Annotated in this window: 69 protein-coding genes, 3 tRNA genes, 4 rRNA genes and 8 pseudogenes (2 of these 84 running past the window's edge); 27 read left to right on the top strand and 57 right to left on the bottom strand. The window is 61.6% G+C overall.

The genetic code is table 11. The features are described from left to right. Positions 1-58 carry the final stretch of a slipin family protein gene (locus PSH84_RS05745; protein ID WP_305469167.1) on the top strand. The gene continues 704 nt to the left of window position 1, outside the view, so the window shows 58 of its 762 coding nt (coding positions 705-762); the start codon falls outside the window, past its left edge; the stop codon is at positions 56-58. A 169-nt stretch (positions 59-227) separates the two neighbouring features. On the opposite strand, the gene PSH84_RS05740 is transcribed toward PSH84_RS05745, so the two are convergent. The 5 genes and pseudogenes from PSH84_RS05740 to PSH84_RS05720 all read right to left on the bottom strand — a co-directional run bounded on the left by PSH84_RS05740 (position 228) and on the right by PSH84_RS05720 (position 11,637). Beyond that, on the bottom strand, positions 228-1,169 hold the full coding sequence (locus PSH84_RS05740) for a sulfotransferase family protein (RefSeq protein WP_305469165.1): 942 nt from the start codon (positions 1,167-1,169) through the stop codon (positions 228-230). Then, positions 1,157-1,942, bottom strand: coding sequence for an aspartyl/asparaginyl beta-hydroxylase domain-containing protein (locus PSH84_RS05735; RefSeq protein ID WP_305469163.1), 786 nt, complete (start codon positions 1,940-1,942; stop codon positions 1,157-1,159). The genes PSH84_RS05740 and PSH84_RS05735 overlap by 13 nt, the downstream gene beginning before the upstream one ends. Before the next feature lie 12 nt (positions 1,943-1,954). Beyond that, positions 1,955-3,469 (bottom strand): TolC family protein, encoded by a 1,515-nt coding sequence (locus tag PSH84_RS05730; protein WP_305469161.1) that lies wholly within the window; start codon positions 3,467-3,469, stop codon positions 1,955-1,957. A 40-nt stretch (positions 3,470-3,509) separates the two neighbouring features. Further along, positions 3,510-10,740 (bottom strand): annotated as a pseudogene (locus PSH84_RS05725) (Ig-like domain-containing protein). Between the two features lie 51 nt (positions 10,741-10,791). Continuing rightward, positions 10,792-11,637, bottom strand: coding sequence for a sulfotransferase family protein (locus PSH84_RS05720; protein WP_305482397.1), 846 nt, complete (start codon positions 11,635-11,637; stop codon positions 10,792-10,794). Positions 11,638-11,939: 302 nt separating this feature from the next. Between PSH84_RS05720 and PSH84_RS05715 the strand changes: the two genes are divergently transcribed. Then, positions 11,940-12,527, top strand: a complete 588-nt coding sequence (locus PSH84_RS05715) for a phage tail protein (protein WP_305469156.1) — start codon at positions 11,940-11,942, stop codon at positions 12,525-12,527. Between the two features lie 46 nt (positions 12,528-12,573). Next, positions 12,574-12,885, top strand: a complete 312-nt coding sequence (locus PSH84_RS05710; protein WP_122565136.1) for a DUF6916 family protein — start codon at positions 12,574-12,576, stop codon at positions 12,883-12,885. Positions 12,886-13,004: 119 nt separating this feature from the next. Here the strand turns inward: PSH84_RS05710 and PSH84_RS05705 are convergent, their stop codons facing one another. The 7 genes and pseudogenes from PSH84_RS05705 to PSH84_RS05675 all read right to left on the bottom strand — a co-directional run bounded on the left by PSH84_RS05705 (position 13,005) and on the right by PSH84_RS05675 (position 22,332). After that, complete coding sequence (locus PSH84_RS05705; RefSeq protein WP_122565135.1) at positions 13,005-13,496, bottom strand: GNAT family N-acetyltransferase; 492 nt, start codon at positions 13,494-13,496, stop codon at positions 13,005-13,007. 15 nt (positions 13,497-13,511) lie between these two features. Then, positions 13,512-15,608, bottom strand: coding sequence for a site-2 protease family protein (locus PSH84_RS05700; RefSeq protein WP_305482396.1), 2,097 nt, complete (start codon positions 15,606-15,608; stop codon positions 13,512-13,514). 1 nt (position 15,609) lies between these two features. Beyond that, positions 15,610-16,929, bottom strand: coding sequence for an efflux RND transporter periplasmic adaptor subunit (locus PSH84_RS05695; protein ID WP_305482395.1), 1,320 nt, complete (start codon positions 16,927-16,929; stop codon positions 15,610-15,612). Continuing rightward, positions 16,926-17,702: an efflux RND transporter periplasmic adaptor subunit gene (locus PSH84_RS05690; RefSeq protein ID WP_122565132.1), complete on the bottom strand. Its 777-nt coding sequence runs from the start codon at positions 17,700-17,702 to the stop codon at positions 16,926-16,928. Before PSH84_RS05690 ends, PSH84_RS05695 begins: the two co-directional genes overlap by 4 nt. Before the next feature lie 262 nt (positions 17,703-17,964). Next, on the bottom strand, positions 17,965-20,400 hold the full coding sequence (locus tag PSH84_RS05685; protein WP_305482394.1) for an alpha/beta hydrolase: 2,436 nt from the start codon (positions 20,398-20,400) through the stop codon (positions 17,965-17,967). A gap of 9 nt (positions 20,401-20,409) precedes the next feature. Next, positions 20,410-21,851, bottom strand: a pseudogene (locus tag PSH84_RS05680) (TIGR01777 family oxidoreductase). Next, the gene (locus PSH84_RS05675; protein WP_305482393.1) at positions 21,844-22,332 is read right to left on the bottom strand and encodes a cell division protein; all 489 of its coding nucleotides are present in this window, start codon (positions 22,330-22,332) and stop codon (positions 21,844-21,846) included. Before PSH84_RS05675 ends, PSH84_RS05680 begins: the two are co-directional and overlap by 8 nt. A 613-nt stretch (positions 22,333-22,945) precedes the next feature. Between PSH84_RS05675 and PSH84_RS05670 the strand changes: the two genes are divergently transcribed. After that, positions 22,946-23,317, top strand: coding sequence for a DUF6124 family protein (locus PSH84_RS05670; protein ID WP_305482392.1), 372 nt, complete (start codon positions 22,946-22,948; stop codon positions 23,315-23,317). A 169-nt stretch (positions 23,318-23,486) separates the two neighbouring features. On the opposite strand, the gene PSH84_RS05665 is transcribed toward PSH84_RS05670, so the two are convergent. The 7 genes from PSH84_RS05665 to PSH84_RS05635 all read right to left on the bottom strand — a co-directional run bounded on the left by PSH84_RS05665 (position 23,487) and on the right by PSH84_RS05635 (position 32,500). Continuing rightward, entirely contained in the window at positions 23,487-24,353 is an 867-nt protein-coding gene (locus PSH84_RS05665; protein WP_122565127.1) for an ABC transporter permease, read from the bottom strand. Positions 24,354-24,365: 12 nt separating this feature from the next. Then, entirely contained in the window at positions 24,366-25,226 is an 861-nt protein-coding gene (locus PSH84_RS05660) for an ABC transporter ATP-binding protein (RefSeq protein ID WP_122565126.1), read from the bottom strand. A 5-nt stretch (positions 25,227-25,231) separates the two neighbouring features. Beyond that, entirely contained in the window at positions 25,232-26,257 is a 1,026-nt protein-coding gene (locus PSH84_RS05655; RefSeq protein WP_122565125.1) for an ABC transporter substrate-binding protein, read from the bottom strand. 37 nt (positions 26,258-26,294) lie between these two features. Further along, positions 26,295-27,197 carry a TauD/TfdA dioxygenase family protein gene (locus PSH84_RS05650; RefSeq protein WP_305469141.1) on the bottom strand — a complete coding sequence of 301 codons (903 nt, stop codon included), beginning with the start codon at positions 27,195-27,197 and terminating at the stop codon, positions 26,295-26,297. A gap of 403 nt (positions 27,198-27,600) precedes the next feature. Then, complete coding sequence (locus PSH84_RS05645) at positions 27,601-28,968, bottom strand: HlyD family type I secretion periplasmic adaptor subunit (RefSeq protein WP_109751853.1); 1,368 nt, start codon at positions 28,966-28,968, stop codon at positions 27,601-27,603. After that, positions 28,958-31,114: a type I secretion system permease/ATPase gene (locus PSH84_RS05640; protein WP_122565366.1), complete on the bottom strand. Its 2,157-nt coding sequence runs from the start codon at positions 31,112-31,114 to the stop codon at positions 28,958-28,960. The genes PSH84_RS05645 and PSH84_RS05640 overlap by 11 nt, the downstream gene beginning before the upstream one ends. 36 nt (positions 31,115-31,150) lie before the next feature. Next, positions 31,151-32,500: a TolC family outer membrane protein gene (locus tag PSH84_RS05635; protein WP_122565123.1), complete on the bottom strand. Its 1,350-nt coding sequence runs from the start codon at positions 32,498-32,500 to the stop codon at positions 31,151-31,153. Between the two features lie 358 nt (positions 32,501-32,858). On the opposite strand from PSH84_RS05635, the gene PSH84_RS05630 reads away from it, so the two are divergent. The 3 genes and pseudogenes from PSH84_RS05630 to PSH84_RS05625 all read left to right on the top strand — a co-directional run bounded on the left by PSH84_RS05630 (position 32,859) and on the right by PSH84_RS05625 (position 45,780). Continuing rightward, complete coding sequence (locus tag PSH84_RS05630; RefSeq protein ID WP_439800554.1) at positions 32,859-41,246, top strand: retention module-containing protein; 8,388 nt, start codon at positions 32,859-32,861, stop codon at positions 41,244-41,246. Then, positions 41,243-45,258 (top strand): annotated as a pseudogene (locus PSH84_RS28920) (immunoglobulin-like domain-containing protein). The gene PSH84_RS05630 and the pseudogene PSH84_RS28920 overlap by 4 nt, the downstream one beginning before the upstream one ends. A gap of 183 nt (positions 45,259-45,441) precedes the next feature. Further along, complete coding sequence (locus PSH84_RS05625) at positions 45,442-45,780, top strand: hypothetical protein (RefSeq protein ID WP_003196545.1); 339 nt, start codon at positions 45,442-45,444, stop codon at positions 45,778-45,780. Between the two features lie 961 nt (positions 45,781-46,741). On the opposite strand, the gene lapD is transcribed toward PSH84_RS05625, so the two are convergent. Together lapD and lapG are read right to left on the bottom strand one after the other, a co-directional pair. Further along, positions 46,742-48,688: a cyclic di-GMP receptor LapD gene (lapD, locus tag PSH84_RS05620; protein WP_305482391.1), complete on the bottom strand. Its 1,947-nt coding sequence runs from the start codon at positions 48,686-48,688 to the stop codon at positions 46,742-46,744. 14 nt (positions 48,689-48,702) lie between these two features. Further along, positions 48,703-49,326, bottom strand: a complete 624-nt coding sequence (gene lapG / locus PSH84_RS05615) for a cysteine protease LapG (RefSeq protein WP_436278757.1) — start codon at positions 49,324-49,326, stop codon at positions 48,703-48,705. 271 nt (positions 49,327-49,597) lie between these two features. On the opposite strand from lapG, the gene PSH84_RS05610 reads away from it, so the two are divergent. The 5 genes and pseudogenes from PSH84_RS05610 to PSH84_RS05580 all read left to right on the top strand — a co-directional run bounded on the left by PSH84_RS05610 (position 49,598) and on the right by PSH84_RS05580 (position 56,725). Beyond that, on the top strand, positions 49,598-50,290 hold the full coding sequence (locus PSH84_RS05610) for a GntR family transcriptional regulator (RefSeq protein WP_305482390.1): 693 nt from the start codon (positions 49,598-49,600) through the stop codon (positions 50,288-50,290). 684 nt (positions 50,291-50,974) lie between these two features. Then, positions 50,975-51,751, top strand: a complete 777-nt coding sequence (locus PSH84_RS05605; RefSeq protein WP_122566723.1) for a DUF3050 domain-containing protein — start codon at positions 50,975-50,977, stop codon at positions 51,749-51,751. Beyond that, the gene (locus PSH84_RS05600; RefSeq protein WP_122566724.1) at positions 51,748-52,680 is read left to right on the top strand and encodes a diiron oxygenase; all 933 of its coding nucleotides are present in this window, start codon (positions 51,748-51,750) and stop codon (positions 52,678-52,680) included. Before PSH84_RS05605 ends, PSH84_RS05600 begins: the two co-directional genes overlap by 4 nt. Before the next feature lie 10 nt (positions 52,681-52,690). Beyond that, a pseudogene (locus tag PSH84_RS28745) lies at positions 52,691-56,228 on the top strand (non-ribosomal peptide synthetase). A gap of 32 nt (positions 56,229-56,260) precedes the next feature. Next, positions 56,261-56,725 (top strand): SRPBCC family protein, encoded by a 465-nt coding sequence (locus PSH84_RS05580; protein ID WP_305482387.1) that lies wholly within the window; start codon positions 56,261-56,263, stop codon positions 56,723-56,725. A 392-nt stretch (positions 56,726-57,117) separates the two neighbouring features. On the opposite strand, the gene PSH84_RS05575 is transcribed toward PSH84_RS05580, so the two are convergent. Further along, complete coding sequence (locus PSH84_RS05575) at positions 57,118-58,998, bottom strand: methyl-accepting chemotaxis protein (protein WP_122566727.1); 1,881 nt, start codon at positions 58,996-58,998, stop codon at positions 57,118-57,120. A 278-nt stretch (positions 58,999-59,276) separates the two neighbouring features. Here PSH84_RS05575 and PSH84_RS05570 point away from each other — a divergent pair, with 278 nt between their 5' ends. The 3 genes and pseudogenes from PSH84_RS05570 to PSH84_RS05560 all read left to right on the top strand — a co-directional run bounded on the left by PSH84_RS05570 (position 59,277) and on the right by PSH84_RS05560 (position 63,359). Further along, positions 59,277-59,777: a sigma-70 family RNA polymerase sigma factor gene (locus PSH84_RS05570; RefSeq protein ID WP_122566728.1), complete on the top strand. Its 501-nt coding sequence runs from the start codon at positions 59,277-59,279 to the stop codon at positions 59,775-59,777. Continuing rightward, complete coding sequence (locus PSH84_RS05565) at positions 59,767-60,768, top strand: FecR domain-containing protein (protein ID WP_122566729.1); 1,002 nt, start codon at positions 59,767-59,769, stop codon at positions 60,766-60,768. Before PSH84_RS05570 ends, PSH84_RS05565 begins: the two co-directional genes overlap by 11 nt. Before the next feature lie 85 nt (positions 60,769-60,853). After that, a pseudogene (locus tag PSH84_RS05560) lies at positions 60,854-63,359 on the top strand (TonB-dependent siderophore receptor). 192 nt (positions 63,360-63,551) lie between these two features. Here PSH84_RS05560 and PSH84_RS05555 read toward each other — a convergent pair. After that, positions 63,552-64,625 (bottom strand): fatty acid desaturase, encoded by a 1,074-nt coding sequence (locus PSH84_RS05555; RefSeq protein ID WP_305482386.1) that lies wholly within the window; start codon positions 64,623-64,625, stop codon positions 63,552-63,554. Positions 64,626-64,725: 100 nt separating this feature from the next. Between PSH84_RS05555 and PSH84_RS05550 the strand changes: the two genes are divergently transcribed. Continuing rightward, positions 64,726-65,730 carry an AraC family transcriptional regulator gene (locus tag PSH84_RS05550; protein ID WP_122566732.1) on the top strand — a complete coding sequence of 335 codons (1,005 nt, stop codon included), beginning with the start codon at positions 64,726-64,728 and terminating at the stop codon, positions 65,728-65,730. Positions 65,731-65,857: 127 nt separating this feature from the next. Here the strand turns inward: PSH84_RS05550 and PSH84_RS05545 are convergent, their stop codons facing one another. From PSH84_RS05545 to PSH84_RS05535, 3 genes are all read right to left on the bottom strand, one after another. Further along, complete coding sequence (locus PSH84_RS05545; RefSeq protein ID WP_305469123.1) at positions 65,858-67,096, bottom strand: type II toxin-antitoxin system HipA family toxin; 1,239 nt, start codon at positions 67,094-67,096, stop codon at positions 65,858-65,860. After that, entirely contained in the window at positions 67,089-67,337 is a 249-nt protein-coding gene (locus tag PSH84_RS05540) for a helix-turn-helix domain-containing protein (RefSeq protein WP_305482385.1), read from the bottom strand. The genes PSH84_RS05545 and PSH84_RS05540 overlap by 8 nt, the downstream gene beginning before the upstream one ends. 190 nt (positions 67,338-67,527) lie before the next feature. Next, positions 67,528-68,214 (bottom strand): Crp/Fnr family transcriptional regulator, encoded by a 687-nt coding sequence (locus tag PSH84_RS05535; protein ID WP_305469120.1) that lies wholly within the window; start codon positions 68,212-68,214, stop codon positions 67,528-67,530. An 87-nt stretch (positions 68,215-68,301) separates the two neighbouring features. On the opposite strand from PSH84_RS05535, the gene PSH84_RS05530 reads away from it, so the two are divergent. Further along, positions 68,302-68,826: an Mpo1 family 2-hydroxy fatty acid dioxygenase gene (locus PSH84_RS05530; RefSeq protein WP_305469119.1), complete on the top strand. Its 525-nt coding sequence runs from the start codon at positions 68,302-68,304 to the stop codon at positions 68,824-68,826. A gap of 168 nt (positions 68,827-68,994) precedes the next feature. Here PSH84_RS05530 and PSH84_RS05525 read toward each other — a convergent pair whose 3' ends face one another. From PSH84_RS05525 to oscA, 8 genes are all read right to left on the bottom strand, one after another. Continuing rightward, entirely contained in the window at positions 68,995-71,172 is a 2,178-nt protein-coding gene (locus PSH84_RS05525) for a GMC family oxidoreductase (RefSeq protein WP_122566735.1), read from the bottom strand. Then, positions 71,169-71,681: a sorbitol dehydrogenase gene (locus PSH84_RS05520; protein WP_305469117.1), complete on the bottom strand. Its 513-nt coding sequence runs from the start codon at positions 71,679-71,681 to the stop codon at positions 71,169-71,171. Before PSH84_RS05520 ends, PSH84_RS05525 begins: the two co-directional genes overlap by 4 nt. Continuing rightward, a complete protein-coding gene (locus PSH84_RS05515; RefSeq protein WP_122566737.1) occupies positions 71,678-73,042 on the bottom strand; it encodes a cytochrome C in 1,365 nt (454 codons plus the stop codon). Before PSH84_RS05515 ends, PSH84_RS05520 begins: the two co-directional genes overlap by 4 nt. A gap of 422 nt (positions 73,043-73,464) precedes the next feature. Beyond that, positions 73,465-74,454 (bottom strand): sulfate/molybdate ABC transporter ATP-binding protein, encoded by a 990-nt coding sequence (locus PSH84_RS05510; RefSeq protein ID WP_092204966.1) that lies wholly within the window; start codon positions 74,452-74,454, stop codon positions 73,465-73,467. A 3-nt stretch (positions 74,455-74,457) separates the two neighbouring features. Then, on the bottom strand, positions 74,458-75,327 hold the full coding sequence (gene cysW, locus PSH84_RS05505; protein ID WP_305469115.1) for a sulfate ABC transporter permease subunit CysW: 870 nt from the start codon (positions 75,325-75,327) through the stop codon (positions 74,458-74,460). A 12-nt stretch (positions 75,328-75,339) separates the two neighbouring features. Then, positions 75,340-76,158: a sulfate ABC transporter permease subunit CysT gene (cysT, locus tag PSH84_RS05500; RefSeq protein WP_013692011.1), complete on the bottom strand. Its 819-nt coding sequence runs from the start codon at positions 76,156-76,158 to the stop codon at positions 75,340-75,342. Between the two features lie 204 nt (positions 76,159-76,362). Beyond that, entirely contained in the window at positions 76,363-77,376 is a 1,014-nt protein-coding gene (locus PSH84_RS05495) for a sulfate ABC transporter substrate-binding protein (protein ID WP_305469113.1), read from the bottom strand. Between the two features lie 138 nt (positions 77,377-77,514). Next, positions 77,515-77,697, bottom strand: a complete 183-nt coding sequence (gene oscA / locus PSH84_RS05490) for a sulfur starvation response protein OscA (RefSeq protein ID WP_003186967.1) — start codon at positions 77,695-77,697, stop codon at positions 77,515-77,517. 481 nt (positions 77,698-78,178) lie between these two features. Here oscA and PSH84_RS05485 point away from each other — a divergent pair, with 481 nt between their 5' ends. From PSH84_RS05485 to PSH84_RS05475, 3 genes and pseudogenes are all read left to right on the top strand, one after another. Further along, a complete protein-coding gene (locus PSH84_RS05485) occupies positions 78,179-78,586 on the top strand; it encodes a DUF6124 family protein (protein ID WP_305482384.1) in 408 nt (135 codons plus the stop codon). Positions 78,587-79,143: 557 nt separating this feature from the next. After that, positions 79,144-80,165: pseudogene (locus PSH84_RS05480) on the top strand (IS110 family RNA-guided transposase). 411 nt (positions 80,166-80,576) lie between these two features. Further along, a pseudogene (locus tag PSH84_RS05475) lies at positions 80,577-81,866 on the top strand (IS4 family transposase). 85 nt (positions 81,867-81,951) lie between these two features. On the opposite strand, the gene dibA reads toward PSH84_RS05475, so the two are convergent. After that, positions 81,952-83,859 carry a phosphodiesterase DibA gene (dibA, locus tag PSH84_RS05470; RefSeq protein WP_305469109.1) on the bottom strand — a complete coding sequence of 636 codons (1,908 nt, stop codon included), beginning with the start codon at positions 83,857-83,859 and terminating at the stop codon, positions 81,952-81,954. Positions 83,860-84,003: 144 nt separating this feature from the next. On the opposite strand from dibA, the gene desA reads away from it, so the two are divergent. Both desA and PSH84_RS05460 read left to right on the top strand, forming a co-directional pair. Further along, positions 84,004-85,188 carry a delta-9 fatty acid desaturase DesA gene (gene desA, locus PSH84_RS05465; RefSeq protein WP_122566741.1) on the top strand — a complete coding sequence of 395 codons (1,185 nt, stop codon included), beginning with the start codon at positions 84,004-84,006 and terminating at the stop codon, positions 85,186-85,188. Positions 85,189-85,518: 330 nt separating this feature from the next. Continuing rightward, the gene (locus PSH84_RS05460) at positions 85,519-86,508 is read left to right on the top strand and encodes a GGDEF domain-containing protein (protein ID WP_122566742.1); all 990 of its coding nucleotides are present in this window, start codon (positions 85,519-85,521) and stop codon (positions 86,506-86,508) included. A 146-nt stretch (positions 86,509-86,654) separates the two neighbouring features. On the opposite strand, the gene PSH84_RS05455 is transcribed toward PSH84_RS05460, so the two are convergent. The 3 genes and pseudogenes from PSH84_RS05455 to gabD form a co-directional block, all read right to left on the bottom strand. Then, the gene (locus PSH84_RS05455) at positions 86,655-87,872 is read right to left on the bottom strand and encodes an HDOD domain-containing protein (RefSeq protein WP_305482383.1); all 1,218 of its coding nucleotides are present in this window, start codon (positions 87,870-87,872) and stop codon (positions 86,655-86,657) included. A 144-nt stretch (positions 87,873-88,016) separates the two neighbouring features. Continuing rightward, positions 88,017-89,294, bottom strand: a complete 1,278-nt coding sequence (gene gabT / locus PSH84_RS05450; RefSeq protein WP_122566744.1) for a 4-aminobutyrate--2-oxoglutarate transaminase — start codon at positions 89,292-89,294, stop codon at positions 88,017-88,019. A gap of 173 nt (positions 89,295-89,467) precedes the next feature. Continuing rightward, positions 89,468-90,912 (bottom strand): annotated as a pseudogene (gene gabD / locus PSH84_RS05445) (NADP-dependent succinate-semialdehyde dehydrogenase). 349 nt (positions 90,913-91,261) lie between these two features. Here gabD and PSH84_RS05440 point away from each other — a divergent pair. After that, a tRNA-Arg gene (locus tag PSH84_RS05440) sits at positions 91,262-91,338 on the top strand. A gap of 62 nt (positions 91,339-91,400) precedes the next feature. Here the strand turns inward: PSH84_RS05440 and PSH84_RS05435 are convergent. The 3 genes from PSH84_RS05435 to PSH84_RS05425 form a co-directional block, all read right to left on the bottom strand. Then, positions 91,401-92,018 (bottom strand): hypothetical protein, encoded by a 618-nt coding sequence (locus PSH84_RS05435; RefSeq protein WP_305482382.1) that lies wholly within the window; start codon positions 92,016-92,018, stop codon positions 91,401-91,403. Then, complete coding sequence (locus tag PSH84_RS05430; protein WP_305469099.1) at positions 92,015-92,587, bottom strand: RNA polymerase sigma factor; 573 nt, start codon at positions 92,585-92,587, stop codon at positions 92,015-92,017. Before PSH84_RS05430 ends, PSH84_RS05435 begins: the two co-directional genes overlap by 4 nt. Before the next feature lie 174 nt (positions 92,588-92,761). After that, complete coding sequence (locus PSH84_RS05425; RefSeq protein WP_305469097.1) at positions 92,762-94,438, bottom strand: vWA domain-containing protein; 1,677 nt, start codon at positions 94,436-94,438, stop codon at positions 92,762-92,764. Positions 94,439-94,647: 209 nt separating this feature from the next. Here PSH84_RS05425 and PSH84_RS05420 point away from each other — a divergent pair, with 209 nt between their 5' ends. Both PSH84_RS05420 and PSH84_RS05415 read left to right on the top strand, forming a co-directional pair. Beyond that, positions 94,648-95,259, top strand: a complete 612-nt coding sequence (locus PSH84_RS05420; RefSeq protein WP_122566748.1) for a hypothetical protein — start codon at positions 94,648-94,650, stop codon at positions 95,257-95,259. 10 nt (positions 95,260-95,269) lie between these two features. Continuing rightward, on the top strand, positions 95,270-95,857 hold the full coding sequence (locus PSH84_RS05415; RefSeq protein WP_305469095.1) for a hypothetical protein: 588 nt from the start codon (positions 95,270-95,272) through the stop codon (positions 95,855-95,857). 87 nt (positions 95,858-95,944) lie between these two features. On the opposite strand, the gene PSH84_RS05410 is transcribed toward PSH84_RS05415, so the two are convergent. Further along, positions 95,945-96,946, bottom strand: a complete 1,002-nt coding sequence (locus tag PSH84_RS05410; protein WP_305469093.1) for a zinc-dependent alcohol dehydrogenase family protein — start codon at positions 96,944-96,946, stop codon at positions 95,945-95,947. Between the two features lie 108 nt (positions 96,947-97,054). Here PSH84_RS05410 and PSH84_RS05405 point away from each other — a divergent pair, with 108 nt between their 5' ends. Further along, positions 97,055-97,933 (top strand): LysR family transcriptional regulator, encoded by an 879-nt coding sequence (locus PSH84_RS05405; RefSeq protein WP_122566751.1) that lies wholly within the window; start codon positions 97,055-97,057, stop codon positions 97,931-97,933. A 9-nt stretch (positions 97,934-97,942) separates the two neighbouring features. On the opposite strand, the gene PSH84_RS05400 is transcribed toward PSH84_RS05405, so the two are convergent. The 3 genes from PSH84_RS05400 to PSH84_RS05390 all read right to left on the bottom strand — a co-directional run bounded on the left by PSH84_RS05400 (position 97,943) and on the right by PSH84_RS05390 (position 100,185). Next, on the bottom strand, positions 97,943-99,256 hold the full coding sequence (locus tag PSH84_RS05400; protein ID WP_122566752.1) for an MFS transporter: 1,314 nt from the start codon (positions 99,254-99,256) through the stop codon (positions 97,943-97,945). Positions 99,257-99,294: 38 nt separating this feature from the next. Beyond that, a complete protein-coding gene (locus PSH84_RS05395) occupies positions 99,295-99,468 on the bottom strand; it encodes a hypothetical protein (RefSeq protein WP_163006770.1) in 174 nt (57 codons plus the stop codon). 156 nt (positions 99,469-99,624) lie between these two features. Further along, a complete protein-coding gene (locus tag PSH84_RS05390; protein WP_122566753.1) occupies positions 99,625-100,185 on the bottom strand; it encodes a YbhB/YbcL family Raf kinase inhibitor-like protein in 561 nt (186 codons plus the stop codon). 139 nt (positions 100,186-100,324) lie between these two features. On the opposite strand from PSH84_RS05390, the gene PSH84_RS05385 reads away from it, so the two are divergent. Beyond that, positions 100,325-101,857, top strand: coding sequence for an FAD-dependent oxidoreductase (locus PSH84_RS05385; protein ID WP_305469087.1), 1,533 nt, complete (start codon positions 100,325-100,327; stop codon positions 101,855-101,857). 200 nt (positions 101,858-102,057) lie between these two features. Here the strand turns inward: PSH84_RS05385 and pgaD are convergent, their stop codons facing one another. The 12 genes from pgaD to PSH84_RS05325 form a co-directional block, all read right to left on the bottom strand. Further along, a complete protein-coding gene (pgaD, locus tag PSH84_RS05380) occupies positions 102,058-102,564 on the bottom strand; it encodes a poly-beta-1,6-N-acetyl-D-glucosamine biosynthesis protein PgaD (protein ID WP_305469085.1) in 507 nt (168 codons plus the stop codon). After that, a complete protein-coding gene (pgaC, locus tag PSH84_RS05375; RefSeq protein ID WP_122566756.1) occupies positions 102,561-103,916 on the bottom strand; it encodes a poly-beta-1,6-N-acetyl-D-glucosamine synthase in 1,356 nt (451 codons plus the stop codon). The genes pgaD and pgaC overlap by 4 nt, the downstream gene beginning before the upstream one ends. Position 103,917: 1 nt before the next feature. Then, the gene (pgaB, locus tag PSH84_RS05370) at positions 103,918-105,915 is read right to left on the bottom strand and encodes a poly-beta-1,6-N-acetyl-D-glucosamine N-deacetylase PgaB (protein WP_305469082.1); all 1,998 of its coding nucleotides are present in this window, start codon (positions 105,913-105,915) and stop codon (positions 103,918-103,920) included. 12 nt (positions 105,916-105,927) lie between these two features. Next, positions 105,928-108,408, bottom strand: coding sequence for a poly-beta-1,6 N-acetyl-D-glucosamine export porin PgaA (pgaA, locus tag PSH84_RS05365; protein WP_305482381.1), 2,481 nt, complete (start codon positions 108,406-108,408; stop codon positions 105,928-105,930). A 245-nt stretch (positions 108,409-108,653) separates the two neighbouring features. Further along, complete coding sequence (locus tag PSH84_RS05360) at positions 108,654-110,159, bottom strand: YdgA family protein (protein ID WP_122566759.1); 1,506 nt, start codon at positions 110,157-110,159, stop codon at positions 108,654-108,656. A gap of 157 nt (positions 110,160-110,316) precedes the next feature. Further along, positions 110,317-110,952: an NADH:ubiquinone oxidoreductase subunit N gene (locus PSH84_RS05355; RefSeq protein WP_122566760.1), complete on the bottom strand. Its 636-nt coding sequence runs from the start codon at positions 110,950-110,952 to the stop codon at positions 110,317-110,319. A 174-nt stretch (positions 110,953-111,126) separates the two neighbouring features. Beyond that, positions 111,127-111,242: ribosomal RNA gene (gene rrf / locus PSH84_RS05350) — 5S ribosomal RNA — on the bottom strand. Between the two features lie 107 nt (positions 111,243-111,349). Further along, positions 111,350-111,465 (bottom strand): 5S ribosomal RNA (rrf, locus tag PSH84_RS05345). Positions 111,466-111,633: 168 nt separating this feature from the next. Beyond that, positions 111,634-114,522 (bottom strand): 23S ribosomal RNA (locus PSH84_RS05340). 241 nt (positions 114,523-114,763) lie between these two features. Beyond that, positions 114,764-114,839, bottom strand: a tRNA-Ala gene (locus PSH84_RS05335). 10 nt (positions 114,840-114,849) lie between these two features. Beyond that, positions 114,850-114,926, bottom strand: a tRNA-Ile gene (locus PSH84_RS05330). 122 nt (positions 114,927-115,048) lie between these two features. Continuing rightward, a 16S ribosomal RNA gene (locus tag PSH84_RS05325) occupies positions 115,049-115,343 on the bottom strand; it runs 1,239 nt beyond the window's last position. The 16S, 23S and 5S rRNA genes sit together here with 2 tRNA genes alongside, the layout of an rRNA operon.

Below are 115,343 nucleotides of genomic sequence, written 5' to 3'. Positions count from 1 at the left end.
CCCCCTGCCGATCGAATTGCTCAAGGGGATGGCGGAGTTGTCGCCCAACAAGGCTTGATGGGCTGAAGGCTGGCCTTTGTGGCGAGGGGATTTATCCCCGCTGGGCTGCGCAGCAGCCCCAAAGCAGTGAGCTCAATCTTCCTGACACACCGAGTTGGCTGGTTTGGGGGTCGCTTCGCAACCCAACGGGGATAAATCCCCTCGCCACAAAAGCAGGTTTGACCCCGCTACAGCGGCAGTGACGTCAACGCTTCATAGGGCCCCTGCGCCCAGCGCATGACCCGCTCACGCAACAACGCCGAAGCCTCCCGGCGCTTGTCCTCGCTGTCGCCAACAAACGCCTGCGCCGGCTGCTTGGCATGCTGCCCCACCGTCGCGAACACTTGCCCGCATTGCTCATCATCGAGCCCGAAAAACGCTGCCAACCTGCCTGTCATCGCCTCGGGCAGTTCGCTGTAGTTGACCGCCACGCCAGACAATGCCTGGCAGTGTTCCAAGCCCGTCGCCAACAACCGCCCCACCCGGCGCGGGATGAAATCTTCCTGGCTGCCAAATGGCAACCCATCGTCCAGGACAGTCGTCCCGATCATCCCCGGCACCATGTGCATGCCGGGACGACGCAGGTGAGAAACGGCGATTTCCAAGGGATCGCGATAGACGAACAACCAGGGCGTGTCGGGAAAACACTCACGCAGCAGCGGCAGCTCACCAATGTTCCAGGCGTCGAGTTTGACCACCAGGCGTTGCTCCACGCCTCGGCGGCGCTGCCCGTAGGCCGACATCAAGCCCTTGAGTGCCGCAGACCGCTCGGCCGGCGGCAGCTCACTGCGCAGCAGCGCATCCAGGGGCGGTGGTTCCGAGATGACGATATGGTCGTCCAACTGGGCGAGCATCTGGCTGATCAAGGTCGAACCGCAACGGGAGGCATGGCAGATGAATGCACTGGGCCCAAGGCCCGGGCTTTGCCGTTGCCACTGACCGAGTGCGTCCAAGGGCGTCTGGCGGCGGAACGCCTGGTTGAAGGGCCGGCGCAAGGCGTCTTCCACGGAGTCGCCAAAGAACGGCTGTGACAGTCGCGCGTCGCCGAACCAGCACCAGTCGACCCGCCACTGCCCGGCCTCTTGCCATAGGCGGATCGGCAGCCAACCGTGCAGGTTCAGGTCTTCCACTGGGCTCTCCACTGCTGGCGACCGTTGCGCATGGCGGCCCGCAATTCTTCCTGGGTGAAATGAAGCCCTCGTTCGGCCCCCAACGCCAGGGTGGACGCCATGAAAGCGTCGAGGTCGTGCAGGCTCTGCAAGGTGCGGGCGAGGTCAGGATCGCTTTCCACGCGCAGCTGAAAAAGAGCGAAGTCGCTTTGCCTGACGCCCGCGTCGGGTGTGGTGGGCAGCCCATCGGCAATCTGCCGGACCAGCCACGGCCCGGGGCGACAGTCGAGCACCAGGTGAACCCGCGAATGCGCACTTCGGTTAACCACTCGATGGGGCCGCGCCAGGTCGAGAAACCAGCACTCACCGGCCGTCATCGGAATGATTTGTCCATCCAGGAAGAAGTCCACGCCAGGTGGGCTTAGCAGCGGAACGTGCAGGCGCAGATCGGCGTCCGGCCCGCCCAGGTCATAGTCGCGATGCTCGTGGATGCACCCGCCGGGCCCCAGCCGCAGCAGCCGGGCCGAGACGATCTCCAGGGGCCAGTCGCGCAATGCCTCATGCCAACGGCCATCCGCTGACCAAGGTGCACGCTGCCGTGGCTGACCGCGCCCGGGCGACAGCTCGGTGACGGCGTCGGTCGCCGAAATCAGCGCCACGCCGCTCCAGTCGCCGCTGTGATAGGCGCTGTTGAAATGCCCCTGCCAGCGCGCGTCTTCAATGGCCGCCAGTGCCTGCAACAGCAGCGGCAGGTTCACCGTCACCGGCAGCCGGGAAAACGCCGGGCGCGTCATGGTTGCGCCCGGTTATTGCGTCACCGTGGCAGGCTTCGGCAACGCGATATCGCCCTGGGCCCAGGCCGCTTCGCGGTTGGCCAGCGCCGTGGCAATCGACTGGACTTCGGTCGATTGCACTTCGTTTGGCAGCGGGTCGAGGCCGGCGCTGGCAAAGATCTGCCCGTAGGCGTTGCGCAGGTCGGCGTAGGCCAGGTCACGGCGCAGATCGGCCTGCAGAGTATTGAGTTCACCCTGGATCAGGTCCAGCTCACCGATGCCGGCAGCCTGGTGACGGCTGCGCAGTTGGCCGACAATCTGCCCGTCGATGTCCGACAGTTGCTGGCTGGTCTTGAACTGGCGCAGCGCTTCGCGATAGTTCGCGTTGGCGACGTACAGCTGCGCCAGCACGGCAATCGACATCGCCTGGCGCCGCGCCGCCGCCACTTCTTCCCCGGCCTTGGCCACGTCGATGGCCGCCGGGGCGGAGATCACGTTGAACAGGTTCCAGGTGACTTTCACGCCATAGTCGGCCCAGCCCTGTTCCACCAGGAACGAGTTACTGTCGTAATGCCCGCCGGCGGAAAACTCCAGCCCCGGCAGCAGGCGCAACATGGCCTTGCGGGTTTCGGCGGCGGTGATGCGGGTCTGGTAATCCTGCTCACGCAGTTCCGGACGGCTGGCCAGGGCTTCCTGTTCCAGACGGGCCAGGTCGACCTTGAGTTCCGGGATGGTGTATTCATCCTGGGTCGCCAGGGTCAGCTCGGTGCCCAAGGGCAAGTTGATCAGGGTCGCCAGTTCGGTCTTGGCCAGGGACAGCGCCCGGCGTTGCTCTTCCAGTTGGCGGGTGGCCTGGATCAGCGAACGCTGGTAACCCAAGGCCTGTACCGGGTCACCGATGCGTTGTTCGCTCATGCTCTGGCTGTTGTCACGCGCCGCCTCGACCCGGGCCATCAGGCTGTCGATCTGCTTGAGCAGGCGCTCGGCGGCCATGGCGCGCCAGTAGGCCGAACGCACGTCCTGGACGATGGTGTTGATCACCTTGCGCCGGCGTTCCTGCACGATCAGGCGCTGGTCCCCGGCCTGCTTGGCGCTAATGTAGCTCACGCCGAAATCGAGCACGTTCCAGACCATGGTCAGGTCCGCCACCTCACGGTCGCGGTCCTGGGAGGTCGACGGCTCCAGGGACTGGGTACCGGTTTCCACACTCTGGCTGCTGGAGGCACTGACGTTGTTGCGGCCCACATAACCGGCGTCCAGGGCCATGCGCGGCAGCATGTCGAAACTGGCCAGGTCCAGCTGACGCTTGGCCAGGGCTTCCTCCATGATCTTCAAGCGGCCTTCGAGGTTGTACTTCACCGCCCGGGCCATGGCCTGGTGCAGGGTCAGTGGGCCGCTCAAGGGCTCCTGATCCTTGTACATGTTCTGCAGATCCGTGCGAGCGCGCTGTTCGCTGACGCTACGCTCGATCGGATCGCTGGTGACCGCACATCCACTGACCACCAACGCCAGCACACTCATACCGAATAACTTCTGACTTCTATTCATTCCCTGGATTGCCCCTGGCTGCCCCAATATTTTTTAGAGTTCAGGCCTGCACTTGGCTGATGCCGACCTGTTGTAAAGCCATTGCCAGGCTATTGACCTGACGCTGCTCCGTGTCCTTGAGTTGTTGCAGTTGCTGGCCCAGAGTTGGTGCGCCGAACAACCCGCGGGCGCCATCGCCGCCCTGCATCGACTGACTGCCAAAAGCGTCCATCGATTCACTTTCGGAACCGGTGTCGCGGTTGAACAGGCCCGAGACCGTGCTGCTGCCAAACACCCCGCCATCACCACCACCAAAGCCCAGGAAGCCCTGGCCGGAGCCATCGCCAGCAGCGTCGCTGCTGAATACTTGCGCGATATAGCTCGGCGCCAATTCGCCGCGGTTGATGAAAATGTCCCCTATCGGCCGAAGACCACCGCCCACATCCCGCTGTTCAAACAGTGGAGGGAAGCCCAGCGGCGAGCCAAGATCGCCCGTTGGCGGTATGAAAACGATCGGCTGCAACGGCACCTCGGACGGCGGGATAACCGTGACCGGGTCCGACGTCAGGAATTCCGGCGGCGGCTTCACATCGTTGGGCACCACGGTGTCGATCGCATAGTTGTTGGACACCGCCACGCTGGCCCCGGCGTTGCCTGTCAGGTCGCTGACGTTGCTGGTGTCCAGGGCGATGAAGTTGCTCGGGTCGGTGAGGTTTACCGTTGGTGTGAACGTGGCCGTCCAGGTCCTGCCGCCATCGCTGGTGGTCAGATTGGTCAGTTCGCCGTTGGTGACGCTGAGGTCCGACAGGTCAAAATCCGTCACCGCTTCGCTGAAGGTGAAGGTCACCTGGGTCGTCTCGCCCACCGTCAGGTTCGGATCGGCAACCACGATGGTTGCCGTCGGCCGGTTGGCGTCGAGTGCGTAGTTGGCGGAAATCGCGATGCCCACTCCAGCGTTGCCGGCCAGGTCCTGCACGGTGCTGGCGTCGAGCAGGATCAGGTTGGTGGCGTCGGTCACGCCCGCAGTTGGCGTCAGGGTCGCCGTCCAGGTCAGGCCGCCGTCACTGCTGGCGAGGTTGGACAACACGCCATTGGCGACACTGAGGTCCGACAAGTCGAAACCGGACACCGCCTCGGTGAAGCTGATGGTCACGGTGGTGCTCTGGCCGATGCCCAGGGAAGTGTCGCCCACGGTGATGGTGGCGCCCGGGCGAACCGTGTCGATCGCGTAGTTGTTGGAGTTCACCACGCCGACGCCACTGTTGCCCGAGGCGTTGACCACGCCACTGGTGTCCAGGCTGATCAGGTTGCTGGTGTCGGTGATGCTGGCCGTCGGGGTGAAGGTGGCCGTCCAGGTAACGCCGCCGTCGGAAGAAGAAACGTTGCTCAGCGTGCCGTTGCTGATGGTCAGATCGCTGTTGTCGAAACCGCTGACCGCTTCCGAGAAGGTAATGGTCACCAGCGAGGTTTCCCCCACCTTGAGTGCGTTATCGGCCACCACGATCGTGGCAGTCGGGACCTGCGTTTCGACCGCGTAATTGGCCGAATCGGTGGTGCCTGTCCCGGTATTGCCGGCCGCGTCGCTGACCCCGGTGTTGTCCAGGGTGATCAGGTTGGTGACATCGGTCACGCCCTGGGTCGGGGTGAAGGTCGCGGTCCAGGTCAGGCCGCCATCGCTGCTGCTGACGGCACTCAGGGTGCCGTTGGCCACGCTCAGGTCAGCGTTGCTGAAGCCGGTCACCGCTTCGCTGAAGGTGATGGTCACCTGGGCGGTTTCACCCGGTTTCAACACCGAATCGCTCAGCACGATGGTGGCGGTCGGACGCTGGCTGTCGACGCTGTAGTTGTTCGAATCGGTGCTGCCGCTACCGGCGTTACCCGCCAGGTCGGCGACGCCGCCGTTGGCGAGGGTGATGACATTGCTGGTGTCGGTGATGCCAGCGGCAGGCGTGAAGGTCGCGGTCCAGGTGATGCCGCCGTCACTGCTGCTCAAGCCGCTGAGGGTGCCGTTGGCGACGGTCAGGTCGGCGGCGGTGAAGCCGGTCACGGCCTCGTTGAAGGTGATGGTCACCAGCGACGTCTCGCCCGCGGCAATGGCCGTGTCGGCGACGACGATGGTTGCCGTTGGGCGCACGGTGTCGATGGCATAGTTGTTCGAATCGGTGCTGCCGACGCCGGCGTTGCCCGAGACGTTGACGACACCGGTATTGTCCAGGGTGATCAGGTTGCTGGTATCGGCAATGCTCGCGCTCGGGGTGAACGTGGCCGTCCAGGTAACGCCGCCGTCGGAGGACGACACGTTGCTCAGCGTGCCGTTGCTGATGGTCAGGTCGCTGTTGTCGAAACCGCTCACTGCTTCATTGAAGGTGATGGTCACCAGGCTGGTTTCACCGATGCTCAGGGCGGTATCGGCCACCACGATGGTCGCCGTTGGCACCTGGGTGTCGATGGCGTAGTTGGCCGAATTGGTCGTGCCGGTGCCGGTATTACCCGCCGCATCGCTGACGCCGGTGTTGTCCAGGACGATCAGGTTGGACGTATCCCGCACGCCGAGGGTCGGCGTGAAGGTCGCCGTCCAGGTCAGGCCGCCATCGCTGCTGCTGACAGCGCTCAGGGTGCCGTTGGCCACGCTCAGGTCAGCGTTGGTGAAACCGGTCACTGCCTCGCTGAAGGTGATGGTCACCAACGAGGTTTCGCCGACACTGAGGCTGGAGTCGGCCATGACGATGGTCGCCGTTGGGCGCACGGTGTCGATGGCATAGTTGTTCGAATCGGTGGCGCCAACGTTGACGTTGCCCGCCAAGTCAACGATGCCACCGCTGTTGAGCGAGATGACATTGCTGGTGTCGCTGATGCCAGCGGTCGGTGTGAAAGTCGCGGTCCAGGTGATGCCGCCGTCGCTGCTGCTCAGCCCCGAGATCACGCCGTTGGCGACCGTCAGGTCGGCACTGGTGAACGCGGTCACGGCCTCGCTGAAGGTGATGGTCACCACCGAAGTTTCGCCGGCGGCAATGGCGGTGTCGGCCACAACGATGGTCGCGGTTGGACGCACGGTGTCGACGACGTAGTTGTTCGAATCGGTGGTGCCGACGCCGGCGTTACCCGAAGCGTTGATCAAGCCGGTGTTGTCCAGGGTGATCACGTTGCTGGTATCGGAAATGCTCGCGCTCGGCGTGAAGGTGGCCGTCCAGGTGACCCCGCCGTCGGTGCTGCTCATGGTACTGAGCGTGCCGTTGCTGACGGTCAGGTCCGCATTGTCGAACCCGCTGACCGCCGAGTTGAAGGTCACGGTGACCAACGAGGTCTCACCGATGCTCAGCGTGGTATCGGCAATCACGATGGTCGCCGTCGGTACGTTGGTATCGACCTGATAGTTGTTGGAGTTGGTGGTGCCGGTACCCGTGTTGCCCGCCGCATCACTGACGCCGGTGTTGTTCAGGGTGATGACGTTGGACGTGTCGGTCACCCCGAGGGCCGGCGTGAACGTGGCCGTCCAGGTGAGCCCGCCATCACTGCTGCTGACCGCACTCAGCGTACCGTTGGCGACGCTCAGGTCCGAATTGTCGAAACCTGTCACCGCTTCGGAGAAAGTGATGGTCACCAGCGACGTTTCGCCGACGCTCAGGGCCGTATCGGCGACCACGATGGTGGCGGTCGGGCGCAGGGTGTCGACGACGTAGTTGTTGGAATCGGTGGTACCGCTGCCGGTATTGCCCGCGCCATCCACCACGCCCGTGTTATTGAGCGTGATCAGGTTGGTGGCATCGGAGATACCGGCACTCGGGGTGAAGGTCGCGGTGTAGGTGATGTTGTCGCTGGTGCTCAGGCCGCTCAGGCTGCCGTTGGCCACGGTCAGGTCGGCCAGGGTGAAGCCGGTCACGGCCTCGCTGAAGGTAATGGTCACCACGGAGGTTTCGCCCACGGCGATGGCCGTATCGGCGACCACGATGGTGGCGGTTGGGCGCGCGGTGTCGATGGCGTAGTTGTTGGAGTCGGTGGTGCCGCTGCCGGCGTTGCCCGCCGCGTCAGTCACGCCGGTGTTATCCAGGGTGATGAGGTTGCTGGTATCGCTGGTGCTGGCACTTGGCGTGAGCGTGCCGGTCCAGGTAATGCCGCCGTCGCCGCTGCTCAGGCCAGTGACCGTGCCGTTGGCGACCGTCAGGTCGGCGGTGGTAAAGCCCGTCACCGCTTCGTTGAAGGTGATGGTCACCAACGAAGTTTCGCCAACGCTCAACGCATTGTCGGCCACGACGATAGTCGCGGTCGGACGCTGGGTGTCGACCGCGTAGTTGTTGGAGCTGGTGGTGCCGCTGCCGGTGTTACCGGCCGCGTCCGTCACACCGGTATTGGCCAGGATGATCAGGTTGGTGGCATCGGTGATGCTGGCGCTCGGGGTGAGCGTCGCGGTCCAGGTGATGCCGCCGTCGCTGCTGCTCAACCCGCTCAAGGAGCCGTTGGCAACGGTCAGGTCCGCCAGGGTGAAGCCCGTGACGGCCTCGCTGAAGGTGATCGTGACCAGGGACGTTTCACCGATGTTCAGCGCGGTATCGGCCACCACGATGGTGGCGGTCGGGCGTAGCGTATCGATCGCGTAGTTGTTCGAGTCGGTGGTACCGGTGCCGGTGTTTCCGGACAAGTCAGCAATACCGGTATTAGCCAGTGTGATCAGGTTGCTGGTGTCGCTGACGCTGGCGCTCGGGGTCAGCGTTCCGGTCCAGGTGATACCGCCGTCGCTGCTGCTCAGCCCGGTGACCGTACCGTTGGCGACCGTCAGGTCGGCGGTGGTGAAACCGCTCACCGCTTCGTTGAAAGTGATGGTCACCAGCGACGTTTCGCCGACTCTCAACGCGGTATCAGCGACCACGATCGTGGCGGTCGGACGCAGGGTGTCGATAGCGTAGTTGTTGGAGTTGGTCGTCCCCACGCCGGCGTTGCCGTTGAGGTCCGCCACGCCGGTGTTATTCAGGACAATGAGATTGGAGGTATCGGAAATCGCCGCATCCGGCGTCAGGGTGGCCGTCCAGGTGATGCCGCCGTCGCTGGAACTCAGGCCGCTGATCGAGCCGTTGGCGACGGTCAGGTCGGCGGCAGTGAAACCGCTCACCGCTTCGCTGAAGGTGATGGTCACCACCGAGGTTTCACCGACCCTGAGGGCGGTGTCGCTGACCACGATGGACGCCGTGGGCGCCACGGTGTCGTTGACGATGTAATTGTTCGAGTCGGTGGTGCCCACGCCGGCATTGCCGGCCAGGTCGGCAACGCCGGTGTTGTTCAGGGTGATGATGTTTGGTGGTGTCGGCGATGTTGCTGGCCGCGGTCAACGTACCGGTCCAGGTGATGCCGCCGTCGCCACTGGTCAAGACGCCGATGGTGCCGTTCTGCACCGTCAGGTCCGCCGCGGTGAGACCGGTCACGGCCTCGGAGAAGGTGATGGTCACCAGCGACGTGCCACCGGAGTTCAGGTTGGTGTTGGCCACCACGACAGTCGCGGTCGGCGGTGTCTCGTCCGGCACATAGTTGGTGTTGATGGTGCCGCCGTCACCGTAGACGTTGGCCACCGACGCCGGTGAAACGCCAGCAGTACCCGCACTGGTGCCACCCACGCCGCTGCCACCGACGTTGCCGGCCAGGGCGGCGAAGTTGGCGGCGGTGATCAGGATCGAGCCTTTGTTCCAGATGGCCCCGACACCGACGCCGCCGGCACCGCCCGTGTGGTTGTAGCCACCACCGGCACCACCGCCACCACCGCCGCCACCTGCACCGACGTTGTTGGAAATGACCGAGTTGCCGATGATTCGCAGGGTCGCGCCGGTATCGTTATAGATACCACCGACTGCTCCGCCACCGGCGCCGCCAATATCGTTATAGCCGTCACCACCGCCACCGCCACCGATGGATAGCCCACCGCTGGAGGCCGTGCCGCCCGCGGAGCCAGTGCTGTAGCCCGGATATGCGGAACCGCCAGCCCCGCCGGTGGAGGAACCGCCACGCCCGCCCATGTTGAAGAAGCCACCCCCGGCGCCGCCTTGGCCGGCCGAGCCGTCGGAGCCCGTGGCATTGAGGGTGTCGCCGCCCTTGCCGCCGGTACCGCCAGTGATCGCACCACCGCCGCCACCACCGCCACCGGCGTATTGCGGCGTGACACCACCACCGCCACCACCACCCGAAGCGGCGTTCGCGGTGACGGTGACGTTCCTCAGGGTCAAGGTGCCGGCGTTATAGATCCCGCCCCCCTTTGACACCAGCGCATCGTCGCCGCCATTACCGCCGTTACCCGCCACCATGCCGCGAGTAATCACCAGACCATCGAGGGTAGCGGTGGTGCCGGCCGTCACGTTGATGATCTGGGTGCGATATTGCCCGTCGAGGGTGACATCGGCGACGTTATCGTTGTTGAGATCACCATCGATGGTGACGTTTCTATTGACGTCCAACACCTGGGTCAGCGCGACGGTCATGCTGGTATTGAAGGTGACAATGTCGCCGTTCTGCGCCGAGTCCAGGGCGGCGCGCAAGGAACCGATACCCGAATTGAGGTTGTTGGTAGCGGTCCAGGTAGCCAGGCCCCATTGGTACTCGCTCATGGCAGTGGCCGAGAGCACGTTGGCACTTTCGATGTTGCCGGTGGCGATTTCCAGGTCCCAGTCGCCGCCCAGGCCGGTGCGGTCGGTGGACGCCGCCACGTCGCGGCCAGTCAACTGCGCCAATGAATCGACCAGGCTCAGGCCGCGCTCGCCTTCGGCGGTGTAGCAGCCATAGATCAGGATATCGCCGCCGGCGTTCATGTCCTGGCCGATCTGCGCCAGCACTTCACTGCGGGCCTGGACGTTGTCCGCCGACAGGTAGCTGTTGCCCAACCACAGATCGCCGGCGTTACCGTGGGCGATGATCTGCACCGAACTGATGCCCTGGTGGGTGTCCAGGTAATCGGCGATCTGCTGCAAGCCGTCCTTGTTCGCATCCAGTTGCACCACCTGGGTACCAGGCGCCACGCCTTCGAGCAGATTGGCGGAATCCTTGACCCGGGAATCGACAAACACCACGGCCTTGCCCGGCACGGCAGCCTGGGTGGCATCGACTTGGCCCTGGGGCGCATGCGTGTCGGTCGGCTGGTCCGCCGTGGGCGTCTTGGCCGCCTCGGCAGACGGCTGGGCATCCGGTTGCGCGGCATCGGCCACGGTTGCGGCCACCGCGCCGTCGAACAGCATTCGCGGCTCCAGGGACATGATCATTGGCGATGCCAGGGCCTGTGTGCCCTCGGTTACCCGCGATTTGCCTTTGCTCCACCACATGACGATCACCTGGACTCGAACTTTTAAACACGCAAATGAAAAAACCGCGAGTCAGCTGACCGCGGCGTCGGTTTTCATACGAATGACATTGGCGGCGCTTGCGGACCCATCGCGCCAGAACGACAACTCGGCATATTTTTCAAACAGATCCGGCGGCAGCAGGGTCCGCCGGGCTTGCGGCGCGACCTTGGGCTTGACCTTGTGCAAGCCGGCAACGCCCAGGGCCTGGTCGAAGGCCGGGGCGTCATAGGTCAAGTGATTGAAGTCATGTTCGAACCAGGGCTCGCCGATGAATTCGTACACCAGACGCATCACCCGCTCCGGGGCCTGGCTCAACAAATCGTAATCAACGATCAGCAGCGACTCGGCGTTCTCACCGTAATAGGCCTCTTTGAGCGCCGTCCAGGCGAACCCCACCAGGCGGTTGCGCTGGGCCAGGGTTTCACAGCGGCTGTAGACGGTATTGCGCTCATCATCGTCATTGAACAGCTTGGTGTTCTCGAACGGGTTGGCACGATAGAGCCGCTCCAGGCTGTCGAGCACCCAGGCCACGTTGCGCACGCAAGCGATGGTCTTGGCTTGGGGGAACAGGTCCTGCAGGGCAGGCAGGCGCGCGCACCATTGGCGGTTGGTGTCGAAGATGACCGGTTTATCGGCTTTGTCGGCGTAGTAGGAATCGAAGAGGCCGCGCAGCAGGCGGCGACGCAGGTCGGTGTCGATCACCGAGCCGAACTCACTGCCGGCACTGCACTGCTGCAGGACGCTGCTGAACAGCGAACCGACGGGGCTGGTCATGCCGGCATGGAAGCGCGGGTTCTGCAGCAAAATGGCAGAAAGCAGGGTCGAGCCCGAGCGCGGTAAACCGGAGATAAAGTGAAACTGCGGCAATCCATTCACCTTGTTTGTAGTCCTTTTGTTACGCAAGCGTAGCCGAGGAAATAATCGGCGACTAGTAGTACTTTGATATCAAATCCATCCAAATCCGTAAAAAAGATGGACGGTATAGGTGCCATGCGAACCTGAATCGATTAAGCCGATTCGCGATATTTTTCCTCCCGTCTCGCTCGGCAGAATCAAAAATCCCGGTCTACGCTCAGCCGTGCGTGACCAGGCCAGGGAATAAAGGAGTCGGGCTGATCGCACTCTTGTCCTTCACGTCCGGGCACTGCAAGACCAATCACCTGAAGGATGAGGAATCTATGGAAGTATTCATCGGCACTATCCAGTCATTCGCCTTTAGCTTTGCACCCAGTAATTGGGCGTTGTGCAACGGGCAGACGCTTTCCCTTTCCCAATACCAGACCCTGTTCGCCCTGATCGGCATAACGTACGGAGGCAATGGCCAGACCACCTTCATGCTGCCCAACCTGCAAGGTCGCCTGCCCTTGGGCCAAGGCAATGGCCTGGGCCTGACCCAGCGTGTCATCGGAGAAATCTCCGGCACCGAAAACGTCACAGCAACGCTCAACAACCTGCCCAACCACACCCATGCCCTCACCGGCATCACCGCCTCGACCACCCTGCAGTTGGCCAACCCGGCCAGCAACCCGGTGAATACGCCGACGGCCACCAACTCGTTCATCGGCACCTCGGGCACCGGGCCGGGCGCGGCGAATATCTATTCCGACCAGATAGGCGCCTCGCCGGTGTCGTTGCAAGGCGTCACCACCACCGTCAACGGCACGGTCTCCCCCACGGGCGGCGGCATGCCGATGGCGATCATGAACCCGTTCCTGGCGATCAACTTCAGCATCGCCCTTCAAGGCTATTTCCCATCCCGCAACTGATGAACCGCCGGAGGGCTGCGGTCCTCCGGCCTTTTGGAGTGTCGACATGCTGCAACAGGTTCATAGCCGCCATTTCCAACCGCTGCTGGGCCAGACCGGCAGCCTGACCCTGCCCGACGGCAGCCGCCTGCCGGTGCGTTTCGAAACCCTTGAAGAAACACCTCGGTCAAAGCTGCCAAACACCGAACGCATGCCCTTCAGCGTGGAATTCAACAGCCTGGAAAGCACCGCGTTCGTGGATGGGCTCTGTGGGTTGGAAGTGCCGGAACTGGGCAAGCTCGAGGGGGTGTTCGTGTCGCGGATACCGCCCATGGGACGGGATCCGGCGCTGGGGTATTTCTACATCGCATTCAACTAAAGACTGATGAGGCCCTTGTGGGAGCGAGCTTGCTCGCGATGGCAATCCTCCATCCACCCGGGAACCTGTGGTCCGGGCTGACGCCATCGCGAGCAAGCTCGCTCCCACAGAGGGATCACTCAGTTGCCTTTCGGATACCAGACCAATCTCTCCGCCGCCGGGTTGCTTTCCTGCACCTCGAAACCCAGCGCCAGGTAGTGCCGGCGTGCATGGGGGTTGCTGGCCCAGACCACGGTCGCCACCGGGCAACGGATCTGTTGCGCGGCTTTCTGTACCCCTTGCAACACCGCCCGGCCATAGCCCTGCCCTCGGGCCTGGGGGATGAAGGCCAGGTACAGCACGCGGATTTCATTGGGCCCGAAATCCGTGCTCAACGCGCCGATCGCGGTGCCGAGTTTTTCCACGACGTAATGCATGGCGTTGGGAAAGTTCTCGCCCAGCCCTTGCTCCTGCACCTGGAACTGCTGGGCAATCACCTGCTGCACTTGCTCGTGCTCGCCGTCGATCCATTGCAGATCCGGCCGTGCCGCCTGGTAAAGGCCCTGCAAGAACGGCCCATCGCTGACCCGCGATGGACGCACCACCAATCCCTCTGCCGCCACTGAATCCATGCTCGCTCCCTAGAACTAGAACCCGCTTTCCCTGACACCCAGCGCCGCCAACCGCCGCCAGGCCGCTCCCAACACCGACTCGCCCTTGCCCTGCAACACCGCCACGCCACGCAGCGGCTGCACCGGGGCGGACATGTCGTCCACTGCACTCAGGCGCACGCCGTATTGGGCCTGCACCGGCTCGGCCCGCTGCTGCGAATCGCGGCGCACCGCAATCGGCCCGTGATGGTCGGACGTCAACGCTTGCTGTTCGACCCAGGCCACGCCGTTGGTGTCGATTTCATTCAACTGCACGGCAATCGACGTGTGCATCGGATCGTCAGCGATGAACCGCCCCGTGGCACCCGGCTCGACCCGCCAAAGCTCGGCTTCGGTGAGGTACCCGCGCAAGCGTGAATCGGTCTGCACCACCCGCGCCAACGCCTGGGTCGGTGACAGCCAGCGACCTACCGACAGTTGCGGCAACAAGTCGCGCACCTGGCCAGCATGGGGCGCACGCAACAACAGGCGTTCACGCTGGGCCACCAGGCCCCGGTACTCGGCCACCGCTTCGGCCAGTTGCTGTTCGACGATGCCGGCATCGGCGGCGGTTTCACTGCGCCCGGCCTGACGGCGCATCTGCAACTGTTGGATCTGGATTTCCCGGCGCACGATGGCCAGGCGCGAGGCCATGTCTGGAGACTCCAGCTCGATCAACACGTCGCCCTGGGCCACGGTCTGGCCGTCGCGCACATTCACCTGCTTGACCCGTGCCGCCACCGGCGCATGCAAGGCACTGGCCCGCCCGGCTTCGAGCATCGCCGGTACTTCCACCGCGCTGCGCCAGGGCAACAGCAACGCCAACAGCAACGCCATCAACACCAGGCCGCTCAGGAGCATCCGCCCACCGTGGGCTTGCTCACGGCGGCTCCACCATTGCCGCCACTCATTCACGATGGGCATAAAAATGAACCACACCAATTCCACCATCATCAGAAAAATGCCCAACACCTTGAAGAACAGGTGATAGACCGCCAGGGCAATCCCGAAAAACAACAGCGCCCGCCACAGCCAGGAGCCGTATCCCCACACCAGCAAACGGCGGCGCATCTTCGGCGACCAGGGTTCCGGTGCCGCCGCGCCATAACCGAACAAGGCTTCGCGCAGGCGCCAGCGGCACAGGGCGAACGCACGCCCCTGAAGGTTATCCACCGCCCAGAAATCGCTGAGCAGGAAATACCCGTCAAAACGCATGAAGGGGTTCAGGTTGATGATCAACGTGGTGATCCAGGTGGCGCTGGCCAGCATGAACGCCGCGGTGCGTGCCGGCCCGTCGGGCAGCAGCGACCAGGCCAGCAGCGCGATGCACGCCAGCAGCAATTCGGCCAGGACTCCACCGGCACCAATCAACAACCGTGCGCGGCGATCGTTGATACGCCAGGCGTCGCTGACGTCGGTGTAGAACATCGGCAACAGCACCATGAACGCCACGCCCATGCTTTGCACACGACAACCGGCGCGCTTGGCCATGAAGGCATGGCCGAATTCGTGGCACAACTTGGCGAAGAGCAACGCCGCCCCGAACGCCAGCGCACCGCCCAGGCTGAACAGGTGCGGAAACGTCGCGATGAAGCGCTGCCAGTCCCGCGACACCAGGAAGATGCCGAGGCCCAGGGTCAGCGGCAGGCCATAGCGCAGAATCCTGGGGCCGAACCGCGCCAACCAGGGCCAGGCCCGGTTGAGAAAAGCGTCCGGGCGCCACAGCGGAATGCGAAAAAACAGGTATTGATGCAGCAGGATCTGCCACAGGCTCTGGCGCTGTGCGGCGGTCTTGAAGAGGTAACTGTCGCGCTGTTGCGGGTCCATCGCGCTGATCAGATCATGGCCGCGCAAGAAGCCCAGCAGTTGCTCCAGCGATTCACCGTTGAGTGGCAGGCCCGGCTCACGGTTCGCGGCCTGCAGCACCTGTTCCGGATCGCCCAGGGACCAATGCCGCAACATGCGCATCGCCGCCGCGCCAAGCTTGAAATAGCGCCCGCGCACCGGGTCGGCCAAGGTCCATTGCGGTGAACCGTCCGGGTCCGGTGCCGCTGGGGACAATTGCAGGTCTGGCCGCAGGCTCGGCAGGTCCATGCTACAGGCCGACGCTCTGGCGCAGCCCGGCCAGGGGCCGACGCAACAAGTACAACGCCAGCGGCGCGCGGTCGCCGAAGACCTTCGCCGTGCCCCGCAGGCCAATGCGCGGCGCCGTGGCATCGAAACGCGCATCCAACCGATACGCCAGTTGCCCGGCGGCGGTAGGCTGCGCTTCATAGGCCGAGCGCTCGAGCCAGGCCAGGTGGCGCTGCAACGGGTCGCTGTCGAGAAACAACGCCACCTGCGCGCCAGGCTCCAAGGCAATCGCGTCGCCCACCGCCAATTCAATGCGCAACTCGGCCTGGTTCGGATCGGCGATTTCCATCAATCGTTCGCCGGTCTGCACCGGCTTGCCGAGCCAACGCTCGGCGTCGGCGAACACTGCGATGCCGTCCCGCTCGGCGCGTACTTCGCTGCGCTTGAGCAGTTCAAGCGCGTAGTTGCGCTCGGCGCGTTTCTGTTCGACGCGGGCGGCCAGCAGGTCAATCTTCGAGCTGGATTCAGCGTCGGCAAACGAGCGCTGGGAATTCGCCTTGAGTTCGGCCTCGGCCACGCCCAACGCCCGCTCGGCCACATCGGCCTGGGCCTTGAGGTTGGTGCTTTCGAAACGCAGCAGCAGGTCGCCGTTCTTGACGGCCTGGTTGGGCTTGACCAGGAACTCGGCGATCACCCCATCCAACGGCGCCGCCACCACCTGCCCGCCCAACGGCACCACTTCGGCCGGGGCCAATACGGACTGGCGCACAGGGATCAGCAAGCCCAGCAGCAACACCGCCACTAGGGCGACCTGGCGCTTGCGCGTCCAGCGCAAGCGCCACGGCTTGCGCGGTTGCAGCGCCAGCCAGGCGTGGCTGTAGGTGTCGCCCAATTGCGACAGCAGCACTTGTTCGGGCGGGGTCCATGGCAGGTCGCGGGCCAACCACAACCCGCCGAACACCTGGCTCTGATGATCGATCAGCGGCAGCCAGAACACCTGCCCGGCCGACAGGCTGCGCCAGTCTGCCCGGATGGATTCGCTCACAAGATCGGCGGCAATCACCCGAGCTTGATTCAACAGGCCCTGCTTGAACAGTTGCGCCACCGCCTGCTCGACAAACGCCACGAACGGCGCATTCGGCTCCACGGTACTGACGCCGGTCACGGCCTGGACCTTGCCAGCAATCAACAACGCGGCGTGGCGAAACCCGAACAAGGCCTGGCCGTCGTTGACCAGGCTATAGCTCAATTGCGCCGGCGTACGTGCGGCCCGCGTCTGGCGCTCCAGGTCAAGGAAGCGGGCAAACACCTGCTCGGCGTTACCCGTTATCGGCGCGTTCACTTCGACTCCGAAAAACGCGCCGTGCCGCTCATGCCGGACAACAAGCCAGAGGCATCCGGCACGCTCGCCACCAGCAGCAGGGTCTGGCTACCCTCGTCGATGCGCGCCCCCAGGCGCTTGACCGTCGCTTGCAACGGCTTGCCGGTTTCATCGGGGACGAAGGTAAAGGGCTGGCCGGGCTTGAGCCTGTCCATCCAGCGTGAGGGCACCAGCAGGTGAATCTCCAGGGTGCGGTTGTCGACCACGTCCAGCAACGGCGCGCCGGCCGCCACGCTTTCATAACGCTGGACCTTGCGCGCCACCACCTGCCCGTCGAACGGGGCGATCACGCTGCAGCGCTTGACCTGAACCTGATACACCTGGGACTGCGCCTGGGCTTCGCTGAGCCGCGCCTCGGCCCGCGACACCTCGAAACGCCCAACGGATTTCAACGCCGCCAACTGCCGGTTATGGGCCAGCTCTTCACTGGCACCACGGCTGGCCGCCTGGGCCGCATTGAGCTGGGCCTGATAGGCCGAACAATCGAAACGCGCCAGGGTGTCGCCCTTCTTGAACGACTCGCCCTCACTGAACGGCAACTCGACAATCCGCCCTGCCAACTCACTGGCCAGCACGGCCTGATCCCGCGCCCGAAGCACCCCACGCGCCTCGCTGCCCGAGGCATTGGCCGAGATGTTGCTCTCCAGCAACGGATCGTCGGAAGCCGGCGTTTGCGCCTGAACTCCGCACGTGATGAAGGCCAATCCCACAACCCAACTACTCAAACGCCGCATGACCGTTACTCCCTGACGGATGGGCGGAGTCTACGACAGCGGTGGGGGGCGTCAAGGGAGTAGCGGTGAGAGGTATGAAATCTGCTGGTCATACACGCTCTGTGGCGAGGGGATTTATCCCCGCTGGGCTGCGCAGCAGACCCAAATGGCTGAAGACCCGCAGCCCGACACACCGAGTGACTGCTTTCAGGGCTGCTTCGCAACCCAGCGGGGATAAATCCCCTCGCCACAGGTTCTGTGATCGACGGATCATCGCGCAGGTCTACTCCACCAACGTCAACTCACCATCGCAATACACCACCTCACGCCCCAACCAAGCCACATCGACCTGAGGCAATACCGCCGAGGGTTTGCGCAGTTCACGCAATAGCGTCGAGCCGTGGGACAAACGCCCACCCATGCGTGCAATCACCGCCCGGGCGCTTTGATAGTGGGCGTGGCGGCCAGGGTCCAAGGTGTCTTCCAGCAGGATGTCCTCGCCCAGAATGCCTTGGGCCTGACCCGGATAGATCAGGAACCCGCTCGCCTGCTCGGTGCCTTCACGACCGTCCTGCCAGAAACTGCCGTCACGGCTGCGAATGTCCGGGTGCGGCGCGAACCACTGTGCCCGGTCCCCCGTCGGCATGGCGTGGTGCAGGCGAAAGAAAATCCGCATCAGGTTGTCGCGATACCATTCGCGCACTTGCAGGTAGTAACCGCGCAACCCCGGCAGACCGGCGCCATGGGCCAGGCGAATCGCCAACGGCCATTGAGGGAATGCCTGCAACGGCAACTCGGTCGGCGCCGGGCGTGGCGTCGCCGGGTCGGTTTCCCACGGCAGGCGATGAGGGCTGTGTTCAAGGTCGTCATAGGCGGTTGGAGGCCGCCCCAGCAGATCGCCGCCGCTGCTGGCCAACGCGGTCGCGATGCACAGGTTGCCCTGCACCACGAACACATAGAACCGGGTGAACCAGTCAGCCAATTGCTGGCCGCCAGCGCCCTCTGCGGTCAGTTCATGCAGCTCCCTATCGAAGCGTCGCAAACCGTTTTCCAGTGTTAGCAAATGACCCCGCGCGATGCGCTGCATACGCAGGAACAACGGCAGCGAACGCACCAGGCGCAGGGGCCGCCAAGGTAGATGCGGGGTGGCGCCACCGACCTCACCGGCGTAGCTGCTGGCGCTGATGCCCCAGTCGGCCAGTCGGGCGAGAAACAGGTCGTTGTTGATATACGAAGCACCGCCAAACACCGCCGTGAAAGGCTCGTTATCCTGCAGCACCCGTGAATCCCAACGCGCCATGATCGCCGGAATGCTTGCCGCCGCACGGCGCTGGGCGTACTCCACCAGAACACTGGGTTGCGGCGGCAGGATCTCGGCGATGTTGGCGGCGGTCAGGTGCCGGCGCCAGCCGTAGTCGCTGATCGGCCGATATTGCAGCAGCCAGAGTTGCGTGCCGTCCCAGGCCCATTCGACGTCGCCGGGCACATAGTGAAAGACCCGCAGTACGCCTTGGAGAAACCGCCAAAGCGCCTCGGCGGTCAAGCCATGGGCTGGCTTGAATGCACCGCTGTTCCATGACTCACCGAGACGGGACACGATCGCCCGCTCGGGGCTCACCTTGCCATCGGCCAACGACTCCAGATGCCCTTCGACCCACTCCAGTTCGACTGACAGGTGACGCACGAAGGCGATCCCGGACAGCCGTGGCGTGATGAAACGCTGCACCACCACTTCCTCGACACCCGTCGCGCTCAACTCGGCAATGCGCGCCGGTACGTTGCCGGTCGGCTCACGCAGGAACGTGGTGCTCAAGCCCGCATTGGCCGCATCGGCCTGATCCTCGCCATAACTGGAGGAACGCACGGCCCAGAGAGCGTCCGGCTGGCTCTTCAGAAAGCTCGGCAAGCGCGGATCATCGCAATCGTTGAGCGACAACGCCGCAGGCACCGGCTGCCCGGCCAGTGCCGCCAGGCGCAAGCGTCCGCCCTTGGTATGCGCGACGAAGCCACGCTCGCCGGACTCCAGCCACGCCGCGAACTCGGCCGGTGCGTCGATCCATGGATAGTGACCCCAGCCGGGTTTCAGGCTGATGGTCAAATCGGCACGGGCAAGAATGGCCGACCAGGCCGCCGCTTGGGCGACGCCCAGCACCTTGTCCTGATCGCCCCACACCAATTCGACCGGGTCGCTGATCCACTCCAGCAACGGCAACGCGGTGTCGGCACGCACCAGGTCCCAGTGCGGCACAAAGGCGCGGCAGCGGGCATAGCCGGCGCCCATGCGCTGGTACTGCGCGGGCGTCCAGGCCTGGCTGGAAAACTTGTGGGCAAACAACGTTGGTTTGTTCGCCAGCAGCCAATGAATGGTCTTGCGAATCGGCAGCGGCGACATCAATGCCGGCAGTCGCCGCTGCCACAAAAATGCGCCCACCGGCGCCAGCAACACACTGCGGCAAAAGTGCCCCGGCTGACGTTGCAAGGCGTGCAGCACCAGCAAGGCGTTGACCCCGACCGCCATGATCGCGCTGCCCTTGTCCGTGACCGCCAACAACGCCTGGGCATAGGCCGCCAGGTCCTCGCAAGGAGCTTGGGGGTTGTTGCCGAAGCCGGGCAGCTCCAGCGGCACCACGTCATAGTGTTGAAAGTGCGGCAAGGCGTCGTCCCACCAATCGGCGGCGCTGCCGTTGCCAGCCAGCAGGTACATCCGGGGCTTACTCATGGGCGGTCCTCAGGCCAGGTCGCGCAGGGCAGCGTCGAGCGTCGGATAACGGAACGTATAGCCGGCCTCGACCAGACGATTGGGCACCACGCGTTGGCCGTCGAAAAACAGCTGGGCCATCTCACCTGCCAAGGCACGCACCGGCGCGGCAGGAATGTGGAACCACACCGGACGCTTGAGCACCTTGCCGACGCTTTCGGCGAACAGCGCCTGACTGACGGTTTCTGGCGCCACCAGGTTATAGGTGCCGCTCAAGCGTTCGTCATCGAAAGCGCGGGCGACGACGGCAATCACGTCGTCGCGGTGCACCCAACTCATGATTTGCCGACCATCGCCCATCCGCCCGCCGAACCCCAGGCGAAACGGAATCAGCAGCGGCAACAATGCGCCCGCCCGGCCCGAACACCACGCCCAGGCGCATCACCACCTGGCGCACGCCCAGCTCGGTGGCGGGCAACGCCGAGGCTTCCCAGCGCGCAGAGTTCGGCCATGAAGCCATCGCCTCGGGTGGCGCTTTCATCGAGGCTTTCGCTGGCATCGCGCACGCCGTAAAAACCGACAGCCGAGGCCTGTATCCACAACGCCGGTTTGTGCCGGGCGTTTTTCAACCAGGCCATCAAGGCCTCGGTGGTGTTGACCCGGCTGGCAATGAGCTGCGCCTGGCGCTTGGGGCTCCAGCGCGGCCCGGCCACTGGCGCGCCCGCCAGGTTGATCAGCACATCGAAGGTTTCCTCATGCCCCAGCTTGCCTAGCGAACGCAGGCAGCGGGCGCGGCCGTCAAACAGATACGCCGCTTTCAACGGGTCACGGGCCAGCACGCTGACCGTGTGCCCGGCGTCGAGCAGTTGATTGACCAGCGTCTCGCCGATAAACCCGGTGCCCCCCGTGACCAGCACGCGTTTGTAGGCGCCACCGGCAAACGGGTTGGCGGGCTTGCCCGCGCGCTGCATGCGCAAGGCTGCCAAGCCGTCGCGGATCCCCGAGGCCGTGACGCCGATGGCGAACAAGGTCAGCAGCCAGCCGCGCCAACCCAGGTCGATCCCGCTCAGGCCAGTGGGCAAACTCGCCCACTGCGCCAGTTGCACGCCGTACAGCGCGAAGAAGGCCCCGCCGTTGACCGCCAGCACCGTGTGCATGATGCGTTCGATGGCCGGCAGTTTGCGGCTGCGGTCCTCGACCACAAAGTCCCACAGCGTCAGGCCGATCTCCAAGGCGAACAGCAGCGCGATGACAATCGCCCACGTCCCCTCAAAGGCCAAATGCGCCATGCCGAGGAACAGAATCCCGTAGAAGCACGAGCGCAAGGCGTGGATCGACAGCTCCAGCCGCGCACTGTGGCGGTAGGGCAAGGCGACGGTGAGTTCGTGGTGATAGAGGGTATCCAGCGCACCGAGGATTGCCTGGGCAATCAACAACGTGATGGCCCAGTCCAGCAGTGAAAAATCAGCCATGGTTTGAATCACTCGACGCGTTGTCAGTCAGGGAGGTACGGCGGTCATGGCGATAGAGCCAGAACAGCGGCGGTAATAAAACGAGCAGGGCGATGCTGTCGAACCACAGGTGCGACCAGACCTGGGCCTGGGCGGAAATCAGCATGTCCTGAGGCGCCCACAGCAGGATGCCGGCGATTATCCAGCCCCAAGGCATGGCGCTTTTCAATCGATTGCCGATATGGACGAGGGCGAGCATGTACAGCGCATAGCTTTGCAACGTGGCGCCGAACAAGGCCAGCCACCAGACTTGTTGCGTGCGGGCCGTAGCGGGCACGACATTGGCGCCCCAGAACGCCTGCTCGATGGTGTTCAGATAACCGTCGAGCAAGCCGGAGTGACCGGCCCAGGTCAGCTTGAGGCCGGCGAGCAGGTGCATCAGGGCCGCCGCGTACAACCAAATGACCAGGGCGTTGCGAAGGGTGCGGTTAGGGGTTGGCATTCCATGTCCTGAAGGCTTGCTTGAGGGCGGCCAGTCTAAAGGAAATGGGAGGGGCTTTACTTGGCTAATGGGCGGGACGGAGATAAATAAAATCCGCCGCCTGGAGCGCATGAAACCGGCACCGAATACCGTTGTGGCGAGGGGATTTATCCCCGCGGGGCTGCGCAGCAGCCCTAAAACCAGCCGCCTCGGTGTGTCAGGTTGTTGGTCTTCAGCCATTTGGGGGCTGCTGCGCAGCCCAGCGGGGATAAATCCCCTCGCCACAGGTTCTGTGTACCGCTTACCTACAGCAGAGTCCTAGGAGATTTCCTTCAAGTTGCGGCGATGTTGGTGAACTTGTCCGCCTTCGGGCCCACCGCTAGTCTGGGTTTGTCACTGAAAAAACGGTGACACGGACGTGCAAGTCCGTTAAAAACACGCCCAATAAATGCCACCAGCCATTTATAGAGCATTCGTGCTCGTATTTTATGGCGGCTGTGTGGGGGGAGACCTTCGGGTCTGCCGAGTTTTTGGGCGTTCTTTACTCGGTCTTGCACACCCTCTCATAGCTGCCACCCTTACATCGCGTGCAAGCGAGCCAGGGCGGTTCTTAATTGAATAGGAAGCCCAAACTATGTTCAAGCCCACGCCCAATCCTCCACAATCCTCACCTGAAACCTGCGCTGAAACCCCAGCCTCAAAAAAACTCGACGAAACCGCCCAACGCGTCCTCGACTACTACCTCAACCCCAAACCCACCGATGAAGCCCCGGGCAAAACCCAAACCGCCCAACTCTTCATGGTCGCACCGGACATCGACACCGAAACCCTGCTGGCCAATGCCTCCGAAGACTTGCTGTCCATCAGCGCCATCGCCGCTGACCTGGCTGATGATGTGGACGGTTTGCGCCGTAGCGTCATCCTGGCGATCAGCCGGATGGCCGACGGGGTGCATTTGTTGGTGGAGCGGGCGATGGATCGGCTGGAGGTTCAAGCGGCGGGCTGACAGGCCTGCGGTGAATTGAAGATTGCCATCGCGAGCAAGCTCGCTCCCACAGGGGGAGGTTGTGTCGAACCCAATATCGAGACACAACACCGCCCCAGTGTGGGAGCGAGCTTGCTCGCGATGACGTCAGCCCAGACAACCCAAAGCCCTGGCAAGGAGTATTACCTAGTCAACGCTGCATCCCCCAACGCTTCACCGTCACCCGCTCCAGGGAATCAAACACCAAATTCTCCACCAACAACCCAATCAAAATCACCACCGCCAACCCGGCAAAGACCTTGTCGGTGTACAGCTCATTACGGTTCTGGAAGATGTACCAGCCCAAGCCGCCCTTGCCGCTGGTGGCGCCGAACACCAGTTCGGCGGCGATCAACGTGCGCCAGGCGAAGGCCCAGCCGATCTTCAACCCGGCGAGGATCGACGGCAGCGCCGCCGGGATCAGGATGAACAGCACAAAGCGCAGGCCCTTGAGCCCGTAGTTGCGCCCGGCCATGCGCAGCGTTTCCGATACACCGAGAAACCCCGCATACATGTTCAACGCCAGCGCCCACAGCACCGAATGCACCAGCACGAAAATCAGGCTGTTCTGGCCCAGGCCAAACCACAGCAGCGCCAACGGCAACAGGGCGATGGCCGGCAACGGGTTGAACATCGAGGTCAGGGTGCTGAGCAAGTCGCGACCGAATTGCGTCGACACGGCCAGCGTGGTCAGGCCGAACGCCAAAACGATGCCCAGCAGATAGCCCTTGAGCAGCACCACCAAAGAAATCCACACCTTGCCCAGCAGCTCGCCGCTGAGCAAACCGTCATACAACGCGCTGGCGGTCTGCAAGAAGCTCGGCAGCAGCAGGTCGTTGCTCTGGTAACGCGCCACGCCCTCCCACACCAGCGCCAGCAATAACAGGATCAAACTTTTGCGCAGCCAACTCTGTTGCCAGAGGCGCTGACCCAGGGGCAACTCGCGTTCCAGCGGCACTTGGGTCAGGGGTTGCAGGTCGACTTCGTATTCTTCGCGCGCAGGCGATAACTGGCTCATGAAACGCTCCCCTTAATACGCAATACGGATGTCAGCGAAATCCAGCTCACGCTCGGTCTCCGGCGACGGGCCCTCATCGAACAGCAACCGATGGATACGCCGCGCCGTGTGCTGGAACCCCACGCCACCGAGGCTTTGCAAATCGTATTGATGGCTGTGGATTTCCGCCCGGACCCGCCCTGGATGCGGCGACAGCAACAGGATGCGATTGCCCACCACCAAGGCTTCTTCGATGGAGTGGGTGACGAACAGCAAGGTGAAACGCACCTCCTCCCAGAGCAGCAGCAATTCTTCCTGCATCTTGCGTCGGGTCAGGGCATCGAGGGCGGCGAAGGGTTCGTCCATCAGGAGGATTTTCGGCTGCATCGCCAACGCCCGGGCAATCGCGACCCGGGCTTTCATGCCACCGGACAACGTGTGGGGGTAGGCATCGGCAAACGCCGCCAGGCCAACTTTGTCGAGATAGTGCAGCGCCCGCTCCTCGGCCTCGCGACGCTTGAGCGTGCCGGACGCCAGCAGCGCGAACATCACGTTCTGCTTCACGGTCTTCCAGGGCGGCAGCTGGTCGAACTCCTGGAACACCACGATCCGATCCGGGCCCGGCGCGTTGACGGTTTGGCCTTGCAAGCGAATCTCGCCTTCGCACGGCGTAATGAAACCGCCAATGGCCTTGAGCAGCGTGGATTTGCCGCACCCGGACGGCCCGAGCAATACAAAGCGGTCCGCCGGATCGACTTCAAAACTCACTTGATGAGTGGCCCGCACCACACGCTGCGGGGTGCGGTATTCCAGGCTGACGTTATCCACCGACAACAATGCCGTGTCGGTGCGGGTAGCGTTGCTGGCCACGTGGCCTTGCAAAAGCGCGTTCATGGCAATCAGCTCCCCTGCAACGGTTTGGCGTCCTGGAAGAAATAATCTTCCCACGACGCCGGCTTGTTCTTGATGGCGCCGACGCGGTAGAGGAATTCGGCCAGCGGGTAGGTGTTTTTCGGCGTGACGGTGAATTCGATCTGCGGGTTGTCGATGATCTTCAGCAAGGTCGCCCGGTCGATCTTGGCCTTGGTCACCCGCAGGTAGGTGTCCGCCGCCGCGCCTTTGTCCTTCTGGGCGAACTCGGCCGCTTCGGTCAGCGCCTCGACGAAGGCCTTGTAGGTCTTGGGGTTTTCATCGCGGAATTTCTCGGTGGCGAACAGCACCGTGGGTGAGTTCGGCCCGAGCACGTCATAGGAGTTGAGCACCACATGGACGTTGGGGTTTTGCAGCGCCTGGTCCTGGAACGGCGGGTTGGAAAAGTGCCCGGTCAACTCGGTGCCGCCGGCAATCAACGCCGCCGTGGCGTCCGGGTGCGGAACCGCCAGGGTGTACTTGTCGAGGCGATTGAAATCCTTGTCGCCCCACTGCTTGGCGGCGGCGTATTGCAAGATGCGCGACTGCACCGAAACACCGACCGCCGGCACCGCGATGCGGTCCTGCTCGGTGAAGTCAGCGATGGTCTTGACCTTCGGGTTGTTGCTCAGCAGGTAGTAGGGAAAGTTGCCCAGGGACGCCACGGCCTTGACGTTCTGCTTGCCACGGGTGCGGTCCCAGACCGTCAGCAACGGCCCGACACCGGCCCCGGCAATGTCGATGGAGCCCGACAGCAACGCATCGTTGACCGCCGCGCCGCCGGACAGTTGAGTCCAGTCGACCTTGATGTCGATGCCCTCCTCCTTGCCGTGCTTCTCGATCAATTGCTGGTCGCGGACCACGTTCAGCAACAGGTAAACGATGCCGAACTGCTCGGCGATCCGAATCTCGCCCTCGGCGTGGGCGCTGGCCGGCGCGACCAGACTGCCGGCCAGCAAACTGAAGCCCAGGCCGATGGCGGCGGCCAGCGGTGCAAAAGCAATGCGTGTGGACATGGTGATTCTCCGGGCTCTTTGCGCGCTGCGCAGCCGATCAGAAAGGGGCGTCGCCCTGGATGGTGGTGCGATACAGTTTGCGGCGCAGATGGCTCGGGCAACCGGCGGCCAGGTGGATCAGCGAGCGGTTGTCCCAGAACACCAAATCATGGGGCTGCCATTGATGGCGATAGATGTTCTGGGGCAACACGCTGTGGGCATACAGCTCGGCCAGGATGGCTTTGCTTTCATCCTCCGGCAGGCCAACGATGCGGGTGGTGAACCCTTCGCTGACGAACAACGCCTTGCGCCCGGTTTCCGGGTGGGTGCGCACGATCGGGTGCACCACTTCAGCCACCTGGGCCAGTTGCTCAGGCGTCAACGTCGGGCGCCAGTTGCCTTCGAATTTGGTTTCGCTGTAGCGCGCGGTGTAGGAATGCGCCGCCGAACGGCCTTCCACCGCTTTACGCAGCGTTTCAGGCAGACCGTCCCAGGCCTTGTGCATGTCGGCGAACAGCGTGTCACCGCCTTCGCTCGGCAGCTCTTGGGCGTGAAGCATCGAGCCGAGGCTGGGCAGTTCTTTATAGGACAGGTCGGAATGCCAGAACTTGCCGGCATCACCGAGGCCGATGGATTGGCCGTTTTCGATGATGTTGGAGACGATGAGAATTTCCGGGTGCCCGCTCAGCAGGAATTGCTTGAGCACATGGATCTGCAGCACGCCAAAGCGGCGACTGAAGGCGATCTGTTGTTCAGGGGTGATGCGTTGGTCGCGGAACACCACGACGTGATAGTCCAGGTGTGCGCGATGGATGCGAGCGAAATCCTGGTCGTTGATGGGCCGGGACAAGTCCAGCCCGACGATCTCGGCGCCGACGGCATCGGGGAACGGGCGGATTTCGAACGACTGCGGCGCACTGCTTGCGACGGTTGAATCTGGAGAATAAGAGACGGCTGGCATACATCACTCCCACGCACGCTTCAGGCGCGCATCGATCAAAAACTCACGGCGGTACCGTGTTGGTTTGTGTCGTGCGGCGCGCCGATTGGTCGGCAGGTACGCAGGGGGATGACTTTAAAGGTATAAGAAAGTTAATTTAAATATTAAAAATGCATAACTATATGGCAGAACCTGTGGGAGCGAGCTTGCTCGCGATGACGGTGTGTCAGTGATAGATAAAAATCTGACCTGCCGCTATCGCGAGCAAGCTCGCTCCCACAAGGGCTTCGAGAATGGCACGATTGTGGCGAGGGAGCTTGCTCCCGCTTGAGTGCGAAGCGCTCACTGTTTTTTGGGGCCGCTGCGCGCCCCAGCGGGAGCAAGCTCCCTCGCCACAAAAGCGGCAAGCCACGGTCCTGTGTGCCTAGCGCTCGTGCAACGCCTCGGACCGGGCCTTGATGATGGGCTTGAGCAGGTAGCTGAGCACGGTTTTCTTGCCGGTGATGATGTCCACCGACGCCACCATCCCCGGGATGATCAGCAAGGGCTTTTCAGGCGTGCCCAGGTGGCTGCGTTCGGTGCGCAGCTTGATGATGTAGTAGGTGGTTTTCTTGTCTTCATCGGTGATGGTGTCGGCACCGATTTGTTCCAGCTTGGCTTTCATCCCGCCGTAGATGGTGTAGTCGTAGGCGGTGAATTTCACCGTGGCGTCCTGGCCGGGGTGCAGGAAGGCGATGTCCTGGGGCCGGATTTTCGCTTCCACCAGGATGGTGTCGTCCAGCGGCACGATTTCCACCAGGTCGCTGCCGGGCTGAATCACCCCGCCGATGGTGTTCACCAGCAATTTGTTGACGATGCCACGCACCGGCGACGTCACCAGGGTCCGGCTCACCCTATCTTCCAGGGCTTTGCCGGTGGCCTGGGCCTTGTTCAGGTCGGTGCGTGCTTCGTTGAGTTGGGTCAGGGCTTCGCTGCGGAACTTGCCGCGGGTCTCGTCGATCTTGCGCTGCACTTCCTTGATCGCCGATTCGGCGCGAGGGATCGCCAGCGTCGTGGCGTCCAGTTGCCCACGGGTCTCGACCTCGGCGCGCTTGAGCCGCAGCACTTCCACGGGCGATACCGCGCCCTGAGCCACCAACGGCTCGGACATATTGATTTCCTGGCGTTGCAGCGCCAGGCCGGAGCGATACTGCGCCTGCTTGGAGACGAACTCGCGCAGTTCCTGCTGACGCTGGATCAACTGCTCCTGCAAGCCACCGATTTCATCGTGCAACTGCTGGCGGCGGCTGATGTACAGCGACTCTTCGCTGGCGGCCTGGCCCGGCACAGCCTTGAGTACATCGGCCGGGAAGTTCAGCGGGCGGTCATCGACCTCGGCACTCAGGCGCTCGACCCGTAACAACATGGACAGCCGATCAGCCTCGGTCTCGCCGACGTTGGAGACAAACCGCGTGTCATCCAGGCGAATCAGCGACGCGCCGGCGTCGACAATCTGCCCTTCCTTGACGAACAGCTCAGCGACGATGCCGCCTTCCAGGTTCTGGATCTTCTGGATCTTGGACGATGGGATCGCCTTGCCGTCGCCCTTGGTCACTTCGTCGATCTCGGCGAAGTTGGCCCACAGCACCAGAAACACAAAGAAGCCGATGATGCCCCAGATCGTCAACCGCACCACCCGCGGAGCGTCCTCGATCAGGGCTTTGTTGACCTCGGGCAGCGGTTGGCCGTGCAGCGAGTCGGAACCTTTGAAATAGCGGCCCACCGCGCCCTTTAAACCTGACTTAAGCAACACTGATCTGCCCCTTCTTCAACGCTTCCATGACAGCGGCTTTCGGGCCATCGGCGAGGATCTGTCCACGGTCGATCACCAGCAGGCGGTCCACCAGCGACAGCAAGGAGGCCCGGTGCGTCACCAACAGCACGGTCTTGTTTTCCACCACGGCGGCCAGGCGCTGTTTCAGGCGTTCTTCACCGGTGTTGTCCATGGCGCTGGTGGGTTCGTCCAGCAGCAGGATGGGCGGGTTGAGCAACAGCGCGCGGGCCAGGGCGACGTTCTGGCGCTGGCCACCGGACAGGTTCTGCCCGCGCTCGCCGACTTGCAGTTCATAGCCTTGCGGATGCAGGCGGGCGAATTCATGCACACCCGCCAGTTCCGCGGCCTGGAGCACCAGTTCGTCTTCGACGTAACGGGCGCCGGAGGTCAGGTTGTCCCGCAGGGTGCCGGCCAGCAACTGGATGTCCTGGGGCACGTAGCCAATGTTGTAGCGCAGCTCGCTGACGTCGATCTGGCGGATGTCCACGCCGTCCACCAGCAAGGCGCCGTCATCCGGCTGATACAGGCCCACCAGCAATTTGGCCAACGAGCTCTTGCCCGAGCCGCTGCGGCCGATGATGCCGATTTTCTCGCCCGGCTTGATCACCAGGTTGATGTTCTTCAGGGCAGCGTTCTGCTGGTTCGGGTAGGTGAAGTTCAACTGACGGCATTCAACGGCGCCCTGCAATACCTTGCGGCTCAGCGGACGCTCGTCGAAATTGCGCTCCTGGGGCAGTTCCATCATCTGGTCGACCGAGGTCATCGTCACCCGCGCCTGCTGATAGCGGGTCAGCAGGCCCGACAGCGACGCCAACGGGCTGAGGGCGCGGCCGCTGAGCATGTAGCAGGCCACCAGCCCACCCATGCTCAGGTTGCCGGCGATGATCAGGTAAACGCCGAAGACGATCATGATCACCCCGGCCAATTGCTGGATCAACAAGGTGATGTTCATCGCCAGCCCGGACAGCATCTTCACCCGCAGTTCGAGACGGCTGAGGGTGCCGATGGTCTGTTCCCACTGGTATTGACGCTCGCTCTCGGCATTGTTGACCTTCACTGCATCCAGGCCGGCCAGGGTCTCGATCAGGCTGGACTGCCGCTCGGCGCCCAGGGCCATGGTGCGCTCCATTGTCGCTACCAACGGCTTCTGCAAGGCATAGCCGATCAGCAGGGCAATCGGGAACGCCAGCACCGGAATCCACACCAGGTGCCCGCCGATAATCGCGATGACCATGAAGATCAGCAGGGTGAACGGCAAGTCGATCAGGCTGGTGAGGGTCAGCGAGGCGAGGAAGTCCCGCAGGCTCTGGAACTCATGGATGTTCTGGGCAAAGCTGCCGACCCGCGCCGGGCGATACTTCATGGACATGCCGACGATGCGCTCGAACAGCGTCGCCGAAATGATCAGGTCGGTTTTCTTGCCCGCCAGGTCCAGACACAGGCTGCGCAGCATCTTGAGGATCAGGTCGAACACATAGGCGCCAGTGATACCGACAGCCAGCACCCACAGGGTCGATTCGGCCTGGTTCGGCACCACGCGGTCGTAGACGTTCATCACGAACAGGGGCGCGGCCATGGCGATGATGTTGATCAGCAGGCTAGCGGCGATGGCATCGGCGTACAGCCAGCGGGACCGTTTGAGGGTGTCGCGAAACCACGAACGCGCCCGGGGAATGAGCGTGCCGTGGTTAACGTCAAATTTATGCTGCGGTTGGGCGAAGAACACCTTGCCGCTGTAATCATCGGCCAGCAGTTCGCGGCTGATGGTCACCTCACCGCCGTCGCTTTCGCTGAGCAGCAGTCGCGCCTGGTCGTCACCGACCCAGCCCAGCAGCACGGCGCTGCGGCCGTCCTTGAGCAACAACAGCGCCGGCATGGCGATGGTCGGAATCTGCTCGAGCTTGCGTTGCAGCACCCGGCCTTGCAGACCGGCACGGGCCGCCGCGCGCGACAATAATTCGACGCTCAGTCGTTGCTTGGGCAGCGGCAGGCCGGTGGTGAGCATCGCCGCGCTGGCCGGCTTCTGATGCAGCATGCAAAGCGCCAGCAAACCGTCCAGCAACGGGTCGTCGTGCAGCGTGCGCGGGTCATGAACTAGTTCGACTGGACTGACTTCTGATTCCACGCTCGGCACTCTGACTGATTAAAACAGGTTGAAGACTCAATTCATCCCAGGCAACTGGACCTTGGGTTTCACGTCGTTCTGCACAACCGATGCCAACGGCGCGACCACACCCTGGCTTTTCAACAGCTGGCCCATGGTTGCCTTGATCCGGTACTGGGTGAACAGCTGCACATTCTTGATTTCCGCCAGGCGACGGGAGGCGCTGAACAGCTCGTTTTCGCTGTCGAGCAAGTCGAGCAGGGTTCGCTCGCCGAGGCTGAACTGCTTCTGGTAGGCGGTGCGCACGTTGGCGCTGCGATCCACGTATTGCTGGGCTACCGGCACCTGGGCGTTGGCGTTGTTCAAGGCGTTCCAGGCCAGGCCCAGTTCTTCGTTCAACTGGCGCAGCGCGTTGTTACGGATGTCCAGGGCCTGGTTGGACAGGTACGACTTGGATTCCAGGTCGGCCTTGTTGCTGCCACCGGCATACAGGTTGAAACGCATGCGCAGCATGGCCTGCCATTCATTGTTGTGGCCGTTCTGGCCGTCCAGGTCGTTGTCGGCGGTGCGACCCAACTCGGCGTCGAAGCGTGGGTAGAAGCTCGACTTGGCGGCTTCGTACTGTTGCTCGGCGGCGGCGATGTCGGCTTCGGCCGAACGCAGCACCGGGCTGTTTTCCAGCATCTGGGCGCGGGCTTCGGTCAGGTTGGCTGGCAGCAGTGCCAGAAAATCGGCTGGACGCTCCAGTTGATCAGGCAGTTGGCCGACGGCACTGAGGTAGTTGGTCTCGGCATCGGCCAGGTTGGTTTGCTCGGTGATCAGGTTGTTGCGGGCCTGGGCCATGCGCGCTTCGGCCTGGTCCAGGTCGGCGCCGCTGCCCACGCCACGGGAGGTGCGCAGCTTGATCTGGTCGAAGATGCGCTCGTGGCTCTTGAGGTTTTCCTCGGCCAGGCGCACGAACTCGCGACGGGTCAACACGTCCAGATAGACCTGGGCCACCGTCAACCCGGTGCGCTCGGAAGCGTCCAGCAACGAGTAGGCACGGGCATTGACGGTGGCTTGTTGACGCCCGACTTCGCTGGACGTCGCAAAACCGTCAAACACCATTTGCGACAGGCGCAGGCTCGACTCGCTGCGGTTCAGGGTTTCCCAATGGTTATTGCCGCCCGACCGGGTGGTGACGCTGTCGGTGCCTTCACGACCATACCCGGCTGCAAGGTCCACTCTAGGCAGGTAGCCGCCCTTGGCCGCCTTGAGTTGGTAATCCGCCGCGAGACGGCTGTTCACACCGGCCTGGATTTCAGGGTGGACATCCAAAGCCTGCTGCATGGCCTGCGGCAAGGTTTGTGCTTGTACGAAGCTAGCGGCGAGGGCGAAGGGTAAAGCCTTGAGCAGGTGCGAACGCATGGTTGGATTATTCCCAGAACTCTTGTCTTGAATCACAGCGAAACGTGGCGCTGCATCGGATGATGGCAACCGGAATGACCGTATGTCGGAAAGTTCAAAACAGGAGCTGGAACACGCACTGAAAGAACAGGTCGCCGCTTAAATATCAATGTGACATTACGGCGGCGATTGTTTAGGATGGCCGGCAGAAGGTCAATAGTTTGGCACAAACAAAATATTCGGAAAAACGCAGCCAAAATATTGACATCAAAAAGCGTCAAATAACCTTACTTTGTGAACATAAACGTCCAGACCGCTGCTGCCTACAAGCCGCCGGGTCCATGGAAGTCTACTGAGCGTGGCACCCGGAGAGTCTTCAATGAGCAGTGTTATTGCCGTTGTCAAAAGCATTGTTGGTCAGGTTTTCGTCGTATCCCCAGAGGGCATCCGGCGCGTACTCATTGAAGGTGATCGCCTGAACGTAGGCGACCAGTTGGACACCGGCCCTGCCGGCGCCGTCACATTGGAACTGGCCGATGGCCGCACCCTGGACCTGGGTCGCGACACCCAGTGGAGCGCCAATGCCCCGGACTCGTCCACCGACCTGGCCCAAGCCACTGCCCAGGCCGCGCCGTCGGTAGAAGAGCTGCAACAAGCCATCGCCGCTGGCGTCGACCCGACGACCGCCCTGGAAGCCACCGCCGCCGGCGCCACTGCCGCGGGTACGGGTGGTGCCGCCGGTGGCGGTCACAGCTTTGTGGTGCTGGATGCCACCGCCGGCAGCGTCGACCCTACCGTCGGTTTCCCAACCGAAGGCCTCGCGGCGGCGGCCGCCACTGATGACAACATCCTGGGTGGCGATACCACGGATACGACCGCCAACGCCGTGCTCAATGCGACGATGACCCTGAGCGCCACGCCGACCCTGACCGAGGCCGGTGGCGTGCTGGTGTACACCGCGACGGTCACCCAGGCTCCGCAGACCAACCTGACCGTAACCTTGTCCAACGGCGCGGTCATCGTGATCCCGGCGGGTCAGCTGACCGGCAGCGTCAACGTTCCACTCGCACCGAATGACACGGTCTACAACGACCCAAGCCAGATCAGTGTGACCGTCACTGGCACCACCGGCGGTACCGGCATCGCCGTGACCGTACCCACCACGCCGGCCGTGACCCAGATCACCGACACCGTCGACACCACCACCGTCACCCTGAGCGCGGGCAATACCGTCACCGAAGGCGGCCAGATTACCTACACCGCGACACTGACCAACCCGGCTCAGACTCCGGTGACCGTGACCTTGAGCAATGGCTCGGTCATTACCATTGCTGCTGGCCAGACCACGGGCACCGTCAACGTCGATACTCCGGCCAATGACGTCTACAACAATGGCAGCACTGTCAGCACCACCATTACCGGTGCGACGGGTGGCAACTTTGAAAACCTGGTGCCGAGCACTGCGCCTGCGGTCACCACGATTACTGATTCGGCGGATACCACTGGCCTGACTTTGACTGCCAGCAACACCATCACCGAAGGCGGCCAGATTACCTACACCGCCACTCTGACCAACCCGGCCCAGACTCCGGTGACGGTGACCTTGAGCAACGGCTCGGTCATTACCATCGCTGCTGGCCAGACCACTGGCATCGTCAACGTCGATACTCCGGCCAATGACGTCTACAACAATGGCAGCACTGTCAGCACCACCATTACCGGTGCGACGGGTGGCAACTTTGAAAACCTGGTGCCGAGCACTACGCCTGCGGTCACCACGATTACTGATTCGGCGGATACCACTGGCCTGACTTTGACTGCCAGCAACACCATCACCGAAGGCGGCCAGATTACCTACACCGCCACTCTGACCAACCCGGCTCAGACTCCGGTGACCGTGACCTTGAGCAACGGCTCGGTCATCACCATTGCTGCTGGCCAGACGACCGGCACTGTTAACGTCGAGACGCCGGCGAATGACGTCTACAACAACGGCAGTACGGTCAGCACCACCATTACCGGTGCAACAGGTGGCAACTTTGAGAACCTGGTGCCGAGCACTGCACCTGCCGTTACTACGATTACCGATTCGGCCGACACCACCGGCCTGACACTGAGCGCCAGCGAAACCATCACCGAAGGCGGCCAGATCACCTACACCGCGACACTGACCAACCCGGCTCAGACTCCGGTGACCGTGACCTTGAGCAACGGCTCGGTCATCACCATTGCTGCTGGCCAGACGACCGGCACCGTTAACGTCGATACCCCGGCTAATGACGTCTACAACAACGGCAGCACGGTCAGCACCACGATTACCGGTGCAACCGGCGGCAACTTCGAGAACCTGGTGCCGAGCACTGCGCCTGCGGTCACTACGATTACTGATTCGGTAGACACCACTACCGTGACATTGACTGCTACGCCGACCGTGAATGAAAACGGCACCATTACTTACACCGCGACCCTGACCGACGCCAATGGCAACCCGGTCACCGCGCAAAACGGTCCTGTGACCGTGACGTTGGAAAGCGGCAAGACCATCACCATCGCCGCTGGCGCAAGCTCGGGCGTGCTCGACGTAGCCGTCGGCAACGACGTTTACCAAGGCCCAACGACAGTTACTGAGTCGATTGCTTCCGCATCGGGTGGCAACCTCGAAGCCATCGCTCCTAACACCGCGCCGGTTAGCACCATCGTTAGCGACGTCAACGACACCACCACGGTAACGCTGACCGCCACGCCGACCGTGAATGAAAACGGCACCATTACCTACACCGCGACCCTGACCGGTGCCGACGGCAAACCCGTCATTGCGCAAAACGGTCCGGTGACCGTGACGTTGGACAGCGGCAAAACCATCACCATCGCTGCGGGTGCAAGCTCGGGCGTGTTGGACGTAGCGGTCGGCAACGACGTGTATCAAGGTCCGACCACCGTCACCGAGTCGATCAAAGATGCATCCGGTGGCACCTCGAAGCTATCGCTCCTACACCGCTCCCGTCAGCACTATCGTCAGCGAGTCAACGACACCACCACGGTGACATTGACCGCCAATCCGACCGTGAATGAAAACGGCACCATTACCTACACCGCAACCCTGACCGATGCCGACGGCAAACCCGTCATTGCGCAAAATGGTCCAGTCACGGTTACCCTGGACAGCGGCAAAACCATCACCATCGCCGCTGGCGCAAGCTCGGGCGTACTCGACGTAGCCGTCGGCAACGACGTGTACCAAGGTCCGACCACCGTCACCGAAAGCATCAGTACCGCCACTGGCGGCAACCTCGAAGCTATCGCTCCTAACACCGCTCCGGTCAGCACCATCGTCAGCGACGTCAACGACACCACCACCGTGACGTTGACCGCTACGCCGACCGTGAATGAAAACGGCACCATTACTTACACCGCGACCCTGACCGACGCCAATGGCAACCCGGTCACCGCGCAAAACGGTCCTGTGACCGTGACATTGGACAGCGGTAAAACCATCACCATCGCTGCGGGCGCGAGCTCGGGTGTGCTGGATGTGGCTGTCGGCAACGACGTTTACCAAGGCCCAACGACAGTTACTGAGTCGATTGCTTCCGCATCGGGTGGCAACCTCGAAGCCATCGCTCCTAACACCGCGCCGGTTAGCACCATCGTTAGCGACGTCAACGACACCACCACGGTAACGCTGACCGCCACGCCGACCGTGAATGAAAACGGCACCATTACCTACACCGCGACCCTGACCGGTGCCGACGGCAAACCCGTCATTGCGCAAAACGGTCCGGTGACCGTGACGTTGGACAGCGGCAAAACCATCACCATCGCTGCGGGTGCAAGCTCGGGCGTGTTGGACGTAGCGGTCGGCAACGACGTGTATCAAGGTCCGACCACCGTCACCGAGTCGATCAAAGATGCATCCGGTGGCAACCTCGAAGCTATCGCTCCTAACACCGCTCCCGTCAGCACTATCGTCAGCGACGTCAACGACACCACCACGGTGACATTGACCGCCAATCCGACCGTGAATGAAAACGGCACCATTACCTACACCGCAACCCTGACCGATGCCGACGGCAAACCCGTCATTGCGCAAAATGGTCCAGTCACGGTTACCCTGGACAGCGGCAAAACCATCACCATCGCCGCTGGCGCAAGCTCGGGCGTACTCGACGTAGCCGTCGGCAACGACGTGTACCAAGGTCCGACCACCGTCACCGAAAGCATCAGTACCGCCACTGGCGGCAACCTCGAAGCTATCGCTCCTAACACCGCTCCGGTCAGCACCATCGTCAGCGACGTCAACGACACCACCACCGTGACGTTGACCGCTACGCCGACCGTAAATGAAAACGGCACCATTACTTACACCGCCACCCTGACCGGTGCCGACGGCAAACCCGTCATTGCGCAAAACGGTCCGGTGACCGTGACGTTGGACAGCGGCAAGACCATCACCATCGCTGCGGGTGCAAGCTCGGGCGTGTTGGATGTAGCCGTCGGCAACGACGTGTACCAAGGCCCGACCACCGTTACCGAGTCGATCAAAGATGCATCCGGCGGCAACCTGGAAGCAATCGCGCCAAACACCACTCCGGTCAGCACCATCGTTAGCGATGTCAACGACACCACCACGGTGACGTTGACCGCTACGGCGACCGTGAACGAAAACGGCACCATCACCTACACCGCCACCCTGACCGGTGCCGACGGCAAACCCGTCACCGCACAAAACGGTCCAGTCACCGTCACCCTCGACAGCGGCAAAACCATCACCATCGCTGCCGGCGCCAGCTCGGGCGTGTTGGACGTAGCGGTCGGCAACGATGTGTATCAAGGCCCAACGACAGTCACTGAGTCGATCAAAGAAGCGACTGGCGGCAACCTCGAAGCCATCGCGCCAAACACCGCTCCCGTCAGCACTATCGTCAGCGACATCAACGACACCACCACCGTAACGTTGACCGCTACGCCGACCGTGAACGAAAACGGCACCATTACTTACACCGCCACCCTGACCGGTGCCGACGGCAAACCCGTCATTGCGCAAAATGGTCCAGTCACCGTTACCCTGGAAAGCGGCAAAACCATCACCATCGCCGCTGGCGCAAGTTCCGGCGTGTTGGACGTGGCCATTGGCAACGACGTGTACCAAGGCCCGACCACCGTCACCGAGTCGATCAAAGATGCATCCGGCGGCAACCTGGAAGCCATTGCGCCAAACACCGCGCCAGTCAGCACCATCGTCAGCGACGTCAACGACACAACCACCGTGACGTTGACCGCTACACCGACCGTGAACGAAAACGGCACCATCACCTACACCGCCACCCTGACCGGTCCCGACGGCAAACCCGTCACCGCGCAAAACGGTCCTGTGACCGTGACGTTGGAAAGCGGTAAAACCATCACCATCGCTGCGGGCGCAAGTTCGGGCGTGTTGGACGTGGCTGTTGGCAACGATGTGTATCAAGGTCCGACCACCGTCACCGAGTCGATCAAAGGTGCATCCGGTGGCAACCTTGAAGCCATTGCTCCAAATACTGCGCCAGTCAGCACCATCGTCAGCGACGTCAACGACACCACCACCGTGACATTGACCGCGACACCGACGGTGAACGAAAACGGCACGATCACCTACACCGCGACCCTGACAGGTCCCGACGGCAAACCCGTCACCGCACAAAAAGGTCCAGTCACCGTCACCCTCGACAGCGGCAAAACAATCACCATCGCTGCCGGCACAAGCTCGGGCGTGCTCGATGTCGCTGTTGGTAACGATGTTTACCAAGGTCCAACGACGGTAACTGAGTCGATCAAAGGTGCATCCGGCGGCAATCTGGAAGCCATTGCTCCAAACACAGCGCCAGTCAGCACCGTGGTTAGCGACGTCAACGACACCACCACCGTGACGTTGACCGCCACGCCGACCGTGAATGAAAACGGCACGATCACCTACACTGCCACGCTGACCGATGCCGACGGCAAGCCTGTCACCGCGCAGAACGGTCCGGTCACCGTCACGTTGGAAAGCGGCAAAACGATCACCATCGCCGCCGGCGCAAGTTCGGGCGTGTTGGACGTGGCTGTTGGCAACGATGTGTACAAAGGCCCGACCACCGTTACCGAATCGATTAAAGAAGCGACTGGCGGCAATCTCGAAGCCATCGCGCCGAACACCGCTCCGGTCAGCACCATCGTTAGCGATGTCAACGACACCACCACGGTGACATTGACCGCGACACCAACCGTGAATGAAAACGGCACCATCACCTACACCGCCACCCTGACCGATGCCGACGGCAAGCCTGTCACTGCGCAGAACGGTCCGGTGACCGTCACGTTGGAAAGCGGCAAGACCATCACCATCGCCGCGGGTGCAAGCTCGGGCGTGCTCGACGTAGCCGTCGGCAACGATGTGTACCAAGGTCCAACGACGGTTACTGAGTCGATCAAAGATGCATCCGGTGGCAACCTCGAAGCCATCGCGCCGAACACCGCTCCGGTCAGCACAATCGTCAGTGATGTCAACGACACCACCACCGTGACGTTGACCGCTACGCCGACCGTGAATGAAAACGGCACCATCACTTACACCGCCACCCTGACCGGTGCCGACGGCAAGCCTGTCACTGCGCAGAACGGTCCGGTCACCGTCACGTTGGAAAGCGGCAAAACGATCACCATCGCCGCCGGCGCAAGTTCGGGCGTGTTGGACGTGGCTGTTGGCAACGATGTGTACCAAGGTCCAACGACGGTTACTGAGTCGATCAAAGATGCATCCGGCGGCAATCTGGAAGCCATTGCTCCAAACACAGCGCCAGTCAGCACCGTGGTTAGCGATGTCAACGACACCACCACCGTGACGTTGACCGCCACGCCGACCGTGAACGAAAACGGCACCATCACCTACACCGCGACCTTGACCGGTGCCGACGGCAAGCCTGTCACCGCGCAAAACGGTCCGGTGACCGTCACGTTGGAAAGCGGCAAGACCATCACTATCGCAGCAGGTGCCAGCTCGGGCGTGCTCGATGTCGCGGTTGGCAACGACGTGTACCAAGGCCCAACCACCGTTACCGAGTCGATTGCCTCGGCATCGGGCGGTAACCTGGAGGCCATCGCGCCAAACACCGCGCCAATCAGCACCATCGTCAGCGACGTCAACGACACCACCACCGTGACGTTGACCGCTACGCCGACCGTAAATGAAAACGGCACCATTACTTACACCGCCACCCTGACCGGTGCCGACGGCAAACCCGTCATTGCGCAAAACGGTCCGGTGACCGTGACGTTGGACAGCGGCAAGACCATCACCATCGCTGCGGGTGCAAGCTCGGGCGTGTTGGATGTAGCCGTCGGCAACGACGTTTACCAAGGTCCAACTACCGTCACCGAGTCGATCAAAGATGCATCCGGCGGCAACCTCGAAGCTATCGCTCCTAACACCGCTCCGGTCAGCACCGTCGTCAGCGATGTCAACGACACCACCACGGTGACATTGACCGCTACGCCGACCGTAAATGAAAACGGCACCATTACTTACACCGCCACCCTGACCGGTGCCGACGGCAAACCCGTCATTGCGCAAAATGGTCCAGTCACGGTTACCCTGGAAAGCGGCAAAACCATCACCATCGCCGCCGGCGCAAGCTCGGGCGTGTTGGACGTAGCCGTCGGCAACGACGTTTACCAAGGCCCAACGACGGTTACTGAGTCGATCAAAGATGCATCCGGCGGCAACCTGGAAGCCATTGCGCCAAACACCGCGCCAGTCAGCACCATCGTCAGCGACGTCAACGACACCACCACGGTGACATTGACCGCCAATCCGACCGTGAACGAAAACGGCACCATCACTTACACCGCCACCCTGACCGGTGCCGACGGCAAGCCTGTCACCGCGCAGAACGGTCCGGTGACCGTCACGCTGGAAAGCGGCAAGACCATTACCATCGCAGCGGGTGCAAGCTCGGGCGTGCTGGACGTAGCGGTTGGTAATGACGTCTATCAAGGTCCGACCACCGTCACCGAGTCGATCAAAGGTGCATCCGGCGGCAACCTTGAAGCCATTGCTCCAAACACCGCGCCAGTCAGCACCATCGTCAGCGACGTCAACGACACCACCACCGTGACGTTGACCGCTACACCGACCGTGAACGAAAACGGCACCATCACCTACACCGCCACCCTGACCGGTCCCGACGGCAAACCCGTCACCGCACAAAACGGTCCTGTGACCGTGACGTTGGAAAGCGGTAAAACCATCACCATCGCTGCGGGCGCAAGTTCGGGCGTGTTGGACGTGGCTGTTGGCAACGATGTGTATCAAGGTCCGACCACCGTCACCGAGTCGATCAAAGGTGCATCCGGCGGCAACCTTGAAGCCATTGCTCCAAACACCGCGCCAGTCAGCACCATCGTCAGCGACGTCAACGACACCACCACCGTGACGTTGACCGCTACACCGACCGTGAACGAAAACGGCACCATCACCTACACCGCCACCCTGACCGGTCCCGACGGCAAACCCGTCACCGCACAAAACGGTCCTGTGACCGTGACGTTGGAAAGCGGTAAAACCATCACCATCGCTGCGGGCGCAAGTTCGGGCGTGTTGGACGTGGCTGTTGGCAACGATGTGTATCAAGGTCCGACCACCGTCACCGAGTCGATCAAAGGTGCATCCGCGGCAACCTTGAAGCCATTGCTCCAAACACCGCGCCAGTCAGCACCATCGTCAGCGACGTCAACGACACCACCACCGTGACGTTGACCGCTACACCGACCGTGAACGAAAACGGCACCATCACCTACACCGCCACCCTGACCGGTCCCGACGGCAAACCCGTCACCGCACAAAACGGTCCAGTCACCGTCACCCTCGACAGCGGCAAAACCATCACCATCGCCGCCGGGGCAAGCTCAGGCGTGTTGGACGTAGCCGTCGGCAACGATGTCTACACCGGTGCACCGTCCATCACCGAGACGATCAAATCGGCCTCCGGCGGCAACCTCGAAGCCATCGGTATCGATAAGACCGGCGCGTCGACGACCGTGGGCGACACTGTCGACAACACCACCGTCAGCATCACCGGCAGCACATCGGTCACCGAAGGCCAGGCGGCTACGTACACCGTCAGCCTGACGAACCCGGCACAAACCGAGGTGACGCTCAAGATCGTCTACAGCGGCACCGCCGCCGACGGCACGGACTTCACCGGTGTCTACACCGTGAAGATCCCGGCTAACGCCACCAGCGCGACCTTCAACGTGGCGACGCTGGACGACAAGATCACCGAAGGCACCGAAAACTTCGTGGTCAAGATCGATTCGGCCACCGGTGGCAACTTCGAGCACCTGGCCGTCAGCGGCACCAACGGTAGCGTCAGCACCTCGATCATCGACAACGATGCGCCGCCGGTCCTCGACCTGGACGCCAACAACTCCAGCGGCAAAGCTGGTGCCGACTACCAGGTGACCTTCACCGAAGGCACCGCCGGCCCCGGCGTGTCCATCGGCGACACCGACCTGAAAATCACCGACCCGGACAGCACGATGCTGACCGGCGCCACCATCGTGCTGACCAACCGTCAGCCTGGCGATGCGCTGAACCTGGGCAACAGCGTCAATGGCATCAGCATCAACGCCAACAGCACCGACGGCAAGGTCGTCCTGACGCTGACGGGCAATGCGACGCTGGCCGACTACATGCAGCAGATCAAGAACATCAGCTTCATCAACAACAGCGAAGACCCGAGCACCGTGCCGCGCATCATCACCGTGACGGTGACCGACGGCAGCAACTACTCGAACACAGCGACCACCACCGTGAACGTGGTCGGGGTCAACGATGCGCCGGTGGCCACCGGTGGCGCGGTGACCGGTACCGAAGACACTTCGCTGGTCCTCGGCTGGTCGACGTTCGGTATCAGCGATGTGGACAGCGCCGCTTCCAGCCAGGGTGTGAAAATCACCGGGCTGCCGAGTGACGGCAAGTTGCAGTACCTGGACGGCGCAACCTGGAAGGATGTGGCCAACAACCAGACCTTCAGCAAGGCTGACATCGACGCTGGCAAACTGCGCTTTACCCCTGATGCCAACGAGTCCGGCGCCAACGGCAACCCGGCCGGCGTGGGCAATCAAAAGGCCGATTACGCGCAAATCAGCTTCCAGCCAACCGATGGCCAGGCGCTGGGCAATACCAGCACCGTGAAGATCGACATCACGCCAGTCGCCGACGCACCGAGCCTCAACGTGGCCGGCAACAACGTCACCTCCACCGGGCTGATCAAGGAAGTCTGGACCGGCCTGTCGGGCCTGGGCACCGATGGCAGCGGCGCGCCGTCCGGCACGCTCAAGTCGGTGATCGATGCCGCCGGCACGCCGAACAGCAGCACCAACGTGACCAACGTGCAGTCCGACAGCAACGTCAACCCGGGCACCGCGTCGAAAACCTCGGGCCTGATCTTCCTCGAAGCCGGCAAGACCTACACCTTCAGCGGCATAGGCGATGACAGCCTGCTGGTCACCATCGGCGGCAAGACCGCCGCGGCAACCACGTGGGGTGCGGGCGGCCAGTTGAACGGTTCGTTCACGCCGACCACCAGCGGCTACTACACCCTGGACATCTACCACCACAACCAGACTGGCCCGGGCAGCTACGACGTGAACCTGTCGGTCAACGGCAGCACGCCTGTGGACCTGAGCAGTGCCGGCGTGCCGCTGTACACCGGCGTGGCCGACCTGGCGAACGCGGGCGTGACCGTCTCCGACCTGCACGGCACCAACGGTGAAGGCTACTACGACGGTTACAAGCTCAACGAGGGCGCCGAAGGCACCAGCGTGCACCTGTCGAAAATCACCACCGCCCTGACCGACACCGACGGCTCCGAAAGCCTAAGCGTGAAGATCGGCGGCATCCCGGAAGGCAGCGTACTGAGCGACGGCGCCGGCCATACCGCGACCGTGGGCAGCAACGGCGAAGCCTCTGTTACCGGCTGGAACCTGGGCAGCCTGACCCTGACCCCTCCGACCTACTACCACGGCCAGTTCAACCTGACCGTGACCTCGACGTCTACCGAGGGCCCTCGGCGGCTCGGCGGTCAGCACGGCGCAGATTCCTGTCACGGTGTATCCGGCCACGTACAACGCAGTCACCGCCACGTCTGGCAGCGACAACGTCACCGGCACCGACGGCAACGACATCGTGGTCGCCGACATCGGCGGGCTGACCGTGGTGCCAGGGGTCAACTACAACATCGCCTTCATGGTCGACAGCTCGGGCAGCATGAGTTCGTCGTCTGTCACCGCCGCTAAGAACTCCTTGACCCAAGTGTTCAACACCCTCAAGCAGAGCCTGGGCAGTAACTCAGGGACTGTGAACATTTTCCTGGCGGACTTCGATAACCAGGTAAACAAGAACGTTGCGGTCAACCTCAACGATCCGAACGCGCTGACACTGCTCAAGAGCGTGCTCGACTCGATGGTGTCCGGCGGCAATACCAACTATGAAGACGTGTTCAAGACCACCGCAAACTTCTTCAACAGCACCCCAGGCCCTGAGCAATACCGGCGCGAAGAACCTGACGTATTTCATCACCGACGGTGAGCCAACACGCTACCAGTCCGGCGAAGAGACGAACCCAGTGTTGTACGGCACCGTCAAGCTCGACGACGTCCTGAGCGCGGCCAACTACACCGTTGGCAAGTACTACACCCAGACGATCGACAGCACACACAAATTCATCATCGAAGAAAATGGGGACATGTTCCTGTCGATCAAGAACGGCAAGAATTGGAATGAAAACTACGTCGGCACAGTGCATGCCGAGGGCAATGGCACGTTCGAGTTCTCCAATCAGGCCGGCGGCTGGTGGGGCGACTCCTCGGCAGCAGACGGCTCAACGGCCAGCTTCACCCTGCTCAAAGGTCTGAGCAACGTTGAAGCCATCGGCCTGAACAACGGCGTCACCCTGTCCGATCTCGCCCCCTACGACTCCGATGGCAAGCCACAAACCAACATCGACCCGAGCAACCTGGCCAACCCCATCATCGGCCACACCGAAGCGACCCTGCCGGGTGCCGATACGGTCAACGGCGGTGCAGGCAACGACATCCTGTTCGGCGACCTGGTTAGCTTCAACGGCATTGCCGGCGAGGGCTACCAGGCCATCCAGGCCTTCGTCGCCCAACAGAGCGGCGTGGACGTCAGCAAGGTCACCACCAGCAACGTGCACCAGTACATCACCGAGCACTACACCGCGTTCGATGTGTCCGGTGCCCACGATGGCAACGACACCCTGCTGGGCGGTGCCGGCAACGACATCATTTTCGGCCAGGGCGGCAACGACACGCTCAACGGTGGCAAGGGTAATGACGTCCTGCTGGGTGGCACGGGTAACGACACACTGATCGGCGGCCAGGGCAATGACACCCTGATCGGCGGCCTGGGGGGCGATACCTTTGTCTGGAAGTCCGGCGACACCGGCACCGACGTGATCAAGGACTTCAAGGCCAGCGAAGGCGACCGGATCGACCTGCGGGACCTGTTGCAGGGTGAAAGCGGCAGCACCATCGACCACTTCCTGAAAATCAGCACGGTCGATGGCGTGTCGTCGCTGCAGGTCAGCACCACCGGCCAGTTCAATGGGGCCAACGGTGCCGCAGCGGCGCCGGACGTGACGATCAAGCTCGAAGGCAACAACTGGTCGAACGTGAATCTGAACTCGTTGATCGCCGGCAGTGACCCGACCATCAAGGTCGATCACAACAACAGCTGAACCTGACACAAAACCCGTGGCCAGAGATTGTTCCCACTGAGACGCGCAGCGGCCCTGTTTTTTGGGGCTGCTTCGCAGCCCAGCGGGAGCAAGCTCCCTCGCCACGGGATAAGTGTTCATACTCCTCTGCAGTTTGGCCTATGCTGCCCAGCATGACGCCGCTTCATACATGAGGGATGCCCGATGTTTTATGTGCAACGCGATGCACAAGGCCTGCTGGTGCGCGTAGAAGCCACCGCTTACGCCGAGGCCACCGAGACCTTGCCGGCCGACAACCACGAGATCCAGGACTGGTTCGCCAACCAGGCAGTGGAAAACAGCCTCAAGCAACTCAAGCAGAGCGACCTGGAGATGATCCGGGTACTCGATGACTTGATCCAGGTGCTGACCAGCAAAGGCGTCATCCGCGTCACCGACCTGCCACCGGCGGCCCAGGCCAAGCTGATGGACCGCACCCAGGCCCGGGAAGCATTGGGCGGGTTAAGCCGATTGATCGATGATGATGAGAAGGGGTTGATCTAGCCTACCGCCCGGGCTGACACCATTCCAGGCAGTACACAACACCTGTGGCGAGGGAGCTTGCTCCCGCTGGCCTGCGAAGCAGGCCTCTGCATATCTCCAGATGGACCCCATTGCCCGGTTTTGCGACTGCTGCGCAGCCGAGCGGGAGCAAGCTCCCTCGCCACAGGGTTTTGGGTTGTCTGGGCGGACGCCATCGCGAGCAAGCTCGCTCCCACAGTTGATCGGTGTTGATCTCCGTATTTCGGTTCGAAACAGAACCAGTGTGGGAGCGAGCTTGCTCGCGATGAGGCCGGCAAGCCCAGCATCCATGTGACTGAACCACCGCTATCGCGAGCAGGCTCGCCCCCACAGCGTTTAGCGTTGATCAATCTGTGCCGTGATGGCTGGGAAGCTTTTGTGGCGAGGGAGCTTGCTCCCTCGCCACAGGACCGTGCCGTTCCCAAACCCCTTGTGGGTATCCAACATCACCGCAAACTGATCCTCCGCCATCGCGAGCAAGCTCGCTCCCACAATTGGATCGGGGCACGGCCGGAGAGACAGGTCGGCTGTCAGGCCGCCTCGCGAGCAAGCTTTGCTCCCACTGATCTGAAGGGTGTACGGCCGGGAGAGCCAGGTCGGCTCTAAGGCCGCCTCGCTTCGGCTTTTGATCTGGGGGCCCCGTTAACCACGATGGCCGAACGCAGGCATTGCGCAGTGGGCATCCCGGCATGGATGCCGGGATAGCCGCGCTGGACCATGGATGGTCCTTCGCGGCGGGCCCACGGAGCAATGCCTGCGTTCGGGCACACCGAGCCTAGGCGAGGCGCCGAGTGGTGGGGCAAGACCTTTTGGTTACTTTTGGGGCGTTTGCCAAAAGTGACTCGCCGTAAGGGCGAAACCGCCAGCCGCCGTTACCGCAGCAATGGATATGTACTCGGTCAAGAGCACAGGCCGGCTACCAGGCCGCCTCATCAACAAAGCCTCAGCCCCACCGCCGAGGCTCTCCAACCAACTGCCCCTGCACCCCAAACAACCCCATCTCCCGAATCACCGCCAGCTCCCCCTCCGTCTCAACCCGCTCAGCAATCAACGGCAAATCAATACTGTGAGCCGCACGCTGAATGGCCTCGATGAACAAGCGCTTGTCGCTCTCCTGATCAATGGCACGGATATAACTGCCATCGATCTTCAGATAAGCCAACCCCAACCGCGATAAGTTGCCAATCATGCTGAACCGCCCACCAAAACGCTGCAGGCTCAGGGAAAAACCAAGCTCACGCAGATGCCGAGTCAACTGCTCCAGTACCGCTTGCTCCGGCAGTTGCTCTTCACCAATCTCCAGGGTCAAGCGCGGCCCAAGGTTGGAATGCGCCCGCAGGATCTCAAAGACCTTATTCAACGCCTGCGGATCGGCCAAGGTCGCCGAGGACAGGTTCAACGCCAGGGACTGTTCATGCCCGGCCATTTGCTTGAGTACCTGTTCGAGCATCAAGCGGTCCAGGCGCGCGGTCCAGCCAAAGCGTTCCAACCAAGGCAGGAAGCGCCCGGCGGGGATGGTCTGGCCCTGCTCGTCCAACAACCGCGACAGCACTTTGTAATGCAGCACCACCTGGGTGTCCTGGGCAGCCACCACCGGCTGGAAGTACAACTCGAAGCGCTGATGACTCAACGCCTGGTCGAGCAAATTGTGCCAGGCATGGTGATCGTCGCCGACGCTGGCCGAGGCACTGTGGTCCAGGGAGGCCCACCCCGGTTCGCCCTGGCTTTCGGCCTGGGCCAGGGCCTGGTCGCCGAGCTGGAGCACCGCTTGCGGCGAGTCGCCATGGACGAACGGCGCCAGCCCGATGGAGGCCACCGACGCCACATCCGTCGCCCCGGTGGCATGCAGGCTCGCCAACGCAGCCTCAAGATTCTGCGCCAGTTGCAGCGCTTCCCCGCGCACCAGCCCGGGCGCCAGCACCGCGAACTCGCCGCCGCGAATACGCGTGACCAGGTTGAGGGTTTCCGGATACCGCGCACATTCACGCTGCAATTGCTCGCCCACGGCCTTAAGCAACTGGTCGGTGCGCTGCCCACCCAGCCGCTGGTTCAACCCGGCCAGGTCCTTGACCCGCAACAACAGCAGATAACCGGAGCTGGCCTGCTCCGGGTTGCTCACCCGGGCATTGAGCTGCATTTCGAAATAACGCCGGTTGGCCAGGCCCGTGAGGTTGTCCTGGTAGGACTCGACCCGCAGTTTCTCGCTGCGTTCGGCCTGCTCCTGGAACAGCGCCTTGAGCTTCTCGACCATCTGGTTCATCGCCTGCACCACGCGACGCAATTCAGGGGTACGCGGCAATTCCGGCAGGCTCAAGAACTCACGACGGGCAATAGCATGGGATTGGTGCACCATGTAATCCAGCGGCTTGAGCTGGCGACGCAGCAGCAAGGCCCCCAGCACCGCGCTCACGGCGCCACACAGCAACAGCCAGCCCAGGCTGCCCAAGGCGCTCTGCCACAGCTTGGCGAGGGCGAACATCGGGTGGCTGATCACCTCGACCCGCGCCGCCTGCTCCCAGCCGCGGCTGACGATGGCATCGCCACCGGCCGGTTCCAGGCCGATCAGCTTGACGAACCATTGCGGCACGCTGCCGGCGTCCGGCGTGCCGGTGCGCTCGACCAGGGTCTTGTCGGTGGCCACGTCGACCACGCGGATGGTCGCGTAGTAGCCGCTGTCGAAGATCGAGCTGACCATCAACTCCACCATCGCCGGGTCGTCGATGTTCGGTGTCAACGACAGCGCCAGCGCCGTGGCCGCGTCCTGGGCGTGGGAGCGCAACTGGTTGACGTACTGGGCCCGCGAGCTCTCCAGGCTGACCATGAAGCTGCCGCTGAAGGCAACCACCAGGAACAGACAGATAGCGATCAACAGCTGTTTGAACAAGGACATCTGAGCGCGCGCTCCTAGTTAGTCGTCTCGACCGGGAAACCTTCGGCCTGCATTTTTTTCAACACATCCTGCCACCGGGACAGGCGCTTGGTGTCACCCACTTTCTTGTTGCCCTTGGCGCCCGGCAGCCACAGCCCTTCGGCATTGAAAGAGTAGACCGGGAGCAAGTCGGTTCGCTGGCTGGCCGGCTGGATACCGTCGATCAGGCTGTCGAGTACCAGTGGCATCGCCTCGGGCGTGGCGTAATAGGTGAGCACCATGTGCGCACGGTTCTGCCGCAAGGCCTTGACGTAGGTGATGCGCAGCTTGTCACTGGACACCCCGAGATGGCGCAGGCTGAAATACTTGGCGATGGCGTAGTCTTCGCAATCGCCGGCGCCCTTCCATAAAGCCTGGATCGGCGTTTCCCAATAATCGACTTCACGCCACAGGTCGATATCTTCCACGTAGCGCACCTGTTTGTTGAAAAACAGGTTCACCACCTTGAGCTGTTCCAGTTCCGGGATCTGTTTCTGGGTCGCCAGCAATTGCTGCCACGCGTCGATCCGTTGCTGCCCTTCGCCCAAGGGGCCATATAACGCTTGCGCCCGCCGGCTGATCTGCGCAAAGTCCCAGTCGGCCCGCAGACCGCCCAGCATCAGGCCGGCCAGCAACAATGCCGAACACAGCCAGCGCAAGGACCTGAGGACAGGGAACGGTGCAGCCAAGGGAAATACGTCCGATAAGGGTCGTTGGAAATTCGTTGGATGGTGACGCCTGGCCCACTAAAAGACAATGGCAAGGTGCAATCACCGCAGGCAGACTAAACTTTAGTTCAGGAACCTCCGGTCGAGAGACTTTGACGGTTCACCAACCTGTAACTACCGTGTGCCTGGATCCAATTTTTACTACCAATCAGGGTGCGTTGTCGTGACACAGAAGCCCAAACCGCTCAGCACTATCCAGATCAACGGTCCCATTCCCGCTGACCAGGCACGCTCGATCATTGAAGAATCTCTGCGCGAGGCCATCCTCGATGGACGCCTGCCGTGCGGGACCGCCCTGCGCCAGCAGGAACTGGCCGACCTGTTCGGCGTGAGCCGCATGCCGGTACGCGAGGCGTTGCGCCAGCTCGAAGCGCAGTCGCTGCTCAATGTGGTTCAGCACAAGGGCGCCGTCGTGGCGCCATTGATCACCAACAATGCGGTAGAAACCTACGCCCTGCGTTCGGTCCTGGAGTCTTTCGCCTTGCGCCTGTCCATCCCGCTGCTCGATGACAGCGACCTGGCACTGGCCGCCCAGTACATCGAACAGCTGGAAACGGAAACCAATCACGCCGAGATCGGCAAGCTCAACCGGCTGTTCCACATGTCGCTGTATCACAAGGCGTCCAACGGCAAGCTGCTGGACCTGATCGAGCGCGAGCTCAATGAAGAAGAGCGCTTCCTGCGCTTTCATCTGTCGTCCATGGGACTGGGCAAGTTGAGCCAGGACGATCATCGCGCGCTGCTCGACGCCGCGCGGGCCAAAGACATCGATAAAGCGATCGTATTGCTGGAACTGCACCTGGAAAAAGCCTCTGTCACCATGCGCAGGTACCTGGAACAGCCGTCGAAGCCTTGATCTCACGTCGGCGCTCGGTCCGGCGTAAAAATTTCTTACATATCCTTCCGATTCACTTGCCGCCAGCGCGGCACGGCCTCGCCGTGGCCGCGACTCGTCGCCCCATCAGTTCAATGGCACTGCCATCGATTTGGGCTCACTCTTGCGCTTGTCGATTCAAAACAGACCTGAAGAAGTCAACGCCTGGCTAAGGCCAGACGAATCGAAGCCAATACGCAAGGAGCGTCGTCCAACCGGCGGGATGATCGGAAGTCCGACCGACGTCCTGCCCATAACATAAAACTTCTTAACTCCCCGATCCCTGAAGTGCTCCGAGTGAGGCATTCACTCGAACTATTCGATTCTGATCTCGCTAAATCGGAAGGAGCCTCTTCGCGCCAATAAAACTTATATAAAAAGTTTTAAAGAGCCTCTTCACGCCCAATAAAAAGCCAACTTTAAATAATTAAAAAAACACTTGCCGCCTACTTGTTACCTGTATTAATTTTTTATTCGCCGCGTTACTGGCGGCCCTTTCGACTTGCACCAAGCACAGCAAATACAGGCATAAGAAGCCGACATAACGATTAAAAGAGAATACTTAAGCCACTTTGGCAATTCATGGATTCCGGTTCAGGCACTCGCTCGCCCTAATTAAATAACGAGCCGCCTTCCGGACAAAACATCATTGATGAGGACGTTCCAATGCAGCCATCCAAAGAACAACTATCTCTGAAAAAGCAGGAACTTGGTCAACACCCGGTTTTTTCCGAGATTACATCAATCGATCTGTTACGCCGTTTTATGGAAAGCCATGTCTTTGCCGTCTGGGACTTCATGTCGCTGACCAAGCGACTGCAACGCGAACTCACCTGTGTCCAGTTGCCTTGGCTGCCGCCAGCCGATCCCCACGCGGCCCGCTTGATCAATGAGATCGTGCTGGGGGAGGAGTCGGATGACCGCCCTGGCGCCGGCTATTGCAGCCATTTCGAACTGTACCTGGACGCCATGCGGGAAATCGGCGCCGATACCCGCGCAATCGAGCAGTTCATCACCCTGCAGCAGGAAGGCGTCAGCCCAGAGACCGCGCTGGACAGTGTCGAAGTCGAGCCGGCGGCGGCGCGGTTCGTCCGCCAGACCCTGCACACCGCCTTGCACGCCCCGGCCCACAGCGTGGCCGCCGCGTTTGTACATGGTCGCGAGAGTGTCATCCCGCAGATGTTCCAGCGCATGCTCGACGCCTGGGGCATTGGCCTGGACCAGGCACCGACCTTTCGTTACTACCTGCAACGGCACATCGAAGTCGATTCCGAAGACCACGGGCCGGCGGCAGAAAAACTCTTGGCGCGGCTGATCGATGGCGACCCGCAGCGCGAAACCGAGGTCCTGGCCGCCGCGCTCGCCGCCGTCCACAGCCGCGCGGCCTTGTGGGACGGCCTGCGCCAGAGCATGGCCCAACCGGTTGCACAGGTGACGCCATGAACGCCGTCGAATACCAATCCTTCGCCGACGCCTGGGAAAGCCGCGCCACCATCCGTACCCGGCCACGGCGCCGGGTCGAAGACGACGACAAACTGATCTTCCCCATGAGCCGCCAGCCGCTGGTGCACAGCCAGACCTTCCTCAGCCACTGCCCGCAGTTGCGCGACTTTGTGCTGGTGCAAAGCCTCTACAAGTTCATCAACGACGTGGTGATTTTCGAGACCGAACTGGTGGACCACACCGCCCGGCGCATCGCCAAGAACCGCTTCGGCATCGAATTCCCGTTCGCCTGCCGCTACGACGCGATGACCGTGGTGGTGGACGAGGATTACCACGCACTGGTGGCGATGGACTTCATGCAACAGACCATCGACATGACCGGCATCGATCCCATCCCGTTGCCTGGGCAGATCGAACTCAGCCGCGCCATACCGGCGACCCTGGCCCAGGCGCCGGAGCATTTGCTCAGCGCCGTGGAGCTGATCTGCATCGCCATTGCCGAGAACACCGTGACCAACGAAGTGGCCGCCTTCGCCCGGGACGATTCGGTCAAGGCCTCGATCAAGGGACTGATGGCCGATCACTTGCTCGACGAGGGCCGGCACTCCGGTTTCTGGACGCGACTGGTGCAGATCTACTGGCGCACCGCCCCCGAAGAGGACCGCTCGGCGATCGCGTGCCTGATGCCCGGTTTCATCGCCCAGTACCTGGCGAGCGACCTGCAGCAAGCGTTCGATTTCGAGCTGATCGCGCACCTGCCCGTCGACGAATCGGTACGCCAATCACTGCGTGAAGACGCCAGTGCGCTGGCGTATCCGATCAATCGTTTTCACCCGTTGGTGGGCAATATCACGCGTTTTTTCCGCGGCAGCTCGATGCTCGCGTCCCCCTGCGTACGCGACGCCCTCGCTGATTACCTGACCCCATGAGGACCTTTCGATGAGACGCCTCGACATTGCAGTGCCTGGCACCAGCCAGGCCATGACCGAACTGGCCCGGGAACTGGAACTGCACGGCCACGGTGTAGTGGACCTCCAATCGCCGGTCGACCTGTTGATCGACGACGGGACGACACCGCGAGCCATTGAAGCCCGTTCATACCTCCAGATCCGCGTGGCGCTACGCACGCTGCCCGGCGAGGCATTGCCGCAACCGGTGCTGGTCTTTCGCGACGGCGCGCAGCGGCTGTTGTGCCAGGACGTGATCGCGCCGCAAACGCGATGGCAATGGTCAGTCCTTGCGCCTGCGTACGTTGGCAACAGTGGTCGAAACCGGCGCACGGCTGGTCAGCCAGTTCTCCCGGGACGAAAACTGCTTCGATCACTGGCCGACACTACACGCTGACGCTATCGACCAGCCCCAGCTCGGGCTCGATGCGCTGGAGCCACTGGCTTTCGAGCACGGCCTCAATCGGCCGCCGGTGCCCTGGCTGCTGGCCGCCGCCGACGTACCGGTGATGCACAGCATCGAACAGCGTCTGCTCGATGACGCGACGCAACCCGCCCTGTGGGTCGATGGGCAATTGATCGACTACAAATCCTTGCGCCGCCTGGCGCTGAGGTTGCAGCAACCGATGCTGGAAATACTGCACCGAGCAGAACATGGGAAAGGAGCTGTTGGAGAACCTGTGGGAGCAAGGCTTGCCCGCGATGAAGACACCGATGCTCTCAAACAAACCGCGTCATCGTTCATCGGGGGCAAGCCTTCCTCCCACAGGCCTTCCTCCCACAAGGTGATCGGTGTGTGCCTGCCCAAGTCCGCACACCTGTACGCGGCGATCCTGGCGGTGCTGGGTTGCGGGGCGGTGTACCTGCCGCTGGACCCGCAGCACCCGGCGCAACGTCGGCGCTTTATCCTGGAAAATGCCCAGGCGGACCTGTTGCTGCACGACGGCGACAGCGACCTCGGCGACCTCTCGGTGCCAACGCTGAATGTCCACCAACTGCCAGCGCCCAAGCCCGGCATCCCGGCTTCGCTGATCCGTCGTACGCTGGACGGCGACGAACCGGCCGTGGCGATCTACACCTCCGGCACCACCGGCCAGCCCAAAGGCGTGTTGCTCAGCCATCGCAACCTCAGCCATTTCTGTGCCTGGTACGGCGACTACGTCGGGCTGCGGCGCGACAGCCGGGCGTTGCAGTTTTCCACCATCAACTTTGACGCTTCGCTGCTGGATATCCTGCCGACCTTCATCCACGGCGCCTTGCTGGTGGTGCCCAGCGAAGACCAACGCCGTGATCCGCAGCAACTGGTGGCGCTGATTCACCAGCAGCACGTCAGCCACGCCTTTCTGCCGCCTGCGCTGCTGAGCGTCATGCCCCTGGATGCACCGCTGGGCCTGGCGCACCTGATCACCGGGGGCGATGTCTGCGAGCCGTTCGTGATCGAACAGCTCGCGCCGCAATGCCGGTTCCACAACATCTACGGCCCGACTGAAACTACGGTGCTGGCGACTACGCGGCAATTCGGCGTCGGCGACAACAACCGCAACCTCGGCGTGCCCATCGCCAATGGCCGGGTGCTGATCCTGGACGAACAGTTGCAACCGGGTGCCCCAAGGTGTCCCCGGCGAGTTATACATCGCCGGCCCGGGCGTCGGCCTGGGCTATCTGAACGACCCCACGCTGACCGCGACGCGTTACCTCGACCTGACGCTGCCCACCGGGCAAACGCTGCGGGCCTATCGCACCGGCGACATCGGCCAGTGGACCGACAGCGGCATCGAACTGTGTGGCCGCCGCGATAACCAGGTGAAGATCCGCGGTTTTCGGGTCGAGCCCGAGGAGATCGAGCACTGCCTGCGCGATAGCCAGTTGTTTCGCCAGGTAGCGGTGGGAGTCGATGAACGGCGGCGGATCCTGGCGTTCCTGGTTCACCCCGAACAAACGCACCCCGGCGCCGCCCTCCAGGCGTTGCGCGAGCACGTGCAAAACAGCTTGCCCAGCTACATGCACCCGACGGCCTACGTCGAATTGCCCAGCCTGCCCTACACCAGCAACGGCAAGGTCGATCGCCGGGCATTGCTCGCCATGGCGGTGCAGGTGCACGTGGACGACCAACGCCGGCAGCCGCAAAATGCCCTGGAGACACAGCTGCAGCAACTGTGGGCCGAGCTGCTTGAACTGCCGGTCAACGATATCGCCACCGACGAAAGCTTCTTCAACCTCGGCGGGCACTCGATCCTGCTGTCGCGACTGTTGCTGAGCATCCGCCAGACATTCGGCCGCAGCCTGTCGATCAACCGCTTCATCGAGGCGCCGACGCTGATGACCTTGGCGAAGTTGCTCGACGACCCGGAGCACAGCGGCGCATCGGTCCTCAGCCCCCAGGCCTTCATCGATGCCGAGGCGGAGCTCAACCTTGATCCGCTGCCCATCAGCCAATGCGGCGATGTGCACAAGGTGCTGGTGACCGGCGCCAACAGCTTTCTCGGCGTGCACATCGTCGAGGCGCTGCTGGCCTGGGGCGCCACCGAAGTCGCGTGCCTGGTGCGCGCCAGCGCTGAGCACAGCGCGGCCGAGCGTTTCTCCCAGGCCCTGCGGGACAATCACCTGACCCACCTGGACCTGGACCGCGTCAGCGTCTATGCCGCCGACATCACCCAACCGCAATTGGGTTTGCCCGACGATGTCTACGCCCGCATCGACCGCACCTTCGGCGCGCTGGTGCACAACGCGGCCCACGTCAACCATGTGCTCGACTACGAGTCCCTGGCGCGGGATAACGTGGAGCCGATTTTCGAGTGCCTGCGCCTGTGTGAAGGACGTAGCAAGAAAATCTTCAACTTCGTCTCCACGTTGTCCGCCTCCAGTGCCCTGGATGCCGATGGCCAGGTGCTGGAACAGCCTGCCGCCGAGACGCCGCCGATCTACATCAAGAACGGCTACAACCTGTCCAAATGGGTCGGCGAACGGATCCTGCAACGGGCCCGTGATCGCGGGGTTTGGGTCAATCTGTTCCGCCCCGGCAACATCAGCTTCAACAGCCTGACCGGGGTCTGCCAGCCCCATAAAAATCGGCTGATGCTGATGCTCAAGGGCTCGATCCAGCTCGGCCAGGTGCCGGACCTGTCCCTCAATTTCGACCTGATGCCGGTGGATTTCCTGGCCCGCTTTATCGCCTTCCACGCCAGCCGCTACCAGCCCACCCAAGCGGTGTTCAACCTGCACAACCCGCAGCCGTTGAGCTGGGACGCTTATGTGGCGTCGTTCCGCGACAGCGGCCGGGAGTTTTCCCTGGTGAGCGTCGCCGAGTGGCAACGGCAACTGGCTCGGGTCGATGCCGACAATGCGTTGTTTGGCGTGCTGGGTTTCTACCTCAACGGCTTCGAGGAAGACATCGGCGACATCTCGCTGATCAGCCACGACAACGCCCGCGCCGGCGTGCGGCAGATGGGCGCCAGCTACCCGGAAAAATCCCCGGCCCTGCTGCGGCGCGGCGCGGCGCCGATTACCTCAAGGCCATCGACTTCATCTGAAACACCCTCAACCCAAAGCAAGGAGCAAGACCATGAGTGCATTTCAACCCGACACCCTGATCAAGAACCCCCACGCCTGCCAGGTCGAAACCTCGGTGGAGGTCGCGGCTGATGCGGCACGCGTCTGGAACATCGTGGGTAATTTTGGCGGCTTCGATCAATTCATCCCGGCACTGGAGCACATCGAAATGACCGGCAAGGGCGTGAGGTCCCTGCGCAAGAAATTCTTCCGCGATGGGCAGAACCTGGTGGTGGAACAGCTCAACAGCCGTGACGACCAGGCCATGCACATGACCTGGACGCTGATCTACAACACCCTGGGCATCGACAACCTGTGGGCAGCCATGCGCGTCGAACCCCTGGCGGACAATCGCTGCCGCGCCACCTGGACCATCATCGCCGACCACACCGACGCCCATACGCCATTGGGCTTCAGGGATTTCCTCCAGGGCTTCGCCGATGAGGCGATGGGGAATGTGCAGGGGATGTTCAAGTAAGCGGCAATGCCCTGTGGGAGCGGGCTTGCTCGCGAAAGCGGTGGATCAGTTTGCAGTAATTTGACTGGACTGCCGCCATCGCGAGCAAGCTCGCTCCCACACTGAGCTGGAGTGAACCCAAGATTCAGGCTCACCAACCATCCCCTGTGGAAGCAGAGGTGGATGCGAAACCCAGGTCCACCGCCAGTCCCCCGTGGGAGCAAGCTTGCTCGCGATGGCGGTGGACCATTCAACCCAGCACCCGTGGCGAGGGAGCTTGCTCCCGCTGGCCTGCGCAGCAGGCCCCAGCATGCTTGCAGGCGGACCGCGTTGGTTGGCTTTACGACTGCTGCGCAGCCGAGCGGGAGCAAGCTCCCTCGCCACAGGGGAATGGGTCGGCTTGCGACTGGGGGTCAGATCTTGAAGCTGTCCACCAGTTGCTTCAGTCGATTGGCCTGCTGGGACAAGGCATCGCAATCCTTCAGGGTTTCATTGAGGTTGGCCACGCTTTGCTGGTTCAGCAGGTTGATGTGGCTGACGTCCATGTTGAGGGTTTCGACCACGGCGGTCTGTTCTTCGGTCGCCGCGGCCACCGACTGGTTCATGCCGTCGATCTCGCCGATGCGCTGCGTCACGCTGACCAGTCGCAGACCGGCCTGGTTGGCCACTTCCACGCTTTCTTCGCTGGAGGTCTGGCTGGCGTTCATCGTGGTCACCGCTTCACGGGAGCCGACTTGCAGCGAGGTGATCATCTTGTGGATTTCTTCCGCCGACTCCTGGGTGCGGTGCGCCAGGTTGCGCACTTCATCGGCCACCACCGCAAACCCGCGTCCGGCTTCACCGGCACGGGCCGCTTCGATGGCCGCGTTCAGGGCCAACAAGTTGGTTTGCTGGGAGATGCCTTTGATCACGTCCAGGATGTGCCCGATGTTGTCGGTGCTGGCGTTCAGGGTTTCGATCTGGGTGCACGAGAGGCTGATCTTCTGCGACAGCTCGGTCATGGCCTGGATGGTTTTTTCCACCACCTGGCGACCGTCATCGGCCTGTTCGCTGGCACCGCTGGCCTGTTGCGAGGCATCGGCGGCATTACGAGCGATTTCCTGGGTCGCGGCGCCCAACTGATTGATGGCCGCGGCCACACTGTTGGTGCGGGCGCTTTGTTCATCTGAGCCGACGAGCGAAGCGTTGGACGAGGTCATCACCCGCTGCGACAGGTCATGCACTTGGCGGGTGGCGGAAGACACTTCCGAGATCGACGCGTGAATCCGCTCCACGAACTGGTTGAACGAACCGCCCAACACGGCGAATTCGTCCTTGCCCTGTACGACCAGGCGCCGGGTCAGGTCACCTTCGCCCTGGGCGATGTCCTGCATGGCGCGGCCCATGGTGGTCAATGGACGCATCAACACCTGGATCAGCATGCTCAGCAGCAAGGCAATGGCCGCCACCGCGACGAACATCGCAATCAGCGCAGACGTACGGAACTGGCTCAGCGGCGCGTAGGCTTTTGCCTTGTCGATCGACAGACCGATGTACCACTCGGCGTTCGGCAGGCCGGTAACCGGGGTGAACGAAAGAATACGATCCTGCCCGTTCAGCTCAACCTCCTGGATCCCCTTGCCAATGCGCACCGGGGTGCCGGGGTAGATGTCCTTGAGGTTCTTCATCACGTGGTCTTTATCCGGGCTGACGATCACCTGACCGTCGCCGCTGACCAGAAACGCATGGCCGATACCACCGAAGTCCACGGAGTTGATGATTTTCACCAGGGTTTCCAGGCTCAGGTCGCCGCCCACCACGCCGAGCAGTTCGCCGTTGTGCTTCACCGGCAGGGCAACGGTCACCACCAGGCCACCCACCGCCGCCAGGTAAGGCGGAGTCAGCATGGTTTTATCGGCGGTCACCGCCTGTTTGTACCAGGGGCGCTGACGCGGGTCGTAGCCGTCAGGCATTTTGGCGTCAGGGCGTTGGGTGAAGACACCGTTGGCCTGGCCCACATAAGTGAACTGGAAGTTCGACGTCAGCGCCGGCTGATCGACCAGCCCCGGCAGATCGGCAGCTGCACCCTGATGCGCGATGTTTTGCGCCAGGTTTTCCAACACCAGTATCCGCCCACTCATCCAGTTCTGGATGCTGCTGGCCGTCAGGTCGCCGGATTGCTCGATGGACGACTCAAGGCTGCTGCCAATGGTGTTGCGCTGTAAATAATCGTTGTAGAGCGTGAACAGGGCAAAAGCCAGGACCACTACACCAGAGGCGGCCAGAAGGATTTTGTGGCTGAACTTTAGATTCATCGATGGGCTTCTTATGCAAAGAGTGGGGTTGCATTCCAGTTGCAATATTTTCATGTAAAAACAGGAGCAGGCTTTTTGCCATGCTCCAGTTTGGTGCACGCTTATCACTCTGTCGGCAAGGGCTTGGAAAAAATGAGGGGTTACAGGGAATTGGCCGACAGGGGGTAGAAGTACGGGCGCGGGAACCTTCAGTGGGCGGTGAACGGTGGTTGCAAATTCCCCGGGCGATGATGACAATGCGACCTATTATCATTTGTAACATCCAGGCCGTCGCGTCCATGTCATCTCCCGAGTTTGCAGTACAGGCGCTCTACAGCCAGCATCACGGCTGGCTCAATACGTGGCTGCGCACCCGGCTGGGCAATGCCGCTGATGCGGCGGACCTGGCCCAGGACACCTTCATGCGCCTGTTGCAGCGTAGCGAACGCCTGGAGCTTCGGGCCCCACGCGCCTTTTTGCGCACCATTGCCCAAGGCCTGGTGATCGACCATTGGCGGCGAGCGGAAATCGAACACGCCTACCTCCAAACCATAGCTCACCTGCCAGAAGCCGAAACCCCGGGGGCCGAAGCCCAGGCGTTGATCCTCGAACTGCTCGAAGCCATTGCCAGAATGCTCGAAGGCCTCAAGCCGAAAGTGCGCCGGGCCTTTCTGTTAGCCCAGTGCGAAGGCCTGACGTACAAGCAGATTGCCGAGCAGATGGGCATCTCGTTGCGCTCGGTGGAGCGCTACGTCGCCGATGCGTTGTATCACTGCTATGTATTGCGCTATGAAAGTTGAGTCGGTGGAACACTTGCAGAGCCGCCGCAACGGCCCGTCGCAACAGGTGGTCAGGCAGGCGATCAACTGGCTGCTGCGCCTGCGCAACCACACCACCCACCCCACACTGCGCCAACAGTGCGACACCTGGCGCGCCGCCCACCCTGAACACGAACTGGCCTGGCAACGGGTGCAATCGCTGCACAGCGAATTGACCTCGAACCTGCGGGCCGTGCCCGGTGCCCACATCGCCCTGGACACCCTGGAAAACAGTGCCCAGCGCCTCAGTCGTCGCCAGGCCCTGAAGTTGCTCTCGGGCGTTGCCGTGGTGGGCGGCGCGGCATGGCTGGGCAAGGACCTGGGCTGGCAGGCGTGGAATGCCGATTTCGCCACCGCCACCGGTGAACGTCGGGGGTTCCAGTTGCCGGACGGCACGCGGCTCGAGCTCAATACCCACAGCGCGGCCGACTTGGACTTCAGTCCCCGGCAGCGCCTGATTACCCTGGCCCGCGGCGAAATCATGGTCACCTGTGGCCGCGACCCGGGGCGGCCGCTGCTGGTGAAAAGCAGGCATGGTCTGTTCGAGGGGCTGGAGGGGCGCTTCGTCGTGCGCCAGCACAGCGACTGCACGCGCTTGAGCGTCACCAGCGGCCGAGTCGTCATCCGTTCGCACCCCAACAGCGATGGCTCGCCCATCCAGGTCGAGGCCGGGCAAAGCTACCTGGTCAGCTCATCGACAGCGACCCTGGCGCCGCCCCTGGACATGGACGCAGGCGCCTGGGCCGACGGCTTGATCGTCACCCGCAACATGCGCCTGGAAGATTTCCTCAATGAAGTAGGCCGCTACCGCCCGGGCTATCTGCACTGCGCGGCGTCGATTGCCGACCTGCGCTTGTCGGGGGTGTTCCGCTTGGAGGACACCGACAAATTGCTCGCCGTCCTGCCCCGCACGCTCCCGGTCCAGCTGCGCTATCGAACCCGTTGGTGGATCACGGTGGAACGCCTGGCTTGATTTTTTTTGGCGGGTTTCAGGCCGGCGTCCGGCTAGGACAGTAAGCAACCCTTATCTGCCTTCAGCGACTCCAACGGAACCTACAATGACTGAGCGCGTACTTCTCAAGAACCCCTTCGGCTTCTCTTCGCAACCAGGCCTGTTACGCCAGGCGATTCATGCCGCGCTGTTCTCCACGGCGCTGGGGGTCAGCGTCGCGCCGATGCTCGCGGTGGCCGCGCAAAACGTCGTGACCGCCAGCCGGCAGAGCTACAACATCCCCCCCGGTCCATTGAGCGATGTGCTGAACCAGTTCGCCCGCCAGGCCGGGATCACCCTGGCCAGCACGCCGGCGCAAACCGGCGGCGTCCAGTCCCCGGGGCTCAAGGGTGAGTATTCGCCCGACCAGGCCCTGAACCAGTTGCTCAGCGGGTCGGGAATGGTCGCCGTCAGCCAGGATGGCAGCAGCTACGTGCTGCACACCGAGACCGCTGGCAGCACGCTGGAATTACCGACCACCGACATCAAGGGCTTCGCCCTGGGTAACGCCTTGGGCAGCATGGAAGGCTACAACGCCACCCACAGCCAGGTCGCCACCAAGACCAGTACCGCCCTGCGCGAAACCTCCCAGAGCGTGTCGGTGGTGACCCGCGAACAAATGGACGACCAGGGCGCGCAGACCGTGTCCCAGGCCATGCGCTACACCCCCGGCGTGCTGACCAACCCCTACGGCGCCACCCACCGCTACGACTACGTGGCGATGCGCGGTTTCAACGACGGCTCGGTGGATAACATCTACCTCGACGGCCTCAAGTCCATGGGCGACAGCGGCACGTACAGCTCCATGCAGGTCGATCCGTATTTCCTCGAGCGGGTCGATATCCTCAAGGGCCCGTCCTCGGTGCTCTACGGTCGCAGCTCGCCCGGCGGCCTGGTGGCGCTGACCAGCAAGAAGCCGCTGTACGAGGCCTATCATCAGATCCAGGCCACGGTCGGTACCCAAGGCCAACGCGGCATGGGCTTCGACTTCAGCGGCCCGGTGGATGACGACAAACGCATCACCTATCGCCTGATCGGCCTGGCGGACAGCTCCGACACCCAGTTCGACCACAACAAGGAAAAGCGCTTCGCCCTCGCGCCCACGGTGAACATCGACTTCAGCGAAGACACCTCGCTGACGCTCCAGGCCTACCTGCAGCATGACCCCGACGGCGGCTACCACGGCGGCATGCCGGCCGCCGCGCACCTTGCACCAGCGCAACGGCCGACGAATTTCCGAGCACTTTTTCGAAGGCGAGCCTGGCGTCGACGGTTATGAACGCGACCAGCAGTCGTTCGGCTACCAGTTCGAACACCGTTTCAACGACGTCTTCACCGCCCGGCAGAACTTCCGTTACCTGGACTCCAAGGTCAGCAACGATCAGGTCTATGCCTATGACTGGACCACACCCACCAGCAACGAGCTGAACCGCTACTACACCGGCGCCGAGGAAAAGCTCCATTCCTTCATCGTCGACAACATGCTGCAAGCCGAATTCTTCACCGGCGCGACCAAGCACACCGTCCTGATGGGAGCCGACTACCAGCGGCGCAAAACCGTGGTCGACTGGACCAGCGGCAGCCTGGCGCCGATCAACGCCTTCGACCCGGTCTATGGCAACTCGGCTATCACTGGTCGCTATGACACAAGCTACCTGCGACGCCTGGAGCAGACCGGCGTCTACCTGCAAGACCTGATCGAAATGGACAAGTGGCGTTTCTCCCTCGGCCTGCGCCAGGACTGGGTGCAAACCTCGGATGAAAACCGCATCGCCGAATTCGGTCGCCCGCAAGGCACCGAGATCAACGACAAACGCACCAAGCTCACCGGCCGTGCCGGCGCGCTGTACCTGTTCGATAACGGGCTGGCGCCGTACATCAGCTACTCCGAGTCGTTCAACCCGAACTCCTATGCCGACAGCGCCGGCAACCCGCTGCCGCCTACCGATGGCAAGCAATGGGAGCTGGGCCTGAAGTACCAGCCACCGGGCACGGATGATTTGTACACCGCCTCGCTGTTCCGCATCGACCAGGAAAACCTGGCGACCAAGCTGCCCCAGGAAAACTTCTACCGCGCCGTCGGTGCCGTGCGCTCCCAAGGCTTGGAACTGGAAGCCCACCTGCAGTTGACCGAACAATTCAAAGTGCTGGGCAGCTACACCTTCACCGACATCGAATATTCGAAATCGATGGTCAGCACCCTCAGCACGCCCACCGACATCATCGAAAACAAGGGCAACTCACCGACCCAGGCCCCACGCCACATGGCCTCGGTCTGGGCTGACTACAAGTTCGACAGCGGCGCCCTCGACGGCCTGCGCCTGGGCGGCGGCGTGCGTTATGTCGGCTACAGTTGGGCCGATGCGGAGAACTCCATGAAAGTGCCCTCCTACACGTTGTTCGATGCTTCGGTGGGGTATGACCTGGGCAAGGTCGGCTTGAAGGGCGTGGACGTGCGCCTGAACGCGAACAACCTGACGAACGAAACCTACGTCGCCTCGTGCGCCAGCCTGAGCTATTGCTACATGGGTGAAGAGCGCAATGTGGCGGCGACGGTGAGTTACCGGTTCTAACCCGTTTCCCAGAGCTGACACCTCCCCTGTGGCGAGGGGATTTATCCCCGCTGGGCCGCGAAGCGGCCCCAAAAAGGTTGGCTGTGATCACACCTGACACACCCCGGCGCTTGGTCCTGGGCTGCTATGCAGCCCAGCGGGGATAAATCCCCTCGCCACAAGGTGTGTTCTCCATGCATAAGGTAGTGCGTCTCAAACCTGGGCCGCATTCACCTCATCGCGCACTACACCCTCTTCCCGCACAAACCGATTCGCCCGCACAAACGTACCAATGTCATTAAACCGCACGCCCATTTCCCGCATCACCTCATGGGCCACCGGCACCGTCAGTTGGCGAATGTAGAACGGCTCCTTCACCACAAAATGATGAATGCCGTGGCTGCTGCCGAAGTTGAAGCAGAACGCCTGCAACGGCCACAACCACCACGGGTTAAGCACCTGGGTTTGCTGGATGACGTTGCCCGGCTCGATGTCGCCGTAGTAATGCATGTTCGAGCTGACGAAATGCAGGCAAAAGGTGCGCAACACGTTCGGCCCGATGATCACCACCGCCGCGATGTCGATCACCTGCATCGTCGCCAGCGTGGTGGCCGACCAGTCAATTGAAGTCCCCAGCAGACTGGCAACACCATTGGCCCCGTGGAAACCTAGGAACACATACCAGGCGCCCCAGTGCAGCAACGCCAGGGGGAAATAAACCTTCAGCGTACGCTTGAGAATGCTGCGCTTGTGCGCCCAGGTCTTGGCCCGTAGCAGGCGGATGAAGGCCGACATCACGTTATCACCGACCATCAGCAAGCGCGCCAGCCCCCAGGGTTCGCCGTTGGTGATGGCCCGCTCCTCCATGTCGGCCTCGCTGCCAGACACCTTGTGATGGTTGAGGTGCAGGTGACGGCGGATCCACGGGTTGATCGTGCTCGGCCGCGCCAGCCAGACCAAACCCATCATCAGGTTGTGGGGCAGGCGTTGCTTACGGAAGTACATGCTGTGGATCAGGTCGTGTTCCAGCTCATGGGTCAGCGACGCGAAAAACGCGTTGAGCAACAGGCACGCCCACCCGGCCAGGTCACCGTTGATGTAGAGCAGCGCCGAACCGATCATCCCGGCCAGGGCAAACGCCAGGATGCCCGTGCCCAACGCATCCTGGTGGCGCAGGATTGGATAACGCTGGCGCAACTCCTCGCCCCGGGCCAAGACCACCTGGCGAATATGGGCCGCTCGTTGCTGTGCATTCAATCGCTCGGGGCTTGCGCAAGTGCCGTGCATGGCTTACATCCTCTGTTAGAGATGTGCTCATCCTGCCGGGCGTTGCCCCATAGGGTGGTAGCCGTATACGCCAACCTGTTGACCACAAGCGCCAATCGTCATGACGGAACCGACTTCCCTCGCCAGCTGGACCCGCGCCCTGCGCAAACAGCTCGATGCGCTGGGCCTGGACAGCCACGCCCTGTGCGTCGAGGCCGGCCTCGACCCGCAATGGATGGACGACCCGAACGCCCGCTACCCGCTCTCGGCCACCACACGCCTGTGGGCATTGGCCGTGCAGGCCAGCGGCGACCCGGCCATCGGCCTGCGGGTGTCGCGCTTTGTCAGCCCCACCACGTTTCACGCACTGGGTTATGCGCTGGTGGCCAGCGGCAGCCTGCGGGAAGTGTTCGAGCGGATCGTGCGTTATCACCCGGTGGTCAGCGATGCACTGACCCTGCAATTGAGCCGTGGCGAAGACCGCTACCGCTTCAGCCTCGATGTACCGGCAGGACGCCCAGCCCCGGCCTTCGAAGCGATTGATGCCTTCGCGGCGATTTACGTGCGCACCTGCCGCAACCGCCTTGGCCGTGATTACGCCCCCCTGGCGGTGTACCTACGCCGCCCGGAGCCGGCGGACCCCAGCCCCTGGCACAAGGTGTTCCGCTCGCCGATGCATTTCGGCGCCGCCCAGGATTGCCTGGAGTTCAATCTCGCCGATTTCGACAGCCACCTGGACGACGCCAACCCGGAACTGGCCGAACACAACGAAACCGTGCTCGAACGCACCCTCGCCCAGCTCAAGCCGCTGACCTGGGAGCGCAAGGTCCGCGCCGCCATCGAGGCCCAACTGCCCGAAGGCGAGCCCAGCGCCGAACGCATCGCCCAGGCCATGCACCTGAGCCTGCGCAGCCTGCAACGGCACCTGGCCGACGAAGGCTGCCGCTTCGACGCACTGCTCAACGAATGTCGGGAAAACCTCGCGCTGCTGCACCTGCGCGATCCCCAATGTTCGCTGAGCGAAGTCAGCTACCTGCTGGGCTTCGCCGATGCCAGCAGCTTCAGCCGCGCCTTCAAGCGCTGGACCGGGATGACGCCGGGGCAGTTTCGGGATGGGTTGCGCTAGGGATTTGCGGTGCCTGGGCTGGCCCTATCGCGAGCAAGCTCGCTCCCACATTGGGAGCGGTGTGACCACGACAGCTGCGACAGCCCCCAACCCCTGTGGGAGCGAGCTTGCTCGCGATAGCAGTGGGTCAGTCGGCACTCGGTTTAAGGCTGCGTGCAAGCCCAGCCGTCCAAGCCTCGATCATGGCCTCTCCAGTCGCCCTGAACCGTTGATTAGCTGCCATGTAATGGCGCATTTCAGCCACAGCAAGGTCCATCCCCTGAATGACCTGCTCCATCAGTTCCTTACAACGCTTTTCGGTCAGGTTGCAGGCTGAACGGCCGAACCTCACCAGCATTTTATATTTGGGCCAGGCTTTGGAACCGCCCAGCAACAACGCCATGTTGTCATTGCGGATATACACCGCCGTGCTGACGATGTCATAGGCTGGCGCAAGCCTGATCGACGCATCGGCACCGCAATGCTCATACAGCACGCCGAAATTTTTCAGGTGCGCATCGCCATTTTTCAGGCCGGCCGAGAGCGCAACAATCTTGAACAGGGACTCCAGCGCATGATTGAGTAAATGAGGAGAAACGAATGACTTTATCTGTCGGGCCGCTCCTTCATATGAGCCATCGTATTTAGCCCTCGATGGAGAGCCGTTGAGTACACAGAAATCCTCAAAGCCCAGATACTTGCCAGTGCCTGGCAAATCAAAGCGTTTAACGATCAAAAATTTACCGCGCTCGCTCAGCTCGAAGTCCGGCACCTCGAGCCCCGCGTGCAGCGCGGCTCGCATGCAAAAGAACTCATTGGCGGCCAATTCAGGAAACTCGTCGGAGCGAAACGCTTTGATCAGATGGGTGGCACCTCGATGGGTCAGGCGATCGATTGTCGATGCGCTGTCGCGAACCAGCACCTTGGGCTGTACGCCGGAAACGCCCGAATACTGCCCGTAGGTGTGCAACAAATCGTCGAATAAACCTTCGGCTCCGTCGTGCACCAACACATCCGCCAGACTGGTTTCGGGCGGCCCAGCCTCCGTCCGCAAGTGACCGATGCCTACCCGACCCAGCTGATGAGGCCCTACGATGGCAAGCATGGCGAAGTCATCAAAGCCTCGAACTGCTTTGCTGAAACGACGAACCAGCTCATCACGCAAGGCCCCCTCCGGCAGGTTCATTTCAAAGATCGGCGGCACGCCTGATTCCCAGGTGTAGCTTTCAAGGCGCATCGGCATGGTCAGCGAAACAGACTGCTCTTCGCACGCGCTTGCGGCGTAGGTGAACACGGAGTCACTGCGCTGCTGCCCTCGCCCCAGAACACCCACGTCCGCTTCGCTAACCGAGACCTGTAGCCTGTCCAGACCTTGCTCGTCAGCCATGGAAAGAATCCTTTTTCAGCGAATCGAGCGTAGGGCGTTTCGTTGGTCGGGCAACAGCCGTCAACTCGTAGCCAAACCCATTGAGGATTGCTTCTACCTTACGGAACCCTACCTCAGGAATGGTGTTGTTCTCGATGCCCGAAATCGTGGCACGGCTCATACCGTATTGCGCAGCCAAGGCCTCCTGAGAGAGGTTGTGTTCTTTACGCAGTCGCCTAATTACTTCGCCGAGGGTTTTCATGCTTATATTCCGCATCGTATACAGTGCAAATTATTAAACAGCCAGAATATGCACTGTATTTGATTCAAATTTAATCGAAGTGTAGCGCATGCACACATTCCTGTGGGAGCTTGCTCGCGATAGCGGTGGATCAGCACCAGCGATGTTGGCTGTACTGCCGTCATCGCGAGCAAGCTCGCTCCCACAGATTTCAGGTCGTGGTCAGGGCCCGCAACCGCTCGATGTCGAGGATTTCGATCTCGCCATAACTGAGATGAAGGATGCCCTGGGCCTGCAGGTCCTTGAGGATCTGGTTGGTGGTCTGGCGTGACAGCGAGAGCATCAGCGCCAGTTGTTCCTGGGGCAGTTGCAAGACCCGTCGGGCCGGTTCGATTTCGCCGTAGCCTTCGGCGATCATCAGCAGGCGGTGGGCCAGACGGGCCGGGGCGGGCATCAGGCTCAGGTGTTCGAGGTTGATGAACGTCAGGCGCAGCTTATGGCTCATCAACAAGGCAAGATGCCGCCAGTAGATCGGTTGCGCTTGCAGGAAGGCCAGCAACGGCGCCTGGGGCACGTGTAGCAGCGCACATTGACCCACCACGACCGCATCATGGGTCCGCGGCTGGCCATCGAACAGGCAGATTTCACCGAACCAGTGGGGCGCTTCCACCACGCTCAGCAACGCCTCCTTGCCCTGTTCGTTCACCGCACCGACGCGCACCGCGCCTTCCAGTACGGCATACAACCCGCAGGGTGGATCGCCGCGCTGGAACAGCCGATGGCCCGGCGGCAGACGGCGCACCCGTGACATGTCCAGCAGACTATTCTGTAACTCATCAGGCAGATGGCTGTACCAGTGGCCGGCCATCAGATGTGAGTGCCAGGGATGCGAATTCATGGAAACTCCGGGACAAGTGTCGGCTAACTGACAGAACGCCGTGGGGTACCCGGGCATCATGCAGGCATCACCTCAGGAGGAACAACAATGAAAAACCTCGTCGATCACCTCAGTCAATACGCTGCCTATCACCGCGACCCGCGCAACATCGCCAGTCATTTCATCGGGATTCCGCTGATCTTCGTCGCCGTCGCCGTGCTGCTGTCACGGCCCGGCTGGCCCGCGGGCGCGGTGCTGGTGTCGCCGGCGCTGCTGGTGGCGGTGGCCAGTGCCTGGTTCTACCTGCGCCTGGAGTTGCGCCTGGGCGTGCTGATGACGGTGCTGCTGGGCCTGGCGGTATGGCTGGGCCAGGTGCTCGCCGCACAAAGCACCTGGGTGTGGCTGGGCAGTGGTCTGGGGATGTTCGTGGTGGGCTGGGTGATTCAGTTCGTCGGCCACTATTACGAAGGCCGCAAGCCGGCGTTCGTCGACGACCTCACCGGGCTGATTGTCGGGCCGTTGTTTGTGGTGGTGGAAGCGGGCTTCCTGCTGGGGCTTCGCGGCGAATTGAAGCGGGCCATCGAAGAGCGCGCCGGGCCGGTGGCGTTGCGCAACCAGCGTTCGGCGGCCTGAAACAACGCAATGCCCCCGCCTGCCCCCTTATAGGAGCGAACCTGTGGGAGCAAGGCTTGCCCGCGATGGCATCGCCTCGGTCGATCCGCTACACCGAGGTGTTTGCATCGCGGGCAAGCCTTGCTCCCACAAGCTCGCCCCCACAAGAGTTAGGCCTTGCCGCTCAAGTTACAGCGCACCGAACTCGACCCGGATGGTCAACGCGCCGGTGTTATCTTTCAAGCCAGACCCGTATTGCCCGGTCAGGTCATCGTTGATGCACAGTTGCAGCTCCCCTTGCTGGTCGCCCGGAACCTGCGCCAGATCACCCACCAGGAACGGCTTGCCACCATTGCCCACGCGACCGATCAAGGCGCCTTCGGCAGCACCGGGCAAGGCATAGCTGCTGTAGTCGATGTGCCGCGAACCACCCTTTCCATCGACATTGCCGCCCTGCGGACTGGCACACCATCGCCCACTGACGTAGCGAACCAGGCGTGGTACCAACCCGTTGACCTGCACGCCAGTGCCCTGCCAGGCGATGGTGGATTGGACCTGCATCGTCACGGCCCGAAGGTCATTGGCCAGTGTATCCCCGGCCTGGAATGACAACGCGGCGATTGTCAGGCTCGGGTTCGAGGTGCCGGTGCTGGGGAACACGCCGTCACCCACCAGGAACAGATTCTTGTGGTCCCAGCTGCGCTGGTACTTGTCCACCACAGACTTGGTGGGGTCATCGCCCATGCGATAAGTCCCCATCAGGTGGCCAGCCCCTTGGAAGCTGTAGGGCACCTTGTCGTACGTAAAACATCCAGGTCCGATGATGTCCGTCAACTCCTGGGCGCCGAGCAGGTCCTTGATGATGTGCGTGGCCAATATTTTCGCCTGCTGGAAACCCTTCTTGGTGTACTCGGACAGGTTGTAGTGGATTTCTGGCCGGGGGATGCCGAGCCGGTCCGTGTATTCGCGCGAGGGCACGATGTAGCAATCCGCGTGGTCGGGATCGTCCTCGACCTGCTCAACCAGGAAACCGATCCGGAACTGGCGGGTGAAGACGTCGTTGAGCTTTTGCACCAACGCCGTTCCGGATAGCAATTTATTGCTCGGGTTGGCGCCGCCAATGTTCTTACCGTCGATGAAGTCGGCCACCGTGGTGTAGGGGTCACCGGCCGGCCAGTTCCAACCTTCGTTGCCAATCTCGATACGCCACGCCGCACGATCGCTGCGAAAGGCGCCATCGCGCAGACTTTCGATGCCGGCCGTCGACAGTGGTCCCCGGTAGGGAAAAATCGCCTTGCCCTCGGGCATTAACCCCCAGGCCAGGTAAATGGGATGGTCAGCCAGGCTACGCCCCACTTGCCCGCTGCTGTTGGCGACGCCGGAGTGCAGCAGCAGTTTCGGTGTTTCGATGGCATGGGCCGCGATCACATAACGTTGCCCTATTGCCACACCGGTTCCAGTGACAGGCCCGTCTTCCAATTGATATTGCTTGAACTCGATGCCATTGATGTTGCTGTCAGTGCCAACGGTTACTTTGCTGGCCACGGTTCGATAAAGCACTCGGACCTTGCCAGTGCCCAACGCTTTGTTCATGGTCACGGTGGCGTCGTATTTGGCCTGGATCGGGCAGATCGGCGTGCAGTTGGTATTGCCGGCGCATACCCGGCGACCGGCATAAGGTTGGGAGTTACGCCCGGCCGGCGTCGGGCTGACCACCAGCGGCAAGCTATCGAACGTCTGCCCCGTGACAGCCGTGACAAAGCTGCCATCGACCAGCGACAAGGGAATGCTGCGCATCGGGAACGCATACCCCTCGGGAAAGGTCATGCCCAGATAGGCCTGGTCGGCGACGTTGGCCGACACGCCGATTTCCGCTTCCGCCCGGCAGTAGGCGCTTTGCAGATCGTCATAATCAATTGGCCAGTCAACCCCGACGCCATACTTGGACCTCAGGCGAAAATCGTTCGGGACCATGCGCAGGCAGGTTCCGACCCAATGCCATGTCGTGCCGCCACCCACCCGTTCGTAAGTGCTCGTAAAGGGCAGCGGGCCTTTTTGGACCAAGTAGCTGACCGCCGGGTTGTTCCAGTTGCCATTGAGCAGATCGGCGATGGTCGCGCGCGGAGCGTTCAGCTCTGCCGGCCCCTTGAGGTGCGGGTCTAGCGTCGTGCTTGGGGGATAAGGGGACTCAGGGGTTTTCAGCGTCGCGGTATAGAAACGCTCCAGGTACTGGGCACGATTGACCGGTATCTCCGGCCCCGATTCGAGTACCAGCACATCGATCCCGGCCATGCCCAACTGATAGGCAATGATGCTACCGGCCAAACCCGCGCCAACGATCACCACTTCGGCTTGTTCGGTACTCATGACAACGCTCCTTGCTGTCCGTTGGCGGATACGCCGGTCAAATCTTCAAGACTGGGAGGCGTGCTGTTCCAATAACCAAAAAACGATTCGCTGTAGCCCATCGGGTGGGCCTGGGCGATCTTCCAGGCCCAGCTGTAGATGTAGGCCTGATCGGAGACCACCGCCGAATCGCCCTTCTTGAAAGGCGCCATATCCAACGGTTGATACCAGACACCCAACAACCACAGCTTCATGATCGAGCGCGCAGCCAGCACGGTGTCCGGAATCGTCGGTTGCATGTTGAACTTCAGTATCTGCTGGGCGATCTGGTCGGGCGGTACCTGGTCAGCCACCAGCGTGGCGTATTGAGTCAACAGCGTGTTGAGCACCGTGGAAGGGATTCGCGCAGTGATGTAATCGAGAAAAATCGGCGGCAAACCGACCGGGTCGATCTGCGGTGCCAAACGATCCGCCGAAATACCAATCAGGGCCGACGACAGGCCCACGAAATTATCCAGATTGCTGCTCATTGCTTGGCTCCTTGTCCACTGGTGGACTGTGCGCGTTCGAGCAAATAGGTGAAATCCGCGAAGCTGGTGCGCGGTGATTCGGTGACATGGGTCGCCGCATTGCCGTGACACGCCATGCAACTGGAGGACGCCTGGGGCACGGTGCCCTGGATGTAGGTTTCCAGCGTGGCGTTGGCGAGGAACGAGGGGGCGGGACTGCCCAACGGGTTAGCGGCCGATACCTGACAGTTCTTGGGCGGATCTGACGGCCACTGGGTACTGATCAGTTGATAGTTCGCCCAGACACTCTTCGGGTTCACCGTACGCAACAGCGCTTGATAGGTGGTATTGAGGTTTTTGGTGGCGTCGGTCAGCGGCACTTCCCGCACGATCTGTGAAGGTGTCGCCTTGACTGCCGGGTTCCATGGCCGAGGCGGCGGCTGGTTGATGTCGCTTTTGCTCGCCGCGTTGTAGAACAGATAAGGCCCCGTGCGCTGGGCCACAGGCGTGGTTTTTTCCGGCACGTTTTTCACATGCTCGAAGGTTGACCAGACCCATTGCGCCGCGCTGGCGGTCTTATGGACCATGTGCAAGCCCACCAACCCGACGGGCTCGGACACGCATGACTCCGCAACGATTGGCCCATGGCTCGGGTCGTTGTTGCCCGGGGTGTAGACCAGCGCATCGACAGTATGGAAATCCTGGCGGTTGTCGTTGGGGCCCAGGACTTTCCACGACGCCTTCACCATCACCGCGCCGACCTGTTGGGTCTTGGTGGAACCACAACTGAACGCCACGGTGTTGTTCGGATTGGCGGCGAAGAATTTCTGCTGGCCTTCGATGCTGTACAGGCCGTTGTCGACGATCCCGTTGAACATCGATTGGTTGACCACGATTTCATTGCGCGTGTAGATACCGTTCTGGTCCACCAGCGGGCCGCTCTCGAAGGGTTGGATAAACTCATCCAGCACATCGGGCACCTTGCCCATCTGCTGCAAGAGGCGACCGGGCTTGAGCGACTTGCACGCTTCAGGAAGAGTCGCCGGTGCGTTCCAGGGCAACGGCGTCTGGCCCTTGGCCCGGAAAATCTGGTAGCTCTCTTTCCAGCTTTCCCACACGGTGGCGCCGTCCTGCTTACCGATGGGGGTGCCGGTATTTGGATCACCGTTATCCAGCGCCGGCCAGCTCAGGGCAATGAACGTCTGCCATGACAGTTCATCGAAATCGCGCTGAAGGCTGACCAGAGTGGGATGCTCGCCGGTAACCGTGACATCGAAAGGTATCTGCGGCGACAACGAGGGGGTGGCGCTGACGGATGGGCTCAATAAAACGCTTATCAAGGCACAGCCAAACGGGCCGTGCCGACTGACTTCCATTCTCATGCTTTATCTCCTTGGCATCAGGGCGCCAGGAGATAACACCGGTCCGTCATTGGACTCTTACTGCCTCCTGGCAAGTCAGAGTCTAGGTAGGGTTTGAGACGGGAAAAGGTGGTGAAGTAGAACCAATCGAAGCAAGGTCGGGCGGTGTTATTCGGATTCGGGTCGGGGTGTCAGTGAGGGCGCCATCGCGAGCAAGCCCGCTCCCACAGTGGATTGGGGTTGAACCGCAGAGGTTGTGGCAGACACAGATCCACTTGTGGGAGCGGGCTTGCTCGCGAAAGCAATGGACCAGATTGCATCGATGGTGAACGTATCTACGCCTTCGCGAGCAAGCCCGCTCCCACAGTTTTGGGGGTTGCCGACAGACTTGTGATCAACCCATTTCCCCTGTGGGAGCGAGCTTGCTCGCGATGCTTTTGATCTTAAAGGTTTGAGACTTTCTGCCAGACCTTCGGCTTGAAGAACAGCGTCTCGCCCTTCGCCAGGCCCACCAGGCTGTCATGGTCCTTCACCACTTCCGCCTCGATCAGCTCGCTCTGGCCTTCCACCTTCAGGGTCACCCGGGTGGTGGCGCCGAGCGGGCGAATGTCGCGTACTTCGGCGGCGTGGTGGTCTTCCAGCTCCGAGCGCGACAGCGACACTTCGTGAGGGCGGAACAGCACATGCCGGTCCTCACCCAAGTGCAGGCGGTTCGAGTCACCGAGGAAGTGGTACACAAAATCGCTGGCCGGGTTTTCGTAGACATCTCCCGGCGAGCCGATCTGCTCGATCACGCCCTTGTTCATCACCACGATCCGGTCGGCGACTTCCATGGCCTCCTCCTGGTCGTGGGTCACGAACACCGAGGTCAGGTTGATGTCCTCGTGCAGCCGCGCCAGCCAACGGCGCAATTCCTTGCGAACCTTGGCGTCGAGGGCGCCGAAGGGTTCATCCAGCAACAACACCTTGGGCTCCACCGCCAAGGCGCGGGCCAGGGCTATACGCTGGCGCTGGCCGCCGGACAACTGCTCCGGGTAACGGTCGGCGAGCCAATCCAGTTGCACCATGTTCAGCAGTTCGTGGACCTTGGTCGCGATCTGGCTTTCGTTCGGGCGCTGATTCTTCGGCTTCATGCGCAAGCCAAAGGCGACGTTGTCGAACACCGTCATGTGGCGGAACAAGGCGTAGTGCTGGAACACGAAACCGACGTTGCGATCCCGCACGTCGTGGCCGGACACATCCTCGCCGTGGAACACGATGCTGCCCTGGTCCGGGGTTTCGAGGCCGGCGATGATCCGCAGCAAGGTGGTCTTGCCACAACCCGACGGGCCGAGCAGCGCCACCAGCTCGCCGCTCTGGATGTCCAGGCTGATCTCGTCCAGGGCCCTGAAGGCGTTGAAATTCTTGCTGACGTTACGAACTTCGATCGACATGACTTATTCCTCCGCGGCGCTGGCGCGCAGGCGGTTGATTCGGTTTTCGCTCCACTGCTTGAGCAGCAGGATGAAGAGCGCCAGGATCAGCAACAGGCTCGCCACAGCGAACGCGGCCACGTGGTTGTATTCGTTGTAGAGGATCTCGACGTGCAGCGGCAGGGTGTTGGTCACCCCGCGAATGTGCCCGGACACCACCGACACCGCGCCAAACTCGCCCATGGCCCGGGCGGTACACAGCACCACCCCATAGATCAGGCCCCACTTGATGTTCGGCACGGTGACATGCCAGAACATCTGCCAGCCATTGGCGCCCAGCAGGCGCGCGGCCTCTTCTTCCTGGGTGCCTTGTTCCTGCATCAGCGGGATCAACTCACGGGCCACGAACGGCACGGTGACGAAGATGGTCGCCAGGACGATGCCCGGCAGCGCGAACACGATCTGGATGTCGTGATCCGACAGCCACGGCCCGAACAGGCCCTGGGCGCCGAACATCAGCACGTAGACCAGGCCCGCGATCACCGGCGACACCGAGAACGGCAGGTCGATCAGCGTCACCAGCATGCTCTTGCCACGGAATGAATACTTGCTCACGCACCATGCGGCGCTGACACCGAACACCAGGTTCAGCGGCACCGAGATCAGCACGGCGATCACCGTGAGCTTCAGTGCTGACAACGCGTCGGGTTCGAAGATCGCGGTGAAGAACGCCCCCAGCCCGAGCTTCAGGCCCTGGGACACCACGATGAACAGCGGAAACAGCAAAAACAGCGCAAAAATCAGCCAGCCAAGACCGATCAACACGCGCCGCGACGTTGCACTGCCGCGACGGGCGGCGTTGGTGGAGGCTGCGGAAATAGACGATTGGGACATGTTCGCGCCTCCTTATGGGGTTTCGATGCGCCGCTGCAGCAGGTTGATCAGCAGCAACAGGACGAAGGAAACCACCAGCATCAGCACGCCGATGGAGGTGGCGCCGGTGTAGTCGTATTGGTCTAGCTTGACCATGATCAGCAGCGGCAGGATCTCGGTTTTCATCGGCATGTTGCCGGCGATGAAAATCACCGAGCCGTACTCGCCCACGCCACGGGCAAAGGCCAGGGCGAAGCCGGTCAACCAGGCCGGCAACAACGCCGGCACGAGGATGTGGCGGAACACCTGCCACGGCTTGGCACCGAGGCAGGCGGCCGCCTCTTCGACTTCACGGGGAATATCGGCCAGCACCGGCTGCACCGTGCGCACCACGAACGGCAGCGTCACGAAGGTCAGCGCCAGGGTGATGCCCAGCGGCGTGTAGGCGATCTTGAAGCCCAGGTCGGTGGCGAACTGACCAACCAGACCGGTCGGCGCGTACAACGCCGTCAGGGCAATACCGGCCACGGCGGTGGGCAGGGCGAACGGCAGGTCGATCATCGCGTCGATGATCTTGCGGCCGGGGAAGGTGTAGCGCACCAGCACCCAGGCCAGCAGCGTACCGATCACGCCGTTGATGATCGCGGCGTACAGCGCGGTGCCGAAGCTGAGCTTCAAGGCCGCCAGCACCCGCGGCGCCGAGATGATCGCCCAGAACTGCTCCCAGGTGAGTTGGGCGGCATGCACGAACATCGCCGCCAGGGGTATGAGCACAATCAGACTGAGGTACACCAGGGTGTAGCCCAGCGTCAGCCCGAAGCCGGGTATGACGGGGGATATGCGACGCGACATAAAGGTCCTTGGTTAAAAACACTAAACATGGAAGCAAGACTGTGTGGGAGCAAGGCTTGCCCGCGATAGAGGCGACTCGGTTGCTGAACGACCGCATCGCATCCATCGCGGGCAAGCCTTGCTCCCACAAAATCCCCTCACCACAAATTCGGTGTCCGGCTTTAGCTTTGCAACTGTAATCAGCTTATTCAGGCGTGTTTCAGCTTACTGCGCCTGATAGATCTGGTCGAACACGCCGCCATCATTAAAGAACTTCGGCTGCGCGTTTTTCCAGCCACCGAAGTCCTTGTCAATGGTCACCAGTTCCACCTTCGGAAATTGCCGGGCGTACTTGGCGGCCACGTCCTTGTCACGCGGGCGATAGTAGTTTTTCGCGGCGATTTCCTGGCCGGCCGGACTGTACAGGTGCTTGAGGTATGCCTCGGCGATCTCGGCATTACCCTTTTTCTCGGCGTTCTTGTCCACCACCGCCACCGGCGGCTCGGCGAGGATCGACAGCGACGGCACGACGATGTCGAACTTATCGGCGCCACCGTCTTCTTTGAGCGCCAGGAAGGCTTCGTTTTCCCAGGCCAGCAATACGTCGCCCTGACCGTTGTTGACGAAGGTAATGGTCGAGCCACGGGCACCGGTGTCGAGGATCGGCACGTGCTTGAACAACGCCTGCACGTATTCCTTGGCCTTGGCCTCGTCCCCCCCGTTGGCCTTCAGGCCGTAGGCCCAGGCAGCGAGGAAGTTCCAGCGCGCACCGCCGGAGGTCTTCGGGTTCGGGGTGATGACCGACACGTCATTCTTGATCAGATCGCCCCAATCCTTGATGCCCTTGGGATTGCCCTTGCGCACCAGGAACACGATGGTGGACGTGTAAGGCGTGCTCGCGTCCGGCAGGCGTGTTTGCCAGTCCGCTGGCAGCGACTTGCCCAGCTTGGCGATTTCATCGATGTCGCCGGCCAGGGCCAAGGTCACCACGTCGGCCCGCAGACCATCGATCACCGCACGGCCTTGCTTGCCCGAACCACCGTGGGACTGCTGGATCTTCACGCTGTCGTCCGGGTGCGCTTTCTTCCAGAAGCTGACGAATTCGGCGTTGTAATCCTGGTAAAGCTCGCGCGTCGGGTCGTAGGACACGTTGAGCAGCTCGTAATCCTTGGCGACGGCGGAACCTGCAAAAACAGCACTGGCCAGCGCGGCCAGGGCATAACGACGAATGGACGACATGGTGAAAGCTCCTGGAATTCTGGTTTTCTTATGGCTTCTGAAAATTCGTTTGGCTTGTTGAAAAAGATCGCAGCCTTCGACAGCACCTACATCAAGTCCCCCCTGTAGGAGCTGCCGAAGGCTGCGATCTTCTGTTTTTCAAGACGGCTTATGACTGGGTTGTTGCAGCCGGAATTTTTCCTTGCGTTCGATCTGGACCACCTGGGCGTTGTGCACGGTGATTTCCACTGCCCCAAAGCGCAGATCGCGCAACGCGCTCTGGATCTCGCGCAAGATGGTTGCTTCGTCCTGGCCGTCAACGCTACGTAGAGATGCGCTCATGCTGCTGCTCCTTTGAATGAATGCCTGGCAGTGGGCGGCACTGCTTGCGGCGTGGGAGCAATACTAGATAAGCGCAGATATTCTTAAAAAGACTATTTAAGAATTTTTATATAACCAAAATCACGAAACGTAGCCGACGTCCTACGGCAGAGGTAATTGGGGGGCTTTTTCCCTGCCAAACCCTCGGATATTTCCTTCACGACGCAGGGCTGTTCATGAACTAGGCAGCGTTCCCGAGCGCCGCTAACCTCTGTGCGTCATCGCAAAAAACGGTGACACGGACGTGCAAGTCCGGACTGGTACGTAATTGCTTATGGCTATTGACCGAGCATTTTTTTATGCTCGCGTCCGTTATGGCAATTGTGCGTGGGAGACCTTCGGGTCTGCCGGCGGTACCGGACCGGTCTTGCACACCTACGTACAGTTGCCACCTCTTCGAATGCAAGCGAAAGGATGGCGACTCCAACTCTGGTACATAAATATGGTCAAGCATTCACCGAATCCGCCGCAAAGCGGCCACAAATCCCGCGTCCAAGCGCAGGAAGAAAAAAAGCTCGATGACGCCGCCACCCGCGCCCTCGACTACTACCTCAACCCCAAGCCCGCCTCACCGCCCGAACCTGACAAAAACCAACTCTTCATCGTGTCCCCCCACATAGACACCGAAACCCTGCTCGCCAACGCCTCCGAAGACCTGCTCTCCATCAGCACCATCGCCGCCGACCTGGCTGACGACGTGGACGACTCACGCCGCTGCATCGCCCTGGCGATCAGCCGCATGGCCGATGGGGTGCAGTTGTTGGTTGAGCGGGCGTTGGATCATTTGGAAACAAAGGAGGCGGCGGCGCCTGGCACCAAGGGTGTAAAGCATTGCATTGATGCAGGCTGAGCCGGCGCCATCGCGAGCAAGCTCGCTCCACAGGGGAAGTGGGTTGTCGCGGATATAGCAGTCGACACAAAACAACTGTGGGAGCGAGCTTGCTCGCGATGGCGGTGTATCAGGCACTATCGATGCAAGCTGATACGGCCCCATCGCGAGCAAGCTCGCTCCCACAGTTGGATCGGGGTACAGATAGGCCGACTGTAAGGCCGCCTTCGCGAGCAAGCCCGCTCCCACAGGGGGAACGCGGTCTCCCCAAGAACCAGGTCGGCTCTCAGGCCGCCTCGTGGTGGGGTGGACGTTGATCTCAGCGCCCCGTCAACCACGATGGCCGAACGCAGGCATTGTGGAGTGGGCATCCCGGCATGGATGCCGGGATAGCCGCGCTGGGCCATGGATGGCCCTTCGCGGCGGGCCCACGGAGCAATGCCGGAGTGAGGGCACACCGAGCCTAGGGCGAGGTGCCGAGTGGTGGGGCAGGAGCGTTAATGAGATGGTCAGCCCGTGTGGGAGTCCCGGTAAATCTAAACTGACCGGGGCTCTCACTTACCTGAAGGAGACCTCTCATGGAACCCTTGAAGCTAATCGGCCTGGATATCGGGAAACACACCTTCCATCTCGTAGGGCACGACGCCAAAGGCAAGGAAGTCCTACGCAAAAAATTCAATCGTAAGCGGCTACTTGAGTTCGCTGCAAAGCTCGAACCCTGCACCATAGTGATGGAGTCATGCGGCGGTTCACACTGGCTCGCAAGGAAGCTCAGATCCTTCGGCCATCAAGTGAAATTGATTGCCCCGCAGCATGTGAAACCCTACGTCAGAGGCAATAAAAACGACTACATCGACGCTGAGGCCATCTGCGAAGCTGCCTCCCGTCCCAGGACACACTACGTTGCCATCAAGACTGTTGAGCAACAGCTTCTATCGACGCAACATCGTCTTCGCGAAGCCTTAATCGTCCAGAGGACTCAAACAATCAATCGCATTCACGGGTTCTTGCTTGAGTTCGGAATTGAGTTACCTGCGACAAAAGCTGCGATGAATCAGATTCATCAAATTTTGGACGACCCGGCCGCAGACTTGCCGCAACAGTTGAAGGACTTCATTGAGCATTTGGCAGAAGAGACCAAACGGCTCACCGACGAAATCAAGGCGGTTGATCGTACGATTAAAGAGCAGGTGGGTGCTGATGACGCGGGAACCCGGCTGATGAGCATCCCCGGCATCGGCCCAATCATCGCTAGTGCGCTGCTGGCCGACATCGGGGACGCTTCCAATTTTCGCTCAGCGCGAGACTTCGCCGCTTCATTGGGCCTGGTGCCGAGGCAGTATTCAACGGGTGATCAACAGTCCTTTTGAACATCAGTAAGCGAGGTGATAAATACCTTCGAAAGCTGATGGTTCAAGGCTCTCGGGCGGTCCTGGTGCGCATCGACAAGCGCAATGATGCTCTGGGAAGTTGGTGCAGGGACTTGCTGACACGAAAACATCCAAACAAGGTCGCCTGCGCCCTAGCCAATAAGTTGGCAAGAATCGTGTGGGCCGTTTTAGTTCACGGAGGAAGCTACAACACCCAGTCCAGGGCTTGACCGAAACCCACACTACCGGCTTTTGCGACGACAGCGATGATGACGATAAACAGCTCAAATCCTGCCTGAGAACCTGGTAAGCAAAACAGCTTTCGAAGCTGAAGCGTTTTTCAAGGACAGGCAGGAGCGACTACTCATCAAGGGCCAGGCGGCAAATTGCCGACTAGGAGCCCGGATACATTAGTGCAAGCATGCTTTACCGCTCATCGCCCGTGGTTGCAGGAGATGGGCTGACCATACATTTGGTTACTTTTGACTGGGCCGGCTTCCGGGCTCTTCAAAAGTGACCCGCCGTAAGGGCCATCCCTTTCAAGGTCTTAGGTAAAATCCCCTGAAGTTTCTATCAGGGATACCCGAACGATGTGGGCCGATGTTCTGGAGCGTTTCGAGAAAAAAGCACCTGCCAGCGTTATGGCCAAATTGGCGCTGGAGCACGCTATTGCTCCTGAGTGGGTCGATCAGGTTTTCGAAGAACATCGGCAACGGCAGTATTCTCGTGAGCTACTGTTCTCGACCATCATCAAGCTGATGTCCCTTGTTTCATTGGGTTTGAAGCCATCCCTGCACGCCGCGGCGCGGCAACTGGAAGATCTTCCTGTCAGCCTGGCGGCCCTCTACGACAAGATCAGTCGTACCGAGCCAGCTTTGTTGCGCGCCCTGGTCACGGGCTGTGCGCAGCGCCTGGCTCCAACCATCAAGGAGTTGGGTTGCACGACGATGTTGCCGGGTTGGCAGGTTCGGGTGGTGGACGGTAATCACTTGGCATCCACTGAGAAACGACTGGGGGCTTTACGCCACGAGCGCGGCGCCGCTCGGCCCGGGTTTTCGGTGGTTGTCTACGACCCCGACCTGGATCAAGTCATCGACCTGCAGGCATGTGAAGATGCCTACGCAAGCGAGCGTGTTTGCGTGCTGCCTCTCTTGGCGGATGCCGAGCCGGGCCAGGTGTGGCTGGCTGATCGACTCTATTGCACGCTCCCGGTCATGGAGGCTTGCGAACAGGTCAAAACCTCCTTTGTCATTCGTCAACAAGCCAAGCATCCACGCTTGATTCAAGAGGGGCATTGGCAAGAACCCGTGCCTGTGGACGCGGGCACTGTGCGTGAGCAGATCATTCAGGTCAGAGGCGGTTATCAGTGTCGGCGTGTCGAACTGACGCTTCATTCGCCAACAGACTCGGGTGACAGCAGCTTGATGTTCTGGAGCAACCTGCCTGAAAGCGTCAGCGCGCAGCAGATCGCGGAACTCTATCGCCGCCGCTGGAGCATTGAAGGCATGTTCCAGCGACTGGAAACAATCCTGGAGAGTGAAATCGAAACCCTTGGTAGCCCAAAGGCTGCGTTGCTCGGGTTCGCTACTGCGGTGTTGGCCTACAACGTCCTGCCGTACTCAAACGAAGCGTCGAGCAAGCCCAGCAGGCTTCCCAGCCTGACGGCTGGAAGCCTCAACCTATCCTTGGCGGTTCAGGTCCAGGGTTATGAAGGCCTGCAAATTGCGCTGCCCTCGGAATGTCTTCCCGTCATACCTCTGGAAAACTGGCCCAGCGCTGTTGGAACTGGCCAGAAACATCCAACCAAAACAAGTTGCGAAAAATCCCGGGGCCCCAAGGTGCCTAAACCCAAAACATGGGTGCAAGGCACTGCGGATGCACATGTTTCAACGGACCGGGTAATCAAGGCCGCCAAAACGAAAAGACCTTGAAAGGGATGGCCGTAAGGGCGGAACCCTAAGCCGCCGTTACCGCAGCAACGGATATGTACTCGACCAACACCAATACCACGGACGATCAAGCAATAACCGGCGCCCGATCCCAATCCAACTGCGCCGCCACCATCGGCCGGCCAAACCAGTAACCCTGCCCCAACTCACACGCCAGTCCAAGCAAAAACACCGCCTGCTCACGCTGCTCGATGCCCTCGGCGTGCACCTGCATACCCATGCTGTGGGCCAAGGCAATGATCACCCGGACGATCGCCGCATCATCCTCATCCCACGGCAACCCCGCGACAAAACCCTGATCGATCTTCAGCTTCTGCACCGGCAAACGCTTAAGCCGCAGCAACGACGAATAACCCGTGCCGAAATCGTCGATGGCCAGGCGCACGCCCAACTCCCGCAGGCGATGCATCTGCTCCAGCGCCACCTCCGGGTCTTCCATCACCGCGCTTTCCGTCACTTCCAATTCCAGGCAGGCCGGATCCAGGCCCGTGTCGTGCAACACCTGCGCGACCTGCTCATACAACTCACGATGGGCAAACAGCCGACTCGAGACGTTGACCGCGACGAACGCCAACGCCACGCCCGCCTGCTGCCACCGACACATCTGCCGGCAGGCCTGGTCCATAACCCAGGCATCGATCTGGGCAATCAGACCGGTTCGCTCGGCGATGGGAATGAACTCGGCCGGCGACACCAGCCCCCGCGTGGGATGCTCCCAGCGCACCAGCGCCTCGACACCGACCAGACGGCTACTCGCCAAGTCGTGTACCGGTTGGTAATGAACGCGCAACTCCTGCTGCTGCAGTGCGCGACGCAGCTCGAAGGCAATCTCGACCCGTTGCTGCGCGTGGGCAGTGAGCTCTTCGGTGTACAAGGCGTAGCCATCGCGTCCGGCGCTCTTGGCCTTGAACAGCGCCGAGTCGGCATTGCGCAACAGTTGCCCGGCGTTCAGGGCATCGCCGGGAAACAGGCTGATGCCGATGCTGGCGTTGATGAACAACGCGTGCTCATCGAACCGCAGCGGTTCTTTCAAGGCGTCGAGGATGCGCCGGGCCAACGCCGCGGCCTGATCGGGCTGGGAGCAGTTTTCCACCAGCAGCGCAAATTCGTCGCCCCCCAGCCGCGCCAGGGTCACGCCCGGCGCAAACAGCCCGCGAAATCGCTCGGCCACGCCTTTGAGCAACTCATCGCCCACATTGTGGCCCAGGCTGTCATTGATGTTCTTGAAGTGATCCAGGTCCACCAGCAACAGCGCACAGCCACGCTTGTGCAACTGCGACGACGTCAGGGCCTGCTCGGTACGGTCGGAAAACAGCAGGCGGTTGGGCAAGCCTGTCAGCGGATCGTGGTGGGCCAGGTACGCCAGCTCATGCTCGGAATCCTTGAGGGCGCTGATGTCAGAAAACACCGCCACATAATGGCTGATCCGGCCGTTTTCGTCGCGAATGACGCGGATCGTCTGCCATTGTGGGTAGATCTCACCACTTTTACGCCGATTCCAGATTTCACCACTCCACTCGCCCAGGTTGTCCAGCGCGGCAAACATGTCGCGATAGAAATCCGGCCCATGGCGACCAGACTTGAACAGGTTGGGGCGCTGGCCCAGTACTTCGTCCCGGGCATAACCGGTGATCGCCATGAAGGCCCGATTCACATGCACGATCAGGCCGTTGTGGTCCGTCACCAACACCCCTTCGCGGGTGCAATCGAAGACGGCGGCGGCCTGGCGCAGGCGCTCGCGATCGGCGCCGTGCTCGCCCTTGGCGAAAAACCGCGAGATCCGTGCCCGGGCCAGGAAGATCAGCCCGGCGCTGAGCAGGATCCAGGCATAACCATTGATCAGGAGCCAGCGCTGCCTGTCGGCGAATTGATCGAAGAAACTGCTCAATAAATAACCAATCAGCTGCAGCCAGACGACTGACAACACGAGGTAAAGCAGCGCTACGCGCATGGCACTGCGTTGATAGGCAGGCATTCGGCCATCCATGTCCTTACAAAGAGGTGGATTATAGAGGAAGAAACATTCAGCCACTCTTATCTGAAAGGCCGACTGGTTTTATCTGTGGGGCTGGTGATAATGCAACGGCGGTTTCTATCTTTATCGAGGGCCCTACAGCCTATGTGGTACGAAGGTTTTCTTGGCTTGTCGGCCTGGTCACTGGTGGCAGTCACCCTGCTGATGACCCACGTCACGATCATCGCCGTCACGGTCTATCTGCACCGTTATTCGGCGCATCGCTCCCTGGAGCTCAACGCCGGTCTCAAACATTTCTTCCGTTTCTGGCTGTGGCTGACCACGGCGCAGAACACCCGCGAGTGGACCGCCATCCACCGCAAGCACCACGCCAAATGCGAAACCGAGGATGACCCCCACAGCCCGGTCATCAAGGGCTTGTCCACCGTGCTGCGCAAAGGCGCCGAGCTGTATCGCGCCGAGGCGGAAAACCCGGAAACCCTGCGCATCTATGGCAAGAACTGCCCCGACGACTGGATCGAGCGCAACCTCTACAGCCGCTTCCCGCTGCTGGGCGTGGCGATCATGGGCGTCATCGACCTGCTGCTGTTCGGCACCATCGGCATCACCATCTGGGCCATCCAGATGATGTGGATTCCCGTCTGGGCCGCCGGTGTGGTCAATGGCCTGGGCCATGCCGTGGGCTACCGCAACTTCGAATGCCGCGACGCGGCGACCAACCTGGTGCCCTGGGGCATCCTGATCGGCGGCGAAGAACTTCACAACAACCACCACACCTACCCCAACTCGGCCAAGCTGTCGGTGCGCAAGTGGGAATTCGACCTGGGCTGGGCCTGGATCCGGGTGTTCAGTTTCCTGCGCTTGGCCAAGGTCCAGCGGGTTGCACCGATCGCCCACCGGGTCGAAGGCAAGGGCCACCTGGACATGGACACGGCCATGGCGATCCTCAACAACCGCTTCCAGATCATGGCGCAGTACCGCCGGCTGGTCATCGCGCCGCTGGTCAAGCAGGAACTGGAGAAGGTCGATCACTCGGTGCGTCACCAGTTCCACCGGGCCAAACGCCTGCTGTCGCGGGAAACCAGCCTGCTGGACGACCGTCACCACGTGCGTATCCAGAACATGCTCGAACACAGCCACGCACTGAAGGTGATCTACGAGAAACGCCTGGCCTTGCAGCAGATCTGGGTCAAGACAAGCAGCAACGGCCACGACATGCTCGCCGCCATCAAGGAATGGGTCAGCGAAGCCGAGGCCAGCGGCATCCAGTCCCTGCGGGACTTCGCCGACCAGCTCAAGACCTACTCGCTAAGGCCTGCCACGGCCTGACGATGCAACTCCCCCTGTGAAGAAGGGCTTTTGTGGTGAGGGGATTTATCCCCGCTGGGCTGCGCAGCAGCCCTGAAACCTGATGACTCGGTGTATCAAAATCACTTGAATTGACTGTCTTGGAGCTGCTTCGCAGCCCAGCGGGGATAAATCCCCTCGCCACAGGTTCAGCTCCCATAATTCGACTCGCTAAATCCCCCGCCCTTCGTCGCCTGAAAAGGAACTTCGACCCGAATCCCCTATCTCAAAGAGCACTTCGCCATCCTGGCGGGCTTTGGAGAAAAGTGCGTGCAAAACAACAGCAGTGCACGCTCTTTGAGATTTGTGCCGATGGTCGACAAGAACCTACAGGATTACTCCCTACCTCATTGGCCCGAGGCGGCCCAGACGCTCATGGCGCTGATGCATGCCCAGGGCGAAGTGGCGCGCCTGAGCGAACGTGAGCAACTGTTCAGCTCGCTGCTGGTCAGCGTCAATGCCGTGCTATGGGCGTTCAACTGGGAAACCCGGCAAGTGCTGTATGTCAGCCCCGCCTACGAGCGGATCTTCGGCCGCCCCGCCGGCCTGGTCCTGGCTGACTACAACGAATGGCGCGATGCAATCTACCCCGACGACCTGGAGTACGCCGAACGCAGCCTGGCCGAAGTCCTGGTCAAGGGCGCCGTCGAAGATCGTGAATACCGCATCATCGCTGGTGACGGCCAGGTCCGCTGGCTGAGCGACAAGTGCTTCATCAACCGTAAGGCTGAACCTGGGCAACCGGTGATCGTCGTCGGTATCGCCGAGGACATCACCGAAAAGAAGCTGCTGGAAAGTGAGCTGCAGCGGTTGGCGACCACCGATGTGCTGACCCAGAGCAGCAATCGCCGGCATTTTTTCGAATGCGCCCACCGCGAATTCGAGCAAGCGCGGCTACAAGGGACGCCCATGGCGTTCCTGTTGCTGGACATCGATGACTTCAAGGTGATCAACGACACCTACGGCCATCAGGAAGGCGATACCGTGTTGCAGAAGATCGCCGAAAGTGGCCGCTCCGTGCTCCGGCGCGGCGACCTGTTCGGGCGGATCGGCGGCGAAGAGTTCGCGGCGGTGTTCCCCGGTTGCGCCCCCGACATGGCATTGCAGGTGGCCGAGCGGCTGCAACGGGAAATCCAGCGCCTGATGTTCCGTTGTGGCGAGCAGACCTTCGGCATTACCGTCAGCCAGGGCCTGACCAGCATCACGGCCGACGATCAGAGCCTCGACAGCCTGTTCTCCCGGGCCGACGCGGCCATGTACGAGGCCAAGCGCAAGGGCAAGAACCGCATCATCGCGGCTTGAGTGAGTTGTCCCGCCACTGACCCCCTGTGGGAGCAAGGCTTGCCCGCGATAGCAGCGCCTCGGTGTCCACTTGAACCCGAGTTGCCTGCATCGCGAGCAAGCTTTGCTCCCACAAAGCCCGCTCCCACAGGGGTCAGGTGGTGGGGCTACTTGCGGCGCAAGCGCATCAGTTCCGGCAATCCGATCTTCAATAAGCGCGCCGTACGCCCCTGGGCCAGTTCTTCAAGCCCTTCATGCTCGGTCAGGTGGGCCATCTGCGCCGCCATGTTCATCACCAGCGCCTCGCGGGAATAAACCCCACCCCCCAGGCTATAGGCGGCCGCGATCAACTCACGCAACTCCAGCGGCAGACGCCAGCGAGTGCGCAGCGCCGAGCCGAAGCCGGCGCCGTATTGATCGAGGGAATTACCCACTTCCTCCAACTCATCCAGCTCGCCACCCGCCTGCGTCCATTCTTCCAGGCAACGCAGCAGCGCCAGGTCGCCCAGGCGATGCAGCAGCCCCGCGCAGTAACAGCGTTCCGGTTCCAGATCCAGCAGCCGCGCCAGGGTCCGGGCGTACTCGGCGGTGTGCAGCGACAATTCCCAGTAGCGCTTGGCATAGTCCGCCAGATACGGAACGCTGAGGCGGGCGCAGCGCTTGAGGGTCAGGACGAGGATCAGGTTCATGCTCTGCCCCGTGCCGAGCTGGTGCAGCGCCTGGGCCACGGTCTGCACCGGGCCGCCACCCTGATGCTGGGCAGCGCTGTTGGCCGCCGCAATCAGCACGCCAGTAATTTGCGGGTCGGTGCGGATCTCTTCTTCCAGCAGTTTCAGATCCAGGCCAGTGGGGTTGAGGCAACGCTTGACCGCCACCTGCACATCGGTCATCAGCGGCGCGCCTTCGGACAGATCCCGTCGCCGTTCCAGAAAGGCTACCAAGGTCTGCCCCGGCCCCGGAACCGGCACGTCGCCGGAGCTGTCTTCAGCGCCACTCAACAGCAACCCTTGCAAACGCTGGGTCAGGCTTTCCCGGTTCAAAGGCTTGGTCAAATACGCCGTCGGCGCCAGGGGCACGACCTCACGCACACTGGCGCTGTCATTACGCCGGCTCATCAGAATGAACGGTAACGGCGCAGCTCGATGCTGTTGGCGAAGGCCACGCAGGATAGTCAGGCCATCAACACCCGGCAGCTCCCAATCGGCGATGACCAGGTCGTACGAATTATGTGCCAGCAAATCCTGGGCCTGCTGCCCGTCGCCGCAGGTGTCCACTCGGGCATCGCAGCGCACGCCCGACAGCACTTGCTCAAGCAGCTCCCGGGACGCCGGGTCAGCCTCGGCGATCAACACACGCGGTACGGCGGGTAAAACCACAGCAGTCATGCAACATCGCTCCCTTGCTATACATGCACCTTAGACAATGAAGGCCGTTCCAGACAGCTCAAACCTGCGGGATATGCCCGCGGCCATGAAAAAACCCGCCGAAGCGGGTTTTTTGTGAATCAGTGCACAATCAGAGTTCGTAAATCAGAGCTCGGAGAAGCACTCTTCGATGATCGCCAGGCCTTTGTCCAGTTGCTCGTCTGGCGAGGTCAGCGGCACCAGTACCCGCAGAACGTTGCCATAAGTACCGCAGGACAGCAGGATCAGGCCCTTGTCCCGCGCCTTGGCCACCACCTGGGCCACTGCCGCGGCGTTCGGCTTGTGGGTGTCGCCGTTTTCGAACAGTTCCACGGCGATCATCGCGCCCAAGGCACGTACTTCACCAATGACCGGGTACTTTCTCTGGATCGCCTTGAGGCCAGTCACCAGACGCTCGCCCACAGCCTTGCAGCGGTCCAGCAGGTGCTCTTCTTCGAACACGTCCATCACCGCCAGCGCCGCCGCACAGGCGATCGGGCTACCGGCATAAGTGCCGCCCAGGCCGCCTGGGGCGATGGCATCCATGTACTCGGCCTTGCCACACACACCAGCCAACGGGAAGCCGCCAGCGATGGATTTGGCGAAGGTGGTCAGGTCGGCGGCAACGCCCATCTGCTCCATGGCAAAGAAGGTGCCGGTACGACCGGCGCCGGTCTGCACTTCGTCAGCGATCAGCAGGATGCCGTGCTGGTCGCACAGGGCGCGTAGGCGCTCCATGAAGGCCTTGGGTGCTACGTAGAAACCACCCTCACCCTGTACCGGCTCGATGATAATTGCGGCGATGTCACGGGGTTCGGCGTCGTTCTTGAAGATGCGCTCGATGCTGGCGATGGAATCATCGATGCTCACACCGTGCAGTTCGTTCGGGTACAGCGCGCGAAAGATGCCACCAGGCATCAGGCCCATGCCGGCCGAGTACGGCACGACTTTACCGGTCAGGCCCAGGGTCATCATGGTGCGACCGTGGTAAGCGCCGGTGAAGGCGATCACACCGGCACGGCCCGTGGCGGCGCGGGCGATCTTCACGGCGTTTTCCACCGCTTCCGAACCGGTGGTGACCAGCAGGGTTTTCTTGGCGAAATCACCCGGGACCTTGGCGTTGATTTTTTCGCACAGTTCCACATACGGCTCGTAGGCCAGGACCTGGAAGCAGGTGTGGGTCAGCTTGTTCAGCTGTGCGGTCACGGCAGCGATGATTTTCGGGTGCACGTGGCCGGTGTTCAGCACGGCGATACCGCCGGCGAAGTCGATGAACTCACGACCTTCGACGTCGGTTACCGTGGCGTTCTTCGCCGACTCGGCAAAGATCGGGTGAATCTGGCCGACGCCACGGGGAACAGCGGCGGTACGGCGGGCCATCAAGTCAGCGTTAGTCTTGCTCATTACAGTCCTCATTCGCCGCTCATCGGTCGGCGTGGTTCAAGGATTACACGGCGAGAAGTCAGCGGCGGCAGCATGCGATGATCGACTGCCACGGCGTTCCCGGCCGCAAAGAAAATACAATTTGAAACCACGCAAAGGGACAGCGCTCTCGTGCCCTTTGCGCTTGAAGCGGATCAGATACCCAGGCAGAGGTATTTGATTTCCAGGTAGTCCTCGATGCCGTACTTGGAGCCTTCACGGCCCAGGCCCGAGGCCTTGATGCCGCCGAACGGCGCGACTTCGTTGGAGATCAAACCGGTGTTGACGCCGACCATGCCATATTCCAGGGCTTCGGCCACACGGAACACACGGCCCAGGTCGCGGGCATAGAAGTACGAAGCCAGGCCGAACTCGGTGTCGTTGGACATCGCGATCACTTCGGCTTCGTCTTTGAAGCGGAACAGCGGCGCCAGCGGGCCGAAGGTTTCTTCCTTCGCCACGGCGGCGTTTTTCGGTACGTTGGTCAGGATGGTCGGCTCGAAGAAGTTGCCTTTCCATCGCCTTGCCGCCCGACAGCACGGTCGCGCCTTTGCTGACCGCATCGGCGATGTGTTCCTGGACCTTGGCGACCGCCTTGCCGTCGATCAACGGACCGGTGGTGGTGCCATCGTCCAGACCGTTGCCGATCTTGAGCTTGGCCACCGCCACTTTCAGTTTTCTCGGCGAATGCGTCGTACACCGAGTCCTGGATGTACAGGCGGTTGGCACAGACGCAGGTCTGGCCGTTGTTGCGGTATTTGGAGATGATCGCGCCTTCGACGGCCTTATCCAGGTCCGCGTCGTCGAACACGATGAACGGCGCGTTGCCGCCCAGTTCCAGGGAGACTTTCTTGATGTCCTTGGCACATTCGGCCATCAACTGACGGCCAATTTCGGTCGAGCCGGTGAAGGACAACTTGCGCACGATCGGGTTGCTGGTCAGCTCGCCACCAATGTCGCCAGCGCTACCGGTGACCACGCTCAGCACGCCTTGCGGGATGCCGGCACGGTGCGCCAGTTCCACCAGGGCCAGGGCCGAGAACGGGGTTTGCGAAGCCGGCTTGATAACCATGGTGCAACCGGCAGCCAGCGCCGGGCCGGCCTTGCGGGTGATCATCGCGGCCGGGAAGTTCCACGGAGTAATGGCCGCGGTCACGCCGATCGGCTGCTTGATCACGATCAGGCGCTTGTCGGGCTGGTGGCCGGGAATCACATCGCCGTAGATGCGCTTGGCTTCCTCGGCGAACCATTCGATGAACGAGGCGGCGTAGACGATTTCGCCCTTGGCTTCGGCCAGCGGCTTGCCTTGTTCCATCGTCATCAGGCGACCGAGGTCGTCCTGGTTTTCGATCAGCAATTCGTACCAGCGGCGCAGCTTGTTGGCGCGCTCCTTGGCGGTCAGCGCACGCCAGGCCGGCAGCGCCTTGTCGGCGGCTTCGATCGCACGACGGGTTTCGGCAGCGCCCATCTTCGGCACAGTGCCCAACACTTCGCCCGTCGCCGGGTTGGTGACCTTGATCGTCTGACCATTGTCCGCATCGACCCAAGCGCCATCGATAAAGGCTTGCTGGCGGAACAACTGGGTGTCTTTAAGCTGCATGTCGGCTTTCCTTAACAGCACCGCGCGCACGCGGAGCGAATTAGATTTGTAGAAAGGCGCCTCGGGGGCTGCCGTCAGGGAAATCATTCACCGGGCTGAAGCACAGAAATAACGCACATAAGCACAGACGTGCGGTTCAGCACCCAGACAAGAGCGTTTGAAATCTCAAACGAATCCTAGGGCCGATGGGGGTGAAGGACAATAGGCTGTTCGAAAAAAAGAACGAAAAAACCGAATTTGCCCGCTTTTTCTGATCAGCGTAGCCAACACCCGGCGAGCTGCCCAAAAACGCAGGCGATTCAGCAGCATGGACGCCCGCCACGCATATGAGTATCATGGCGCCCGCGTCGCACCAGTAGCTCAGCTGGATAGAGTACTGCCCTCCGAAGGCAGGGGTCGTGGGTTCGAATCCCGCCTGGTGCACCATCCTCAGAATCAAAAAGCCCCTGGTCGCAAGACCTGGGGCTTTTTTGTGGGCGCTGTCTCACTCAACGCTTGCGCAACGCCTCCAACCGCGCCGGCAAGTCTTCCTTGGGGAAGCGCTTGTGCAGCGCCAGCAGCTTCTCATCAGCGGCCTCGCTCTCACCCGCCTCGCGCAAGCGCAGGATTTCCATCAGGCCCTGCTCCAGCGATGGCAGTGCAGCCGGCGCGGATTTGCTCATCTTTGCCGCTGGCTTTTCCGCCATGGATTGCATCGGGCTGGCCGGGGCCCGAGCCAGTTCGCCCTGGGGCGCCATGCGGGTGATCGGCGCGGGGGCGGGCATGGCCGGTGGGGGTGCAGCGGCTACGGCGGGTTCTTGCTGGTCGGCGGAAAATTCCATCGAAGCGGGTGAGGCCAGTTCGTCGTGGGGCACAGGGGAACGCAGCACCAGGCCAATCATCAGCGCCACGCCGGCGACCGTGGCGAATGCCATTTGCCAGCGCGGCCGTTGGCAGGCTTGCAGCCAGCGTTGCCACAGGCTTGGCGTCGTCCTCGGGGCTTCGCGACGGGCGGTGGCCAGGATGAAGGCGTCCAGGGAGGCCGGCGGCTCGCCGCTGGCGTGTTGGCGAAAATGCTCGATGAGCCTTTCGTCATCGGGATCCGGGGTGTGTTTGGGGTCGATCATGCGGGTACCTCCTCGGCCAGCAGTCGCTGCAATTTCTGCTGGGCGTAACGCAAGCGGCTTTTGACCGTTTCCAGCGGGACGCCGGTCAGGGCGGCAATCTGTGGCAGCTCCAAGTCACCGTGCAGGCGCAGCAGGAAGACTTCTCGCTGATCCTCGGGCAAGGCCTGCAACGCGGCGTCGAGACGCGCCTGGTCGCGGCTCAGACTCAGCTGTTGCTCGGGGCTGCTGGTGTCGTCGGGCTGGACGTGGAACTGCTCGTCGTAACTGTCGTGCAACGGGTTGTGGACGCCATGTTTGCGCCAGTGGTCGATCAAGCGGTTGCGGGCAATCTGGAACAACCAGGTACGAAAACTCGCCCGGCCTTGTGGCTGGGTGGTGCTGCGAATCAGGCTGAGCCAGGTGTCCTGGAAGACTTCCTCGGCCAGTTCGGCCTTGTTGCTCAAGGACATCAGGAAACGGTAAAGCCCTTGCCGATGGCGGGCGTACAAGGCTTCGAAAGCAGCCCCGTCGCCGTTGCGGTAGCGGGCCAGCAGCGATTCGTCGCTGGGAGAATCAAGCGCAGCGGGCATGTCAGTGAGGAACTCCTTTCCGATCATTGCAACACAGTCCTGGCAGACAACAAGGGAAACCTGTGGGAGCGAGCTTGCTCGCGATGGCGGTGCATAAGTCCACATCAATGCCAACTGATCCGAAGCCATCGCGAGCAAGCTCGCTCCCACATTTGCCCCTCGTTGTGCTCGGGATCAGCGCTTGGCCGCGGGCTCAAGGCTCTGGGCCAGCTCCACCAACTGCACAAACTCGCCACGCAGCCCAAACGGATCATCGCCGCGGGCCGAGCGCGCCAATTGTGCGGTGTCCTTCAAAGTCATCGTCCCAGTGTAGCGTCCATCGCCCTTGAGCTGTTGGGCGAAGGCGGCAACAGCGGCCGAGAAGCGCAGGTCATCGCTGGGCTTGCGGTCGTTCTGCACGCCAGCAATGGGATGCTCGATCAATCGACTGCTACCGCCCTCAGCCGGCTTGTAGCGTACGCGCAACATCGCCAATTCCCCTGACGTGCTCTCCGACTTGGGCGTACTTCCATAGCGCAGTGGCTCCAGCCAGCCCGGCGCGCCCTTCGGAACAATTTCATACAACGCCGTCACCGTATGCCCGGCGCCGATCTCGCCCGCGTCGACCTTGTCGTTGTTGAAGTCCTCACGTTTCAACGCACGGTTCTCATAGCCCAGCAGGCGATACTCACTGACCTGGGCGGGGTTGAACTCCACCTGCAACTTCACATCCCGCGCCACCACCGCCAGGGTGGAGCTGAGCTGGTCCACCAGGACCTTGCGCGCTTCGAGCAGGTTGTCGATGTAGGCGTAGTTGCCGTCACCGGCATCGGCGAGTTGCTCCATCAGGTGTTCGTTGTAGTTATCCACACCGAAGCCCAGCGTCGTCAGGGAGACGCCGCTTTTACGCTGGTCCACCGCCATCTGCTTGAGGCTGTCGAAATCACTGATGCCGACGTTGAAGTCGCCGTCGGTGGCCAGCAGGATGCGGTTGATGCCTTTGTCGATGAAGCTCTCCCGCGCCATCTGATAGGCCAGTTCGATACCCGAAGCGCCCGCGGTGGAACCACCGGCGTCGAGTTGATCGATGGCGTTGCGGATGGTCACCTTGTCGCGACCCGAGGTGGGCTTGAGCACCACCCGGGATTCGCCGGCATAGACCACCAGGGACACCCGGTCCTGATCGCGCAATTGGTCCACCAGCAGTTTCAGCGTGCTCTTGACCAGCGGCAGGCCTTCGCGACGATCCATGGAGCCGGAAACGTCCACCAGGAAGACCAGGTTGGCCGGCGCCAGATCCGCCACGGCGCGGTCGCTGGCCTTGATGCCGATGCGCAGCAAGCGGGTGTGGGGATTCCACGGTGACGGGGCCACTTCGGTGGTCACACCAAAGGGTGAGCCGTCGCTGGGCAGGGCGTAGCTATACGGGAAGTAATTGACCATTTCCTCCAGCCGCACAGCACCTTCGGGCGGCAGGCTGCCTTGATTGAGCAGACGTCGCACATTGGCATAGCTGCCGGTATCGACATCCACGCTGAAGGTCGACACCGGCGTTTCGGCCACGCTGTGAATCGGGTTGTCCGGCAGTTTTTCGTATTGTTCGCGCGACTCGGCGCGGTAACCCGCAGTGACAGCATCGTTCGCCACGCTGGGGGCGGGCATCGATGCCGGTTTCATGAGCGTGCGCTTGACCGTCGACTGGCGCACTTCGGCGATCTCGCCTTGCGGTACGACGCTGGGCGCCACGGCCACCGGTTCGGACGGATTGGCCGCCTCCCGGGAGGAAGACAACCCACAACCGGCCAACGCCACCAGCAAAGTCACGGCGAAGCCTTGGGCAGCAGGACGCATAAAGGGAAGTGGACGGGACATGGGCTGAACCTCGTGAATGAATGATTCGTACACACGCTCAGACGCAAGGCACACACGGTTCGGGTTAACCGGTGGAAATTATTTTTTCCGGCGGCTGACAACCTTCGTCATTTTCCTCTCCAGCCCCTTGATACCTTTCGGATTTTTCCTCAAGTTACCGCCCCCCGAGTCGAGATACTAAAGTGCCATCAACCCTATAAGGACATTCCGTGTTCAAAACACTCCTCAAGGCCACCGCCCTCATCGCCACCCTGTCGATGACCGGCTGCGTGTCCTACACCGTCACCGGCCCAGTAGGCAACCCGCAGCACCCTGCTCCCGTCAGCAGCCCGCGTATCGCACAAATCGCCGATGTCGCCGTGACTGCACCTGATGTCAACGATGCCACCCGCACGGCCATCAGCCGCTCGCTCACGGCCCAGCTCAATCAGTACGTACAGACCGGCGGCTACTTCAAGCAGGTCACCGAATACCCGACGCGCCTGGGCGAGAATGACGTACTGCTCAAGTTCGACATGACCTCCCTAAAAGGCCATCGCGCCCCGCACCCGGGCTACTTCCCCGGCGCGCTGCTGACCCTCACGGTCTGGATCTGGGTGAACGGCCCTATCTACGTCGACAGCTTCGATGTCGCCGGCAACCTGGTGATCGTCGACCGCGACGGCAAGGAACTGGCAACGGCCAAGGAAGAGATCAAGCTCGAGCGCAACGTTGGTTTGTATGGCCGCGAATACTGGGCGCCGACCATGGGTGCCCAACAGCTGAATCAGTTGGTCGCACAGCTGCTGGACACCGCCACCGCACGCCTGGCCAAACAATAAGGAGCAACACATGATGGGTTTCATCAAACACAGCCTGGTACTGGCCGCCGTTCTGCTGACCGGTTGCGTGTCCTACTCGCAACACCAATTGCCCGACGTGAAGACCTGGCCGCCAGCCGCCGCCACGCCAGCCGCCAAACCCAGCGCTTTCGTGCGCACCACCGCGCAGAACCAAGTCAACAGTGGCCCGGCCGTTGCCGCTTCGGGCGCCCAGGCCACCGCATGGGAAACCTCCGTGGCCGAGACGTTCCGCGATTCCGGACGCTTCGCGCGGGTCAGTACCGACAAGGTCGAGTCGGACATCTACGCCGAAGCCACCCTGCGCAACAACGAACAGTTCAGCATGGCCTCGGCCATCATCACCGGCGCGACCTTCTTCGTGATCCCGTCCACGGCCGAGAACACCTTCACCCTTGAAACCGTGTTCAAGGACAAGGACGGCAAGGAACTGGGGCGCGTGCAGAAGAGTGAATCGGTGCGCACCTGGATGCACCTGGTGCTGATTTTTGGCATTCCGTTCCAGCAGGACACCCGCGACGTGGTACAGGCGCTGACACGTAGCACGTTGGAAGAGGCGGTGCAGCGGCGGTTGCTGTAAGCGACCGCCCGACTCAACGCTTGCTGGAATCCTGTGGCGAGGGAGCTTGCTCCCTCGCCACGGAATCATTCCAACCCTGGCCCAACTTCACTCAGCCCCGATTTCCACCACGGTTTTTCCTTTCCCACGCCCCTCGGCTACCTGCGCAAAGGCCTCATTGACCTCCCCCAGGCCAAACCGGGTTTGATCGATCTTGATCCGCAACGCGCCGGCCTCAATCAGTGCTGCTGCCTCCCGCAAGATCTGGCCATGATGTTCGCGTCCCTTTCCGGTCAGCAGCGGCATCAACGTAAACACCCCGGAATAGCTCGCTCCTCGGAACGACAACGGCGCGAGACTGTGCTGGCCCCAGCCGAGACAGCTGAGCACATGGCCGGTGTAGGTCTTTGCCGCATTGAACGACGCATCCAGGGTCGGGCCGCCAACGGTGTCGTAGACGATGTCGAAGCCTTCGCCATCGGTGTACTGGCGCACGTAGCTGTCGGTGTCTTGGGTCCGGTAGTCGATGGCTGAGGCGCCCAGTTCGCGGATGAAATCCAGGCTGCTGGCCGAGCCCGTGGCGTAGACCTCGGCGCCCCGGGCCTTGGCGATCTGCACGGCCATCTGACCGACGCCGCCCGCGCCGCCATGAATCAGCACCTGTTGCCCGGCCCGGACGTTGGCACGGTCGACCAAACCTTCCCAGGCCGTGATGAATGCCAGCGGCAAGGCCGCCGCTTCGCGCATGCTCAGTGAGCGGGGCTTGGGCGCAATCAGGCGGGCATCGACCGCGATGTATTCGGCCAGCGCGCCTTGAGCCCCGCCGATCCCGCCGGCCATGCCGAATACCTCGTCGCCAGGCGCGAAGTCATCCACGCCTTCGCCCCGCTCAACCACCGTCCCGGCCAGATCAATTCCTAATACAGCGGGCAACGGCTGCCGTGCATGGGCACCGCCTCCCGCCGCGATCTTGGTATCCAGCGGGTTGATTGCGGCGGCATGCACCTTGATCAAGACCTGGCCTTTGCCGGGAACCGGCCGGGCGATGGAACGGACAATCAGCGGCGCTTGAGCGGTTTCGGCAACGGCGGCGAACATGGTGTTGTTCATGACGGTAAACCTCCAAATAAGTGGGCAGGTTCATCATGGGAGCGAAGACGCATTCCGATAAGTGAGCAACAATGGATAGGACTTATTCCAGGCAGAGGCTAAATCCTGATGGATCTGATCGATGCAATGCAGGTGTTCGTGCGGGTGGTGGAGCGCGGCTCGTTCTCGGCGGTCGCCAGGGAGCTGAACCTGGGCCAACCGGCGGTGAGCAAGCAGATCCGCGCATTGGAGCAACATCTGGGTGGGGCGCTGTTTGCCCGCAGCACCCGCCATCTCGCACTGACCGACCAGGGCCAGCGCTTCTACGCCGAGAGCAAGGACATACTCGCCAGTGTGGACGCGGCACGGCTCAGTTTCGCCAGTGGCCAGGAACAGATCGCCGGCCTTCTGCGCGTGGCGGCGCCCGTCAGTTTCGGCCGGTTGTGTATTGCGCCCCTGGTGGGCGAGTTCCTGGCCCGTCACCCACAGGTTCGGATCGACTTGAGGTTGAGCGACCAGAACGAAGATGTGTTGAAGGAAAACATCGACCTGGCCATTCGCATCGGCGTGGTGAAAAACGAAGGGCTGGTGGCGATTTCCCTCGGCGATAGCCCGCGCCGGGTGTACGCCGCCCCTGCTTATCTGCAACAGCACGGCACGCCCCTCGAACCGGCCGACCTGGCCCGCCATAACTGTTTGGCGTTCACCCTGCTGGAACATTACGACGTCTGGCGATTCGCGCAGGATGGCCAGCAGCATAACGTGACGATCAAGGGTAACGTCACCTGCAACAGCAGCGAAGCGATCCGGGAAATGGTGCTGTCGGGCCTGGGCGTTTCGCTTTCACCGCAGTGGTTGTTCGCGGCCGATGTTCGCCAGGGTACCGTCTGCTCCCTGCTTGCCGACTACCAGCCGCTGGCGCTGCCCATCAGCGCCGTGTTCAGTCACGACCGACGCCGCTCGGCGCGGACTCGGGCCTTTGTGGATTTTTTGCGCGAGCGTCTTTGAACAGCCGGGCTAGGATTCACAGGCCAATGACGGCTGCGCAGCCTTGCCATACCGTCCCGGGAAATACGCCGCCGCAGCCACCCCCACCGCCCCCATCACCACGCAATACCCCACGCACACCCACGGGCTCCACGGCACCAGGGCGATCAGCATCAGTGGGGTCATGCTGGCCCACAATGCATAGGCGATGTTGTAGGTGAGCGAGATGCCGGACACGCGGATCTTCGGTGGGAACAGGCTGACCATCACCGACGGCACCGCGCCGACCACGCCGCAACCCAGGCCGGCTACGGCGTAGGCCAGGCCCAGCCAGGCGCTGCCGCTGATCAGGCTGGCGTAGAGCACGGCGATGCCCAGGGGCAGCAGCAGGCTGTAGAGCATGACGGTGCGCCAGGCGCCGATGCGGTCGACGATGAGGCCGGCCAGGACGCAGCCGATGTTCAGGAAGACGATGCCCAGGCTGCTCAGGGCGAAGGTGTAACTGGGGGTCATGCCGAAGCTTTTCTGCATCACGGTCGGGGTGATAACCACGAACACCACCACGGCCGAGGTCAGCACGCAGGTCAGGATGGCGGCGGGCAGCAAGGCCTGGCGATGGTCGCGCAGGACCGTGCGCAACGGCAGTTCCGTAGCGCCTTCGCGATTGGCTTGCAGGGCCATGAAGATCGGCGTTTCGCTCAGCCAGCGGCGCAGCCAGACGCCGATCACACCGAAGACGCCCCCCAGCAGGAACGGCAGGCGCCAGGCGTAGTCGAGAATCTCCGCCGGCGTGTAGATCCGCGCCAGCGCCGTTGCGGTCAGGGCCCCCAGCAAGTAGCCGAAGGTCAGGCCCGCCTGGAGGAACCCCAGGGCATAGCCGCGATGATGCAGCGGCGCATGTTCGGCCACGAACACCCAGGCGCTTGGCACCTCGCCGCCCACCGCCGCGCCCTGCAGGATACGCAGCGCCAGCAGCAACAACGGTGCGAAATAGCCGATTTGCGCATAGGTGGGCATCACCCCGATGAGTAGGCACGGCAAGGCCATCATCAGGATGCTCAGGCTGAACACGCGCTTGCGCCCCAGGCGATCGGCGAAGTGCGCCATGAGAATGCCGCCCAGGGGCCGGGCCAGGTAGCCGGTGGCGAAAATCCCGAAGCTTTGCAGCAAGCGCAGCCAATCGGGCATTTCCGGCGGGAAGAACAGTTGGCTGAGGGTCAGGGCGAAGAACACGAAAATGATGAAATCGTAGATCTCCAGCGCGCCGCCCAAGGCGGCCAGGCCCAAGGTCTTGTAATCGGAGCGGCTGAATCGGTCACCAGGTGAAACAGGGGTGGCAGTCATAGGCAGATTGGAACGATAGGTTGAAAGAGGGCGACGGCTCAGTCGTCGCGATCAGTGTCCACCGGTTGAACCGGTGGTTGGCCTGGCTCGGCGTCTTCGGCCTCGTCGGCAGGCAGGAAATCCTTGCGGCTCTGGGCGATGGCCCGGCGTATTTCGTCGCCCTTGGTGGGGCAGTTCAGGAGGCGGGCGATGCCGTCGGGTTTCTGCGTCATCGCCATCCTCCGGCATGAGTGAACAGGGGCTCGATAGTGCTCGCTTTTGGCGCGTGATGCCAATGTTGTGTCGGGCGTCACCGCCATTGCGGGGGGCTGCTTCGCAGCCCAGCGGGGATAAATCCCCTCGCCACAAGGTTTTTTTTGCTGTTCGGGTCAGCGGTGGTAGCGGCGCACGACGCTGCTGTTGCGCAGGACGTGGCCTTTGATTTTTTCCATCAGCTGGGCCCGTGTGAGGCCAGCGGGGAAGGCTTCCGGCGGCAGGTCCAGGGCGAAGAGCTGGATCAGGTAGTGGTGAGCGCTGTCGCCGATGGGCGGGCAAGGGCCGATGTAGCCGTGGGTGTTCTTGCTGTTGATGCCACTCATGCCTTCCAGCGAGGATTTGGTACCGGCGCCCGCTGGAATCTGCCGGGTGGTGGCCTTGATGCCGTAGTGGATCCAGTGGTCGACGCCCTGGCCCCTCTGGCCGTCCGGGTCCAACATGACGATGGCGTAGCTGAGGGTGCCAGGCGGGCCAGCGTTCCAGCTCAAGGCCGGGGAAATGTTCTTGCCACCACAGGTGTTGGCGTCACTGGCCGCCGCCGCGGTGAAGAGGCGGTCGTCCGACACGCCGGGAATACTGAGGGTAAAACGCTCCTCGGCCTGGGCAGCCCCTTGTGCGCAAAGCACCAGGGCGACGGCCGCCAGCCAAGGGGTGAAAATGTTCAATCGGGTCATACCGGGGCACCTTGTGCGTGTCAGGCCATGGACGGCTTGCGAACTATAGCCGCAGCTTCGCCAAGGTTGCAGTGACAATTATGCTGAACCTCGTTCCGGCCCTGCGACTCCAAGGGGAAACGCCTGCCGGAGAACGACCATGCCTATGCATCAAGTCGCCCGTTTCGCCGATGTGCGCGAAGATCGCGGCCTCGAAGTCAACATCAACGACACGTTCATCCTGTTGCTGCGTTCAGGCGATCAGGTGCGCGCCTTCCAGGGCAAGTGCCCCCATGCAGGCGCACCACTGGCCAAGGGCGCGGTGTGCCATGGACGGCTGATTTGCCCGTGGCACAAGGCGGCGTTCCGGACTGAAGACGGCGCCCTGTGCGAGCCGCCGGCCCTCGACAGCCTGGCGCGCTATCACGTCGAGGTGCGGGACGGTGACGTCTGGGTCGATGACCAACCGCTGCCGGCCGATAAAATCCCGCCGGCCGATGACGCGCGCACGTTTGTCATCATCGGCGCCGGTGCGGCCGGCACAGCTTGCGCAGCGGCGTTGCGGGAGAAGGGGTTTGGCGGCCGAATCCTGTTGATCGACCGCGAAGCCGAGGCCGGCTACGACCGTACGGTGCTGAGCAAGTATGTATTGGCCGGCGACATGCCGGTCAACGAGACGGCGCCGCTGCGCGATGATACTTACTTCACCCAGCAACGCATCGAAAGGCTCCACGGCGAGGTCACCCATTTGGACCCCAGTGCTCGGCAAATCCAGCTCGCCGATGGCCGACGCCTGGACTACGACGCCGCGCTCATTGCCACAGGCGGGGAGCCGAAGACGCCAGCCCTACCCGGCATCGATTTGCCGCAAGTCTTCGTGCTGCGTTCCATCGCCCACACCCGGCAGATTCTCGACACTGTCCGGCCAGGACAACGGGCGGTGATCATCGGCGACAGTTTCATTGCCATGGAAGTCGCTTCATCCCTGCGCAAGCGCGAGCTGAGCGTCACCGTGTTGGCCCGGCACCCGGTGCCATTCGCCGCGCAATTGGGCGAGAGCGTCGGCCAGGCCATCCTGGCCCGGCACCGGGCCAACGGCGTGGTGTACCACAGCGACGGCGAAGCGGCGCGGATCGAGGGTGCGCACAAGGTCGAAGCCGTGGTGCTGGATAACGGCCAGCGTTTGGCTGCGGACGTGGTGATCGTCGGCATCGGCGTGCGCCCGGCCACCGAGCCGTTTGCCGAGTTGCCCCGGGAACAGGACCAGTCACTGTCCGTTGACGCGGGCATGCGAGTGACGGATGGCTTATGGGCCGTCGGTGATATCGCGACCTTCCCCCTGAACGGCGCGCCTGTGCGCATCGAGCATTGGCGCCTGGCCCAGCAACAGGCGCGCATCGCCGCCGCGAACATGCTCGGCGGCGACGAGCACTATCTGGACGTGCCGTTTTTCTGGACCTATCACTTCGGCAAACGCTACGACTACCTCGGTCACGCCGAGCACTGGGATGAGGTGGAGTTCAAGGGCACGCCCGAGCATCCACCCTTTATCGCCCTGTTGGGCAAGGACGGCCTCGTTGCCGCCGCAGTGGCCTGCGATGAAGGCCGGGCCATGGCGGCGTTGGCCCAGCGCATGAAACAACCATTGCCGGTGGACGAGGCGTGGCGGCTGATCCGGGATTTCTCATCGTAGATCTGCCACAGCCCAAAATCCCCTGTGGGAGCGAGCTTGCTCGCGATAGCGATGGGTCAGTCGACTTCAATATGGCTGACCCGACGCCATCGCGAGCAAGCTCGCTCCCACAGTTTTTGTTCTGTGTGACCGAAAGATCTGCCGCACCCCAATCCCCTGTGGGAGCGAGCTTGCTCGCGAAAGCGATGGATCGGCTTGCATCAATGTACGGACTGATCCGCCGGCAAATGGATAACCCGGGGCCGCTCCAATGGCGCCAGAGGCGCTGGCTGCAACTCCGGACTGAGCAAATGGAAATGCGGTACGACGTGGCTGATGTCGCCTTCCTGGTTGTTGTGGATGGTCTTCGAACCGGGCTGGCGCAACGTATCCAGACGCTCACCGGTCAACTTGAAACTGGCGCTCAAGCCCTGGTCATCCACCACCGGCGCCGGCAGCCGACGCTGGGCGAAGCTGCGACTTTTGCGTTGTTGATAACGCGCCCAGGTAATCAGCAGCACCGCGTTGACCAACGCGATCCAACCATAAACCTGCAAAGTCCCCAGGGTGTCGAACAGCGACCCTCCCAGGCGCGGGCCGGCCTGGCTATCGAGCAGCGACCACAGCCCATTGACCAGCAAATACAACAGCCCCACCCACGCCAGCACGGTGAAAAGCGCATCGATGACCACCAGAAAAGGCCGTTGCCGGGTCCTGATAATTTTCATCGGATCACTTCCTCTTCCTGATCATCGAATGGTTTGATACCGCGATCCGGGCTGATCCAGCGCGCACGCTTCTGATGCTGCCCGAACAGCACTTTGGGAAAGCTCACCAGGGTAGTGAACAGACTGATCAGCCAGAACACCAACGGGTACCAGACCACCCAGAACATGATGTGCCACAGGCCTTTTTCGTAGCGCCGGTCGATCAGGATGCTCACCGCGAACTGCAGCAGGCACACCACCGCCAGCAACAGGCCGGTGAAGGCCGGCGGCATCAGGTGATCCACGGCGATGGCCGCTGGCATCTCGACGAATTTACCGGCGCCCCAGAAGATCACCGACAGCAGGAAGGTGAACGCCCAGCCGGTGGACAGGCAGTATTCGAACAGCAGCGGCCACAGGTAGCGGTGGCGGTATTGCCAGATGCCACGGATGTTCTTGAACAGCACCTCGGCGCCCCCCTGGGCCCAGCGCAGGCGTTGCCGCCACAGGCCGCGCAGGGTTTCGGGCATGAGAATCCAGCACAGCGCGCGTGGCTCGTAGAAGATGCTCCAGTGATCCAGCTGCAGCTTCCAACTGATGTCGATGTCTTCGGTAATCATGTCCGGGCTCCAGTAGCCGACCCGGTGCAGGGCCGTGCGTCGGAACGCGACGATTACGCCGGACACGGTGAAGATCCGCCCGAAGACCCGCTGGGTACGCTTGATCAGGCCGATGATCGAGGAGAACTCGCCGACCTGGACCCGACCTATCAAGGTCGAGCGGGTGCGGATGCGCGGGTTGCCGGTCACCGCGCCGAGGCGGGCGTTGTCCAGCATCGGCGCCACCAGGTAAGCACAGGTGTTCGGCGCCAGCAGCGCGTCACCGTCGATGCACACCAGGTATTCGCTGCGCGCCGCGATGGCCCCCATGCGCAGGGCCACGGCCTTGCCCTGGTTTTCCGCCAGGTGCAAGACACGTAGGCGCGGGTCTTCCGCCGCCAGTTGATCGAGCATCTGGGCGGTGTTGTCCTTGGAGCCGTCGTTGATGGCGATGACTTCGATGTTCGGATAATGCTGGCCCAGCGCCGCGTGAATGGTGTCGGCGACGTTGTCGCCTTCGTTGAAGCACGGGATCAGGATGCTGATCAGCGGCTCGCCCGCCAGGGCCGGTGGCAAGGTATCGTCCTTCCATGGCCAGTGGCGCTCCCAGTGCAGCCAGAAATACAGGCCGCCGGCAATCCACAGCCCGGACATGAACAGCGGGTAAAAGAACACGAAGTCCATCAGGAATTGCCCGGTGACCAGGAAGATCAGGCCCAGGGGTACCCCAAGGACGATCGCCAGCACCAGCAGGGCGAGCAGTCTGTCGAGCATGTCAAGGATTCCACTTGTTGGAGAGCGCCGGCCGCACGGTTTTCACGGCGGGCTGGTCTTCGATGAAGTTGTCCGGGTAGTAGCCGAAGCTGGTCACGCCTTTGCGCTTGAGGCGCCCCATCCAGTCAGCCAGTTGTTCGCCGTCGATGTCGCTGACCGGCTTGCTGTGCCAGTCACGGGCTTGCAATTCGAATACCGTGCGCTTGAGCGCGCCGGGGCGAGCCTTGACGGTGTCTACCAGGCGCTCGAGCCAGGGGCCCGATTGTGCGCGGGTCTGCTTTTCCATCAGCGGCATGGCCATCGGTGCCGTCCAGTCGTAAGCGCCAAGGAAATCGTCGAGGTTCTGGGCGAACCAGGCTTCGCTTTCCGGATTGAGCATCGGTTCGGCAAAGATATTGCGCGCTGTCCGAATCTGAGGGCCGCGAATCGCCCGAACCTTGGCGGTCAGCTCATGGGTGAAGTCGATCAGGTAGCGGCTCTTGAAGCGGGTCCAGCGCTGCATCGCCGCGGGGTCATCCCGCAGGGCGGCGATGGACGTCGGCAAGCCGTGGGCGGCATAGACTTTCAGGGCCGCGGGGCTGGCATCCTCGAAGTCGGAGAACACCGCGTCGTCATGGTACAGAACGCCATCCAACGAGCTCATCCGCGCCAGGTCCTGGTAGATCTCGCCGATGACCTTGCGCACGTTCGGGTCGAACGGCGACAGGCGCACGTATTGATCCGGGGCGACGCCAGTCTTGCCGGTTTCCGGATCCCAGCGCTGGACCCGTGGCAGCTTCGCGTCCAGGGCAAAACTGAGCACCGGCATCCAGGCATAGACCTTGGCATTGGCCCGGGTGCGCAGTTGCCATGCGACCCGGTCGAACAGGTCAGCGCGCACCGGCAAGTGACGGTTGGGGAAGTACAACGAATGCACGAGACCGTCGCCTTTCGGGTCGGCGAAGGCTTGCAGGAACACCGTATTGGCACCCAGGTCGGAAATGCGCTGGACCAACTTGCCGACGTTGGCTTCCTGCTGCACCGGGTCCGGGTCGTAGACATAATCCAGGTCGACATGCACCACGCGCATCGGGTCAATCGTCTGCACCGACACGATGCTTTCGGCGAAATGGGCACCATCCGGATCGGACGCCACCAGGAAACGTGGGCCGCTCATCAGGTTATCCAGGCTGTCGAGGCCGTCCTCCAGGGTCAGGGCCATTTGATAGCCCTCACTGCCAATCACTTGCAATGCCGTGCCGTCGGCTTCCCCGTATGGCCAAACCCAGACACGCGGACTGTAGCCGGTAACCTTGCGGATCTTCTCGGAAATGGCCGCCACGTCCTTGCGCAAGCGAGCCTGGAAATCGGCCTCGGTCTCGTAACGACCGGTGGCCGGGTCGTAGCGCCGGGTGGTCGCGGCGGGTTGCTGGTTGCCTTGCGGGTTGGCGAGCACGCCTTTGTGATTGGCGTCTGTGTGGGCGGCGATTTCCACCAGGCCCGATTTCGACACCTCGCGAATCTGCTCCCAGGTCAGGAACTCGGAACGCTTGCGCGGCACTCCGGCGAAATCCACCGTTTGGTTCAGCGGCGTATCCACCCAACTGCCGACCGGGGCGAGGATCGCCGGCCAGTTATAAGCGCGCAGGATGGGCATGACGCGGGTATAAAAGCTCGAGTAGCCGTCGTCGAAACTCAGCAGCACCGCACGCGGCGGCAGTTCCGGACCGCCATTGCGGGCCGTGATGATCTGGTCCACCGTGACCGGCTGGTAGTTGTTTTCCCGTAGCCACGCCAACTGTTCGATCAACCGTTCGGTGCGCACGGCCACCAGCGCCTGGTCCGGGTCTCGGTCGTCGACATCGTGGTAGGCGATGCCGAGCACATGGTTCTTTGGCCACGGCGCGTCGTTGGCCGCCAGCGGACGCTGCGAGGGCGGCGTGAACGCCGGGGCTTGCTGGGCACAAGCGCTGATCAGCAAGGCCCCCAGCAGAAGGATGAATCGCGAAATGACAGGCATCTTCAAACTCTTCTAGAAGCGATAGGTGAGGTCGACAAGCAGGCGCAGATCGCTTTCGCGATCGCCGTCGTAAGGGCGGTTGAGCCAGCTCAGCGCGGCACCTGCCTCTAGCACGTCGTTCCAGATGAAACGCTGGCCGTAGCTGAGCAATCCCATGGCCCCGGTGTTGTAGTCGCGCTGGCTGTAAGTACCGGCACCGACCTGGAACTGCTGGCTCCACGTGGTTTCGTAGCGGCGATACAACACGTGGTTGGCGCTCACGGTCGGCATGACGCTGAAATCCGCTTTCGGGTTGAAATAGGGCACTTCGTTGGAGCCGCTGTTGCGGCTGGCGCCCACTTCCAGGCCCAGTTCCACTTGCAGGCGCGGCGCGCTGTAGATGCCCTCGCGGCCATTCAGCAGGGTTTCGAGACGGTTGTTGCCATCGCTGAAATGGGACGGGCTGACCGCCAGTCGCCACTCGCGGCTTTCATTGGCCCGCCAACGGACGAAACCACTCCCGCCGTTAGCGCGGATGCCGCTGTTGAGCGCCCGCAGCGGGGTATTGGCCGAGAGGTAATCCAGGCTACCGCCGTATTGCCAGTGGTCGTCGATGTCCCGCGCCACGGCCACGCGTGCGCCTTGCTTGTCGCCGGAACCGTAGGAGTGATTGGAGACCTCGGCCTCCAGCGTCATGTCCCGAGTGCGACGCTCCACGCCCAGACGCTGCCAACGATGATGGCCGGTGCCTTCCTCGAAATCACCGGTGGCGTAGCCGGCACCGCCGAACAGCCGCCAGTCTTCATCGATGGGCGGGCTGTAGAGCAGCGTTTCGATGCCAAAATCCCGGCTGCCAGTCACTGCACCGGCGTCACCGCTGCCACCGCCATAACTCTTGCCGGTGTAGGCCTCGATGCGCAGCTCGGCCATGTCGTGTACCTCACGCTGGCGTTGCAGACGTTTGACATGGGCGTTTTCCGGGTAGCGGGCGACCACGTCGTCGGTCAACGCATCCATCTGCCGCCATTCCTGCAAATCCATGGCGGCGCGGGCCTGGGCGACTTCCAGATCCCGGTTGCGCGGGATCGTGGCCTCGACTTCCTTGAGCAGGTTTTCCGAACGGCGCGGCCAGTCACGGGCCTGGTACAGATCGGCCTGGGCCAGGCGCATACCGGTGTTACCGGGGCCTTGGTTGACCAAGGTGTCCAGGCGCGCCTCGGCAGAGGGCAAATCGGCGCCGTACGTGCCGGCCTGGGCGGCGAGTTGCTGGGCGTCCATCCATTCATCGTTGGGGTTGCCGATCGGCAGGCCCTTGAGTTCGATGCGCGGACGCTGGGCTTTCGCCATGTCTTCGGCCAGTGCACGGGCCTCTTCGGATTTTTCACTTTCCAGCAACGCGTAGTAGAGCGCGGTGCTGTCTTCAAAACGCTCCGCAGGATCGGCATCCGGCGCGATCAGGACCCGGCGGTACAGATCGACGGCGATTTCCGGCTCTCGCTGTTCCAGATAGGAAGAGGCCACCCAGCGCAGGGCATAAGTGGGAATGCTCACACCCTCGGCGAGCAACGTCTGGTATTCGGCAATCACTTCAGCCCGACGGGCGCGGGCGTTGAGGGCGCCCATGCGATCGATGCGCCAACGGAGTACGTCGTCATGGGCCTCGGCCACCGGGGTCCAGGTGGCGAGCAACTTGTCGTAGTCGGCCAGGGCGCGGTCGGCAATGATGAAGCGCTCCTGTTCGCTGCGGCTGGCCATGTCCGCCAGGCGCACCCGCTCGGCGGCGACGTCACCTTCCAGGCGTCGCTGCACGCCACGGTCGATCAGCCCCGGTTGCAGACGCGCCAGGCGCAGCGCAGGCTCCGGCAGCCGTGCGCGTTGCAGGGCGTAGATGTATTCGCGCGCAACCTCTGGGCGGTTACCAGCGCGAGTGAAGGCTTGATCGTATTCGAACAGCGCTTCGTGGGGGCTGTTGGCGCGGGTCAAGGCATAGCCCAGTGCCAGTCGACGCATCGGATCTGTCGGCTTGGCAGCGACCAGGGCCTTGGCGCGAGTGACAGCTTCGTCGGGCTGGCCTGCATCGGCCTGGGTCAAAGCCAGACCAAGTTGCAAATCGGGATTCTGAGGATCGATCACCAAGGCCTGGCGGTACAGCTCGGCCGCCGAATCCCAGCGCTTGAGGTTGCGATAGGCACGAGCCGTTGCAGTCAGCGCCTGGACCGGCAACGCTCGATTGCGGCCCTGGGTTTCATAGACCGTCACCACCTCGGTATCGAGACCGGCCCAACTGGCGATCTGCAGGTGGTCACTGATTTGCGCGGCGCTGGCCTGGCCGGCCGGCACCTGGCGCAACGCAGTCAGCGCAGGCGTGTAATGACCTGCACGGGCATCGAGCACCATTTGGTCATAGGCGCTATCGGCAAACGCCAGCATCGGCCAGCACAGTTGGCTGCACAGTGCGACGCGAAACAACGGGCGCAAACCACGTTGAATAAAAGGACCCACAGTACGCGGCATTCGTCAGCATCCTTACATGGCCAGCCGGGTCGCAGTGCCCCCTTGCCCATCAAACAGGAAGCCGGATCAAAGGAATCCAGCCAAGCTCTAATGGGCCTAGTCTTGCACTCTCGGGCGGGTCATCTTCAGGAACGCCACAATTCTTCAGAATCGATACAGATTTCGGCGCTGGGCTGATCGGTGTGCATAAAAAAACCCGGCCATGCGTCATGCACGGGCCGGGTTCTGGGTGTGACTTGAACGGCTTACTGGATAGCGACGCCGCCGCCCAGCTTGTTCATCACAAATGCCGTGAATTGCTCAACGGTCATTTTCTGGCCATTGAAATCGACCTGGTTGTTGGCGTAGTGCAACTTGGTGACAACGTCGTTGCCTTCAAGGGTCGCCAATTGAGTACCAACGGCCATGGCGCTGAACATATCGCTGGTAGCCGTGGCTTGATCGGCGATCAGCTTGGCATCCGTCTGGCCTTCCATCTGTGCCTGCACAGTCATGAGGTCCACCAGCATCGGCTTGGAAACCTTGAGATTGAAATCCAGCAGGGCGAGCAACTGACGTCCCAGTTCATCCGGCGGCAGGTCCATGGACTGCGGCTTGGTCAGATCAACGATCAGGCTGGCACGGCTTTCACCGTTGGCGGTGTTGAACGACAGATTTTCCAAGGCCACTTGCGGGGCACCGGCCAAGAGTTTTTCCAGATCGGCTTTGACCTGTGCTTCTTCAGCTTCGGTCAGGCTCAACTCCGGCGCCGGTTCACCGGCTGCAGCTGCTTCGGCGGCCGCTTTTTCGTAGGGTTGCAGCTTGGTCTGGTAGATCTGCATCAGCGACATGGTGGCCGGGATGTCCAGGTTCTTCAGGCTGACCGCCATCTGCGCCGAACCGATGGTCTTGTCGTTGAACGACAGCTCACCGATCTTGTAATCGGCACGCCCCGAAGCGCTGGTGCCGTTCTCGCTGCTGCTGTTCTTCATTTCGAAGTTCTTCAGACCCAGCACCGACTTAGGCTCACCGAAGGTGGCCTTGGTGTTGCTCATCAGCAGGGTGTTGTCGCCCATGTAGTAACCGTATGAGCTTTTGCTCAGGTTGCTGGCCAATGTCAGGCCGTTCAGCTCGACCTGCACGGGTGTCTGGTCTTCGGCAACGGTGGTCAACTTGAAGCTGTCCATGTAGCCGTCAGCCTTGACCTTCTGGCCTTGGGCGCTGGCGGCCAAGTCGATTTTCAGGCCGGAGAAGGTGAGCTGGGATTGCTCATCCAACTTGGTTTCCAATGGCAGCAGCTCGTAGGTGCCGTTGATGGACTCGTCGTAGCCCAGGTTGACCACACCTTTGAGTGGGGACTGGTCCTTGGTCGCGGCGAACCATTTGTCAGTCAGTGGATTGCGCTCCAGCGCGGTGTGACTGGTGGCCATGACCGGCAGCCACTTGAGCGTGATCAAGCGAGAGAATGGCAGTGGGCCGTGCTCGATCCGGTCGACGAAGAGCAGCTCGACCGACTCACCACCGAACATCTCGCCTTCGCCTTTGAGACGGTAGTGGGCGGTGCTGCTAAATGTGCCACGGTCCATGGAAACCAGCTCCAGGGCGGCACTGCTGTTGGACCCGGCCAAGGCGGTCTGCATCTGCTTATTGCTATCGGCAATAGCATTTTTCAACACGCCTTCGAGTTTGGTCCCGGTGTACCAGGCGCCGCCCGCGCTGATAGCACCGACAGCCACAACGATTCCCAGAAGTACGCTTGCTGATTTATTCATGAGTGACCCGATCGATATCCATGGTTGAAGAAAGCCGTCGTCTTCCCTGACCCGCAAAGGGGGTGGCTCGACGCCGCAAAGAGGAGGGGAGATTACCATCAGGCACCCCTGCGGGCCCAATGTTTATAGGGGTAAAAACGTTTTCTTGAGAGGTGGTCTACGAATATTGGACTTCGATCTCGTCGAGCTGATGATCGAACGTCTTGAGCCGGGCTGTCCAGGTGTACACCAGCACTTCGAAATCGCGATTGATCACAGCGGCACCCGATGAATCTGCGCGTGAATCGCAAAAATCCAGTTGATAGCGCTCCCGAGCCATGGCGTTAGCCACGTCACACAACTCGCGGGCGTTGTTGAGCCAGTGCCAGCCGTCCTGGGTGACCTGCTTGTCCAAGGCCGCGCACTGGGTTTTCAGGGCTTCGAGGCTTTTTTCCAGCGGAGTGCCGGTGAGCTCGCCCATGACTTCCTGGAACGTGCGGCCAGGCTGCCAATAACTGCCCCAGAAATAACGGTCAAACACTGTTTCGACACGTCGCAGCGCCACCTTGGTGTCCCAAATCAGCACCAGGGTCTTGCCTTGCTCAAGGTGTTTTTTCTTGATTCGTTGGCCCTGAAGCGAAGCCCAGGCCACGACTGCAATGGATATCACGCCGATCAACGCCGCCGCGCTGTCGAGGAACAGCAGCGCCTTGTCGATTTGGTGAGTGAGCATGACGCCATAAAAATAAGTTGCCGAAAGCAGCAGCAATGCCGCAGTAGCGCACCAAAAGCCGGGAGCATAAGGGTTTTTCATTATTGGAATCCCCATGACCAGTGACGTCGCGGGCCCTTTGTCGCCAGGGCCCGCCTTTCACAGCATAGCAACGGCATTGGGGGTTTGCCGTGGCATCAGGGGCTCGATCCGATTACCGGCCCAAAACGACAAAACCCCTGTCTGCTGATGCAGACAGGGGTTCTGGGAATTCAATCTTGACGATGACCTACTCTCACATGGGGAAACCCCACACTACCATCGGCGATGCATCGTTTCACTGCTGAGTTCGGGATGGGATCAGGTGGTTCCAATGCTCTATGGTCGTCAAGAAATTCTGTGTCCGACCCGTTCAAGAACAACGTGTCGGTAAAATCGATGACTTCTACTAAAAACAAAACCCCTACCTGCGTCAGCAGATAGGGGTTTCGGAATTTAATCTTGACGATGACCTACTCTCACATGGGGAAACCCCACACTACCATCGGCGATGCATCGTTTCACTGCTGAGTTCGGGATGGGATCAGGTGGTTCCAATGCTCTATGGTCGTCAAGAAATTCGGTAGCCGGTGCGTGCCTTGCGGTCACGTGCCAGCGAATGGGTATGCGATAGTTTGTGTGCTGCTTGTGAGTATCTCGAACTTTCGGTTCGTTTCGTCTTCACACACCGCAATCTGGTCTCTTTGCCTTTGGGCTTGGAGTTACAAATTGCTTGGGTGTTATATGGTCAAGCCTCACGGGCAATTAGTACAGGTTAGCTCAACGCCTCACAGCGCTTACACACCCTGCCTATCAACGTCGTAGTCTTCGACGGCCCTTCAGGGGACTCAAGGTCCCAGTGAGATCTCATCTTGAGGCAAGTTTCCCGCTTAGATGCTTTCAGCGGTTATCTTTCCCGAACATAGCTACCCGGCAATGCCACTGGCGTGACAACCGGAACACCAGAGGTTCGTCCACTCCGGTCCTCTCGTACTAGGAGCAGCCCCTCTCAAATCTCAAACGTCCACGGCAGATAGGGACCGAACTGTCTCACGACGTTCTAAACCCAGCTCGCGTACCACTTTAAATGGCGAACAGCCATACCCTTGGGACCGGCTTCAGCCCCAGGATGTGATGAGCCGACATCGAGGTGCCAAACACCGCCGTCGATATGAACTCTTGGGCGGTATCAGCCTGTTATCCCCGGAGTACCTTTTATCCGTTGAGCGATGGCCCTTCCATACAGAACCACCGGATCACTAAGACCTACTTTCGTACCTGCTCGACGTGTCTGTCTCGCAGTCAAGCGCGCTTTTGCCTTTATACTCTACGACCGATTTCCGACCGGTCTGAGCGCACCTTCGTACTCCTCCGTTACTCTTTAGGAGGAGACCGCCCCAGTCAAACTACCCACCATACACTGTCCTCGATCCGGATAACGGACCTGAGTTAGAACCTCAAAGTTGCCAGGGTGGTATTTCAAGGATGGCTCCACGCGAACTGGCGTCCACGCTTCAAAGCCTCCCACCTATCCTACACAAGCAAATTCAAAGTCCAGTGCAAAGCTATAGTAAAGGTTCACGGGGTCTTTCCGTCTAGCCGCGGATACACTGCATCTTCACAGCGATTTCAATTTCACTGAGTCTCGGGTGGAGACAGCGCCGCCATCGTTACGCCATTCGTGCAGGTCGGAACTTACCCGACAAGGAATTTCGCTACCTTAGGACCGTTATAGTTACGGCCGCCGTTTACCGGGGCTTCGATCAAGAGCTTCGCGTTAGCTAACCCCATCAATTAACCTTCCGGCACCGGGCAGGCGTCACACCCTATACGTCCACTTTCGTGTTTGCAGAGTGCTGTGTTTTTAATAAACAGTCGCAGCGGCCTGGTATCTTCGACCGGCGTGGGCTTACGCAGCAAGTGCTTCACCCTCACCGCGCGCACCTTCTCCCGAAGTTACGGTGCCATTTTGCCTAGTTCCTTCACCCGAGTTCTCTCAAGCGCCTTGGTATTCTCTACCCAACCACCTGTGTACGGTTTGGGGTACGGTTCCTGGTTACCTGAAGCTTAGAAGCTTTCTTGGAAGCATGGCATCAACCACTTCGTCACCCAAAGGGTAACTCGTCATCAGCTCTCGGCCTTAGATCCCGGATTTACCTAAGATTCCAGCCTACCACCTTAAACTTGGACAACCAACGCCAAGCTGGCCTAGCCTCTCCGTCCCTCCATCGCAATAACCAGAAGTACAGGAATATTAACCTGTTTTCCATCGACTACGCTTTTCAGCCTCGCCTTAGGGACCGACTAACCCTGCGTCGATTAACGTTGCGCAGGAAACCTTGGTCTTTCGGCGTGGGTGTTTTTCACACCCATTGTCGTTACTCATGTCAGCATTCGCACTTCTGATACCTCCAGCAAGCTTCTCAACTCACCTTCACAGGCTTACAGAACGCTCCTCTACCGCATCACTTGCGTGATACCCGTAGCTTCGGTGTATGGTTTGAGCCCCGTTACATCTTCCGCGCAGGCCGACTCGACTAGTGAGCTATTACGCTTTCTTTAAAGGGTGGCTGCTTCTAAGCCAACCTCCTAGCTGTCTAAGCCTTCCCACATCGTTTCCCACTTAACCATAACTTTGGGACCTTAGCTGACGGTCTGGGTTGTTTCCCTTTTCACGACGGACGTTAGCACCCGCCGTGTGTCTCCCATGCTCGGCACTTGTAGGTATTCGGAGTTTGCATCGGTTTGGTAAGTCGGGATGACCCCCTAGCCGAAACAGTGCTCTACCCCCTACAGTGATACATGAGGCGCTACCTAAATAGCTTTCGAGGAGAACCAGCTATCTCCGAGCTTGATTAGCCTTTCACTCCGATCCACAGGTCATCCGCTAACTTTTCAACGGTAGTCGGTTCGGTCCTCCAGTTAGTGTTACCCAACCTTCAACCTGCCCATGGAGATCGCCCGGTTTCGGGTCTATTCCCAGCGACTAGACGCCCTATTAAGACTCGCTTTCGCTACGCCTCCCCTATTCGGTTAAGCTCGCCACTGAAAATAAGTCGCTGACCCATTATACAAAAGGTACGCAGTCACCCAACAAAGTGGGCTCCCACTGCTTGTACGCATACGGTTTCAGGATCTATTTCACTCCCCTCTCCGGGGTTCTTTTCGCCTTTCCCTCACGGTACTAGTTCACTATCGGTCAGTCAGTAGTATTTAGCCTTGGAGGATGGTCCCCCCATATTCAGACAAAGTTTCTCGTGCTCCGTCCTACTCGATTTCACTTCTAAGATCCTTTCGCGTACAGGGCTATCACCCACTATGGCCGCACTTTCCAGAGCGTTCCGCTAAAATCAAAGAAGCTTAAGGGCTAGTCCCCGTTCGCTCGCCACTACTAAGGGAATCTCGGTTGATTTCTTTTCCTCAGGGTACTTAGATGTTTCAGTTCCCCTGGTTCGCCTCTTGCACCTATGTATTCAGTACAAGATAACCATCTTATGATGGCTGGGTTCCCCCATTCAGACATCTCCGGATCAAAGTCTGTTTGCCGACTCCCCGAAGCTTTTCGCAGGCTACCACGTCTTTCATCGCCTCTGACTGCCAAGGCATCCACCGTATGCGCTTCTTCACTTGACCATATAACCCCAAGCAATCTGGTTATACTGTGAAGACGACATTCGCCGAAAATTCGATCTTGCTCTAAGAGCAACTCACAAATTTTACCTTAGCCTGATCCGTTACCAGTGAAAGTAACGTTCAGTCTATCTTTCTATCACATACCCAAATTTTTAAAGAACGATCTAATCAAAAGACTAGAAATCAACATTCACCATCACGTTGATGGAATGCTCATTTCTAAGCTTTCAGAAGCAGTTTATGGTGGAGCCAAGCGGGATCGAACCGCTGACCTCCTGCGTGCAAGGCAGGCGCTCTCCCAGCTGAGCTATGGCCCCATTACAAAATTGGTGGGTCTGGGCAGATTCGAACTGCCGACCTCACCCTTATCAGGGGTGCGCTCTAACCAACTGAGCTACAGACCCAATTTCGAGCTTGTAACTGTTAGCGTGAGCTATCAGCTTGGAGCTTAAAGCTGCTTCTATCGTCTTCTTCAATGAATCAAGCAATTCGTGTGGGAGCTCATGGAGCAGCTGCGGTCGTCGATTAAGGAGGTGATCCAGCCGCAGGTTCCCCTACGGCTACCTTGTTACGACTTCACCCCAGTCATGAATCACACCGTGGTAACCGTCCCCCCGAAGGTTAGACTAGCTACTTCTGGTGCAACCCACTCCCATGGTGTGACGGGCGGTGTGTACAAGGCCCGGGAACGTATTCACCGCGACATTCTGATTCGCGATTACTAGCGATTCCGACTTCACGCAGTCGAGTTGCAGACTGCGATCCGGACTACGATCGGTTTTGTGGGATTAGCTCCACCTCGCGGCTTGGCAACCCTCTGT

This window comes from Pseudomonas beijingensis (assembly GCF_030687295.1).
Lineage (GTDB): Bacteria > Pseudomonadota > Gammaproteobacteria > Pseudomonadales > Pseudomonadaceae > Aquipseudomonas > Aquipseudomonas beijingensis.
Note: the sequence above shows the minus strand (reverse complement) of the source record. Positions and strands in the feature narration are given on the sequence as shown.

Bases quoted from the DNA above. Each gene is read 5' to 3' on its own strand.
- PSH84_RS05665 (WP_122565127.1), bottom strand. From the start codon at position 24,353: ATGAGCCAGTTATCGCCTGCGCGCGAAGAATACGAAGTCGACCTGCAA.
- PSH84_RS05555 (WP_305482386.1), bottom strand. From the start codon at position 64,625: ATGCACGGCACTTGCGCAAGCCCCGAGCGATTGAATGCACAGCAACGA.
- PSH84_RS05675 (WP_305482393.1), bottom strand. From the start codon at position 22,332: ATGCCAACCCCTAACCGCACCCTTCGCAACGCCCTGGTCATTTGGTTG.
- PSH84_RS05600 (WP_122566724.1), top strand. From the start codon at position 51,748: ATGAACGCCGTCGAATACCAATCCTTCGCCGACGCCTGGGAAAGCCGC.
- PSH84_RS05405 (WP_122566751.1), top strand. From the start codon at position 97,055: ATGGATCTGATCGATGCAATGCAGGTGTTCGTGCGGGTGGTGGAGCGC.
- pgaC (WP_122566756.1), bottom strand. From the start codon at position 103,916: ATGCTCGACAGACTGCTCGCCCTGCTGGTGCTGGCGATCGTCCTTGGG.
- PSH84_RS05705 (WP_122565135.1), bottom strand. From the start codon at position 13,496: ATGGATTCAGTGGCGGCAGAGGGATTGGTGGTGCGTCCATCGCGGGTC.
- PSH84_RS05660 (WP_122565126.1), bottom strand. From the start codon at position 25,226: ATGAACGCGCTTTTGCAAGGCCACGTGGCCAGCAACGCTACCCGCACC.
- PSH84_RS05735 (WP_305469163.1), bottom strand. From the start codon at position 1,942: ATGACGCGCCCGGCGTTTTCCCGGCTGCCGGTGACGGTGAACCTGCCG.
- pgaB (WP_305469082.1), bottom strand. From the start codon at position 105,915: ATGCCTGTCATTTCGCGATTCATCCTTCTGCTGGGGGCCTTGCTGATC.
- PSH84_RS05650 (WP_305469141.1), bottom strand. From the start codon at position 27,197: ATGCCAGCCGTCTCTTATTCTCCAGATTCAACCGTCGCAAGCAGTGCG.
- PSH84_RS05510 (WP_092204966.1), bottom strand. From the start codon at position 74,454: ATGTCGATCGAAGTTCGTAACGTCAGCAAGAATTTCAACGCCTTCAGG.
- PSH84_RS05515 (WP_122566737.1), bottom strand. From the start codon at position 73,042: ATGAGAATGGAAGTCAGTCGGCACGGCCCGTTTGGCTGTGCCTTGATA.
- PSH84_RS05565 (WP_122566729.1), top strand. From the start codon at position 59,767: ATGAAAGTTGAGTCGGTGGAACACTTGCAGAGCCGCCGCAACGGCCCG.
- cysT (WP_013692011.1), bottom strand. From the start codon at position 76,158: ATGTCGCGTCGCATATCCCCCGTCATACCCGGCTTCGGGCTGACGCTG.
- PSH84_RS05580 (WP_305482387.1), top strand. From the start codon at position 56,261: ATGAGTGCATTTCAACCCGACACCCTGATCAAGAACCCCCACGCCTGC.
- PSH84_RS05635 (WP_122565123.1), bottom strand. From the start codon at position 32,500: ATGCGTTCGCACCTGCTCAAGGCTTTACCCTTCGCCCTCGCCGCTAGC.
- PSH84_RS05535 (WP_305469120.1), bottom strand. From the start codon at position 68,214: ATGAATTCGCATCCCTGGCACTCACATCTGATGGCCGGCCACTGGTAC.
- PSH84_RS05430 (WP_305469099.1), bottom strand. From the start codon at position 92,587: ATGCCCGCTGCGCTTGATTCTCCCAGCGACGAATCGCTGCTGGCCCGC.
- PSH84_RS05455 (WP_305482383.1), bottom strand. From the start codon at position 87,872: ATGACTGCTGTGGTTTTACCCGCCGTACCGCGTGTGTTGATCGCCGAG.
- lapD (WP_305482391.1), bottom strand. From the start codon at position 48,688: ATGTCCTTGTTCAAACAGCTGTTGATCGCTATCTGTCTGTTCCTGGTG.
- PSH84_RS05715 (WP_305469156.1), top strand. From the start codon at position 11,940: ATGGAAGTATTCATCGGCACTATCCAGTCATTCGCCTTTAGCTTTGCA.
- PSH84_RS05540 (WP_305482385.1), bottom strand. From the start codon at position 67,337: ATGAAAACCCTCGGCGAAGTAATTAGGCGACTGCGTAAAGAACACAAC.
- PSH84_RS05550 (WP_122566732.1), top strand. From the start codon at position 64,726: ATGACGGAACCGACTTCCCTCGCCAGCTGGACCCGCGCCCTGCGCAAA.
- pgaA (WP_305482381.1), bottom strand. From the start codon at position 108,408: ATGCCGCGTACTGTGGGTCCTTTTATTCAACGTGGTTTGCGCCCGTTG.
- PSH84_RS05400 (WP_122566752.1), bottom strand. From the start codon at position 99,256: ATGACTGCCACCCCTGTTTCACCTGGTGACCGATTCAGCCGCTCCGAT.
- PSH84_RS05355 (WP_122566760.1), bottom strand. From the start codon at position 110,952: ATGAAAAACCCTTATGCTCCCGGCTTTTGGTGCGCTACTGCGGCATTG.
- PSH84_RS05690 (WP_122565132.1), bottom strand. From the start codon at position 17,702: ATGCGGCGTTTGAGTAGTTGGGTTGTGGGATTGGCCTTCATCACGTGC.
- PSH84_RS05685 (WP_305482394.1), bottom strand. From the start codon at position 20,400: ATGAGTAAGCCCCGGATGTACCTGCTGGCTGGCAACGGCAGCGCCGCC.
- PSH84_RS05625 (WP_003196545.1), top strand. From the start codon at position 45,442: ATGTTTTATGTGCAACGCGATGCACAAGGCCTGCTGGTGCGCGTAGAA.
- PSH84_RS05545 (WP_305469123.1), bottom strand. From the start codon at position 67,096: ATGGCTGACGAGCAAGGTCTGGACAGGCTACAGGTCTCGGTTAGCGAA.
- gabT (WP_122566744.1), bottom strand. From the start codon at position 89,294: ATGAGCAAGACTAACGCTGACTTGATGGCCCGCCGTACCGCCGCTGTT.
- PSH84_RS05415 (WP_305469095.1), top strand. From the start codon at position 95,270: ATGATGGGTTTCATCAAACACAGCCTGGTACTGGCCGCCGTTCTGCTG.
- PSH84_RS05710 (WP_122565136.1), top strand. From the start codon at position 12,574: ATGCTGCAACAGGTTCATAGCCGCCATTTCCAACCGCTGCTGGGCCAG.
- PSH84_RS05425 (WP_305469097.1), bottom strand. From the start codon at position 94,438: ATGTCCCGTCCACTTCCCTTTATGCGTCCTGCTGCCCAAGGCTTCGCC.
- oscA (WP_003186967.1), bottom strand. From the start codon at position 77,697: ATGAGCGCATCTCTACGTAGCGTTGACGGCCAGGACGAAGCAACCATC.
- PSH84_RS05520 (WP_305469117.1), bottom strand. From the start codon at position 71,681: ATGAGCAGCAATCTGGATAATTTCGTGGGCCTGTCGTCGGCCCTGATT.
- PSH84_RS05700 (WP_305482396.1), bottom strand. From the start codon at position 15,608: ATGGACCTGCCGAGCCTGCGGCCAGACCTGCAATTGTCCCCAGCGGCA.
- PSH84_RS05730 (WP_305469161.1), bottom strand. From the start codon at position 3,469: ATGAATAGAAGTCAGAAGTTATTCGGTATGAGTGTGCTGGCGTTGGTG.
- PSH84_RS05495 (WP_305469113.1), bottom strand. From the start codon at position 77,376: ATGTCGTCCATTCGTCGTTATGCCCTGGCCGCGCTGGCCAGTGCTGTT.
- lapG (WP_436278757.1), bottom strand. From the start codon at position 49,326: ATGCTGGGCGGTCTGCGGGCCGACTGGGACTTTGCGCAGATCAGCCGG.
- PSH84_RS05575 (WP_122566727.1), bottom strand. From the start codon at position 58,998: ATGAATCTAAAGTTCAGCCACAAAATCCTTCTGGCCGCCTCTGGTGTA.
- PSH84_RS05460 (WP_122566742.1), top strand. From the start codon at position 85,519: ATGGTCGACAAGAACCTACAGGATTACTCCCTACCTCATTGGCCCGAG.
- cysW (WP_305469115.1), bottom strand. From the start codon at position 75,327: ATGTCCCAATCGTCTATTTCCGCAGCCTCCACCAACGCCGCCCGTCGC.
- PSH84_RS05385 (WP_305469087.1), top strand. From the start codon at position 100,325: ATGCCTATGCATCAAGTCGCCCGTTTCGCCGATGTGCGCGAAGATCGC.
- PSH84_RS05530 (WP_305469119.1), top strand. From the start codon at position 68,302: ATGAAAAACCTCGTCGATCACCTCAGTCAATACGCTGCCTATCACCGC.
- PSH84_RS05525 (WP_122566735.1), bottom strand. From the start codon at position 71,172: ATGAGTACCGAACAAGCCGAAGTGGTGATCGTTGGCGCGGGTTTGGCC.
- PSH84_RS05655 (WP_122565125.1), bottom strand. From the start codon at position 26,257: ATGTCCACACGCATTGCTTTTGCACCGCTGGCCGCCGCCATCGGCCTG.
- pgaD (WP_305469085.1), bottom strand. From the start codon at position 102,564: ATGAAAATTATCAGGACCCGGCAACGGCCTTTTCTGGTGGTCATCGAT.
- PSH84_RS05395 (WP_163006770.1), bottom strand. From the start codon at position 99,468: ATGACGCAGAAACCCGACGGCATCGCCCGCCTCCTGAACTGCCCCACC.
- PSH84_RS05360 (WP_122566759.1), bottom strand. From the start codon at position 110,159: ATGAATAAATCAGCAAGCGTACTTCTGGGAATCGTTGTGGCTGTCGGT.
- desA (WP_122566741.1), top strand. From the start codon at position 84,004: ATGTGGTACGAAGGTTTTCTTGGCTTGTCGGCCTGGTCACTGGTGGCA.
- dibA (WP_305469109.1), bottom strand. From the start codon at position 83,859: ATGCCTGCCTATCAACGCAGTGCCATGCGCGTAGCGCTGCTTTACCTC.
- PSH84_RS05485 (WP_305482384.1), top strand. From the start codon at position 78,179: ATGGTCAAGCATTCACCGAATCCGCCGCAAAGCGGCCACAAATCCCGC.
- PSH84_RS05605 (WP_122566723.1), top strand. From the start codon at position 50,975: ATGCAGCCATCCAAAGAACAACTATCTCTGAAAAAGCAGGAACTTGGT.
- PSH84_RS05410 (WP_305469093.1), bottom strand. From the start codon at position 96,946: ATGAACAACACCATGTTCGCCGCCGTTGCCGAAACCGCTCAAGCGCCG.
- PSH84_RS05670 (WP_305482392.1), top strand. From the start codon at position 22,946: ATGTTCAAGCCCACGCCCAATCCTCCACAATCCTCACCTGAAACCTGC.
- PSH84_RS05390 (WP_122566753.1), bottom strand. From the start codon at position 100,185: ATGACCCGATTGAACATTTTCACCCCTTGGCTGGCGGCCGTCGCCCTG.
- PSH84_RS05570 (WP_122566728.1), top strand. From the start codon at position 59,277: ATGTCATCTCCCGAGTTTGCAGTACAGGCGCTCTACAGCCAGCATCAC.
- PSH84_RS05630 (WP_439800554.1), top strand. From the start codon at position 32,859: ATGAGCAGTGTTATTGCCGTTGTCAAAAGCATTGTTGGTCAGGTTTTC.
- PSH84_RS05435 (WP_305482382.1), bottom strand. From the start codon at position 92,018: ATGATCGACCCCAAACACACCCCGGATCCCGATGACGAAAGGCTCATC.